This window comes from Pseudomonas sp. R3-56 (assembly GCF_051132075.1).
In the GTDB taxonomy this organism is placed as follows: Bacteria; Pseudomonadota; Gammaproteobacteria; order Pseudomonadales; family Pseudomonadaceae; genus Aquipseudomonas.
The window spans coordinates 5,625,259-5,740,601 of record NZ_CP071657.1 but is presented as its reverse complement, the minus strand read 5'-3'; the positions used below and the strand labels follow the sequence as shown (position 1 = coordinate 5,740,601).

94 protein-coding genes and 3 pseudogenes (2 of these 97 only partly in view) are annotated in these 115,343 nt (G+C 62.6%); 43 read left to right on the top strand and 54 right to left on the bottom strand.

Going from position 1 to position 115,343, the window contains the following annotated elements; all coding sequences use genetic code 11:
- On the bottom strand, nucleotides 1-1,362 hold the 5' portion of the coding sequence (locus J3P96_RS26010) for a formimidoylglutamate deiminase (RefSeq protein ID WP_434653986.1). 3 nt of this gene lie to the left of the window's left edge; the window shows 1,362 of its 1,365 coding nt (coding positions 1-1,362); it begins with the start codon at nucleotides 1,360-1,362; its stop codon lies off the left edge, out of view.
- Between the two features lie 142 nt (nucleotides 1,363-1,504).
- Here J3P96_RS26010 and hutC point away from each other — a divergent pair, with 142 nt between their 5' ends.
- From hutC to J3P96_RS25920, 18 genes are all read left to right on the top strand, one after another.
- On the top strand, nucleotides 1,505-2,215 hold the full coding sequence (gene hutC / locus J3P96_RS26005; protein ID WP_305501386.1) for a histidine utilization repressor: 711 nt from the start codon (nucleotides 1,505-1,507) through the stop codon (nucleotides 2,213-2,215).
- Nucleotides 2,212-2,781, top strand: a complete 570-nt coding sequence (locus J3P96_RS26000; RefSeq protein ID WP_434653983.1) for a HutD/Ves family protein — start codon at nucleotides 2,212-2,214, stop codon at nucleotides 2,779-2,781. The genes hutC and J3P96_RS26000 overlap by 4 nt, the downstream gene beginning before the upstream one ends.
- Nucleotides 2,782-3,251: 470 nt before the next feature.
- Nucleotides 3,252-4,940 carry a urocanate hydratase gene (hutU, locus tag J3P96_RS25995; RefSeq protein WP_039592729.1) on the top strand — a complete coding sequence of 563 codons (1,689 nt, stop codon included), beginning with the start codon at nucleotides 3,252-3,254 and terminating at the stop codon, nucleotides 4,938-4,940.
- Between the two features lie 147 nt (nucleotides 4,941-5,087).
- Nucleotides 5,088-6,554 carry a purine-cytosine permease family protein gene (locus J3P96_RS25990; protein ID WP_434653980.1) on the top strand — a complete coding sequence of 489 codons (1,467 nt, stop codon included), beginning with the start codon at nucleotides 5,088-5,090 and terminating at the stop codon, nucleotides 6,552-6,554.
- Nucleotides 6,555-6,624: 70 nt separating this feature from the next.
- Nucleotides 6,625-7,593 carry an ABC transporter substrate-binding protein gene (locus J3P96_RS25985; protein ID WP_434653978.1) on the top strand — a complete coding sequence of 323 codons (969 nt, stop codon included), beginning with the start codon at nucleotides 6,625-6,627 and terminating at the stop codon, nucleotides 7,591-7,593.
- Nucleotides 7,594-7,664: 71 nt separating this feature from the next.
- Nucleotides 7,665-8,516 carry an ABC transporter permease gene (locus tag J3P96_RS25980; RefSeq protein WP_109752006.1) on the top strand — a complete coding sequence of 284 codons (852 nt, stop codon included), beginning with the start codon at nucleotides 7,665-7,667 and terminating at the stop codon, nucleotides 8,514-8,516.
- Nucleotides 8,513-9,343: a quaternary amine ABC transporter ATP-binding protein gene (locus tag J3P96_RS25975; protein ID WP_305497396.1), complete on the top strand. Its 831-nt coding sequence runs from the start codon at nucleotides 8,513-8,515 to the stop codon at nucleotides 9,341-9,343. The genes J3P96_RS25980 and J3P96_RS25975 overlap by 4 nt, the downstream gene beginning before the upstream one ends.
- A 182-nt stretch (nucleotides 9,344-9,525) precedes the next feature.
- Nucleotides 9,526-11,049: a histidine ammonia-lyase gene (gene hutH / locus J3P96_RS25970; RefSeq protein ID WP_434653975.1), complete on the top strand. Its 1,524-nt coding sequence runs from the start codon at nucleotides 9,526-9,528 to the stop codon at nucleotides 11,047-11,049.
- Nucleotides 11,050-11,177: 128 nt separating this feature from the next.
- Complete coding sequence (gene hutH / locus J3P96_RS25965) at nucleotides 11,178-12,710, top strand: histidine ammonia-lyase (protein WP_434626486.1); 1,533 nt, start codon at nucleotides 11,178-11,180, stop codon at nucleotides 12,708-12,710.
- A gap of 129 nt (nucleotides 12,711-12,839) precedes the next feature.
- Entirely contained in the window at nucleotides 12,840-14,042 is a 1,203-nt protein-coding gene (hutI, locus tag J3P96_RS25960) for an imidazolonepropionase (RefSeq protein ID WP_434653972.1), read from the top strand.
- An 11-nt stretch (nucleotides 14,043-14,053) separates the two neighbouring features.
- On the top strand, nucleotides 14,054-14,857 hold the full coding sequence (hutG, locus tag J3P96_RS25955) for an N-formylglutamate deformylase (protein ID WP_434653969.1): 804 nt from the start codon (nucleotides 14,054-14,056) through the stop codon (nucleotides 14,855-14,857).
- A gap of 260 nt (nucleotides 14,858-15,117) precedes the next feature.
- A complete protein-coding gene (locus J3P96_RS25950; protein WP_434653966.1) occupies nucleotides 15,118-16,065 on the top strand; it encodes a choline ABC transporter substrate-binding protein in 948 nt (315 codons plus the stop codon).
- A gap of 163 nt (nucleotides 16,066-16,228) precedes the next feature.
- Entirely contained in the window at nucleotides 16,229-17,140 is a 912-nt protein-coding gene (locus J3P96_RS25945; RefSeq protein ID WP_434653963.1) for an alpha/beta hydrolase, read from the top strand.
- A 104-nt stretch (nucleotides 17,141-17,244) separates the two neighbouring features.
- On the top strand, nucleotides 17,245-18,216 hold the full coding sequence (gene pip, locus J3P96_RS25940) for a prolyl aminopeptidase (protein ID WP_003196909.1): 972 nt from the start codon (nucleotides 17,245-17,247) through the stop codon (nucleotides 18,214-18,216).
- Nucleotides 18,213-18,650 carry a D-aminoacyl-tRNA deacylase gene (dtd, locus tag J3P96_RS25935; protein ID WP_434653960.1) on the top strand — a complete coding sequence of 146 codons (438 nt, stop codon included), beginning with the start codon at nucleotides 18,213-18,215 and terminating at the stop codon, nucleotides 18,648-18,650. Before pip ends, dtd begins: the two co-directional genes overlap by 4 nt.
- 350 nt (nucleotides 18,651-19,000) lie before the next feature.
- Nucleotides 19,001-20,743 carry a glucan biosynthesis protein G gene (locus tag J3P96_RS25930; protein WP_434626479.1) on the top strand — a complete coding sequence of 581 codons (1,743 nt, stop codon included), beginning with the start codon at nucleotides 19,001-19,003 and terminating at the stop codon, nucleotides 20,741-20,743.
- Nucleotides 20,736-23,306 (top strand): glucans biosynthesis glucosyltransferase MdoH, encoded by a 2,571-nt coding sequence (gene mdoH, locus J3P96_RS25925; protein ID WP_434570189.1) that lies wholly within the window; start codon nucleotides 20,736-20,738, stop codon nucleotides 23,304-23,306. The genes J3P96_RS25930 and mdoH overlap by 8 nt, the downstream gene beginning before the upstream one ends.
- A gap of 522 nt (nucleotides 23,307-23,828) precedes the next feature.
- Nucleotides 23,829-24,050, top strand: coding sequence for a nucleoid-structuring protein H-NS (locus J3P96_RS25920; protein WP_434658375.1), 222 nt, complete (start codon nucleotides 23,829-23,831; stop codon nucleotides 24,048-24,050).
- Nucleotides 24,051-24,139: 89 nt separating this feature from the next.
- On the opposite strand, the gene J3P96_RS25915 is transcribed toward J3P96_RS25920, so the two are convergent.
- From J3P96_RS25915 to ubiE, 12 genes and pseudogenes are all read right to left on the bottom strand, one after another.
- Nucleotides 24,140-24,412 carry a DUF6124 family protein gene (locus J3P96_RS25915; RefSeq protein WP_434653958.1) on the bottom strand — a complete coding sequence of 91 codons (273 nt, stop codon included), beginning with the start codon at nucleotides 24,410-24,412 and terminating at the stop codon, nucleotides 24,140-24,142.
- Nucleotides 24,413-25,433: 1,021 nt separating this feature from the next.
- The gene (locus J3P96_RS25910; protein ID WP_434658373.1) at nucleotides 25,434-25,622 is read right to left on the bottom strand and encodes a nucleoid-structuring protein H-NS; all 189 of its coding nucleotides are present in this window, start codon (nucleotides 25,620-25,622) and stop codon (nucleotides 25,434-25,436) included.
- Between the two features lie 120 nt (nucleotides 25,623-25,742).
- The gene (locus J3P96_RS25905) at nucleotides 25,743-27,659 is read right to left on the bottom strand and encodes a methyl-accepting chemotaxis protein (RefSeq protein WP_434653955.1); all 1,917 of its coding nucleotides are present in this window, start codon (nucleotides 27,657-27,659) and stop codon (nucleotides 25,743-25,745) included.
- 212 nt (nucleotides 27,660-27,871) lie between these two features.
- A complete protein-coding gene (locus J3P96_RS25900) occupies nucleotides 27,872-28,579 on the bottom strand; it encodes a 16S rRNA (uracil(1498)-N(3))-methyltransferase (protein ID WP_434653953.1) in 708 nt (235 codons plus the stop codon).
- Nucleotides 28,576-29,373, bottom strand: a complete 798-nt coding sequence (gene tatC, locus J3P96_RS25895; protein ID WP_305497375.1) for a twin-arginine translocase subunit TatC — start codon at nucleotides 29,371-29,373, stop codon at nucleotides 28,576-28,578. The genes J3P96_RS25900 and tatC overlap by 4 nt, the downstream gene beginning before the upstream one ends.
- Nucleotides 29,370-29,783: a Sec-independent protein translocase protein TatB gene (gene tatB, locus J3P96_RS25890; RefSeq protein ID WP_434653950.1), complete on the bottom strand. Its 414-nt coding sequence runs from the start codon at nucleotides 29,781-29,783 to the stop codon at nucleotides 29,370-29,372. Before tatB ends, tatC begins: the two co-directional genes overlap by 4 nt.
- Before the next feature lie 10 nt (nucleotides 29,784-29,793).
- Nucleotides 29,794-30,081 carry a twin-arginine translocase TatA/TatE family subunit gene (locus J3P96_RS25885; protein WP_434570180.1) on the bottom strand — a complete coding sequence of 96 codons (288 nt, stop codon included), beginning with the start codon at nucleotides 30,079-30,081 and terminating at the stop codon, nucleotides 29,794-29,796.
- 24 nt (nucleotides 30,082-30,105) lie between these two features.
- Nucleotides 30,106-30,438, bottom strand: coding sequence for a phosphoribosyl-ATP diphosphatase (locus tag J3P96_RS25880; RefSeq protein ID WP_003186671.1), 333 nt, complete (start codon nucleotides 30,436-30,438; stop codon nucleotides 30,106-30,108).
- Complete coding sequence (gene hisI / locus J3P96_RS25875) at nucleotides 30,431-30,829, bottom strand: phosphoribosyl-AMP cyclohydrolase (RefSeq protein ID WP_305497371.1); 399 nt, start codon at nucleotides 30,827-30,829, stop codon at nucleotides 30,431-30,433. The genes J3P96_RS25880 and hisI overlap by 8 nt, the downstream gene beginning before the upstream one ends.
- Nucleotides 30,830-30,910: 81 nt before the next feature.
- A complete protein-coding gene (gene ubiB / locus J3P96_RS25870; protein ID WP_434653946.1) occupies nucleotides 30,911-32,515 on the bottom strand; it encodes a ubiquinone biosynthesis regulatory protein kinase UbiB in 1,605 nt (534 codons plus the stop codon).
- Nucleotides 32,512-33,136 (bottom strand): annotated as a pseudogene (locus J3P96_RS25865) (ubiquinone biosynthesis accessory factor UbiJ). The gene ubiB and the pseudogene J3P96_RS25865 overlap by 4 nt, the downstream one beginning before the upstream one ends.
- On the bottom strand, nucleotides 33,136-33,906 hold the full coding sequence (ubiE, locus tag J3P96_RS25860) for a bifunctional demethylmenaquinone methyltransferase/2-methoxy-6-polyprenyl-1,4-benzoquinol methylase UbiE (protein ID WP_024779926.1): 771 nt from the start codon (nucleotides 33,904-33,906) through the stop codon (nucleotides 33,136-33,138). Before ubiE ends, J3P96_RS25865 begins: the two are co-directional and overlap by 1 nt.
- 155 nt (nucleotides 33,907-34,061) lie before the next feature.
- Between ubiE and J3P96_RS25855 the strand changes: the two genes are divergently transcribed.
- The 3 genes from J3P96_RS25855 (at nucleotide 34,062) to J3P96_RS25845 (ending at nucleotide 35,944) form a co-directional block, all read left to right on the top strand.
- On the top strand, nucleotides 34,062-34,337 hold the full coding sequence (locus J3P96_RS25855) for a polyhydroxyalkanoic acid system family protein (protein ID WP_434570176.1): 276 nt from the start codon (nucleotides 34,062-34,064) through the stop codon (nucleotides 34,335-34,337).
- Between the two features lie 271 nt (nucleotides 34,338-34,608).
- The gene (locus J3P96_RS25850) at nucleotides 34,609-35,031 is read left to right on the top strand and encodes a phasin family protein (protein WP_434653945.1); all 423 of its coding nucleotides are present in this window, start codon (nucleotides 34,609-34,611) and stop codon (nucleotides 35,029-35,031) included.
- A 10-nt stretch (nucleotides 35,032-35,041) separates the two neighbouring features.
- On the top strand, nucleotides 35,042-35,944 hold the full coding sequence (locus tag J3P96_RS25845) for a phasin family protein (RefSeq protein ID WP_434653943.1): 903 nt from the start codon (nucleotides 35,042-35,044) through the stop codon (nucleotides 35,942-35,944).
- 181 nt (nucleotides 35,945-36,125) lie between these two features.
- Here the strand turns inward: J3P96_RS25845 and J3P96_RS25840 are convergent, their stop codons facing one another.
- The 10 genes from J3P96_RS25840 to J3P96_RS25795 all read right to left on the bottom strand — a co-directional run bounded on the left by J3P96_RS25840 (nucleotide 36,126) and on the right by J3P96_RS25795 (nucleotide 49,323).
- Nucleotides 36,126-36,746 carry a TetR/AcrR family transcriptional regulator gene (locus J3P96_RS25840; protein WP_434653940.1) on the bottom strand — a complete coding sequence of 207 codons (621 nt, stop codon included), beginning with the start codon at nucleotides 36,744-36,746 and terminating at the stop codon, nucleotides 36,126-36,128.
- 61 nt (nucleotides 36,747-36,807) lie between these two features.
- The gene (phaC, locus tag J3P96_RS25835) at nucleotides 36,808-38,490 is read right to left on the bottom strand and encodes a class II poly(R)-hydroxyalkanoic acid synthase (RefSeq protein WP_434653938.1); all 1,683 of its coding nucleotides are present in this window, start codon (nucleotides 38,488-38,490) and stop codon (nucleotides 36,808-36,810) included.
- Between the two features lie 112 nt (nucleotides 38,491-38,602).
- Nucleotides 38,603-39,460: a poly(3-hydroxyalkanoate) depolymerase gene (gene phaZ / locus J3P96_RS25830; RefSeq protein WP_039592414.1), complete on the bottom strand. Its 858-nt coding sequence runs from the start codon at nucleotides 39,458-39,460 to the stop codon at nucleotides 38,603-38,605.
- 261 nt (nucleotides 39,461-39,721) lie between these two features.
- Nucleotides 39,722-41,401, bottom strand: a complete 1,680-nt coding sequence (phaC, locus tag J3P96_RS25825) for a class II poly(R)-hydroxyalkanoic acid synthase (RefSeq protein WP_434570167.1) — start codon at nucleotides 41,399-41,401, stop codon at nucleotides 39,722-39,724.
- Between the two features lie 278 nt (nucleotides 41,402-41,679).
- On the bottom strand, nucleotides 41,680-42,057 hold the full coding sequence (locus J3P96_RS25820) for a gamma-butyrobetaine hydroxylase-like domain-containing protein (protein ID WP_434602581.1): 378 nt from the start codon (nucleotides 42,055-42,057) through the stop codon (nucleotides 41,680-41,682).
- A 194-nt stretch (nucleotides 42,058-42,251) separates the two neighbouring features.
- Nucleotides 42,252-43,589, bottom strand: coding sequence for an ATP-dependent protease ATPase subunit HslU (hslU, locus tag J3P96_RS25815; RefSeq protein ID WP_305497360.1), 1,338 nt, complete (start codon nucleotides 43,587-43,589; stop codon nucleotides 42,252-42,254).
- 43 nt (nucleotides 43,590-43,632) lie between these two features.
- On the bottom strand, nucleotides 43,633-44,163 hold the full coding sequence (gene hslV / locus J3P96_RS25810; protein ID WP_003186641.1) for an ATP-dependent protease subunit HslV: 531 nt from the start codon (nucleotides 44,161-44,163) through the stop codon (nucleotides 43,633-43,635).
- 274 nt (nucleotides 44,164-44,437) lie between these two features.
- Entirely contained in the window at nucleotides 44,438-45,133 is a 696-nt protein-coding gene (locus J3P96_RS25805) for an SPOR domain-containing protein (RefSeq protein ID WP_186639635.1), read from the bottom strand.
- 1 nt (nucleotide 45,134) lies between these two features.
- Entirely contained in the window at nucleotides 45,135-46,871 is a 1,737-nt protein-coding gene (gene argS / locus J3P96_RS25800; RefSeq protein ID WP_434653936.1) for an arginine--tRNA ligase, read from the bottom strand.
- Nucleotides 46,872-47,103: 232 nt separating this feature from the next.
- Nucleotides 47,104-49,323, bottom strand: a complete 2,220-nt coding sequence (locus J3P96_RS25795) for a primosomal protein N' (RefSeq protein WP_434653934.1) — start codon at nucleotides 49,321-49,323, stop codon at nucleotides 47,104-47,106.
- Nucleotides 49,324-49,615: 292 nt separating this feature from the next.
- Between J3P96_RS25795 and rpmE the strand changes: the two genes are divergently transcribed.
- The 3 genes from rpmE to J3P96_RS25780 all read left to right on the top strand — a co-directional run bounded on the left by rpmE (nucleotide 49,616) and on the right by J3P96_RS25780 (nucleotide 52,119).
- On the top strand, nucleotides 49,616-49,840 hold the full coding sequence (gene rpmE / locus J3P96_RS25790; protein ID WP_305497356.1) for a 50S ribosomal protein L31: 225 nt from the start codon (nucleotides 49,616-49,618) through the stop codon (nucleotides 49,838-49,840).
- Nucleotides 49,841-49,881: 41 nt separating this feature from the next.
- The gene (locus J3P96_RS25785) at nucleotides 49,882-50,673 is read left to right on the top strand and encodes a thermonuclease family protein (RefSeq protein ID WP_434658334.1); all 792 of its coding nucleotides are present in this window, start codon (nucleotides 49,882-49,884) and stop codon (nucleotides 50,671-50,673) included.
- A gap of 177 nt (nucleotides 50,674-50,850) precedes the next feature.
- Complete coding sequence (locus J3P96_RS25780) at nucleotides 50,851-52,119, top strand: malic enzyme-like NAD(P)-binding protein (RefSeq protein WP_434570160.1); 1,269 nt, start codon at nucleotides 50,851-50,853, stop codon at nucleotides 52,117-52,119.
- A 246-nt stretch (nucleotides 52,120-52,365) separates the two neighbouring features.
- Here the strand turns inward: J3P96_RS25780 and J3P96_RS25775 are convergent, their stop codons facing one another.
- Entirely contained in the window at nucleotides 52,366-54,810 is a 2,445-nt protein-coding gene (locus J3P96_RS25775; RefSeq protein WP_434658331.1) for a penicillin-binding protein 1A, read from the bottom strand.
- A gap of 208 nt (nucleotides 54,811-55,018) precedes the next feature.
- Here J3P96_RS25775 and J3P96_RS25770 point away from each other — a divergent pair, with 208 nt between their 5' ends.
- From J3P96_RS25770 to hemE, 11 genes are all read left to right on the top strand, one after another.
- Nucleotides 55,019-56,083 (top strand): pilus assembly protein PilM, encoded by a 1,065-nt coding sequence (locus J3P96_RS25770; protein WP_434626464.1) that lies wholly within the window; start codon nucleotides 55,019-55,021, stop codon nucleotides 56,081-56,083.
- A complete protein-coding gene (locus tag J3P96_RS25765) occupies nucleotides 56,083-56,649 on the top strand; it encodes a PilN domain-containing protein (RefSeq protein WP_434626463.1) in 567 nt (188 codons plus the stop codon). Before J3P96_RS25770 ends, J3P96_RS25765 begins: the two co-directional genes overlap by 1 nt.
- Nucleotides 56,646-57,269, top strand: coding sequence for a type 4a pilus biogenesis protein PilO (gene pilO / locus J3P96_RS25760; protein WP_434653932.1), 624 nt, complete (start codon nucleotides 56,646-56,648; stop codon nucleotides 57,267-57,269). The genes J3P96_RS25765 and pilO overlap by 4 nt, the downstream gene beginning before the upstream one ends.
- Nucleotides 57,266-57,811, top strand: a complete 546-nt coding sequence (locus J3P96_RS25755; protein WP_434626461.1) for a pilus assembly protein PilP — start codon at nucleotides 57,266-57,268, stop codon at nucleotides 57,809-57,811. Before pilO ends, J3P96_RS25755 begins: the two co-directional genes overlap by 4 nt.
- Nucleotides 57,808-59,880: a type IV pilus secretin PilQ gene (pilQ, locus tag J3P96_RS25750; RefSeq protein ID WP_434653929.1), complete on the top strand. Its 2,073-nt coding sequence runs from the start codon at nucleotides 57,808-57,810 to the stop codon at nucleotides 59,878-59,880. Before J3P96_RS25755 ends, pilQ begins: the two co-directional genes overlap by 4 nt.
- A gap of 4 nt (nucleotides 59,881-59,884) precedes the next feature.
- A complete protein-coding gene (aroK, locus tag J3P96_RS25745) occupies nucleotides 59,885-60,403 on the top strand; it encodes a shikimate kinase AroK (protein ID WP_181290818.1) in 519 nt (172 codons plus the stop codon).
- Between the two features lie 138 nt (nucleotides 60,404-60,541).
- Nucleotides 60,542-61,642, top strand: coding sequence for a 3-dehydroquinate synthase (aroB, locus tag J3P96_RS25740; protein WP_305497349.1), 1,101 nt, complete (start codon nucleotides 60,542-60,544; stop codon nucleotides 61,640-61,642).
- Nucleotides 61,643-61,652: 10 nt separating this feature from the next.
- Nucleotides 61,653-63,239 carry an AAA family ATPase gene (locus J3P96_RS25735; RefSeq protein ID WP_434653927.1) on the top strand — a complete coding sequence of 529 codons (1,587 nt, stop codon included), beginning with the start codon at nucleotides 61,653-61,655 and terminating at the stop codon, nucleotides 63,237-63,239.
- Nucleotides 63,240-63,589: 350 nt separating this feature from the next.
- Nucleotides 63,590-68,038, top strand: coding sequence for a glutamate synthase large subunit (gltB, locus tag J3P96_RS25730; RefSeq protein ID WP_434570147.1), 4,449 nt, complete (start codon nucleotides 63,590-63,592; stop codon nucleotides 68,036-68,038).
- 33 nt (nucleotides 68,039-68,071) lie between these two features.
- Nucleotides 68,072-69,490: an FAD-dependent oxidoreductase gene (locus tag J3P96_RS25725; protein ID WP_305497346.1), complete on the top strand. Its 1,419-nt coding sequence runs from the start codon at nucleotides 68,072-68,074 to the stop codon at nucleotides 69,488-69,490.
- 250 nt (nucleotides 69,491-69,740) lie between these two features.
- The gene (gene hemE / locus J3P96_RS25720) at nucleotides 69,741-70,808 is read left to right on the top strand and encodes a uroporphyrinogen decarboxylase (protein WP_434653924.1); all 1,068 of its coding nucleotides are present in this window, start codon (nucleotides 69,741-69,743) and stop codon (nucleotides 70,806-70,808) included.
- 45 nt (nucleotides 70,809-70,853) lie between these two features.
- Here the strand turns inward: hemE and J3P96_RS25715 are convergent, their stop codons facing one another.
- Nucleotides 70,854-72,128 carry an MFS transporter gene (locus tag J3P96_RS25715; RefSeq protein WP_434653921.1) on the bottom strand — a complete coding sequence of 425 codons (1,275 nt, stop codon included), beginning with the start codon at nucleotides 72,126-72,128 and terminating at the stop codon, nucleotides 70,854-70,856.
- Between the two features lie 120 nt (nucleotides 72,129-72,248).
- Here J3P96_RS25715 and J3P96_RS25710 point away from each other — a divergent pair, with 120 nt between their 5' ends.
- Nucleotides 72,249-73,139, top strand: coding sequence for a LysR substrate-binding domain-containing protein (locus J3P96_RS25710; RefSeq protein ID WP_434653919.1), 891 nt, complete (start codon nucleotides 72,249-72,251; stop codon nucleotides 73,137-73,139).
- A gap of 88 nt (nucleotides 73,140-73,227) precedes the next feature.
- On the opposite strand, the gene J3P96_RS25705 is transcribed toward J3P96_RS25710, so the two are convergent.
- The 20 genes from J3P96_RS25705 to J3P96_RS25610 form a co-directional block, all read right to left on the bottom strand.
- A complete protein-coding gene (locus tag J3P96_RS25705) occupies nucleotides 73,228-74,454 on the bottom strand; it encodes a beta-ketoacyl-ACP synthase (protein ID WP_434653917.1) in 1,227 nt (408 codons plus the stop codon).
- Nucleotides 74,454-75,182 carry a 3-oxoacyl-ACP reductase FabG gene (gene fabG / locus J3P96_RS25700; RefSeq protein ID WP_434653914.1) on the bottom strand — a complete coding sequence of 243 codons (729 nt, stop codon included), beginning with the start codon at nucleotides 75,180-75,182 and terminating at the stop codon, nucleotides 74,454-74,456. The genes J3P96_RS25705 and fabG overlap by 1 nt, the downstream gene beginning before the upstream one ends.
- Nucleotides 75,179-75,646, bottom strand: a complete 468-nt coding sequence (locus tag J3P96_RS25695) for a hotdog family protein (RefSeq protein ID WP_434653912.1) — start codon at nucleotides 75,644-75,646, stop codon at nucleotides 75,179-75,181. Before J3P96_RS25695 ends, fabG begins: the two co-directional genes overlap by 4 nt.
- Nucleotides 75,643-76,839 (bottom strand): beta-ketoacyl-[acyl-carrier-protein] synthase family protein, encoded by a 1,197-nt coding sequence (locus J3P96_RS25690; protein ID WP_434653911.1) that lies wholly within the window; start codon nucleotides 76,837-76,839, stop codon nucleotides 75,643-75,645. The genes J3P96_RS25695 and J3P96_RS25690 overlap by 4 nt, the downstream gene beginning before the upstream one ends.
- Nucleotides 76,836-77,318, bottom strand: a complete 483-nt coding sequence (locus J3P96_RS25685) for a DUF3261 domain-containing protein (protein WP_434653910.1) — start codon at nucleotides 77,316-77,318, stop codon at nucleotides 76,836-76,838. The genes J3P96_RS25690 and J3P96_RS25685 overlap by 4 nt, the downstream gene beginning before the upstream one ends.
- Entirely contained in the window at nucleotides 77,315-78,043 is a 729-nt protein-coding gene (locus J3P96_RS25680) for a class I SAM-dependent methyltransferase (protein ID WP_434653909.1), read from the bottom strand. The genes J3P96_RS25685 and J3P96_RS25680 overlap by 4 nt, the downstream gene beginning before the upstream one ends.
- Before the next feature lie 10 nt (nucleotides 78,044-78,053).
- Complete coding sequence (locus J3P96_RS25675; protein WP_434653908.1) at nucleotides 78,054-79,301, bottom strand: NAD(P)/FAD-dependent oxidoreductase; 1,248 nt, start codon at nucleotides 79,299-79,301, stop codon at nucleotides 78,054-78,056.
- Nucleotides 79,288-80,445, bottom strand: a complete 1,158-nt coding sequence (locus J3P96_RS25670; RefSeq protein ID WP_434653907.1) for a sodium:proton antiporter — start codon at nucleotides 80,443-80,445, stop codon at nucleotides 79,288-79,290. Before J3P96_RS25670 ends, J3P96_RS25675 begins: the two co-directional genes overlap by 14 nt.
- Nucleotides 80,442-82,781: an MMPL family transporter gene (locus J3P96_RS25665; protein WP_434653906.1), complete on the bottom strand. Its 2,340-nt coding sequence runs from the start codon at nucleotides 82,779-82,781 to the stop codon at nucleotides 80,442-80,444. The genes J3P96_RS25670 and J3P96_RS25665 overlap by 4 nt, the downstream gene beginning before the upstream one ends.
- Nucleotides 82,765-83,358 (bottom strand): outer membrane lipoprotein carrier protein LolA, encoded by a 594-nt coding sequence (locus J3P96_RS25660; RefSeq protein WP_434626438.1) that lies wholly within the window; start codon nucleotides 83,356-83,358, stop codon nucleotides 82,765-82,767. Before J3P96_RS25660 ends, J3P96_RS25665 begins: the two co-directional genes overlap by 17 nt.
- The gene (locus tag J3P96_RS25655; RefSeq protein WP_434653904.1) at nucleotides 83,355-83,780 is read right to left on the bottom strand and encodes an acyl-CoA thioesterase; all 426 of its coding nucleotides are present in this window, start codon (nucleotides 83,778-83,780) and stop codon (nucleotides 83,355-83,357) included. Before J3P96_RS25655 ends, J3P96_RS25660 begins: the two co-directional genes overlap by 4 nt.
- Nucleotides 83,773-85,317, bottom strand: a complete 1,545-nt coding sequence (locus J3P96_RS25650; protein ID WP_434653902.1) for an HAL/PAL/TAL family ammonia-lyase — start codon at nucleotides 85,315-85,317, stop codon at nucleotides 83,773-83,775. Before J3P96_RS25650 ends, J3P96_RS25655 begins: the two co-directional genes overlap by 8 nt.
- Nucleotides 85,298-86,236 carry a glycosyl transferase gene (locus tag J3P96_RS25645; protein WP_434653901.1) on the bottom strand — a complete coding sequence of 313 codons (939 nt, stop codon included), beginning with the start codon at nucleotides 86,234-86,236 and terminating at the stop codon, nucleotides 85,298-85,300. The genes J3P96_RS25650 and J3P96_RS25645 overlap by 20 nt, the downstream gene beginning before the upstream one ends.
- The gene (locus J3P96_RS25640; protein WP_434602601.1) at nucleotides 86,233-86,967 is read right to left on the bottom strand and encodes a glycosyltransferase family 2 protein; all 735 of its coding nucleotides are present in this window, start codon (nucleotides 86,965-86,967) and stop codon (nucleotides 86,233-86,235) included. The genes J3P96_RS25645 and J3P96_RS25640 overlap by 4 nt, the downstream gene beginning before the upstream one ends.
- A gap of 161 nt (nucleotides 86,968-87,128) precedes the next feature.
- The gene (locus J3P96_RS25635) at nucleotides 87,129-88,811 is read right to left on the bottom strand and encodes an AMP-binding protein (RefSeq protein WP_434653900.1); all 1,683 of its coding nucleotides are present in this window, start codon (nucleotides 88,809-88,811) and stop codon (nucleotides 87,129-87,131) included.
- Nucleotides 88,808-89,353 (bottom strand): hypothetical protein, encoded by a 546-nt coding sequence (locus J3P96_RS25630; protein WP_434653899.1) that lies wholly within the window; start codon nucleotides 89,351-89,353, stop codon nucleotides 88,808-88,810. Before J3P96_RS25630 ends, J3P96_RS25635 begins: the two co-directional genes overlap by 4 nt.
- Nucleotides 89,350-89,604, bottom strand: coding sequence for an acyl carrier protein (locus J3P96_RS25625; RefSeq protein WP_434570106.1), 255 nt, complete (start codon nucleotides 89,602-89,604; stop codon nucleotides 89,350-89,352). The genes J3P96_RS25630 and J3P96_RS25625 overlap by 4 nt, the downstream gene beginning before the upstream one ends.
- A 9-nt stretch (nucleotides 89,605-89,613) precedes the next feature.
- Nucleotides 89,614-89,871: a phosphopantetheine-binding protein gene (locus J3P96_RS25620; protein WP_434570104.1), complete on the bottom strand. Its 258-nt coding sequence runs from the start codon at nucleotides 89,869-89,871 to the stop codon at nucleotides 89,614-89,616.
- Entirely contained in the window at nucleotides 89,852-90,661 is an 810-nt protein-coding gene (locus J3P96_RS25615; protein ID WP_434653898.1) for a lysophospholipid acyltransferase family protein, read from the bottom strand. The genes J3P96_RS25620 and J3P96_RS25615 overlap by 20 nt, the downstream gene beginning before the upstream one ends.
- On the bottom strand, nucleotides 90,637-91,356 hold the full coding sequence (locus tag J3P96_RS25610) for a beta-ketoacyl synthase chain length factor (RefSeq protein ID WP_434653897.1): 720 nt from the start codon (nucleotides 91,354-91,356) through the stop codon (nucleotides 90,637-90,639). The genes J3P96_RS25615 and J3P96_RS25610 overlap by 25 nt, the downstream gene beginning before the upstream one ends.
- A 358-nt stretch (nucleotides 91,357-91,714) precedes the next feature.
- Between J3P96_RS25610 and J3P96_RS25605 the strand changes: the two genes are divergently transcribed.
- Nucleotides 91,715-92,485, top strand: coding sequence for a ParA family protein (locus J3P96_RS25605; RefSeq protein ID WP_434653896.1), 771 nt, complete (start codon nucleotides 91,715-91,717; stop codon nucleotides 92,483-92,485).
- 123 nt (nucleotides 92,486-92,608) lie between these two features.
- Here the strand turns inward: J3P96_RS25605 and trxC are convergent, their stop codons facing one another.
- Together trxC and ycaC are read right to left on the bottom strand one after the other, a co-directional pair.
- Nucleotides 92,609-93,031, bottom strand: a complete 423-nt coding sequence (gene trxC / locus J3P96_RS25600) for a thioredoxin TrxC (RefSeq protein ID WP_434602606.1) — start codon at nucleotides 93,029-93,031, stop codon at nucleotides 92,609-92,611.
- A gap of 164 nt (nucleotides 93,032-93,195) precedes the next feature.
- Entirely contained in the window at nucleotides 93,196-93,822 is a 627-nt protein-coding gene (ycaC, locus tag J3P96_RS25595) for an isochorismate family cysteine hydrolase YcaC (RefSeq protein WP_018603387.1), read from the bottom strand.
- A 282-nt stretch (nucleotides 93,823-94,104) separates the two neighbouring features.
- Here ycaC and J3P96_RS25590 point away from each other — a divergent pair, with 282 nt between their 5' ends.
- A complete protein-coding gene (locus tag J3P96_RS25590) occupies nucleotides 94,105-94,374 on the top strand; it encodes a hypothetical protein (protein WP_434653895.1) in 270 nt (89 codons plus the stop codon).
- 296 nt (nucleotides 94,375-94,670) lie between these two features.
- Here the strand turns inward: J3P96_RS25590 and selO are convergent, their stop codons facing one another.
- From selO to J3P96_RS25565, 5 genes and pseudogenes are all read right to left on the bottom strand, one after another.
- Nucleotides 94,671-96,134, bottom strand: a complete 1,464-nt coding sequence (gene selO / locus J3P96_RS25585; RefSeq protein WP_434653894.1) for a protein adenylyltransferase SelO — start codon at nucleotides 96,132-96,134, stop codon at nucleotides 94,671-94,673.
- A gap of 37 nt (nucleotides 96,135-96,171) precedes the next feature.
- Entirely contained in the window at nucleotides 96,172-99,534 is a 3,363-nt protein-coding gene (gene mscK / locus J3P96_RS25580) for a mechanosensitive channel MscK (protein ID WP_434602609.1), read from the bottom strand.
- 34 nt (nucleotides 99,535-99,568) lie between these two features.
- The gene (locus J3P96_RS25575) at nucleotides 99,569-101,311 is read right to left on the bottom strand and encodes a potassium/proton antiporter (RefSeq protein ID WP_305497295.1); all 1,743 of its coding nucleotides are present in this window, start codon (nucleotides 101,309-101,311) and stop codon (nucleotides 99,569-99,571) included.
- A gap of 185 nt (nucleotides 101,312-101,496) precedes the next feature.
- A pseudogene (locus tag J3P96_RS25570) lies at nucleotides 101,497-102,096 on the bottom strand (methyl-accepting chemotaxis protein); the annotation flags it as partial.
- A gap of 303 nt (nucleotides 102,097-102,399) precedes the next feature.
- Nucleotides 102,400-103,056 (bottom strand): annotated as a pseudogene (locus tag J3P96_RS25565) (MCP four helix bundle domain-containing protein); the annotation flags it as partial.
- Nucleotides 103,057-103,380: 324 nt separating this feature from the next.
- Between J3P96_RS25565 and J3P96_RS25560 the strand changes: the two are divergent.
- Nucleotides 103,381-103,611, top strand: a complete 231-nt coding sequence (locus J3P96_RS25560; protein ID WP_305497293.1) for a hypothetical protein — start codon at nucleotides 103,381-103,383, stop codon at nucleotides 103,609-103,611.
- Nucleotides 103,608-103,910, top strand: coding sequence for a cell division protein ZapA (locus J3P96_RS25555; RefSeq protein WP_305497292.1), 303 nt, complete (start codon nucleotides 103,608-103,610; stop codon nucleotides 103,908-103,910). The genes J3P96_RS25560 and J3P96_RS25555 overlap by 4 nt, the downstream gene beginning before the upstream one ends.
- A 215-nt stretch (nucleotides 103,911-104,125) precedes the next feature.
- Here J3P96_RS25555 and J3P96_RS25550 read toward each other — a convergent pair whose 3' ends face one another.
- Nucleotides 104,126-105,928: an acyl-CoA dehydrogenase gene (locus J3P96_RS25550; protein WP_434653892.1), complete on the bottom strand. Its 1,803-nt coding sequence runs from the start codon at nucleotides 105,926-105,928 to the stop codon at nucleotides 104,126-104,128.
- 245 nt (nucleotides 105,929-106,173) lie between these two features.
- Nucleotides 106,174-110,127, bottom strand: a complete 3,954-nt coding sequence (gene putA / locus J3P96_RS25545; RefSeq protein ID WP_434653891.1) for a trifunctional transcriptional regulator/proline dehydrogenase/L-glutamate gamma-semialdehyde dehydrogenase — start codon at nucleotides 110,125-110,127, stop codon at nucleotides 106,174-106,176.
- A 462-nt stretch (nucleotides 110,128-110,589) separates the two neighbouring features.
- Here putA and putP point away from each other — a divergent pair, with 462 nt between their 5' ends.
- The 3 genes from putP to J3P96_RS25530 all read left to right on the top strand — a co-directional run.
- Nucleotides 110,590-112,074 (top strand): sodium/proline symporter PutP, encoded by a 1,485-nt coding sequence (gene putP / locus J3P96_RS25540; RefSeq protein WP_434653890.1) that lies wholly within the window; start codon nucleotides 110,590-110,592, stop codon nucleotides 112,072-112,074.
- A gap of 289 nt (nucleotides 112,075-112,363) precedes the next feature.
- Nucleotides 112,364-114,391 carry a type VI secretion system tip protein TssI/VgrG gene (tssI, locus tag J3P96_RS25535; protein WP_434653889.1) on the top strand — a complete coding sequence of 676 codons (2,028 nt, stop codon included), beginning with the start codon at nucleotides 112,364-112,366 and terminating at the stop codon, nucleotides 114,389-114,391.
- Between the two features lie 136 nt (nucleotides 114,392-114,527).
- Nucleotides 114,528-115,343, top strand: partial view of a 23S rRNA (adenine(2030)-N(6))-methyltransferase RlmJ gene (locus J3P96_RS25530; protein ID WP_434626420.1) — the 5' portion only. 24 nt of this gene lie beyond the right edge of the window; only the first 816 of its 840 coding nucleotides appear in the window; it begins with the start codon at nucleotides 114,528-114,530; its stop codon lies off the right edge, out of view.

The window sequence follows — 115,343 nt, the reverse complement described above, 5'->3', positions numbered from 1 at the left end:
GCCCAGCAGCTCGCGCAACACCTGGGTGAACGCCCGTGCGCTTTCCTCTTCGCCGGCATGGCGCCCATCGCGCACCACCCACTTGCCACCCACCATCACATCCCGCACCTGGCGATCGCCACCGGCGAACAGCCAACGATTGAGAATACCGTCGCCGTTGGCCGTGGCCAGGTACGGATCGTTGCCATCAAGCACCAGCCAATCGGCGCGCTTGCCGACTGCGAAAGCACCGATGGGTTGTCCCAGCGCCTGGGCGCCACCCTCCAGCGCGGCGTCATACAGCGTGCGCCCGACCATCGGTTGGTCCGTTCGATACAACCGGTTGCGCCGCTGGTCTCGCAAACGCTGGCCGTATTCCAGCCAACGCAACTCTTCTACCACACTCAACGACACATGGCTGTCGGAACCGATGCCCATCCGCCCACCTTGGGCGAGGAAGTCCACGGCCGGGAAAATCCCGTCGCCAAGATTGGCTTCAGTGGTCAGGCACAACCCGGCAATCGCCCGGCTCCTGGCCATGAGGCTGACTTCCTGGGGGTTGGCGTGCGTTGCGTGAACCAGGCACCAGCGCTGGTCGACTTCGGTATTTTCGTACAGCCACTCCAGCGGCCGCGCGCCACTCCAGCTCAGGCAATCGTCGACTTCCTTTTGCTGTTCGGCGATGTGGATATGCACCGGGCAATGCGGATCGCTGGCGGCCAGTACGTCCTTGATCTGTCCGGGCGTCACGGCGCGCAAGGAGTGGAAACACAAGCCCAGCGCCTGATTGGCTTGCCCGGCCAGGACGGGTTGCAAGCGCTCCTGAAGCTTCAGGTAGTTTTCGGTGCTGTTGATGAACCGGCGCTGCCCCTCGTTGGGCGCCTGGCCGCCGAAGCCGGAATGGCTGTAGAGCACCGGCAGCAACGTCAGGCCGATGCCGGCGGCGCTGGCGGCGTGGCTGATGCGCAGCGCCAGTTCAGCCGGGTCAGCGTAGGGCGCGCCGTCGACGTCATGGTGCACGTAATGGAATTCGGCGACCGAGGTGTAGCCGGCCTTGAGCATTTCGATGTACAGCTGGCGGGCGATGATGCCGAGTTGCCCGGGGCTGATTTTCCCGACGAGGCGGTACATCAGGTCACGCCATGTCCAGAAGCTGTCGTTGGGGTTGCCGGCCACCTCAGCCAGTCCGGCCATGGCCCGCTGGAAAGCATGGGAATGCAGGTTCGGCATGCCTGGCAAGAGCGGGCCGTCCAGTCGTTCGGCGCCGTCTGCGTGGGCGTCGGCCTGGATGTGAGTCAGGATGCCGTTGGCATCGACCTCAAGACGTACCTCATTGGCCCATCCACTAGGCAGCAGCGCGCGTTCGGCAAAGAAGGCGGACATGGTTGACCCTCATCTGTGAAATTTGTATATACATATACAGACGTTTGCCTGGCCGGTAAACTCCGGCAAGCTAGCCACCTAATTTGCAGAACAGGGAACCGCCGTGCCGACTCCGCCTGCCAAACCGCCGCTGGCCGCAACCATGGGTGACAGTCCGGCGCCCTTGTACGCCCGCGTCAAACAGATGATTACCCAGCAGATCGACAGTGGAAACTGGCCGCCGCACTATCGCGTGCCGTCGGAAAGCGAACTGGTCAGTCAGTTGGGCTTCAGCCGCATGACCATCAACCGTGCCCTGCGGGAAATGACCGCCGATGGCCTGTTGGTGCGCATGCAGGGTGTCGGCACGTTCGTCGCCGAGCCCAAGAGCCAGTCCGCGCTGTTCGAAGTGCACAACATCGCCGATGAAATCGCCTCCCGGGGTCATCGCCATACCTGCAAGGTCATTACCCTGGAAGAGGAGGCCGCCGGCTCCGAACGTGCCCTGGCCCTGGATATGCGCGAAGGCCAGAAGGTCTTTCACTCGCTGATCGTGCATTTCGAGAACGATATCCCCGTGCAGATCGAGGACCGTTTCGTCAATGCGCTCGTGGCGCCCGACTACCTCAAGCAGGACTTCACCCAGCAAACGCCTTACGCTTACCTGAACCAGGTCGCGCCGCTGACCGAGGGGGAACATGTGGTCGAGGCGATCCTGGCCGAGCCGAGCGAATGCAAGCTGTTGCAGATCGAGCGGGGCGAGCCGTGCCTGCTGATTCGCCGTCGCACCTGGTCCGGGCGCCAGCCGGTGACCGCCGCGCGCCTGATCCATCCGGGCTCCCGCCATAGCCTGGAAGGACGCTTTCACAAATGAGCCAGCTGAAGGTTTTACGCGCCGCCAACTACCCACGCATGCCGTGGAAAAACGGCGGTGGCAGCACCGAAGAAATCACCCGCGATGCAGGCACCGGCCTGGAAGGTTTCGGTTGGCGCCTGTCGATCGCCGATATCGCTGAGTCGGGCGGTTTTTCCACCTTCGCCGGTTATGAACGGGTCATCAGTGTCTTGCAGGGTGACGGCATGACGCTGTATGTCGATGGCCAGGCCACGCGGGCATTGCATCCGCTGGACCCGTTTGCGTTCAGCGGCGAAAGCCATGTGCACTGCACCTTGCTGGGCGGGCCGATCCGCGATTTCAACCTGATCTATGCGCCGCAGCGTTACCGCGCGCGGTTGCAGTGGATGGGTGGGCAGCAGCATTTTCTCAGCGAGGCGGGGACTGTGTTGGTGTTCAGCGCGGCGCCGACGCTGAGGGTCAATATTGACGAGGCGGTCCAGACGCTGGGGCTTTATGACTGCCTGCAACTGAGCGGCAACACCGGGCTGCTGGAGATCACCACCCACGGCCAATGCTGCGTGATCGAGCTGACGGCCCACTAAACTCGGCTGCACTCATCTTGTGGCGAGGGGATTTATCCCCGCTGGGTCGCGAAGCGACCCCCTGCGTTTTTCCTGATGTATCGAGTTGTCTGGATCTAGGGCTGCTCCGCAGCCCAGCGGGGATAAATCCCCTCACCACAGCGTGCTCGTTGTTCCTTCCATGCGCACCAACTTGTTACCGAACGCCCCAGCGTGGCGCAATACCACGCTTCCGTGCCCCTCCGATTTCCCCCTCGAAAACCCTCCTCTAAAATTTCATGCAGCCCCGCAGCCCATAAATCACAAGGCTTTCAGCCAACTCCCCAGCTGTTTCTGAACATCGCCTCGAACAAGTTGGCCGCTTGATTGCATATGCTTGTACATACAAGTAAAGACGTATGCGTATGAGTCGCCTGCATTCAACGCAACGTTCGCTGAATCGCTGCCCACTGCCCGGGCTGGTCTGGATTGATCGCTGAGGAGTTTTTGCTGTGACCGACGCTACCCGCAAACCTGAAAAATACCGTGACGTTGAAATCCGCGCGCCTCGCGGTAACACGCTGACCGCCAAGAGCTGGCTGACTGAAGCGCCGCTGCGGATGTTGATGAACAACCTCGACCCGGAAGTGGCGGAGAACCCCAAGGAGCTGGTGGTCTACGGTGGCATCGGTCGCGCGGCGCGCAACTGGGAATGCTACGACAAGATTGTCGAAAGCCTGACCAATCTGAATGACGACGAAACCCTGCTGGTGCAATCCGGCAAGCCGGTGGGCGTATTCAAGACCCACAGCAACGCTCCTCGCGTACTGATCGCCAACTCCAACCTGGTGCCGCACTGGGCCAGTTGGGAGCATTTCAACGAACTCGACGCCAAGGGCCTGGCCATGTACGGCCAGATGACCGCCGGCAGCTGGATCTACATCGGCAGCCAGGGCATCGTCCAAGGCACTTATGAAACCTTCGTCGAGGCTGGTCGCCAGCATTACGATTCCAACCTCAAGGGCCGTTGGGTCCTGACCGCCGGCCTGGGTGGCATGGGCGGCGCGCAACCGTTGGCCGCGACCTTGGCCGGCGCATGTTCGCTGAACATCGAATGCCAACAGGTAAGCATCGATTTCCGTCTGAAAACCCGTTACGTCGACGAGCAAGCCAAAGACCTCGACGACGCCTTGGCGCGCATCGAGAAATACACCGCCGAAGGCAAGGCGATTTCCATCGCGCTGTGTGGGAACGCCGCCGAAATTCTCCCGGAAATGGTTCGCCGTGGCGTGCGCCCGGACATGGTCACCGACCAGACCAGCGCCCACGATCCGCTCAACGGTTACCTGCCGGCCGGCTGGACCTGGGACGAATACCGCGCCCGCGCCAAGACCGAACCTGCCGCCGTGGTGAAGGCCGCCAAGCAATCGATGGCCGTGCACGTCAAAGCCATGCTGGCCTTCCAGAAAATGGGCGTGCCGACCTTCGACTATGGCAACAACATCCGCCAGATGGCCCAGGAAGAGGGCGTCGAGAATGCCTTCGATTTCCCGGGTTTCGTCCCCGCCTATATCCGTCCGCTGTTCTGCCGGGGCATCGGCCCGTTCCGCTGGGCCGCGCTGTCGGGTGACCCGCAGGACATCTACAAGACCGACGCCAAGGTCAAGGAACTGATCCCCGACGACGCTCACCTGCACAACTGGCTGGACATGGCCCGCGAGCGCATCAGCTTCCAGGGCTTGCCGGCACGTATCTGCTGGGTTGGCCTGGGCCAGCGCGCCAAGTTGGGCCTGGCCTTCAACGAGATGGTGCGCAGCGGTGAGTTGTCGGCGCCGATCGTGATCGGCCGCGACCACCTGGACTCCGGCTCCGTCGCCAGCCCGAACCGTGAAACCGAATCCATGCAGGACGGCTCCGACGCCGTTTCCGACTGGCCGCTGCTCAATGCCTTGCTCAACACCGCCAGCGGCGCGACCTGGGTGTCGCTGCACCACGGTGGTGGCGTCGGCATGGGTTTCTCCCAGCACTCGGGCATGGTGATCGTCTGCGATGGCACCGACGAAGCGGCCGAGCGTATCGCCCGCGTACTGCACAACGATCCGGGCACTGGCGTCATGCGGCATGCCGATGCGGGTTACCAGATTGCCATTGATTGCGCGAAGGAGCAGGGGCTGAACCTGCCGATGATCACTGGTAAGTAAACGCAAAACCCATGTGGGAGCGAGCCTGCTCGCGAAGGCGGCTTGTCATCCGAGGCATGTGTTGAATGACACACCGCTTTCGCGAGCAGGCTCGCTCCCACACATAAAAGCATCGCCCGAACCAGAACAATCCACAGAGGTTGAATCATGGCTGTCACCAGCACACGCGATAGCAGCAAGCCGTTGATCGAGAAACGTTCGATCGACTACATCCCGGAAGCGGAGCGACACGGTCGGTTGTTGAGCCAGTTCACCCTCTGGATGGGGGCCAACCTGCAGATCACGGCAATTGTCACCGGCGCGTTGGCGGTGGTGCTTGGCGGTGATGTGTTCTGGTCGTTGATCGGTCTGCTGATCGGCCAGGTGCTCGGCGGTGGCGTCATGGCCTTGCATGCCGCGCAAGGGCCCAAGCTGGGCCTGCCGCAGATGATCTCCAGCCGGGTCCAGTTCGGTGTGTATGGCGCGGCCATCCCGATCGTGCTGGTGTGCCTGATGTACCTGGGTTTCACCGCCACGGGAACCGTGCTTTCCGGCCAGGCGCTGGGCCAGTTGTTTGGCGTCAGTGACAGTCTCGGCATCCTCATTTTCTCCAGTGTCATCGTGCTGGTGACGGTGCTCGGTTACCGGGTGATCCACTTCATTGGCCGGGTCGCCAGCGTTATTGGTGTGATTGCCTTTGTCTACCTGTTCGCTCGCCTGGTCAGCCAGACGGACGTTGGCGCGCTCTTGCAAATTCGCCATTTCAGCTGGAGCAGTTTCCTGCTGGCGGTGTCGCTCGCGGCCTCCTGGCAGATCGCCTTCGGCCCCTACGTGGCTGACTACTCGCGGTACCTGCCGAGCAAGACGTCTTCGGTGAAAACCTTTTTCGCCGCCGGCGCGGGTTCCGTCATCGGCGCGCAGGTAGCGATGATCCTCGGCGTGTTTGCCGCCGCTTCGGCCAACGGGCAGTTCGCCGGTCACGAAGTCGCCTACATCGTAGGCCTGGGAGGCACCGGCGCCACCGCTGCGCTGCTGTACTTCAGCATCGCCTTTGGCAAGGTCACCATCTCCACGCTGAACTCCTACGGCAGCTTCATGTGCATCGCGACGATCATCAGCGGTTTCCGCGGGCACCTGAACGTAACGCGGTTGCAGCGTCTGGTCTTCGTGCTGGTCATCGTCGGCGCCGCGACCCTGATCGCGCTGCTCGGCCAGCATTCGTTCCTCGGCGCGTTCAAGTCTTTCATTCTGTTCTTGCTCGCATTCTTCACGCCGTGGAGCGCGATCAACCTGGTGGACTACTACTGCATCACGCGCGAGCGCTATGACGTGCCGGCACTGAACGACCCGAACGGTCGCTACGGTCGTTGGAACGCCCTCGGCATCAGCGTCTACGTCTTTGGTGTATTGGTTCAGTTGCCGTTCATCGCCACCAAGTTCTATACCGGCCCGTTGGTGAAAGCCATGGGTGGTGTGGATATCTCGTGGATCATCGGTCTGGTGGTCCCGGCGGCGTTGTATTACCTCATCGCCAGAAAGTGGCACAGCGCAGTACCCGATCAATTGATCCTGCCGGTCGAGCAGGACGCGGTTGACGCACAACCGAGCAGGGCGGGCCGCATCCAAGCGGTCTGATGGGACGTTGACAGGGCTGGATGCCTCTTGACTGCCGTAAGCCAATCCAACTGATTAGGAGCGTCACACAATGAAATCGAACAAGACCCTGCTGACCACATTGCTTGCCATGGGCCTGCTGGCCAGCGCTGGCGCCACGCAAGCGGCCGGCTGGTGCGAGTCGGGCAAACCGGTGAAGTTCGCCGGCCTGAACTGGGAAAGCGGCATGCTGCTGACCGACGTGATGCAAGTGGTGCTGGAAAAAGGCTACGGCTGCAAGACCGACAGCCTGCCAGGCAACTCCATTACCATGGAGAACGCCCTGAGCAGCAACGACATCCAGGTGTTCGCCGAAGAGTGGGTCGGCCGCAGTGAGGTGTGGAACAAGGCCGAGAAGGCCGGCAAGGTGGTGGGCGTCGGTGCACCGGTGGTCGGCGCGATCGAAGGCTGGTACGTGCCGCGCTACGTGATCGAAGGTGATGCCAAGCGCAAGCTCGAAGCCAAGGCCCCGGGCCTGAAGAATATCGCCGACCTGGGCCAGTACGCCGCCGTGTTCAAGGATCAGGAGGAGCCATCCAAGGGCCGCTTCTACAACTGCCCGGCCGGTTGGACCTGCGAGCTGGACAACAGCGAAATGCTGAAAAGCTACGGCCTGGAAAAAACCTACACCAACTTCCGCCCAGGCACCGGCCCGGCGCTGGATGCGGCAGTGCTGTCGAGCTACAAGCGTGGCGAGCCGATCCTGTTCTACTACTGGTCGCCAACACCGCTGATGGGCCAGGTCGACCTGGTGAAGCTCGAAGAAAAACCGGGCGTGGATAAAAGCGTGAGCATCAAGGTCGGCCTGTCCAAGACCTTCCACGACGAGGCTCCGGAACTGGTGGCGGTGCTGGAAAAGGTCAACCTGCCGATCGACATCCTGAACCAGAACCTCGGGCGCATGGCCAAAGAGCGGATCGAGTCGCCGAAACTGGCGAAGATCTTCCTGAAGGAACATCCTGAAGTCTGGCATGCCTGGGTCAGCGAAGACGCTGCCAAGAAAATCGACGCGGCTCTGTAGGTCGAATATTTCCCGGCCAACCGTGGGGCTGGCCGGGACGTTCACCGCATCCACCTGATCGAGAGTCTCTTATGTTTCCCGAAAGCTTTACCTTCTCCATCGCCGACTGGGTCAACGGTTGGGTCGACTCCCTGGTGACCAACTATGGCGATGTGTTCCGGCATATCTCCGACACGTTGCTGTGGGCCATCGTCAACCTTGAAGGTCTGCTGCGCATGGCCCCCTGGTGGCTGATGCTGGCGATCGTCGGCGGCGTTGCCTGGCATGCTACCCGCAAGGTCGTGGCGACAGCGGTGATCGTCGGCCTGTTGTTCCTGGTGGGCGCGGTGGGCCTGTGGGACAAACTGATGCAGACCCTCGCGCTGATGCTGGTAGCGACGCTGATTTCGGTGCTGATCGGGATTCCGCTGGGCATTCTCTCGGCGCGCAGCAATCGCCTGCGTTCGGTGCTGATGCCCCTGCTGGACATCATGCAGACCATGCCAAGCTTCGTGTACCTGATTCCGGTGTTGATGCTGTTTGGCCTGGGCAAGGTCCCGGCGATCTTCGCCACGGTGATCTACGCCGCGCCGCCATTGATCCGCCTGACCGACCTGGGCATCCGCCAGGTTGACGGCGAAGTCATGGAAGCCATCAACGCCTTTGGCGCCAACCGCTGGCAGCAGCTGTTCGGCGTGCAACTGCCCCTGGCCCTGCCGAGCATCATGGCCGGGATCAACCAGACCACCATGATGGCCCTGTCGATGGTGGTCATCGCCTCGATGATAGGCGCCCGTGGCTTGGGCGAAGACGTACTGGTCGGCATCCAGACCCTCAACGTCGGGCGCGGCCTCGAAGCCGGGCTCGCTATCGTGATTCTCGCCGTGGTCATCGACCGCATTACCCAGGCCTACGGTCGTCCTCGGCATGAGGTGAGCAAATGAGCAACGCAGCCGTCAGCAAGATCGAAGTCAGGAACGTCTTCAAGATTTTCGGCAACCGGTCCAAGGAGGCCCTGGAGCTGATCCGCCAGAACAGGACCAAGGACCAGGTGCTGGCCGAAACCGGCTGCGTGGTCGGCGTGAACGACCTGTCGCTGAGCATCGGCACCGGTGAGATTTTCGTGATCATGGGCCTGTCCGGTTCCGGCAAGTCCACTTTGGTTCGCCACTTCAACCGGTTGATCGACCCTACCAGCGGCGCGATCCTGGTGGACGGCGAAGACATCCTGCAACTGGACATGGATGCCTTGCGTGAATTTCGTCGACGCAAGATCAGCATGGTGTTCCAGAGCTTCGGCCTGCTGCCCCACAAGAGCGTGCTGGACAACGTCGCCTACGGCTTGAAAGTGCGCGGCGAAAGCAAGCAGGTCTGCGCCGAACGGGCGTTGCACTGGATCAGCACCGTGGGCCTGAAGGGCTACGAGAACAAATACCCGCACCAGCTCTCCGGCGGCATGCGCCAGCGCGTCGGCCTGGCCCGGGCGTTGGCGGCGGATACCGACATTATCCTGATGGACGAGGCGTTCAGCGCCCTCGATCCGCTGATCCGCGCGGAAATGCAGGACCAGTTGCTGGAACTGCAAAAGACTCTGCACAAGACCATCGTCTTCATCACCCACGACCTCGACGAGGCCGTACGCATCGGCAACCGCATCGCGATTCTCAAGGACGGCAAGCTGATCCAGGTCGGCACGCCACGGGAGATCCTGCACTCGCCGGCGGATGAGTATGTTGACCGGTTTGTGCAGCGCAGGGCGGCGGTGGTGTAAGACCGGACTCAGTTGTGGCGAGGGGATTTATCCCCGCTGGGGCGCGTAGCGCCCCCAAAACAGCTGAATCCAATTGGCCAGATGCATCGAGGCGAGAGTTTTTAGGGCTGCTTCGCAGCCCAACGGGGATAAATCCCCTCGCCACAAATGTTATTGGCAACTTTATGGGTATGAGGTTTGAGATGTCCCAGGCTGAAAAAATCATCATCACCGGCGCCCCGCTGCGCTGGCAGGACGTGGTCGCCGTCGCCCGCTTCGGCGCTGTGCTGGAGCTATCGGCCCAGGCCTGGGCGCGCATCGACAATGCCCAGGCCATCGTCCAGCGCATCGTCGAAAGCGGTGAACGGGCCTATGGCGTCAACACCGGCCTGGGGGCCTTGTGCAATGTCTCGCTCAAGGACGAACAGCTCAGCCAATTGTCGCGCAACACCTTGCTCAGCCATGCCTGTGGCGTCGGCCCGGCGCTGTCCGATGAGCAGACCCGGGCGATCCTGTGCGCGGCCATTCTCAACTACAGCCAAGGCAGATCAGGCATCCATCGCCGGGTGGTCGAGGCGTTGCTGGCGCTGCTCAATCGCGGCATCACGCCGCAAGTGCCGTCCCAGGGTTCGGTGGGTTACCTGACCCACATGGCCCACATCAGCATCGCGCTGCTGGGCGTCGGCGAGGTCAGCTATCGCGGGCAGGTCGTCTCGGCGCAGCAGGCGCTGGCCGCAGAAGGTCTGCAACCGGTGCAGTTGGGGGCCAAGGACGGTTTGTGCCTGGTCAACGGCACGCCGTGCATGACCGGCCTCAGTTGCCTGGCCCTGGCCGATGCGACGCGCCTGGTGCAGTGGGCCGATGTGATCGGTGCCATGAGCTTCGAGGCTCAGCGCGGGCAGATCGCCGCGTTCGATGCCGAGATCATTGCGCTCAAGCCGCACCCCGGCATGCAGCAGGTGGGCAGTAACTTGCGGGCGCTGCTCGATGGCAGCGAAGTCATCGCTTCGAGCCTGGGCATCCGCACGCAGGACGCCTTGAGCATCCGCTCGATTCCGCAAGTGCATGGCGCCGCGCGCGATCAACTGGCCCACGCCCGGCAGCAGATCGAAACCGAACTCAATGCCGCCACCGATAACCCTCTGCTGCTAGGTACACCGGACAATTTCCGGGTCGTGTCCCAGGCCAACCCTCATGGCCAGTCGGTGGCGCTGGCGGCTGACCTGTTGGCGATCGCCATGGCGGAAATCGGCTCCATCGCCGAGCGTCGCCTCGACCGTTTGATCAACCCGCACGTCAGTGGGCTGCCGGCCTTCCTGGTGGCCAATCCCGGGGTGAATTCGGGGATGATGATCGTGCAATACGTCGCCGCGTCGCTGTGCGCGGAAAACAAGCAACTGGCGCAACCGGCGGTGCTCGACAATTTCGTCACATCCGGGTTGCAGGAAGACCATTTGAGCATGGGCACCAACGCGGCCCTGAAGCTGCACCGGGCGCTGGAAAACTGTACGCAGATCCTCGCCATCGAATACCTGCTGGCGGCCCAGGCCTTTGAGTTTCTCAAGGCGCAGCGTTTTGGCGCTGGCACCGACACCGCCTGGAAGCTGCTGCGCGAGCGCGTCCCGGCCTACGACCAGGATCGCTGGCTGGCGCCGGACATCGCCAGCGCCGCCGGGCTGCTCAGGGATCCGAACGTGCTGCACCACGTTCTACCGAATTTGAATTGATCAAAAAAAACACCAGCGTGCCAAGGCACCTAGCCCACAAGGCGTCGCCCAAAAGGCGAAGGTGACGGATAACGGAACATTCCGGAGCGACTGGCGGGTAAAAACAAAACTCTCAAAAGGAGCAATACATGACTGCCTTGAACCTGATTCCCGGCCAATTGAGCCTGGCTCAATTGCGTGACATCTATCAGCAACCGGTGACGCTCAGCCTCGACGCCAGCGCATCGGCGCAGATCGAAGCCAGCGTTGCCTGCGTGGAGCAGATCCTCGCCGAGAATCGCACCGCCTACGGCATCAACACCGGTTTCGGCCTGTTGGCCTCGACCCGTATCGCCAGCGAAGACCTGGAAAACCTGCAGCGCTCCCTGGTGCTGTCCCATGCCGCCGGCGTCGGCGAGCCGATCAGTGATGCGCTGGTGCGGTTGATCATGGTGCTCAAGGTCAACAGCCTGAGCCGGGGTTTCTCCGGCATTCGCCGGCAGGTGATCGATGCGCTGATCGCACTGATCAACGCCGAGGTCTACCCGCACATTCCGCTGAAAGGTTCGGTGGGCGCATCCGGTGACCTGGCGCCTCTGGCCCACATGTCCCTGGTGCTGCTGGGCGAAGGCAAGGCCCGTTACAAAGGCGAATGGCTGCCGGCTGTCGACGCCCTGAAAGTCGCCGGCCTCGCGCCGCTGACCCTGGCGGCCAAGGAAGGTCTGGCGTTGCTCAATGGCACCCAGGTGTCCACCGCGTTTGCCTTGCGCGGCCTGTTCGAAGGCGAAGACCTGTTTGCCGCTGCCCTGGCGCTGGGCAGCCTCACGGTGGAAGCGGTGCTTGGCTCGCGCTCGCCATTCGATGCGCGCATCCATGCGGCTCGCGGCCAGAAAGGCCAGATCGATGCCGCCGCGGCCTATCGCGACCTGTTGGGCGAGCGCAGTGAAGTGTCGGATTCGCACCAGAACTGCGACAAGGTCCAGGACCCGTACTCCCTGCGTTGCCAGCCGCAAGTGATGGGCGCCTGCCTGACCCAGTTCCGCCAGGCCGCCGAGGTGCTGGTGATCGAGGCCAACGCTGTGTCGGATAACCCGCTGGTGTTCGCCGCCGAGGGCGACGTGATCTCCGGCGGTAACTTCCACGCCGAACCGGTGGCGATGGCGGCCGATAACATGGCCCTGGCGATCGCCGAGATCGGCTCCCTGAGCGAGCGGCGCATTTCGTTGATGATGGACAAGCACATGTCGCAACTGCCGCCATTCCTGGTGGCCAATGGCGGGGTCAACTCCGGCTTCATGATCGCCCAGGTTACCGCTGCGGCCCTGGCCAGTGAAAACAAGGCGCTGTCCCATCCTCATTCGGTGGACAGCCTGCCGACCTCGGCGAACCAGGAAGACCACGTCTCCATGGCCCCGGCCGCCGGCAAGCGCTTGTGGGAGATGGCCGAGAACACCCGCGGGATTCTCGCGGTGGAATGGCTGGCGGCGTGCCAGGGGCTGGATCTGCGCGGCGGTTTGAAAACCTCGGCCAAACTGGAACAGGCCCGGGCGCTGCTGCGTGCAGAAGTACCGTTTTACGAGAAGGACCGGTTCTTTGCGCCGGACATCAACGCGGCCAGTGAGCTGTTGGCGAGTCGGTGTCTGAACGAGCTGGTCACGGCGCAGTTGTTGCCGAGCCTGTAAGGGCCTCATCGCGAGCAAGCTCGCTCCCACAGGGGGGCGGTGCCGAACGCCGATCTGGGGTACACCCCTGATCCCTGTGGGAGCGAGCTTGCTCGCGATTCGATTTTGAATAATTCGAGGAGACTCGGGATGAAAACCCTCTGGCAAAACTGCCACGCCGCCACCATGGCCCAGGGTGTCTACTCGATTATCGAAGACGCCGCCATTGTTACTCAGGGCGAGCACATCCAATGGATCGGCCCCCGTGCCGAATTGCCGGTGGGCGACTACCCGGCAATCAACGACCTGAAGGGCGCCTGGGTCACCCCGGGGCTGATCGATTGCCACACCCACGCGGTGTTCGGCGGCAACCGCAGCGGTGAATTCGAACAGCGCCTGCAAGGCGTCAGCTACGCCGACATCGCCGCGGCCGGCGGTGGCATCGCCAGCACCGTGCGCGCCACCCGCGCCGCCAGCGAGGACGAGCTGTTCGCCAGCGCCGCAAAACGCCTGAAAAGCCTGATGCGCGACGGCGTGACCACGGTGGAAATAAAATCCGGCTACGGCCTTGACCTGACCAGCGAACGCAAGATGCTGCGGGTCATCCGCCGCCTCGGCGCCGAATTGCCGGTCAGTGTGCGCAGCACCTGCCTGGCGGCCCACGCCTTGCCGCCGGAATACAAGGACCGCGCCGACGACTACATCGAACACATCTGCGCCGAAATGCTCCCGGCGTTGGCCGCCGAGGGGCTGATGGACGCGGTGGATGCGTTCTGCGAGTACCTGGCGTTTTCTCCCGAGCAGGTCGAACGGGTGTTCTTGACCGCGCAGCGATTGGGCCTGCCGGTAAAGCTGCACGCCGAGCAACTGTCGTCGTTGCATGGTTCCAGCCTGGCGGCGCGGTATCAGGCGCTGTCGGCCGATCACCTGGAATTCATGACCGAGAATGACGCCAAGGCCATGGCCGAGTCTGGCACCGTAGCGGTGCTGCTGCCGGGGGCATTTTATTTCCTGCGTGAAACCCAGTTGCCGCCCATGGATGCCCTGCGCAAGCACGGCGTGAAAATCGCCGTCGCCAGTGACCTCAACCCCGGCACCTCGCCCGCGCTGTCGTTGCGCCTGATGCTGAACATGGCCTGCACCTGCCTGCGCCTGACCCCGGAAGAAGCACTGGCGGGAGCAACGATTCATGCCGCCCAGGCCCTGGGCATGGCCCAGACCCACGGCTCGCTGGAAGCCGGCAAGGTGGCGGACTTTGTCGCCTGGCACATCGATCGCCCGGCCGATCTGTCGTACTGGCTCGGCGGCGATCTGGAAAAACGCGTCGTGCGCCACGGCGTGGAAATCGATTGAGGAGAACGGTTGTGGAGAAGGTCCTGAATTTCAAGCAAGGGCGCGTGCCGCTGTTGATTAGCATGCCTCACGCTGGCCTGCGCCTGACGCCGGCGGTAGAGGCCGGGTTGATCCCCGAGGCCCAGAGCCTGCCGGACACCGATTGGCATATTCCCCGGCTGTATGATTTCGCCGATGAGCTGGGCGCCAGCACCCTGGCGGCTGAATATTCGCGGTTCGTCGTGGACCTGAACCGTCCTTCCGATGACAAACCGATGTACGTCGGCGCCACCACCGGCCTTTACCCGGCGACGCTGTTCGATGGCGTGCCGTTGTTTCGCGAAGGCCTGGCGCCGTCGGCTGATGAGCGTGCCACGTACTTGCAGCAGATCTGGATGCCCTACCATCAGGCCCTGCAACAGGAACTGGCGCGACTCAAGGCCGAGTTCGGCTATGCCTTGCTGTTCGATGCCCACTCGATCCGTTCGGTGATCCCGCACCTGTTCGACGGCAAGCTGCCGGACTTCAATCTCGGCACGTTCAACGGCGCCAGTTGCGACCCGGCCCTGGCCAGCCAGCTCGAAGCCATTTGCGCCCGCCACGGCCAGTTCACCCATGTGCTCAACGGACGCTTCAAGGGCGGACACATCACCCGGCACTACGGCAATCCGGCCGAGGACATTCACGCAGTGCAGCTGGAACTGTGCCAGAGCACCTACATGGAAGAGTTCGAGCCATTCAACTATCGCCCGGACCTGGCGGCGCCGACCCAGGTGGTACTCAGGGAGTTGCTGGAAGGTTTCCTGGCGTGGGGACAAGAGGCCTACAAACGCTAATTCGAGGTGAGGCGGCTATTGTGGCGAGGGAGCTTGCTCCCGCTTGAGTGCGCAGCGCTCACAAGATCCTTGGGGCGGCTTCGCCACCCAGCGGGAGCAAGCTCCCTCGCCACAGAAGCGTTCATCGTCTTACCTGTCGCCACCGTGCAAAACCGCGTCGCCACAGTTCATCTTCAGCCCCTCGACGCTGCGTAATGTTCCGGTCACGGTGCACCAAGACACCGAACTACAATAATCCGCTGCCGCACGAGACCTTTCCGATGAAAAGACCGTTCAAAGGCTGTCTGTCGATCCTCTGCGGTACCGTCCTGTTGAGCTCCGGCGCGATGGCTGCCGAGGCAGCGTCCTGCCAGACCGTGCGCATGGGCGTGGTCAACTGGACCGACGTGATCGCCACCAGTGGCATGGCTGACGTGCTGCTCACTGGCCTGGGCTACGAAAGCAAGCAGACCAGCGCCGTGCAGCAGATCATCTTCGCCGGCATCCGCGACAAGCGGCTCGACATTTTCCTCGGCTACTGGAAACCGGCGATGGACAAGAACATCGCCCCGTTCCTGGCGGCCAATCAAGTGAAAGTACTGGACAAACCAAGCCTGGCCGACGCCCAGGCGACCCTGGCCGTTCCCGACTACGTGGCGGCGGCGGGGCTCAAGACCTTCGCCGACATCGCCCGGTTCAAGGACCAGTTGGGGGCGAAAATCTACGGCATCGAGCCGGGCAGCGGCGCCAATACCACCATCAAGACCATGATCGAGACCAACCACTTCGGTCTCAAGGATTTCAAGCTGATCGAGTCCGGCGAGGCCGGGATGCTGGCGGCGGTGCAGCGGGCAGTCAATCGCAAGGAATTCGTGGTCTTTGTCGGCTGGACCCCGCACCCGATGAACATCAACATGAACATCGCTTACCTGACCGGCAGCGAAGACGTCTATGGCCCCAACGAAGGCGCCGCGACGGTCTCCATCGTCACCGCGCCGGACTACACACAGCGGTGTCCGAACGTGCAGCGGCTGCTGGAGAACCTCACGTTTACCGCCGCCCAGGAAAGCCAGTTGATGGTGCCGATCATGGAGCGCAAGACGCCCCAGGACGTCGCGCGGCAATGGTTGCGCGAGCACCCGGAGGACCTGCAGCGCTGGCTCGCCGGCGTGACCAGCTTCGATGGCAAGGATGGCATCGCGGCGGTGCAGGCCAGTCTCAAGAACTGACCCAGTCTTGCGGGCACTGATATCCCCCGTGGCGAGGGAGCTTGCTCCCGCTCGGTTGCGCAGCAGCCGCCAGGAAGCGAGGACTGCTGCGCAGCCCAGCGGGAGCAAGCTCCCTCGCCACAAAAGCTTTCGGGCTAAACCATAGCGTCCACGGCGAACCACAATGGCCTACCCACTCTCTCAGGCAATGTCCGCCTTCATCGACAAGACCCTGAGCTTCACCAGCCCGGATGACAGCCTCGCCGGCTCGCGTCAGGCTTACAGCCGGATGTGCCGGGCATTCACCCCGCCGCGCCCATCAACGCTTGCGGTCGAGGATCTGCACCTGGCTGGCGTGGCTGTCCGGGCCTATCACCTGCGTACTTCGCCGCCGCTCGCCGGGTGGCCGTGCATTCTTTACCTGCACGGTGGCGGTTGGGTGGTAGGGGACCTGGATTCCCATGATTTCATTTGCATGGAACTGGCCGCGGCCCTCGGCGTGCTGGTGGTGGCGGTGGATTACCGGCTTGCCCCCGAGCATCCGTTTCCCGCCGGGTTCGAAGATTGCCTTACTGTGTGGCGCCACCTGGGGGACCTGCCGTTTGCCATCAACCCTCGGCGCCGGGCCGTGGTGGGCGACAGCGCCGGCGGCAACCTCGCCGCTGCGGTGTGCCTGGCCTTGCGCGATGCAGGGCAGCCTCTGCCCCGGTCCCAGGTGCTGATCTACCCGGCGCTTGGTGGTCCCGAGCATTTACCGTCGCGCACCGAACGTTTCGACGCGCCGCTCTTGAGCCGCAGTGACCTGCAACGCTATGACGCGTGGTACCTGCGTGGCACCCAGCCCTCAGCCTACGCCGCGCCATTGCTCGCCGATGATTTCAGCGGCCTGCCCGCGACGCTGGTTGCCGTGGCGCAATGGGATCCGCTGCGCGACGACGGCGTCCTCTATAACGAGCGCCTGAGCGCCGCAGGGGTAGCCTCTGTGTTGTACAACGGCGAGGGTCTGGTCCACGGTTGCCTGCGTGCGCGGGGCCAGGTGCCGGAGGTCGATCAGCTATATCGCAGGCTACTGGCCTACCTGGCCGACACGCTTTGACTGCCGCAGGGCATGCTCATTAAGGTAATTCGGGTTTATGATGCCGGACGGCAGACTAAATAGAAGTCCCCACACGGATGACTCGACCCCTTACGGAGCGCGCAATGCAGACTTTGTACCCGCAGATCAAACCCCATGCCCGGCACGATCTGGCTGTCGATGACACCCATACGCTCTATGTCGATGAAAGCGGCTCGCCGGAAGGCCTGCCTGTCGTGTTCATCCACGGTGGCCCGGGGGCGGGTTGCGATGCGCAAAGCCGTCGCTACTTCGATCCGAATCTGTACCGCATCGTTACGTTCGATCAGCGCGGCTGCGGCCGTTCCACGCCTCACGCGAGCCTGGAAAACAACACCACCTGGGACCTCGTCGAAGACCTGGAGCGCATCCGCAAGCACCTGGGCATCGAAAAGTGGGTGCTGTTCGGCGGCTCCTGGGGCTCGACCCTGGCCCTGGCCTACGCTCAGACTCATCCGGAGCGGGTACATGGCCTGATCTTGCGTGGGATCTTTCTCTGCCGTCCGCAGGAAATCGAATGGTTCTACCAGGCCGGGGCCAGTCGCCTGTTTCCCGATTACTGGCAGGATTACATCGCGCCGATCCCCCTGGATGAGCGCGACGATCTGCTCAGCGCGTTCCACAAACGCCTGACCGGCAACGACCAGATCGCCCAGATGCACGCGGCCAAGGCCTGGTCCACCTGGGAGGGGCGCACCGCGACCCTGCGCCCGAACCCGCTGGTGGTCGATCGTTTCTCCGAGCCGCAGCGAGCGCTGTCGATCGCCCGGATCGAATGCCACTACTTCACCAACAACGCCTTTCTCGAACCCAATCAGTTGATTCGCGACATGGGCAAGATCGCCCATTTGCCGGGCGTCATCGTGCATGGTCGCTACGACGTGATCTGCCCTTTGGACAATGCCTGGGAGCTGCACCAGAACTGGCCCAACAGCGAGCTGCAGGTGATCCGTGACGCCGGCCATGCCGCTTCGGAACCAGGGATTACCGACGCGTTGGTGCGCGCCGCCGCGCAAATGGCCCGCCGCCTGCTCGACCTGCCCCCCGAAGAAGCATGAAGGGGTTGCTGCAGCGGGTTCGCGGCGCCCGGGTCGAAGTCGCGGGCGAGATCGTCGGGGCCGTGGACCATGGCTTGCTGGTGCTGATAGCCGTCGAGCCTGGGGATACCCGGGCCAGTGCCGACAAACTCCTGCACAAGCTGCTTAACTATCGGGTGTTCAGCGACGCCGACGGCAAGATGAACCTGTCCCTGGCGGACGTCGCGGGTGGTTTGCTGCTGGTCTCGCAGTTCACCCTGGCGGCGGACACCAAAAGCGGTCTGCGCCCGAGCTTTTCAACCGCCGCGCCGCCCGTCCTTGGCGAAGAGTTGTACAACTATCTGCTGAGCCAGGCGAAACAGGTGCATGGCACCGTGGCATCAGGTAGATTCGGCGCCGACATGCAAGTGCATCTGGTCAATGATGGCCCGGTAACCTTTCTGTTACAGGTCTGAAAGCGTTTGAAACATCTTTTCGGTCCGGTTTCGAGTCAAAACAGGGAGTTTTCTCGATAAATACTTTGCTAGCCCTGATGCGTTGTCACGCGGCCTACTAGATAATCGCGCGCTACGGGGGATCGGCGTTCGCCGGTCCATTTGACTTAGGTAGAGACTTGTCCTGAACCGTTTGGGGAATCATTTTGTCCCATCGGAGTCGGAACAATGCTCGCCAACTTGGCAAGAGTGGTCCGCAGGAGCGGTTTTTCAGCGCCGTTACCGTGCAGATACTTTATCTGGCCGTTGGTTTTTTGATCTGTTTTCGGCGAGGGTTGCTCGTGATTGTTAGTCCCTGTAATGCACCAAAAATGACTGCCAAACGGTTTAGAAACGCTCTGGTAGCGGGCTCGGCCCTGCTGTGCCTGTTTGGCGCGGGCCAACTGTGGGCATTCAGCCTGGATGATGTATCGGCGAAGGCACAAGAACTGGCCGGGCAGAAATTCGAAGCCCCGCGCAGCAACTTGCCGAACGAATTCCGCGAAATGAAATTCGCCGATTATCAGAAAATCCGTTTCCGCACCGAAAAAGCTGAATGGGCCGACCAGAAGACGCCGTTCCGGCTGTCCTTCTATCACCAGGGCATGCATTTCGACACACCGGTGAAGATCAACGAAATCACCGCGACCACCGTCGATGAGATCAAATACGACCCGACACGCTTCGATTTCGGTGATGTGAAGTTCGATCCGAAGGCCACCGAACAACTGGGCTACGCGGGTTTCCGCGTGTTGTACCCGATCAACAAGGCCGACAAGCAAGACGAAATCATGACCATGCTCGGCGCCAGCTATTTCCGCGTCATCGGCAAGGGCCAGGTTTATGGCTTGTCCGCTCGCGGCATGGCGATCGATACCGCATTGCCATCGGGTGAAGAGTTCCCGCGTTTTCGTGAGTTCTGGATCCAGCGTCCGAAGCCGACCGATAAGCACCTGGTAATCTTCGCCTTGCTCGATTCGCCACGGGCCACCGGCGCTTATCGCCTGACTGTGCGCCCAGGCACCGATACAGTCGTTGACGTCAAATCGCGTGTTTTCCTGCGTGATCGCGTCAACAAGCTGGGCATCGCCCCGTTGACCAGCATGTTCCTGTTCGGCGCGAATCAGCCGTCCAAGGTCTTGAACTACCGTCGCGAGCTCCACGACTCCAGCGGCCTGTCCATCCATGCCGGCAACGGCGAGTGGATCTGGCGTCCGCTGAACAACCCGAAACACCTGGCCGTGAGCAACTTCTCGGTAGAAAACCCGCGTGGTTTCGGCCTGCTGCAACGTGGTCGTGACTTCAGCCACTACGAAGACCTGGACGACCGCTACGAAAAACGTCCAAGCGCCTGGATCGAACCGAAAGGCGACTGGGGCAAGGGTACCGTCGACCTCGTCGAGATCCCGACCGCCGACGAAACCAACGACAATATCGTTGCGTTCTGGAGCCCGGAAAAACTGCCTGAGCCAGGCCAGCCACTGGACTTCGCCTATCGCCTGCACTGGACACTTGATGAAGCCAGCCTGCACTCGCCAGACAGCGCCTGGGTCAAGCAGACCCTGCGTTCCACGGGTGACGTGAAGCAGTCCAACCTGATTCGCCAGCCGGATGGCAGCGTGGCCTACCTGGTCGATTTCGAAGGCCCGTCCCTGCAAGCCCTGCCTGAAGACGCCGAGGTGCGTAGCCAGGTGAGCGTGGGTGACAACGGCGAAATCGTTGAGAACAGCGTGCGCTACAACCCTGAAACCAAGGGCTGGCGCCTGACGTTGCGCCTGAAGATCAAGGATCCGGGCAAGGCGACCGAGATGCGTGCCGCGTTGGTCCGGCCGCTGGTTCCTGTAGAGCTGCCGGCTACCTCGCATTCCGTGACCACGCTGGCCAAGGCCGACAAGGTCGCCAAGCAGCAGAGCGAGAAAGAGAAAGCCAACGAACAGGCCGGCGAGCAGCAGGAAGCCAAGGCCGTCAAGGCGTCCACCGCCGCCGCCGAGCCGACCCCAACCCCGCAGGAACCGGAGCAGACTGAGCAAGTCCTGACCGAGACCTGGAGCTATCAGTTGCCTGCCGATGAGTAATACTTCCGTACAGCCAGTGTCTCTGAGCGAGTATCTGGCCCATTTGCCGATGACCGACGAGCAGCGCGCCGAACTGGCGGGCTGCAAGTCCTTCAGCGAATTGCATGAACGCCTGGCTTCGTCGACGTTCGATGCGCCCGACGAGGCAGCCCAAGCCTCGGTGGGCCGTCGCCTGGCGCTCAGCACTGCCGAGGAACTCGAGGATGCCGAAATGCTGGCCCTCGATTCCAGTGGCCGTGTATGCCTGAAGGCTACTCCGCCGATTCGCCGGACCAAGGTCGTGCCGGAGCCATGGCGCACCAACATCCTGGTACGCGCCTGGCGCCGCCTGACCGGTCGCACCAACCCGCCGAAGCCGCCCAAGGACGAGCGCGTCTTGCCGCATGCGCGCTGGCGTACCGTGGGTTCGATCCGCCGCTACATCCTGTTGATCCTGATGCTCGGCCAGACCATCGTGGCCGGCTGGTACATGAAAGGCATCATGCCGTACCAGGGCTGGTCGCTGGTGGACCTGGATGAAGTGCTGCATCAGCCGCTGCTGCAGACGGCCACGCAAGTGCTGCCATACGCGCTGCAAACCAGCATCCTGATCCTGTTCGGGATCTTGTTCTGCTGGGTCTCGGCCGGTTTCTGGACCGCGCTGATGGGTTTCCTCGAACTGCTCACCGGGCATGACAAGTACCGCATTTCCGGTGCCAGTGCCGGTAACGAGCCGATTCCCAAGGATGCCCGCACCGCCCTGGTGATGCCGATCTGTAACGAGGACGTGCCACGGGTATTCGCCGGTCTGCGCGCCACGTTCGAGTCGGTCGCGGCCACGGGTGACCTGGACCGCTTCGACTTCTTCGTGCTCAGCGACAGTAACGAAACCGACATCTGCGTCGCCGAGCAACAGGCCTGGCTGGATGTCTGCCGTGAAACCGGGGGCTTCGGCAAGATTTTCTATCGCCGCCGCCGTCGCCGCGTGAAACGCAAGAGCGGCAACCTCGACGACTTCTGCCGTCGCTGGGGCAGCGACTACAAGTACATGGTCGTGCTCGACGCCGACAGCGTCATGAGCGGCGAATGCCTGACCAGCCTGGTGCGCCTGATGGAAGCCACGCCGGACGCTGGCATCATCCAGACCGCGCCGCGTGCCTCGGGCATGGACACGCTGTATGCGCGCATGCAGCAGTTCGCCACACGGGTCTACGGTCCGCTGTTCACCGCCGGCCTGCACTTCTGGCAGTTGGGCGAGTCGCACTACTGGGGCCACAACGCGATCATCCGCATGAAGCCGTTTATCGACCACTGCGCCCTGGCGCCGTTGCCCGGTAAAGGTGCCTTCTCCGGTGCGATCCTCTCCCACGACTTTGTTGAAGCTGCGCTGATGCGCCGTGCTGGCTGGGGCGTGTGGATTGCCTATGACCTGCCGGGCAGCTACGAAGAGCTGCCACCGAACCTGCTGGACGAACTCAAGCGTGACCGTCGCTGGTGCCACGGCAACCTGATGAACTTCCGGCTGTTCCTGGTCAAGGGCATGCACCCGGTGCACCGTGCGGTGTTCCTGACCGGCGTGATGTCCTACCTGTCGGCACCGCTGTGGTTCTTCTTCCTGGTGCTGTCCACCGCGCTGCTGGCGGTGAACACGCTGATGGAGCCGCAGTACTTCCTCGAGCCGCGTCAGTTGTATCCGCTGTGGCCACAATGGCATCCGGAAAAAGCCATCGCGCTGTTCTCGACCACCATCGTGCTGCTGTTCCTGCCCAAGCTCTTGAGCATCGTGTTGATCTGGGCGAAAGGCGCGAAGGAGTTCGGCGGCAAGTTCAAGGTGACGATGTCGATGCTGCTGGAAATGCTGTTCTCCATGCTGCTGGCGCCGGTGCGCATGATCTTCCACACCCGTTTCGTGCTGGCCGCCTTCCTGGGCTGGGCCGCGACCTGGAACTCGCCCAAGCGTGACGATGACTCTACGCCTTGGAGCGAAGCCATCAAGCGCCACGGCCCGCAGACCCTGCTGGGCTTCTTCTGGGCCTTGCTGGTGATCTGGCTGAACCCGAGCTTCCTGTGGTGGCTCGTGCCGATTGTCGGCTCGCTGATGCTGTCGATCCCGGTTTCGGTGATCTCCAGCCGCGTGGGCCTGGGCTTGAAGTCCCGTGATGAAAGCCTGTTCCTGATTCCCGAGGAATACGCGCCACCACAGGAACTGCTGTCGACTGACCAGTACACCCATGAAAACCGTTGGCACGCGCTGAACGACGGCTTCATCCGGGCGGTGGTCGATCCGCGACAGAACGCCCTGGCGTACGCATTGGCTACCTCCCGTCACGGCAAGGCCGAGCCGATCGAATGGCTGCGCGTCGAGCGCGTCCGTCATGCCTTGAAGGTTGGCCCGGCCGGGCTCAACAACGCCGAACGATTGGCGCTGCTGAGCGATCCGGTGGCCCTGTCCCGCCTGCATGAGCAGGTCTGGAGCGAGGCGCATCCCGAGTGGCTGGCGGCGTGGCGTGAATCGGTCAAGGCCGATCCACATGCACCGTTGTTGCCGCTTCAGCCGGTGGGCGCACAGCCTCAACTGGCCTGATACCCAAAAAGCCCCGCTTCTGAAAAGAGGCGGGGCTTTTTGTTGGGCGCATTTTTATCTGTGGATTGCTCTTGTGGCGAGGGCGCTTGCTTTCGCTGGGTGGCGTAGCTGCCTGATGTTTCTAGGTAATGGAGCCGCCAGACATCGCTGCTAAACGAAAAGGGTGACGGCAGTACGCGGGTTAGCAGACCAGGAATCAAGGAACCAGGCGCACCGAAGTGCCCCACGTACAGCCGCCATAAAACGGACCTGCGTGCCTTGATATGTGCCGAGCTGCTAAACCCGATCGTTGAACCGACAGGTACCTGAAAACGGTAGAACCCAAGGCCAAGGCGCACAAGTCGGCGGGTTCTGGTGTCGTTGTAGGCAAAGGAGCAAGACGTCGTAGCCTTGAGCTGACCGATTGTTAGATGCAGATAATTTTGTATGTATATCCGTTATTTAGGTCACGGCGGCTTATGGTTTCGCCCTTACGGCGACTCACTTTTTTTCAGACGCCAAAAAAAGTAAGCAAAAAAGGCTTTGCCCCACCACTCGGCACCTCGCCCAGGCTCGGTGTGCCCTCACTCCGGCATTGCTCCGTGGGCCCGCCGCGAAGGGCCGTCCCTGGCCCAGCGCGGCTATCCCGGCATCCATGCCGGGATGCCCACTGCGCAATGCCTGCGTTCGGCCAGCGTGGTTAACGGGGCGCCCCAGATCAAGATCAAGATCAAGATCAAGATCAGGATCAAGATCAAGGTCTAAAGCGAGGCGGCCTTATAGCCGACCTGGTTTTGCGGTCGTACTTCGATCCAATGTGCGGGCGAGCCTGCTCGCCGCGGTGCGCGGTGAGGTCAGTGCTGCGGATTGACGGTGTCCAACACTCGATTCGCCAACAAACCGCTCAGTTCGATCAGTTGCTGGATGCCAAGGGCAATGTGTCGCCGCGAGCCTTCCAGGTCGAATGCAAGGTCGTTGATCATGGCGTCGGCCGAGGCCAGGGTTTCGCTGAGGTTGGCCAGCAGGCTTTCGGTGTCGATGCCGTCCACGACGGTGAAGATCTGGCTCGATGGATTGTCGTTGGGGTGGGTTTCTGGTTCTGGTGGGTTCGGTGTGGCTTTGTACATGGTTGACGCTCCTAGGGTAATGGAGCCGCCAGATATCGCTGCTAAACGAGGGGGGTGGCGACTGTACGCGGGTTAGCAGACCGGGACCCTAGAACCCGGCAGACCCGAAGGTCTCCCACGCACAACCGCCATGACATCAATGTGCAGGCGCTGAAGCCTGCTCGCGCATGTGGGAGCGTACGTCTAGGATTATCCAGGCTGCTAAACCCGATCGCTGAATCGACAGCGACCTGCAAACGTTAGAGCCCAGGGCCAAGGCGCACAAGCCGGCGGATTCTGGCGTAGTTGTAGGCAAAGACGCAAGACGTCGTAGCCTTGGGATGACGGACTGTGGGACGTAGGTATTTTGGTATGTATATCCGTTGTTTAGGTCACGGCTGCTTATGGTTCCGTCCTTACGACGGGTCACTTTTGAGAAGCGCAAAAGTAACCAAAACGCTTTTGCCCCACCACTCGGTGCCTCGCTAAGGCTCGGCATGCCCTCACTCCGGCATTGCTCCGTGGGCCCGCCGCGAAGGACCATCCATGGTCCAGCGCGGCTATCCCGGCATCCATGCCGGGATGCCCACTGCGCAATGCCTGCGTTCGGCCAGCGTGGTTAACGGGGCGCCGAGATCAACGTCCACCGCGAGGCGGCCTGATAGCCGACCTGTCTCTAGGTGACCGCGTTCATTCTGTAGGAGTGAGTTTGTTCGCGAACAACCTGCACATTCGACATTTTTCGTTGGTGGCCGCATTAACCGTGGCGAGGGAGCTTGCTCCCGCTGGGCTGCGGAGGAGCCCCAAAACCATTCGGCAAGATGCATCAGGGAAACAGCAGGTCGTTTTTTACGGCCGCTGCGCAGCCGAGCGGGAGCAAGCTCCCTCGCCACGGGTTTGTTGTTTGTTCAGGAAAAATGGTTTTTTCATGTGGGAGTGAAGACCGCGGCACTTTCGCCATGCATGCCAACTGCCCCAGCGTCATCACGAGCAAGCTCGGGTCCCACAGGGAAACGCGGTCACCAAAGAAACAGGTCGGCTTTCAGGCCGCCTCGCGGTGGACGTTGATCTCGGGCGCCCCGTTAACCACGATGGCCGAACGCAGGTATTGCGTAGTGGGCATCCCGGCATGGATGCCGGGATAGCCGCGCTGGGCCATGGATGGCCCTTCGCGGCGGGCCCACGGAGCAATGCCGGAGTGAGGGCACACCGAGCCTAAGCGAGGTGCCAAGTGGTGGGGCAGAGGCGCTTTGGTTACTTTCGCGCCTTTCGAAAGTGACTCGCCGTCAGGGCGAAACCCTAAGTAGCCATTACTTAAACAACGGATATACACACAACTTCAACACCCGAATCAAACCCGAAACCGCCCCACCAACGTCTGCAAATGAACCCCCAACCGCGCCAGTTCGGCACTGGAGGCAGCCGTTTCCTCACTGGACGACGCCGTCTGCTCTGACACATCCCGCACATTCAGCACGCTACGGTTGATTTCCTCCGCTACCGCACTCTGCTGCTCTGCCGCCGCTGCGATCTGCTGGTTCATCGACTGGATCGCCGACACCGTGCGAGTGATGTTTTCCAGCGAGCCACCGGCGCGGCGGGTCAGTTCGACGCTGCTGTCGGTCAGGCTGCGGCTGTTGTCCATGATGGTCGCGACCTGTTCGGTACCCGCTTGCAGGCCGACGATCAGTTCTTCGATTTCCTCGGTGGACTTCTGGGTGCGCTGGGCCAGGCTGCGAACTTCGTCGGCCACCACGGCGAAGCCGCGCCCGGCTTCACCGGCTCGGGCTGCCTCGATGGCCGCGTTGAGGGCCAGCAGGTTGGTTTGCTGGGCAACGGACTTGATCACGTCCAGGACGCTGCCGATCTTGTCGCTTTCGCGCTTCAGATCGCCCATGGCGGCGGTAGAGTTGCCCACTTCTCGCGCCAGGCGCTCGATCTGGGCGATGGCTTCGCCGACGACCTTGTCGCCTTCGCGGGCCTGTTGGTCGGCGGCGACGGCGGCCTCGGAGGCTTCCTCGGCGTTGCGCGCCACTTCCTGCACGGTGGCGGTCATTTCGTGCATGGCAGTGGCGATCTGGTCGGTCTCGATCTTTTGGCTGTTGACCCCGGCGCTGGTCTGTTCGGTCACCGCCGAGAGTTGTTCAGCAGCGCTGGCGATCTGGGTAACGCCTTCACCGATGCCGCCGATCAACTGCCGCAAGCCAACGGTCATGCGTTGCATGGCGCGTTGCAATTGACCGAGTTCGTCGCGGCGTTCGGACGTCAGGTTGTGGGTAAGATCGCCCGCGGCGACGCGTTCTGCCACCTTCAGGGTCTCATCCAGCGGGCCGACGATCTGCCGGGTAATGAGCAAGGCGGCGATCACACCGAACAGCAGCGCCAGTGCGGCGGCTGCGATCAGAACGGTCTTGGCCTGAGCGGTGTCATGATCGCGCACGGCCGTCTGGGACGCGGTGAGCTTCTGGCTGGAGTCGATCAGGACCTGGCCTTGCTCGCTCATGCGCTGCAGAGCGGCACCGTTATCAAGTTGGGAGTCACGGAACTGGCTGACTGCCGCCCGGTAGATGTTCATCGAGTCGCTGGCCTGCTGGAGCCTGTCGGCGTGTTCCTCAGGCAACTGGGCTGGCAAGCGTGCCAGCAGTTTCAGGACATCGGTAATTGCATCGATGGCCGGCTGTTGGGCCTCGCTTTTGCCGCTGTAGGTGTAACCGCGAACCTGATAGCGTGCCTGTTGGATCGCCTTGCTCAAGGTCACCACGCTGTTGAACTGGGTGATGTCGCCGCCCTGCAGCAGCGCTTTCTCCACTTCGGCGACGCGGGCTACGGTGCTATCGGCACTGGCGCCCAGCTTGCCGCGGGCATCTTCGCGGCTGACGGTGGCGCTGGTCATCTGGGCGAAGGCGCTTTTGTATTCGGCGACGGCGGCCAGTTGCTTGTCGATCAACGCCACGTCGTCAGGCTGTTCGATCATCTCGCGAGCTGTCTTCAACCCGGCTTCGAGCTTGCCGAGCAGGTCGTTGACCTGCTGCGGGCCTTTTTCGCCGCGCGTGGTGTTGTAGTCGATGCTGGCGAGGTCAAGGTCCTTGCTCAGGTCGTTCAGGCTGGCAATGAACCCCAGCTTGTCGCCCCGGCTGATGACATTGCCCAGGCCGGACCAGCCGGTGAACGCGATCATCAGGGTGAGGAACAGCACCAGGCCGAAGCCGAAGCCAAGTTTGCGATTAACGCTTACGTTTCCCAGACCCTGGGCAAGCCACCGGAACATGCTGATACTCCCTTGGAGCGTTGAATTGGTTTTATGGGGACTGTATCGGCGGCTTTGGCGGGAGCTGTAGAAAATAGACGCGGCGGGTCTTTTTCGTGGCGGGGGAGCTTGCTCCCGCTTGGTCGCGAAGCGACCACCCGGGGCAGGAATTTACGACTGCTTCGCAGCCGAGCGGGAGCAAGCTCCCTCGCCACGGGAAAGCAAACAGGTTCTTAGAACAGCCGTGCAAGCAGGGCCGTGACCGCGGTCTCGACCCGCAGGATCCGTTCGCCGAGCTGCACCGGTTGCAGGCCGGCCTTGCCCAGCAGGTCGATTTCGTAGGGGATCCAGCCGCCTTCCGGGCCGATGGCCAAGGTCACCGGCTCTGTCAGCGCGCGCGGGCAGGGCGGGTGATTGCCAGGATGGCCGACCAGCCCGAGGGTGCCTTCGACGATGGCGGGCAGGCGATCTTCGACGAAGGGCTTGAAGCGTTTTTCAATGATGATTTCCGGCAGCACGCTGTCCCGGGCCTGCTCCAGGCCAAGAATCAGTTGTTCGCGAATCGCCTCGGGTTCCAGGAAGGGCGTCTGCCAGAAGCTTTTTTCCACACGATAACTATTCACCAGCACCACCCGCGGCACGCCCATGGTGGCGACGGTCTGGAACACCCGCCGGAGCATCTTCGGACGCGGCAATGCCAGCACCAGGGTCAGCGGCAACTTGGCTGGCGGCGGCTGGTCGAGCGTCACTTGCAGTTCGGCTTCGCGAGCTTCCAGGCGCAACACCTGGGCCGTGCCCATCAGGCCGCCGATACAGCCGACCCGCAAGCTGTCGCCGACGGCGCTGCGGTGGACCTCCTGCATGTGCGTCAGGCGCCGATCGCTCAGGATGACGCGGTCCGGCTCGATGAAATCGGCCTCTTCGAGCAGCAGCAGGTTCACGCTTGGGTCGCTGGCGGCTGGTCGTTGTGGTCGTCGACCGGCTGGTCCTCGGGTTCTTCTTCGCGGCGCTTGCGCACCAGGCCGCCGAACAGGATGCCGATCTCGAACAGCAGCCACATCGGCACGGCCAGCAAGGTCTGGGAGAAAATATCCGGCGGCGTGAGGATCATGCCGACCACGAAGCAACCGATGATCACGTACGGACGGATCTTCTTCAGGTAGGCGACGTCGACCACGCCGATCCACACCAGCAATACCACCGCCACGGGAATCTCGAACGCCACGCCAAAGGCGAAGAACAGCGTCATGACGAAATCCAGGTAGCTGGTAATGTCGGTCATCATTTCCACGCCGGCCGGGGTGGCGGCGGCGAAGAACTTGAAGATCAACGGGAATACGAAGAAGTAGGCGAAGGCCATGCCGGTGTAGAACAGCAGGATGCTCGACACCAGCAGCGGCACGGCGATGCGTTTTTCATGCTTGTACAGGCCCGGAGCGATGAAGCCCCAGATCTGATGCAGGATCACCGGGATCGCCAGGAACAGCGAGACCATCATCGTCAGTTTCAACGGCGTCAGGAACGGCGACGACACATCGGTGGCGATCATCGTCGCGCCTACCGGCAGGTACTCGCGCAGCGGAGTGGAGACGAAGGTGTAGATCTGCTGGGTGAAGGCAAACAGCCCGGCAAAGATGATGAACACCGCCGCGACGCAGCGCAGCAGGCGGGTGCGCAACTCGGTGAGGTGCGATACCAGCGGCATCGGCTGGTCGTTTTCAGGGATATCGCTCATGGGGCTCGCGGCGGCAGAGTGGAGTCGTTGGGAGTCGGGGGCGTCGCAGTCACCGGATCAACCGGTTTGGCCGGTTCAACGACCACTGGCGCAACTTCGACCGCCGGGACCTGGGGAGCAATCGTCGGCTCGGCCACGGGCTGGACCGGCGTCGGCTCCTGCTGGGTCGGCGAGAAGATCTTCCGTGCTTCCTGTTCCAGGGACAGGATGTGTTCGTTGTGCAGTTGCCGACGGATGTCGTCGGCACCGATTTCACGTTCAACTTCCTGTTTGATCGCATTGAAGCTGCGCTTCAGGCGCCCGATCCACAGACCGGCGGTGCGCGCAGCGCCCGGCAGGCGTTCGGGCCCCAGTACCAACAGGGCGACGAGGCCGACGAGCAGCAGTTCAGTGAAGCTGATCCCAAACATTAGTCAGTGCTCACGAGTCTTTGCGGATTGGCTCTTCGACTTTCTGGGCCTGCACGTCGATGGTGTTCGGCGCATTCACCGGCTGCGTGGCTTGTGGGTGTACCGGTTGGGCCGGCTGTGCCGGTTGCGCCGGGGTGGCCTGTGGGTCGGCCGGTTTTTCGTCATCGTTCATGGCCTTGCGAAAGCCCTTGATCGACTCACCGACGTCGGTGCCGAGGTTTTTCAGTTTCTTGGTGCCGAACACCAGCACCACGACCACCAGAATGACGACCCAATGTTTCCAGTCAAAAATACCCATGTGGCTGTTCCTCTCAAAAGTTGATCAGGCGGACGGGCGCGAGGCTTTCTCGACGTGCCCGGACAGACCGAAGCGACGGTCCAGTTCATCCAGTACGGCCTGCGGATGCTGCCCCAGTTGGGCGAGCATGACGAGGCTGTGGAACCACAGGTCGGCGGTCTCGTAGATCACGTCGCTGCAGTCGCCGCTGATGGCAGCGTCCTTGGCGGCAATGATGGTTTCGACCGACTCTTCGCCGACCTTTTCCAGAATCTTGTTCAAACCCTTGTGGTACAGGCTGGCGACATAGGAGCTGTCGGCCGCGGCGCCCTTGCGCTCTTCCAGCACCTGGGCCAGGCGGGTCAGGGTGTCACTCATGGTTGTGTCCTGAATAGATGGCGTGCGGGTCCTTGAGTACCGGGTCGACGGTTTTCCAGTCGCCGTTCTCGAAGACACGGTAGAAGCAGCTTTGACGGCCGGTATGGCAGGCGATTTCACCGACCTGTTCGACCATCAGGATAATGACGTCGCCGTCGCAATCCAGGCGCATCTCGTGCAGGTGCTGCACGTGCCCGGACTCTTCACCCTTGCGCCACAGCTTGCCACGGGAACGTGACCAATAGATGGCGCGATTCTCGGCGGCGGTCAGGGCCAGCGCCTCGCGGTTCATCCAGGCCATCATCAGCACACGCCCGGTCTTGTGATCCTGGGCGATCGCCGGCACCAGGCCGTCGGCGTCCCATTTGATCTCGTCCTGCCAGTTTTTCATCTTCGACTCCGACCATGGGCCGCGCACTTCCAGTCGGCGGGCCCAGCGTTGAAACAGTGTGCCAGCGTGAACCGGTGCTGGCTATCGACGAACGACCAGATACAAACCGACGGCCACCATGATCCCGGCGGGCCAATGGCCCAGTTCGCTCAACGGGCCACCGGCAGCCAGCACGGCGCCGCCACCCAGGTGGGCCGCGCCAAGCAGGCGCAGGAACCAATCGTCGCGCCGCTGTTTCCAGGGTGGAGCAGGATCATGGGCATGGGGCTGGGACATGCGTTCGAGCAGATCGCGGGTCATGTTGGCCAAATGCGGAATCTGCTCGAACTGGCTCTGGACGTTGCCCAGCAAGGTCTTCGGGCTGACGCGTTCGCGCATCCAGCGTTCAAGGAAGGGCTGGGCGGTGCTCCACAAATCCAGGTCCGGGTACAGCTGGCGGCCGAGGCCTTCGATGTTCAACAGGGTTTTTTGCAGCAACACCAACTGCGGCTGGACCTCCATGTTGAAGCGGCGCGCAGTCTGGAACAGGCGCATCAGCACCTGGCCGAATGAAATATCTTTTAACGGTTTTTCGAAGATCGGTTCGCACACGGTGCGGATCGCTGCTTCGAATTCGTTGAGCTTGGTCTCGGCCGGCACCCAGCCCGAATCGATGTGCAACTGCGCGACGCGGCGGTAGTCACGCTTGAAGAAGGCGAACAGGTTGCGCGCCAGGTAATCCTGGTCCTCGGGGGTGAGGCTGCCGACGATGCCGCAATCGATGGCGATGTACTGCGGGCTCCACGGTTGCACGGTGCTGACGAAGATGTTGCCCGGGTGCATGTCGGCGTGGAAGAAACTGTCGCGAAACACCTGGGTGAAGAAAATCTCCACGCCGCGCTCGGCAAGCAGTTTCATGTCGGTGCGCTGGTCGGCGAGGGTTGCCAGGTCGGTCACCTGGATCCCGTAGATGCGCTCCATCACCAGGACTTTCGGCCGGCACCAATCCCAATAGACTTGCGGCACGTACAGCAGTGGCGAGCCCTCGAAATTGCGCCGCAGCTGGCTGGCGTTGGCGGCCTCGCGCAGCAGGTCGAGCTCATCGAAGATGGTTTTTTCATAGTCCTGGACCACGTCCACCGGATGCAGCAGGCGTGCATCGGCTGACACCCGCTCGGCGGCGCGGGCAAGGATGAACAGCCAGGCCAGGTCTTGGGCAATGATCGGCTTGAGGCCCGGGCGGATCACCTTGACCACCACTTCTTCACCCGTCTTGAGCTGGGCGGCGTGGACCTGGGCGACCGACGCCGAAGCCAGCGGCTCGACATCGAAACGGCTGAAGACTTCGCTGATCTTCTTGCCCAACTGCGCCTCGATCAGCGCTACCGACAGTTTCGAGTCGAAGGGCGGCACGCGATCCTGCAGCAGCATCAGCTCATCGGCGATGTCTTCGGGCAACAGGTCGCGACGGGTCGAGAGGATCTGCCCGAACTTGATGAAGATCGGCCCCAGGTCCTGCAAGGCCAGGCGCAGGCGTGCACCGCGGCTCAAGTCCAGGGTTCGACGAGGGAACCAGCGCCACGGCAGCACAAAGCGCAGTGCCAGGAGAAACCAGGGCAGCGGCAGGGCGAACAGCAGGTCATCGAGGCGGTAGCGGATTACGACGCGCTGGATGCGCAACAGACGGCGGACGGCAAGCAGCTTCATGCGTTATCGCTTGGGTTCAAGGGATCGGGAAAGGCGCTCGAAACGCGCCTCGAGTCGTTCCAGATCTAGCTTGATCTGGTCCAGTTCGGCAAAACGGGCCTGGGCTTCGCGTTGGCCTACGAGCGTACGCGATTCCTCGGCCAGGTATTCACTCAGATTCTGTCCCAGGCTGGCGAAGCCCTGGCGGTACCAGCGGGAGCGGCTGCGCAGATGGCCACTGAGCAATTGGGTGGCGACCGGGCCGATCCAGCGGGACACTTCGTATTCCCAGTCCAGTTCCAGGTCCTGGAGAATCGCTGCCAGTTCCAGCAGCACGCCGCTGTCGCCGTCGAGCTCGACGTCGGGGCTGTGCAGCACCGCCGTCTTGTTCTTGCTCAGCGCCAACTCCAGCAGGCTCGATGCCGGGGCGCGCAGCGTGCAGTCGGCCTCGGCCTCCCAATGGGCGGCGAGCATCAGGCCTTCGTCGCTGGGCAGGATGAACAGCTGCAACGCCGGGCTGCGGCAGTCGACGGCAATCACCTTGCCGCTCAAGTGTGCCAGGCGCATCGGCGCCGTGCTGTCCAGGCGCAGGACCCGGTTGATACCGAGTTCGACACTGGCGAGCAGCCCGGTGAGCAGCATCAGGGCTTGATACCGCGGTGCAGGGCGACGATGCCGGACGTCATGTTGTGGTAGGTGACCCGATCAAAACCGGCTTCGACCATCATCGACTTCAGCGTTTCCTGGTCGGGGTGCATGCGGATCGATTCGGCCAGGTAACGATAACTTTCCGCGTCGTTGGTGATCAGCTTGCCCATCAACGGCATGAAGGCGAACGAGTAGGCGTCATAAGCCTTGGACATCAGCGCGTTGGTCGGCTTGGAAAACTCCAGCACCAACAGCCGGCCACCGGGCTTGAGCACGCGCAACATCGAGCGCAGGGCATCTTCCTTGTGGGTGACGTTGCGCAGGCCGAAGGCGATGGTCACGCAGTCGAAATGGTTGTCGGGGAACGGCAACTTCTCGGCGTCGGCCTGGACGAACTCGACGTTGCCGGCCACGCCCAGGTCGAGCAGGCGGTCACGGCCGACCTTGAGCATGGATTCGTTGATGTCGGCGAGCACCACATGGCCGGTGGGGCCGACGATGTGGGAGAACTTCTTGGTCAGGTCACCGGTACCGCCGGCAATGTCCAGCACGCGGTTGCCGCTGCGCACGCCCGACAGCTCGATCGCGAAACGCTTCCAGAGGCGATGCATGCCGCCCGAGAGCAGGTCGTTCATCAAGTCGTACTTGGCGGCCACCGAGTGGAAAACCTCGGCGACTTTCTCCGCTTTCTGGCTTTCCGGCACGTTCTTGAAGCCGAAGTGTGTGGTGGGTTCGGCATCGCTGCCTTTGCGCTGATCAGTCATATCGCGGTCACCAAAAAAGAATGCGGGACATTCTAATCCCGGTGGAGGGCTTTGTCTTGGCAAGGCTGCAGGTAAGATGAGCCACCGCCCGGACGTTTTGACGCAGGCAGGGTCGCAAACGTTCAGGCAAGTCTCGATCAAGCAGGAGTTAGCAGATGGCCCGTATTACTGTTGAGCGTGCCCATGACCTGGGCAAGGAAGCGGCCCGCGAAAAGGCCGACAAGCTGGCCCGGAAACTGTCCGACAGCTATGGCCTGGAGCCCAAGTGGGAGGGCGACACGCTGAAGCTCAAGCGTTCCGGGGTCAAGGGTGAAGTGCATGTGGGCGAGGATTCGATCCGCGTCGAAGTGGAGCTGGGCATGTTGATGTCGGCCATGAGCGGGACAATCAAGACGGAAATCGAAAAGGCGCTGGACAAGGCGTTGGCTTGATTGATTGGAAGGGTGGGTGGAATGCAGATTTAAATTCACCACCTAACTTACTGTGGGAGCGAGCTTGCTCGCGATGGCGGCGTCTCAGCCAACCTTGATGCGACTGACACAATGCAAATCGCGAGCAAGCTCGCTCCCACAGGTGCGCGCCAATGGCTTCGGGTTTTATGTCAGTTGTTAGGGTGCCCTTTCTAATTATTCTCACTACTTTGTGCCTGAGCCCGACCGTGTGCGGGCAGTTGCTCAAACCTGTCTTCGAGTGAGGTGCACCATGGCCAAAGTTATTCTGAAGAAAAAAACCGACGTTGATTCTTCCACGCTGGGCGACGTGAAAACGTACGCGCGCAAGATCTGGCTGGCGGGCCTGGGCGCCTATATCAAGGTCGGTCAGGAGGGCAGCGACTACTTCAAGGAGCTGGTCAAGGCCGGTGAAGTTGTTGAAACCAAAGGCAAAAAGAACATTGCCGGGAAACTTGAAGCGGCGAACAGCGAACTGATCGAAGCCAAGACCGACGTCAATACTTTCAAGGCCCGCGTCGAAGTTCAACTCGACAAAGTCGAGAAGGTATTCGACGCGCGTGTTGCAAGTGCCTTGAATCGTATCGGCATTCCGTCTAAACATGACGTTGAGACACTCTCTGCTAAGCTCGATGAGCTGACGGCATTGCTCGAACGTGTCGCGCGTAAACATTAAGGAGAACGGGATGGCTGGCAAGAAAATCACCGAAAAAGAAGGCAGCTCGTGGGCCGGGAAGATTGAAAAGTACTCCCGCAAAATCTGGCTTGCTGGTTTAGGCGTGTACTCGAAGATCGACACTGACGGCAGCAAACTCTTCGAGTCCCTGGTCAAGGACGGCGAGAAGGCCGAAAAACTCACCAAGACGGCGGTCGGCAAACAAGTCGATGCCGCCAAGGATTCTGCCGAGTCCACCAAGTCGCGCATGGGCGGCGTGAAGGATCGTGCACTGGGCAAGTGGGATGAGCTGGAAGGGGCTTTCGACAAGCGTCTGAACAGTGCAATTTCCCGCCTGGGCGTGCCGAGCCGCAATGAAGTCAAGGAACTGCACAGCAAGGTCGACACCCTGACCAGGCAGATCGAAAAACTCACCGGGGCCAAGGTTACGCCGGTCGCGACCAAGCCTGCTGCAACCAGGACGGCGGCGGCCAAGCCTGCAGCGAAGACGGCAGCCAAGCCACTGGTCAAGGCGGCGGCAAAAACCGTCGCCAAGCCTGCGGCCAAAGCAGCGGCCAAGCCAGTAGCCAAAACCGCAGCGGCCAAGCCTGCAGCCAAGGCGGCGGCCAAACCCGTCGCGGCAAAAACTGCAGCCAAACCTGCCGCCAAGCCAGCGGCCAAGACGGCGGCGGCTAAACCAGCTGCGGCCAAACCGGCTGCCAAGCCAGCGGCAAAAGCCGCAGCAAAACCGGCCGCGGCGAAAAAGCCCGCAGTGAAAAAACCGGCCGCGCCAAAAGCAGCCGCACCCAAGGCGCCGGCCGCGGCCGCCAAACCGGCCACCCCGACGAGCACGGCAAACTCTGCCTCGGCTCCGACCCCGGTAGCCACTCCGACTCCAGCGCCGGTTCCGTCGACGCCTACCAGCCAGTCCTGAGTTTCCGGGACATGCAAAAGCGCCCGGCCTGTGAAGGTCGGGCGTTTTTTTATGCATCCTGGATTCAACCTGTGGGAGCGAGCCTGCTCGCGAATGCATTTTCTCAGTCACATTTCAATTGATTGACCCAGCGCTTTCGCGAGCAGGCTCGCTCCCACATTGGGTCTGCCGCAGCCGGCCGTTATTCGTGCTCCTCCAGATACCGCAACGCCATCTGCTCGGTCGCGACCTTGATCGCCGGCGGCAAGTGCGGCGCCACCAGCATCATGATCTGATAGACCACCAGGCGAACCTCGCCCTCGCGATCAAGGATCCGCTGATAATCCAGCGAAAACAGCAACGTCATGGTGATCTGCTCCACCAGTTGCCCGAGTGCCTGGGTGTCGCTCACCAGCAGGCCCTGGGCCTTGAGCTGCGCCAGCAACGAGGCCAGGGTCCGTTTCAACGCGTTGAGCAACTGGCGGATACCCTTGGCCAGTTTCGGCAGGCGCCCCGCCAGGTTCGACAGGTCCTGGAAGAGGAACCGGTATTGGGCCAGGCGCTCGACGATCAAATGCAGGAACAACCAGTAGTCCTCCGGCGCCAGTTGCGCGTCGGCGGGCGGATCCAGCAGCGGTGCGAGCTCGGCCTGGAATCGCTCGAACAATCCGAGTATCAGCGGTTCCTTGCCATGGAAGTGGTAGTAGAGGTTGCCGGGGCTGATACCCATCTCGTTGGCGACTTCGAGGGTGGAAACATTCGGCTCGCCCTTCTCGTTGAATAATTGCAGGGCACACTCAAGGATTCGGTCGCGGGTTTTCATCCGGTCTTCTTGGTCGGTGGAGTCTTTCCACGGCCCGCAGTGCGACCGTGGGACGAGGCGTTCAGCGTACCCGTACGTAATTCCCGGGTGCCGCTTCCAGGGCCGGGTATTTCGCGTTGCCCAGCGTCATCTGCGTTTCGTGCTGGGCGCCGGAGCGCTCCTGGATCCAGCCCAGCCATTGGGTCCACCAACTGCCCTCGATGTGTTTGGCGTCGTAGTACCAGGCGCGCGGGTCGCTGCTCAGTTTCGGATTTTCAATGTAGTTGGCCTTGGGGTTGCCTGGCGGGTTGAGGATGCTCTGGACGTGTCCGCTGTTGGACAGCACGAAACGTCGTTCGCCGCCCAGCAGCAACGTCGAGCGGTACACCGCGTCCCACGGCGTGATGTGGTCGTTGATGCCGGCCACGCTGAAGCTGTCCACGGTGACTTTCTGCAAGTCGATAGGCGTGCCGCACACCTCCAGGGCGCCCGGCCGTGTCAGCGGGTTGTGTTTGAAAAAATCCAGCAGGTCGCCGTGATAGGCCGCCGGAAGCCGCGTGCAGTCGTTGTTCCAGTAGAGAATATCGAACGTCGGCGGCTCCTTGCCCAGCAGGTAGTTGTTGACGAAGTAGGTCCAGATCAAGTCGTTGGGCCGCATCCAGGCGAAGACCCGAGCCATGTCGCGGCCATCGAGAATGCCTTTCTGATAGGAGCGGCGCTTGGCGGCTTCGAGGGTCTGTTCGTCGATGAACAGCGTGGCCGGGCTCTCGATCTCGCTGTCCAGCAAGCTCACCAGGTAGGTGGCGCTGGCCACCCGGCGCAGTTGGCGCTTGGCTTGCAGATGGCCCTGCAGGGCGGCGATGGTCATGCCACCGGCGCAGGCGCCTATGAGGTTGACTTCGCGGGCGCCGGTGATCGCCCGGCAGACGTTCATGGCCTCTTCCGTCGCCTCGACATAACTGGACAGGCCCCATTCCCGATGGCGCACGTCGGGGTTGCGCCAACTGATGATAAACACCTGCAAGCCGTTTTTCAGGGCGTACTGGACGAAGCTGTTGGAAGGGCTCAGGTCGAAGATGTAGAACTTGTTGATCTGCGGCGGCACGATCAGCAGCGGCGTGGCGTATTGCTTTTCGCTCATCGGCTTGTACTGGATCAGTTCCAGCAGCTCGTTGCGAAACACCACTGCGCCGGGCGTACTCGCCAGGGTCTTGCCGACTTCAAAGGCGTGTGGCGTGACTTGCCGGGGCAACCCGTCGTTGTGCAGCAGGTCGTCGACCAGATGGCTGATCCCGCGAATCAGGCTGCTGCCTCCGGAATTGAACAGCTCCTTGATCGCCAGCGGATTGAGCAGGGTATTGGACGGCGCTACCGCATCGTTGAGCAGGGAGAAGGCAAAATGCGCACGGGCCTGATCATCCGGGCTCATGCCGCCCTCATCGATCCACTGGCGGACCTCTTTCTGCCAGCTCAGGTAGGCCTGCAGGCTGCGGCGGTAGAACGGGTTGAGCTGCCAGGTGGGGTCGGCGAAGCGTTTGTCGTCGGGGTTGGTCGGGTGCAGGGTTTCCCCCAGCAGGACGCGCCCCAGCTGGCCGCCGAGCCTCAACGCATGTCGGGCACTGTGGACCGGGTTGCGCAGGCCATGGGCGGCAACGTTGCGCAGGGTCGACAGCAGGTCCCTGCCGCGCAGGCCGGTGACCGCACTCTGTGCGTTGATGAAGCTGGCAGGGGCGGGCATGGAACCCTTCGCCGGTTTGTCGCGCATGAGTCAACTCCTTCATCATCAGGCTGAAAACAAACACACCGAACCAGACAACATAGTCGCTGTTTCGGGTAGTTGCGCGATCCGGCGTCCTGCCAGGCGCAAATGGGCGGTGTCAGCCGCCACCCAGCGGCGCGGGATGCGGGTGCATGACCGCGCGCTGACGTTCTTCCTCGAGGAACTTCATGATGATCGGCGCCACGGCCTCGGCCCGGGTGATCAGGAACAGGTGGCCGTCATCGATGATGTGCAACTGCGAATTGGGGATGCGCCAGGCCAGCATGCGCATGTTGATCAGGGGGATCAGCGGGTCGTCATCCCCGGCCAGGATCAAGGTCGGCTGGTGGATCTTGTGCAGCCAATGGATGCTGGTCCAGCCGAGGCCCGCGAACAGTTGCCAGTAATAACCGAGCTTGCCCGCCGAACGCACCTTGGCCGCGTGACGAGCCGCCAGGCTTGGGTCGCGGCGGAACGAGCCGCCGTAGATCAGCGGCGCGATGCGCATCACATGGGACGGCTGCACGTAGCGTCGGGGACTGGCCATCATCCACAGCACCTTCGGCTTGCCCGGCACCATCACCGCGCCAGCGGCCGTGGCGGCGAGCACCAGCTTCTTGCAGCGCTCCGGATAATCATGGGCGAACTGCTGGGCCAGGGCACCGCCCCAGGACACACCGATCACGTTGACCTGCCCATAGTCGAGGTAATCAAGCATCCGCGCGGTAAGCTTGGCCAGGCCCGGAAAACGATACGGCCGGCTCGGCGTCGACGAACCGCCGACCCCGGGCACATCGAAGGCGATCACTTCCAGGTCCGGGTCCAGGGCCTCGATGAACGGGAAGACCAGCTCCAGGTTGGCGCCGATGCCGTTGAAAATCAGCAGCGGCGTCAAGTGAGGCTTGCCGGGACGTACCGCGGTGCGCAAGGTCTGGCCATCCAGATCGACGGTACGGAAAATGTACGGTTGCGGCATGCTTCAAGCCCTGTGGGTTGGGTCGCGGTCTTTCATTTTTCCCCGATCTCCTGTGGGAGCGAGCCTGCTCGCGATGACTGCGGTACATCCGAACATCAATGTGTGCTGACACACCGCAATCGCGAGCAGGCTCGCTCCCACATTGGATCTGCTGTGAACCTGAGTCTGTGTTCACCAGCGCTGTGGGCCTTACATTTCCATGTCGGCTGCGGGAATGTATTCGTGAGCAAGCTCACCCCGCAGCGGACGAGTTGCAGTTCTTTACCGCTCATGCACATAAGTGCCCGGCGCCGCTTCCCCGGCGACATACGTCTTGTTGCCCAGCACGGTAGGGGCCTTCTTCAGCTTGCCCGAGCGTTCGGCCTGCCAGGCTTGCCAGTGCAGCCACCAGGAGTCGGTGTGCTTGGTGGAGTTTTCCATCCAGTCCTCGGCCTTGGCCGGCATGTCTTCACTGGTCATGTAGCGTGACTTGGGATTGCCCGGCGGGTTGAGAATGCTCTGGATGTGACCGCTGCTCGACAGCACGAATTCAACCTTGCCGCCGAACAGCTGCGCCGATTTGTAGCAGGACTTCCACGGGGTGATGTGGTCGTTGGTGCCGGCCAGGGAAAAGATATCGGCGCTGACCTGCTTGAGGTCGATCGGCGTGCCGCACACTTCCAGTGCGTTGGGACGGATCAGCGGGTTGTTCTTGAACATCTCGATGAGGTCGCCATGGAACGCCGCCGGGAGTCGCGTGGTGTCGTTGTTCCAGAACAGGATGTCGAACACCGGCGGCTCGTTGCCCAGCAGGTAATTGTTCACCCAGTAGTTCCAGATCAGGTCATTGGGCCGCATCCAGGCGAACACCTTGGCCATGTCGCGGCCTTCCAGCACGCCGGCCTGGTAGGAATGGCGCTTGGCCGTTTCCAGGGTCTGCTCGTCGACGAACAGCGCCACGTCGGTGTCCAGGGTGGTGTCCAAAACACTCACCAGCAGGGTCAGGGCATTGACCTTTTTCTCCCCCAGCGCGGCGTAATGGCCGAGCAGGGCGGTGCAGGTGATGCCGCCCGAGCAGGCGCCCAGCATGTTCACGTCCTTGCTGCCGGTGATGGCCGTGACCACGTCCACCGCTTCCTTGAGCGCTTCGATGTAGGTCGACAGGCCCCACTCGCGCTGCGCCTTGGTGGGGTTGCGCCAGCTGATGATGAAGGTCTGCACGTTGCTGCGCAGGCAAAAGCGCGCCAGGCTCTTGTCCGGGCTCAGGTCGAATACGTAGAACTTGTTGATTTGCGGCGGCACCACCAGCAACGGTCGCTCATGGACCTGCTCGGTGATGGGGCGGTACTGGATCAGCTCCAGCACGTCATTGCGAAAGACTACCGCGCCTTCGGTCACGCCCAGGCTCTTGCCGACTTCGAATGCGCCCATGTCGACCTGGCTCGGCATCCCGCCGTTGTGCACCAGGTCCTTGGCCAGGTGGGACAGGCCATCGAGCAGGCTCTTGCCACCGGTTTCGAAGAAGCGCTTGACCGCCGCCGGGTTGGCCGCCGAGTTGGTCGGGGCCATGGCTTCGGTCATCAGGTTGATCACGAAGTGCCCACGGCTGATGTCCTGGGGCGAAAGGCTGCTGTCGTCGATCCAGGCGTGCAGCTCCTTGCGCCACGCCAGATAGGTTTGCAGATAACGTCTGTAGAGCGGGTTCTGGCTCCACGCCGGGTCGTTGAAACGACGGTCATCACTGGCGGGCTGCAACTCGGATTTGCCGAACAGGACTTTCCTCAGTTCAGCGCCGAAATGGGCGACGTGCTTGACGCTGTGCAGCGGTTGTTTGATGGTCTGGGTCAGCACCATCCGGGCAGAGGCCAGCAGGTCTTTCCTGCGCAAGCCGACGACGGGATTCAAGCCCAGGGTGTTTTCCGAAGCTTGGTACTTCAACTCATCGTTGTTCTTGTTGCTCATCTACGACGCTCCATTGTCCTTCAGACGAGTACCGGGACCGTGCCGTGAAGCCGCAAGGCCAATACCAGGTACGCTGCTCGGGGTGACCATTAATTCCGCATCGAGGGCAATGAGGAAACGTGTGCCAGGAACTCGCCGGTTCCTTTGCAGGGAACTTGCCAGCTCCATTGGTTACCCGAGTTTAATTTTTTTCGCAAGCAGGCCAGTCATTGACGTTGCCGCGCAGGCATTCAAGCAGATGAGTCTAGAAAATTCGCCCTAATGCGCCAGCCCTTGAGCTAGAGCATCAGCTTGACGACGGACGCATTCGGGTCGCGGGTTTTTCCGGCCGCCTTGAGTTCGGCGAGATAATCGTTCCACAGGTCTTCCTGGCGCACCGCCAGCTGGTACAGATAGTCCCAGGTGAACAATCCGCTGTCATGGCCATCGTCGAAGGTCAGTTTCAGTGCGTATTGGCCGGCCGGTTCGACCTTGGTCAGGCCGACGCCGAGCTTGCCGTATTGCAGGATAGGTTTGCCGTGGCCCTGGACCTCGGCCGAAGGCGAGTGCACCCGCAGGAATTCCGCGGGCAGGTGATACTCCTCGTCCGGCGCGTATTTGAGCGTCAGGGTCTTGGAGGCTTTGTGCAGGTTGATGGCGGTGGGGAGTCTGGTCATGAGTCGTCGCTCTCTTGAAGCCTTGGGTGAACGCCATGTGGCGAGGGAGCTTGCTCCCGCTGGAGGGCGAAGCCCTCCCAAGAGCCCGTCGCGATCCCCCTGGATGAGCGGCGGCTTCCGGTTCCTGGGGCTACTCCGTAGCCCAGCGGGAGCAAGCTCCCTCGCCACAAGAGCTCGCTCACCTATCGTGTGGCCTACAGGATATACCGCGACAGGTCTTCGTTCTGCGCCAGCTCGCCGAGGTGGCTGTTGACGTATTCGGCGTCGATGATGATCGGCGCTTCGTTGTGGGCGCTGGCCAGGTCGCCGGCGCTGAACGAGACTTCCTCGAGCAGGCGTTCAAGCAGCGTGTGCAGGCGCCGGGCACCGATGTTCTCGGTCTTCTCGTTGACCTGCCAGGCAATCTGCGCCAGGCGCTTGATGCCTTCCGGCGCGAACTCGATGTTCAGGCCTTCGGTCTTGAGCAGCGCGCAGTATTGTTCGGTCAGCGACGCATGGGGCTCGCTCAGGATGCGCTCGAAGTCTTCCGGCGACAGCGCCTTGAGTTCGACACGGATCGGCAGACGGCCTTGCAGCTCAGGCACCAGGTCGCTCGGCTTGCTCAGGTGGAACGCACCGGAGGCAATGAACAGGATGTGGTCGGTCTTGACCATGCCCAGCTTGGTGTTCACCGTGCAGCCTTCGATCAACGGCAGCAGGTCGCGTTGCACGCCTTCGCGGGAAACGTCGGCGCCGCCGACATTGCCGCGCTTGGCGACCTTGTCGATTTCGTCGATGAACACGATGCCGTGCTGCTCGACCGCTTCCAGGGCCTTGGCCTTCAGTTCCTCTTCGTTGACCAGGCGACTGGCCTCTTCATCGCGCACCAGCTTCAGCGCTTCCTTGACCTTGAGCTTGCGGCTTTTCTTCTTGCCCTTGCCCATGTTGGCGAACAGGCTCTGCAACTGATTGGTCATTTCTTCCATGCCTGGCGGCGCGGAAATGTCGACGCCGGCCATTTCGGCCACCTCGATCTCGATCTCCTTGTCGTCCAGCTGGCCTTCGCGCAGGCGTTTGCGGAAGAGCTGGCGGGTGTTGGAGTCCTGGGTCGTGGCGGCGTCGGCGTTGAAGCCCATGCGCGCCGGTGGCAGCAGGGCATCTAGAATGCGCTCTTCAGCGGCGTCTTCGGCGCGATGGCGAACCTTGGTGATTTCCTGTTCGCGCAGCAGCTTGATCGCCGCATCGGCCAGGTCACGAATGATCGACTCGACGTCGCGGCCCACGTAGCCGACTTCGGTGAACTTGGTGGCTTCGACCTTGATGAATGGCGCGTTGGCGAGCTTGGCCAGGCGCCGGGCGATCTCGGTCTTGCCGACACCGGTCGGGCCGATCATCAGGATGTTCTTGGGGGTCACTTCGACGCGCAGTTCTTCCGGCAGTTGCATCCGGCGCCAGCGGTTACGCAAGGCGATGGCGACGGCGCGCTTGGCATCGTCCTGGCCGATGATGTGGCGATTGAGTTCGTGGACGATTTCGCGGGGAGTCATGGACATAATAATTGGCGGTCCTCAAGCGGGAGTCTGGGCCTGGAAGGGCTTACTCCGCGAGGTCCTGCTCCTCAATGGTCTGGGTGTGGTTGGTGAAAACGCAGATGTCGCCGGCGATGCCCAGGGCAGTCTCGACGATCTCGCGAGCCGACAGGTCGGTCTTTTTCAGCAGGGCGCTGGCGGCAGCCTGGGCGTAGGCGCCACCGGAACCCATGGCGATCAGGCCGTCTTCCGGTTCAACCACGTCGCCGTTGCCGGTAATGATCAAGGAAGCATCCTTGTTGGCTACCGCAAGCATGGCTTCGAGGCGGCTCAGGGAACGGTCGGTGCGCCATTCCTTGGCCAGCTCGACGGCTGCGCGGACCAAGTGACCCTGATGCTTTTCAAGTTGCCCTTCGAAACGCTCGAACAGGGTGAAGGCGTCGGCGGTGGCCCCGGCGAAACCGGCGATGACCTGGCCGTGATACAGGCGGCGGACTTTCTTCGCGTTGCCTTTCATCACGGTGTTGCCCAATGAAACCTGGCCGTCGCCGCCCATGACGACTTTGCCGTGACGGCGGACTGAAACGATGGTGGTCAAGGGAAGAGTCTCCACGCAGCGGGGCGAAAATGCCCGGATGGAACACATATGGGGGTGGCGTGGGGTTTTTCAACTGCGTGGCGGGGGAAGGGATGAGTGGTGTGTTGTGAATGTTCCACGATCCTGTGGCGAGGGGATTTATCCCCGCTGGGGCGCGAAGCGGCCCTAAAGCCTGCCGCTTCGGTGCGTCTGAGTTGACTCCCTCAAGCTTTTGGGGCCGCTTCGCAGCCCAGCGGGGATAAATCCCCTCGCCACAGGGTTTGTGTCAGGGTGCCTAGCGGCTTTGACGTTGCTGTAACAACAGGTTGCTGAAACCGCTGCCGGCTAGTTGTTTCTGGGCCTTGGTCAGCTCTTCGCGGTTGCTGAACGGTCCGACCAGTACGCGATACCAGGTTTCGTCCTTCACGGTTCCGGACTCCACCGACACCGACTGGCCCAGCAGAATGATCTGCGCCCGGACCTTGTCGGCGTCGGCTTCCTTGCGGAACGAGCCGGCCTGCAGGAAGAATTTTGTCACCGGCGCGGCCTTCTGCACCGGCGGGGCCGGTGGCGGCGTAATGCCGGCCAGGGCGGCCTGGGCGCGGGCGGTGTCGATCTTCGCCGCTTCGGCTGGGGTCACTGGCGTGGTCGGCACCTGCGGCGTCGGCAGGGTTTTCTCCGGCACCGCATCGGGCGGCACGATGACCTCCGATTCCGGGAGCAAGGTGTAGAAGTCGTATTTCGGCTTCACCGGTTGTGTCGGGCTCGGCGGGGTCTTGTTGGCCTCGGCGATCCGCGTGGCTTTCTGCTGCTCTTGCCGAACACGCTTGACGTCATCGCCCTGGCCCGGTTCCAGCTTCATCAGGAATACGATGAATGCGCCGACAGTCAGGCCGATCGCCATCCACAACCAGCCCGGAATCGGCTGTTTGGCCGGAGGCTGGTAACGACTGGCGCCGCGTTTGGGTGCAGGTTTTTTCTTGGCGGCCAAGTTACATGCGCTCCAGCGTTTCCAGGCCCAGCAGTTCCAGGCCTTGCTTGAGCGTGCGCCCGGTCAGCGCGGCGAGGCGCAGGCGGCTCTGCATTTGTGCCGGGGTCTCGGCGTTGAGGATCGGGCAATTCTCGTAGAAGCTGGAAAACAGCCCGGCGACGTCGTACAGGTAGGCGCACAAGGTGTGCGGCGTGCCCTTGTCGGCCACGTTGTTAAGGACTTCACCGAACTGCGCCAGCCTGGCCGCCAGCTCCTGCTCGTGGGCGGCTTCAAGGACGATCTGGCCCTCGATTTCGTCGAAGCCCTTGCCGAGCTTGCGGAACACGCCCGCCACGCGGGTGTAGGCGTAGAGCAGGTACGGTGCGGTGTTGCCTTCGAAGTTGAGCATCAGGTCGAAGTTGAAGCTGTAGTCGCTGGTGCGGTGCTTCGACAGGTCGGCGTATTTCACCGCGTCGATGCCGACCACCTTGGCGATCTTGCGCAGTTCGTCTTCGGCCAGCTCCGGGTTCTTGCCCTTGACCAGGGTGTACGCACGGTCCTGGGCTTCGGTCAGCAGGTCGATCAGCTTCACCGTGCCACCATCGCGAGTCTTGAACGGGCGGCCATCGGCGCCGTTCATGGTGCCGAACCCCATGTGTTCCATTTTCATCGGGTGGGTCACGAAACCGGCCAGGCGGGCCACTTCGAACACCTGCTGGAAGTGCAGGGCCTGGCGCTGGTCGACGAAGTACAGGACCCGATCGGCCTTGAGCACGCCGTTGCGATAACGCACGGCCGCCAAGTCGGTGGTGGCGTAGAGGTAGCCACCGTCGGCCTTGACGATGATCACCGGCAGCGGCTCGCCATCGGCGGTCTTGAACTGGTCGAGGAACACGCACTGGGCGCCGTTGCTTTCCACCAGCATGCCTTTGGCCCGGAGGTCGTTGACCACGTTGATCAGGTCGTCGTTGTAGGCGCTTTCGCCCATCACGTCGGCCATGCTCAGCTTGACGTTCAGCAGCTCGTAGATCTTCTGGCAGTGGGACAGCGAGATGTCCTTGAACTTTGTCCACAGCGCCAGGCACTCGGCATCGCCGGCCTGCAGCTTGACCACCAGGCCACGGGCGCGGTCGGCGAACTCGGGCGACTCGTCGAAGCGTTGCTTGGCGGCGCGGTAGAAGTTTTCCAGGTCCGAGAGCTCGTCGCTGGTGATCGGGTTCTCCTGCAGATAGGCCATCAGCATGCCGAACTGGGTGCCCCAGTCGCCGACGTGGTTCTGGCGGATCACCCTGTCACCGAGAAACTCCAGGACGCGCGCCACGCCATCGCCAATGATGGTCGAGCGCAGGTGGCCGACGTGCATTTCCTTGGCGAGGTTGGGGGCCGACAGGTCGACCACGGTGCGCTGCAACGGGCCGGCCTTGCGTACGCCGAGGCGCTCGTCGGCCAGGGCCGCGTCAAGCCGCGAGGCCAGCGCCTGGGTATTCTGGAAGAAGTTGATGAACCCGGGGCCGGCAATTTCGGCCTTGGTGACGTTTTCGTCGGCCGGCAATGCGGCGATGATCTTTTCCGCCAGGTCGCGAGGTTTCATGCCGGCCGGTTTGGCGAGCATCATCGCGATGTTGCTGGCAAAGTCACCGTGCGTCTTGTCGCGGGTGTTCTCGACCTGAATCGCCGGCGACAGGCCTTCTGGCAGCACACCTTCAGTGACGAGTTGGGTGATGGCTTGCTGGATAAGCTGGCGAATGGTGTCTTTCATGGTCTTCTCTTTCAACCGCGGGCGCGGCGGCGCTTCGATGCGCTGGTGGAAAAACTGGGCATTATCCGTGGCGCGGGCGAGCTTGCCAACTGTAGCGGGTCGGTTGATGCCTGTCAGGGATGGCTCGGATGTACTTGGGCCCTGTGGGAGCGGGCTTGCTCGCGAAAGCGACGGCACAGCCAACATCACCACAACTGACCCACCGCCTTCGCGAGCAAGCCCGCTCCCACAGTCAATACAAATCCACCGGATCCACATCCAGCGACCAGCGCACCGCCCGCCCGCTGGGCAGTTGTTCCAGTACGAGCAACCAGGCGCTCAGCAACCGATGCAGCGGTGCGCGGGCATTGGCCTGTAATAAAAGCTGTGCGCGATAACGTCCCGCCCGCCGTTCCATCGGAGCCGGCACCGGGCCCAATAGTTCGATCCCGCTGAGGCTCTGTTCCGCCAGCAGGCGCTCGGCCTCGCTGCACGCTTCGTCCAGGAAGCCTTCGGCCTGTCCTGGCTTGTGGGCCTCGGCCCGCAGCAGCGCCAGATGGGCGAACGGCGGCAGGCCGGCGGCGCGACGTTCGCTCAAGGCCTGCTCGGCGAAGGCGAAGTAGCCCTGCTCGGTCAGCTGGATCAGTAGCGGATGGTCGGCCAGGTGGGTCTGGATAATCACTTTGCCCGGTTCCTCGGCCCGTCCGGCGCGGCCCGCGACCTGGACGATCAACTGCGCCATGCGCTCGCTCGCGCGGAAGTCACCGGAAAACAACCCACCGTCGGCATCCAGGATCGATACCAGCGTCACGCGCGGGAAGTGATGCCCCTTGGCGAGCATCTGCGTGCCTACCAGGATGCACGGCTGGCCTTTCTGGATCGTGGCGAACAGCTGATTCATCGCATCCTTGCGCGAGGTGCTGTCGCGATCCACCCGCAGCACCGGGTAGTCGGGAAACAGGATGCCCAGACGTTCTTCGGCGCGCTCGGTGCCGGCGCCTACCGGGCGCAGGTCCACTTTCCCGCACTGCGGGCAATGCCTCGGCACCCGCTCGGAGTGCCCGCAATGGTGGCAGCGCAGTTCGCCGTAGCGCTGATGCACGGTCATCCGCGCGTCGCAGCGTTCGCAGCCGGACATCCAGCCGCAGTCATGGCACAACAGGGTCGGGGCGAACCCCCGGCGGTTGAGAAACACCAGCACCTGCTGCCCAGCGGCCAGGGTCTGGCCGATGGCTTGCTGCATCGGTCCGGAAATGCCGCTGTCCAGCGGGCGGCTTTTCACATCCAGGCGCAGGAAGCGCGGCTGCTTGGCGCCGCCGGCCCGCTCGTTGAGGCGCAGCAGGCCGTAGCGACCGGTGTAGGCGTTGTGCAGGCTTTCCAGGGAGGGCGTGGCCGAGCCGAGCACGATCGGGATATTTTCCTGGCGCGCACGCACCAGCGCCAGGTCACGGGCGTGGTAGCGCAGGCCTTCCTGCTGTTTATAGGAACCGTCGTGTTCTTCGTCGATGATGATCAGGCCGGGGTTCTTCATCGGCGTGAACAGCGCCGAGCGGGTGCCGATGATGATGTCGGCCTCGCCGTCGCGGGCGGCGAGCCAGGCTTCCAGGCGCTCGCGGTCGTTGACCGCCGAATGCACCAGGGCGATGCGCGCATTGAAGCGCTGCTCGAAGCGCGCCAGGGTCTGCGGGCCCAGGTTGATTTCCGGAATCAGCACCAGGGCTTGCTTGCCGGCTTCAAGGGTCTGGCGGATCAGTTGCAGGTAGACCTCGGTCTTGCCGCTGCCGGTGACGCCCGCCAGCAGAAAGGCGTGATAACTGTCGAAACCCGCGCGAATCGCCTCGCAAGCGGTCCGCTGTTCGGCGTTGAGCGGCAGTTCCGGCTGGGCCAGCCAGTGTTCGTGGCGCGCGTCGGGGGCGTGCCGGCGGACTTCTACCTGGACGAGATTCTTGGCTAGCAGCAGATCAAGGCTGTCCTTGCTGAGCATCAACTTGCTCAACAGCTGGTGCGCTACCCCATGGGGATGCTGGGCCAGGGTCGCCAGGGCCTCGCGTTGGCGCGGTGCGCGGGCGATGCGCGGGTCATCCAGCGAAGCGCCCGGCGTCACCGACCAGAATCGCTCCTGGCGTGCCTCGGCCGGTTCGCCCTGGCGCAACAGCACCGGTAACGCCCAGCTCAAGGTGTCGCCCAGGCTGTGCTGATAATACTGTGCGGTCCACAGGCACAGCTTGAACAGCGCCGCGGGCAGCGGTGGCGTGGCGTCGAGCAGCGCCAGGGCCGGTTTGAGCTTGTCGACCGGCACTTCGCTGTGATCGGTGACTTCCACCAGGATCCCGATCATTTCCCGCCGGCCGAACGGCACCCGCAGGCGCATGCCCGGCTGCAACTGGGCGCGTGTTACCCCGGCTGAGGCACGGTAGTCGAACAGACGTCGCAGGGGCGATGGCAGGGCGAGGCGCAGGATGGCGTCGGGCACGCGGGAGGGTCTCGATAGACAAGCAAATTCAGAAAACCTGGCGCGATCCTTGTGGGAGCGAGCCTGCTCGCGAAAGCGGAGCGTCAAGCAATACTCATGTGACGGGTCCACCGCCTTCGCGAGCAGGCTCGCTCCCACAGAGGAGCTGGCGCATGAGGCGGGGAGCCTAGCAGACGGTTGGTACAAGTTGTAGCTTGCGTGATTAATCTTGTCTGGTAGAATCCGCGGCCTAATTACGTGCGGTATTCAACAATAGTGTTGGGTGGCGGCACGCTAGCCTGAGGAAAACACCATGAAAACCGATATCCATCCGGACTACCCAGTTGTGGCCGTAACCTGCAGCTGCGGCAACAAGTTCGAAACGCGTTCGACCTACGGCAAAGCCCTGGCGATCGACGTTTGCAACGAATGCCACCCGTTCTACACCGGTAAGCAAAAGACTCTGGATACCGGCGGCCGTGTTCAGAAGTTCGCCGATCGTTTCGGTGCTTTCGGCAAAGTTACTCCAAAAGCCTGAGGCTGATCATCTTGGAAAGTCGTTCCGGCTATTCCAGGCTGATGAAAAAGGCGTCCCTAGCGGGCGCCTTTTTTGTGTCTGCGATTTGGCTCTGTGGTGCCCAGGCGGCGTGCCCGTTCCCGGATGGACTGCCCGACGTGGCCGTGCAACGGGTGGTCGATGGCGACACCTTGTACCTCAGCGACGGTCGTCGCATCCGCATGATCGGTCTCAACAGTCCGGAACTGGGAAAGCGCGGGCGTGCGGACGAGCCGTTTGCCGTGGCGGCGCGCCAGCGGCTCGAGGCACTGGTGGCTGCCAGCGCCGGTCGGGTCAGGGTGTCGCCTGGCAAGGACGACCGGGACGACTACGGGCGCACGCTGGCCCATGTCTATGACCAGCAGGGTCGGAACCTGGAAGAGCAATTGATTGCCGAGGGGCTGGGTTACCTGGTTGCGGTTGCGCCGAATGTCGATCTGGTCGAATGCCAGCAGGCGGCGGAGCGCAAGGCGCGGCAAGCCGGCCTGGGGCTATGGAAGAAGTCACCCGTCGTGCGCGCGGAGCAGATCAAGGCCCCCGGTTTTGCGCTGGTCAGCGGCCGCGTAGACAGTGTGCAACGCAATCGCGGCGGGATCTGGATCGAGCTGCAAGGCTCGGTTGTCCTGCATATTGCGGCCAATCTGCAGCGAAGCTTTGACGCTTCGATGCTCAAGGGCCTGGAAGGCCGGACCATCGAGGCCCGTGGTTGGGTTGTCGATCGCTCTCGACGCGGTGCGGCCAGGCCCGGGCAGGCGCGGTGGATGTTGCCTCTGACTGATCCGGCAATGTTGCAGGCAGTGCTCAGGCAGAAATAATTGTAGACATTTTTTGACGTTATTGTATCCATGAAGCCCTTGTGTTTCCTGGTTCTTGGCCCAAAGTCGTAGGGCAGGGCGCTTGACAGCAGTGACTGGTCAGTCTTGTAGGGACTTTGCGAGGCGCGTATCCTCGGCGGTCCGTCTGTCCAACACAGTAAAAAGCGGAATGCCCACATGTCTGATCTGAAAACTGCCGCTCTCGAATATCACGCTAATCCTCGTCCAGGAAAGCTGAGTGTCGAGCTCACCAAGGCCACCGCCACTGCCCGCGACCTGTCGCTGGCCTACAGCCCCGGCGTAGCCGAGCCAGTACGCGAAATCGCTCGCGACCCTGAGCTGGCCTACAAATACACCGGCAAGGGCAACCTGGTTGCAGTCATTTCCGATGGCACCGCGATTCTCGGCCTGGGTAACCTCGGCCCACTGGCCTCCAAGCCGGTCATGGAAGGCAAGGGCGTGCTGTTCAAGCGCTTCGCCGGTATCGACGTGTTCGACATCGAAGTCGATTCCGAAAGCCCGCAGGCCTTCATCGACACCGTCAAGCGCATCTCCATCACCTTCGGCGGCATCAACCTGGAAGACATCAAGGCACCTGAGTGCTTCGAGATCGAGCGCGCCCTGATCGAACAGTGCGACATTCCGGTTTTCCACGATGACCAGCACGGCACCGCGATCGTGACCGCAGCCGGCATGATCAATGCCCTGGAAATCGCCGGCAAGACCCTGCCGGAAGCCAAGATCGTCTGCCTGGGCGCGGGTGCCGCGGCCATCTCCTGCATGAAGTTGCTGGTGAGCATGGGCGCCAGGATTGAAAACATCTTCATGGTTGACCGTACCGGCGTGATCCACTCCGGCCGTGACGACCTGAACCAGTACAAGGCCGTGTTTGCCCACGCGACCGACAAGCGCTCCCTGGCGGATGCGCTGGACGGTGCAGACGTGTTCGTCGGCCTGTCGGGTCCGAACCTGCTGAGCCCGGAAAACCTGCTGCGCATGGCGCCGAACCCGATCGTGTTCGCCTGCTCGAACCCGGACCCGGAAATCTCCCCGGAACTGGCTCACGCCACCCGCAGCGACGTGATCATGGCCACCGGCCGTTCGGACTATCCGAACCAGGTCAACAACGTCCTGGGCTTCCCGTTCATCTTCCGTGGTGCCCTGGACGTTCGCGCCAAGCGCATCAACGAAGAAATGAAAGTCGCCGCCGCCAACGCCCTGCGCGAACTGGCCAAGCTGCCGGTGCCTCAGGATGTGTGTGACGCCTATGGCGGCATCAAGCTGGAATTCGGTCGTGAGTACATCATTCCGAAGCCAATGGATGCGCGCCTGATCACCCTGATCTCCGACGCCGTGGCCAAGGCCGCGATCGAGACTGGCGTGGCCACCCTGCCGTATCCGAAGAACTACCCGCTCAAGAGCGTGGATGACGTGTTCAACGGCTAAGCCGTTGTAGCGCTTCAACAAAAAGCCCCGGCTCGTGTGAGCCGGGGCTTTTTTTGTCAGTTTGGTTTGGTGTGAGATTCGAGGGCCTCTTCGCGAGCAGGCTCGCTCCCACATTGGAATGCAATCCCTGTGGGAGCGAGCCTGCTCGCGAAGGCGGACGTGCAGTCGATTCAATGTCTCAGAATACCTGATACATCAAAAAGCCCCGCGCTTCTCTCGAAGGCGGGGCTTTTCGGTGGCGTCCGGTCAGAACAGATCGATCGGCGCTGCCTCATCCGCCGGCAGCGGGCTGCCCGGCGCTACACCGTTGCCCAGCTCATTGGCCGACGGCGGCGTGTCTTCGCTCTTGAACAGCTCGAAGTACGCGCCCGGGGTGCCTGGGGTGGCGGCGCGGCCGCTGACCGGGTCGACCCGCAGGCTGAGGATGCCTTCCGGTTCCGGCTGGGTGTGGGGTGGTCGGTCCTTGAGGGCGGCGCCCATGTAGGTCATCCAGATCGGCAGTGCCACGGTACCGCCGAATTCGCGGCGACCCAGGCTTTCGGGCTGGTCGAAACCGGTCCAGACGGTGGTCACGTAATCGCCGTTGTAGCCCGAGAACCACGCATCCTTCGATTCGTTGGTGGTACCGGTCTTGCCGGCCAGGTCGGTGCGACCCAGTGCCAGGGCGCGCCGGCCGGTGCCGAGCTTGATCACATCCTGCAGCATGCTGTTGAGGATGTAGGTGGTACGGCCGTCAACGATGCGTTCGGCGATTGCCGGCGCTTGCGGTACGCCAGGGGCGGTGGTGGCTTCGCCGCCAGTTGCGTTGACCGTGAAGGTCTCGGCGGCGGGGGCGGCGACGCCGTCGCTGGCCTGCTCGCCTGTCGGCACCCGTGGCGGGTTGGCGACAAACAGCGTTTCGCCGTTGCGGCTTTCGATCCTGTCGATGATGTACGGAGTGATCTTGTAGCCGCCGTTGGCAAAGGTGCTCCAACCCGTGGCGATTTCCATGGGCGTCAGCGTCGCGGTGCCCAGTGCCAGGGACAGGTTGCGCGGCAGGTCCTGCTTGTTGAAGCCGAACTTGCTGATGTAGTCGATGGTGCGGTCCACGCCCAGCGCTTGCAGCAGGCGGATCGAGACAAGGTTGCGGGACTTGTACAGCGCTTCGCGCAGGCGAATCGGGCCGAGGAAGGTATTGGTGTCGTTCTTCGGTCGCCAGACCTTGTCGAGGTACTCGTCGACAAACACGATCGGCGCATCGTTGACCAGGCTGGCGGCGGTGTAGCCGTTATCCAGCGCAGCGCTGTAGACGAACGGCTTGAAGCTCGAGCCCGGTTGACGCTTGGCCTGCAAGGCGCGGTTGTAATTGCTCTGCTCGAAGGCGAAACCACCCACCAGCGAGCGGATCGCGCCATTCTGCGGGTCCAGCGACACCAGCGCGCCTTGGGCGGCAGGTATCTGACTGAACTTGAGGGAGTTGTCCGGCTGGCGCTGTACGCGGATCAGGTCGCCGACCTGAGCGACGTCCGACGGCTGCCGCGGGTTGGCGCCCATGCTGTTGGTATTGAGGAACGGACGGGCCCATTTCATGGTGTCCCAGGCCACGTGCTCTTCGGACTCGCCATTGCGGGTCAGGACCTTGATGCCGTCCTTGTCCACCTGAGTGACGATCGCCGGCTCCAGGCTGCTGATGGTGCGCTGCTTGGTCAGCTCCAGGGCCCAGGCTTCCTTGGTCTTGCCTGGCAGGCGCGATTCCGGCCCACGGTAGCCGTGGCGCTGGTCGTAGGTCATCAGGCCTTCGTGGAGCGCGGTATTGGCCATTTCCTGCAGGTTGCTCGGCACCGTGGTGGTGACCCGGAAACCTTCGGTATAGGCGTCGCTGCCATAGCGCCCGACCATCTCGGCCCGGGCCATTTCGGCGATGTACGGGGCATTCACTTCCGGCGTCGGCACGTGATAGCTGGCGTTCAAGGGCTCGTTGATCGCAGCGGTGTAGTCGGCTTCGCTGATCTTGCCGAGTTTGTACATGCGCCCCAGGATCCAGTCGCGACGTTCCTTGCTGCGTGCCGGATTGGCCAGCGGGTTGAAGCGCGACGGTGCCTTGGGCAGGCCGGCGATCATTGCCATCTGCGCCAGGCTCACGTCGCGGATCGACTTGCCGTAATACACCTGCGCCGCCGCCTCGATGCCATAGGCGCGGTTGCCCAGGTAGATCTTGTTCACGTACAGCTCGAGGATTTCATCCTTGGTCAGTTGCCGCTCGATCTGCAGGGCCAGGAGGATCTCGGTGGTCTTGCGCGAGAAGCTGCGTTCGCTGGTCAGGAAGAAATTCTTGGCGACCTGCATGGTGATGGTGCTGCCGCCGGACTGGATGTGGCCACTCTTGACCAGTTGGCTGGCGGCGCGCATCAGGCTGCCCGGATCGACGCCATAGTGGTTGGCGAAGTTGTCGTCTTCAGCACTTAGTAACGCATTGATGAAATTGGGCGGAATGTCGGCGAAACGGATCGGCGTGCGGCGCATTTCGCCAAATTCGGCGATCAATTTATTGTCGCTGCTGTATACCCGCAGAGGAATCTGCAACTGAATACTTCTCAGCGCCTCCACGGACGGCAATCCCGGACTAAGGTAAAGAAAGGCACCACTCAGACCCAGGAGCAGTCCGCAGAAAACCGCGACGATGGACCATCCGAAAAATTTCAGCAGACGAATCAAGGCTTTTGGATATCCAGGCAAAGAATGAAAAAGGCGCCAGGTTCAGGGAAGGACCCATGCCAGCAACAAAGCGAAAAAAAACGCTGGGCATTATAAGCATTTTTTTTCGTCGGAAACGCCATCCGGACGTCCGTCGGACCGGGGGGATTGAACGCAATTCATATTAGAGAGTCCGTAACTCACGGATAGTCATAGGGAATTGGTAGTGCTACGACTCTTCAATAAAAAAGCCCACACACTTCTGGGGATCGACATCAGCTCGACGTCGGTGAAGCTGCTCGAATTGAGCCGTCAGGGCGATCGTCTGCGTGTCGAGTCCTACGCTGTCGAGCCGTTGCCAGCCAATGCCGTGGTGGAAAAGAACATCGCCGAGCTGGAAGGAGTGGGCCAGGCGCTTTCACGAGTGCTGGCCAAGGCCAGGACACCCTTGCGCAACGTGGCGGTGGCCGTGGCGGGGTCGGCGGTCATCACCAAGACCATCGAGATGGACGCCGGGCTGTCCGATGACGACATGGAGAACCAGCTCAAGATCGAGGCCGACCAGTACATTCCTTATCCACTGGACGAAGTGGCGATCGATTTCGAGGTGGTCGGCGTATCGCCTCGCAGCGCCGAGCGTGTGGAGGTGCTGTTGGCGGCTTGTCGCAAAGAAAATGTCGAGGTGCGCGAGGCGGCGCTGGCGCTTGCCGGGCTGACGGCCCGGGTGGTCGATGTGGAAGCGTACGCGCTGGAGCGTGCGTTCGGCCTGCTCGCCACTCAGCTGGCGGCATCCCAGGAGCGCCTGACCGTGGCGGTGATCGACATCGGAGCGACGATGACCACGCTCAGCGTGTTGCACAACGGGCGCATCATTTATACCCGCGAGCAGCTGTTCGGCGGCCGCCAGCTTACCGAGGAAATCCAGCGCCGTTATGGCCTGACGCCGGAGCAGGCCGGCGTGGCAAAAAAGCAGGGCGGCCTGCCGGACGACTATCTCGGCGAAGTGCTGCAACCGTTTCGCGAAGCGCTGGTGCAGCAAGTGTCGCGTTCCCTGCAGTTTTTCTTCGCTTCAGGTCAGTACAGCGCAGTGGACCACATCCTGCTGGCGGGAGGCACGGCCTCGGTCGCAGGCCTCGACCGTTTGATCGAGCAGCGCCTGGGCACACCTACCCAGGTGGCCAACCCGTTTACCAACATGGCCTTGAGCAGCAAGGTCAATGCCGGTGCCCTGGCCAGTGATGCGCCAGCCCTGATGATTGCCTGCGGGCTGGCCCTCAGGAGTTTCGACTGATGGCGCGGATCAACCTGCTTCCCTGGCGCGAAGAACTGCGCGAAGAGCGGCGCAAGCGCTTTTTGCTGGCATTGGTGGGGGCGCTGGTCGGTGCGGTGGGGTTAACGCTGCTGGCGGCACAGTACCTGAGCAACGAGATTGACTACCAAATGGCGCGCAACGCCCATCTGACCGGGGAAATCGCCGTGCTGGACGAGCGCATCAAGCAGATCAGCGAGCTGAAGGCTCGGCGTCAGCAACTGTTGGAGCGCATGCGGATCATCCAGGACTTGCAGGGCAACCGGCCGGTCAGTGCGCGCATTTTCGATCAACTGGCGCGGACCCTGCCAGATGGGGTGTTTTTCACTGAAGTGAAAATGGAAGAGGGCACGCTCTCCATCAAAGGGGCCGCGGCGTCAAACAACCGGGTCTCGGACCTGATGCGCAACCTCGACTCGTCGGAGCTGTTCGATGCGCCCAGCCTGACGGAGGTCAAGGCCACCACGGCGGGCCAGCTCGACCAGGCCAATGTCTTCCAGCTGACGGTTCGCCAGACCCGTCCGGCCGATGCGGAGGACGCCCAATGAAGCCGGGAGAGTGGTTCGACGCGCTGCGCAAGATCGATCTCAGTGACCTGGACACCAACAACGTCGGTTCATGGCCGACGCCGGTCAAGTGGCTGGCCGGCATCATGCTAGTGATCCTGGTGCTCGGCCTGGGCTACAACTTTGCCCTCAGTGACCTGGAAAACCAGCTGCAGCAGGTCCGTGAGGAGGAGAACACCCTCAAGGCCCAATTTGCCGGCAAGGCGCACATGGCGGCGAACCTGGAGCGCTATACCGAGCAGATGAAGCAGATGGAAACTTCCTTTGGCGTGCTGTTGCGGCAATTGCCCAGTGACACCGAAGTGCCGGGCCTGCTTGAGGACATCACGCGCACCGGCCTGGGCAGCGGCCTGGAGTTCGAGGAGATCAAGTTGCTGCCGGAGGTCACCCAGCCGTTCTACATCGAGTTGCCGATCCAGATCACTGTGACCGGCGGCTACCATGACCTGGCGACCTTCGTCAGCGGCGTAGCCGGGTTGCCCCGGATCGTCACCCTGCACGATTTCGAGATCGCGCCGATGGAGCCGGAGGCGGGGACGAAGCTGCGCATGAACATCCAGGCCAAGACCTACCGGTACAACGAGCAGGAGGCGCAGCCATGACGCCGGTCTGCCGCCTGGGTCTGCTGGTCGGGCTGGTTGCGCTGGCCGGGTGCAACAACGACAACGGTTTCAGTGACCTGGATGCCTACATGAACGAGATGCGCCTGCGCCCGCCCGGCAAGATCGAGCCAATGCCGACCTTCAGGCCTCACGAAACCTTTACCTACAGCGCGGCCAACTTGCGCAGCCCTTTTTCCCGGCAGGTTCCAGTCGATCAGGCTGGTCGACAGCAGGGCTCGCGCAACGTGCGCCCCGACCCGAACCGAGTCAAGCAATACCTGGAAGGCTTCAACATCGAACAATTCGAGATGGTCGGTACGATCTCCAATGCCAGTGGCTCTTTTGCGCTGTTGCGTGGCGCTGGTGGGGTACACCGGCTGAAGGTCGGAGATTACCTGGGGCGTAACGACGGGCGGATCATCGCTATCAGCGCCACCCAGGTTGAAGTGGTCGAAATCGTTCCCGATGGCCAGGGCGCCTGGCTGGAGCGGCCGCGGACCATTCCCTTGAAAGAGCACTCAATAGTGGAACTCCAACAATGAACAGGATTTTTTCAGCCCTCGGTATTTCGCTATGGATAGCGTTGTTGTCGCCGGTGGTTCATGGCGCCAGCCTGAAAGCGCTGGACGTGGCGGCGTTACCGGGGGACCGGGTCGAGTTGAAGTTGACCTTCGACGGGCCGCCGCCCAAGCCCCGCGGTTATACCACCGAGCAACCGGCCCGGATTGCGCTTGATCTGCAGGGGGTGACCAGCCAACTGGCCAGCAAGAGCCGCGACCTGGGCAGTGGCAATGCCCGCAGCGCCACCGTGGTCGAGGCGGGGGATCGTACCCGGTTGATCATCGGCCTTACGCAACTGGCGCCCTATGACACGCGGGTGGAGGGCAACAATCTGTTCGTGGTGGTTGGCAAGGGCGCGACATCGAGAAGCCCGGCCCAACCCGCTCGCCCGGCGACCCCCGTCCCTGTGTCTGCCAGGGCTCGCGCCCCGGCGGGCAAAGCCATTCGCGGGGTGGATTTCCAGCGCGGGACCCAGGGTGAAGGCAATGTGGTGATCGATTTGTCCGATCCGTCCATCGCCCCGGACATCCAGGAGCGCGAAGGCAAGATCATCCTCGATTTCGCCAGGACCCAGTTGCCCGAGCCGCTAAGGGTGCGCCTGGACGTCAAGGATTTCGCCACCCCGGTGCAGTTCATCAATGCCAGCGCCGGCTCCGATCGCGCCACCATCAGCATCGAGCCCAGCGGAACCTTCGATTACTCGACCTACCAGACCGACAACAAGCTGACCGTCAGTGTCCGGCCGATGACCGTCGAGGACCTGCAAAAACGCGATACCGATCGAGCCGCCTATAATGGCGAAAAACTGTCCCTGAACTTCCAGGACATCGAGGTGCGTTCGGTACTGCAGCTGATTGCCGATTTCACCAACCTCAACCTGGTGGCCAGCGATACGGTGCAGGGCGGTATCACCCTGCGGTTGCAGAACGTGCCGTGGGACCAGGCGCTGGACCTTGTGCTCAAGACCAAGGGGCTCGACAAGCGCAAGGTGGGTAACGTGCTGCTGGTGGCGCCGGCCGACGAGATCGCCGCTCGCGAACGGCAGGAGCTGGAATCGCAGAAGCAGATTGCCGACCTCGCCCCGTTGCGCCGCGAACTGTTGCAGGTCAACTATGCGAAGGCGGCGGATATCGCCAAGCTCTTCCAGTCGGTGACCAGTGCCGAGGCCAAGGCCGATGAGCGCGGCACGATCACGGTCGATGAGCGGACCAACAACATCATCGCCTACCAGACCCAGGACCGGCTCGACGAACTGCGGCGGATCGTGGCGCAGCTGGATATCCCGGTGCGCCAGGTGATGATCGAGGCGCGTATCGTCGAGGCCAACGTCGACTACGACAAAAGCCTGGGCGTGCGCTGGGGGGGCTCGATACAGAACAAGGGCAACTGGAACTCTTCCGGGGTGACCAGCGGTGATTCCACCACCATTGGTACGCCGGGCAGCACCAGCACCAACCAGCCATTCGTCGACCTCGGCGCCTCTGGCAATACCTCGGGGATCGGTATCGCGTTCATCACCGACAACGTCCTGCTCGACCTTGAGCTGACGGCCATGGAGAAAACCGGCAACGGTGAAATCGTCTCACAGCCCAAGGTGGTGACCTCCGACAAGGAGACGGCAAAAATCCTCAAGGGCACGGAGATTCCCTACCAGGAGGCCAGCTCCAGCGGCGCCACCTCGGTGTCGTTCAAGGAGGCCTCGTTGTCGCTTGAGGTCACGCCGCAGATAACCCCGGACAACCGCATCATCATGGAGGTCAAGGTCACCAAGGATGAGCCGGACTACCTGAACAAGGTCCAGGATGTACCGCCGATCAAGAAAAACGAGGTCAACGCCAAGGTGCTGGTCAACGACGGCGAGACCATTGTGATTGGGGGCGTTTTCTCAAATACTCAGAGCAAGGTTGTAGATAAGGTGCCATTTCTTGGCGATGTGCCGTATCTTGGCCGCCTTTTCCGGCGTGATGTGGTTTCGGAGAAAAAATCCGAGCTGCTGGTATTTCTCACTCCGCGTATCATGAACAACCAGGCGATTGCTGTGAGTCGTTGATTCTGTGCGAAATTTGATTCTTGTTGGACCGATGGGGGCTGGAAAAAGCACCATCGGTCGTTTGCTGGCCAAAGAGCTGCGCCTGCCATTCAAAGATTCCGATAAGGAAATTGAATTGCGCACGGGCGCCAATATCCCATGGATCTTCGATAAGGAAGGCGAACCGGGCTTTCGCGACCGCGAGCAGGCGATGATTGCCGAGCTGTGCGGTTTCGAAGGCGTGGTGCTGGCGACCGGTGGCGGCGCGGTCATGCGCGAGGCCAATCGTCGGGCGCTGCATGCCGGCGGGCGAGTGGTCTATCTGCACGCCTCCGTCGAACAACAGGTGGGTCGCACCGCCCGTGATCGCAACCGGCCGCTGTTGCGCACCGCCGACCCGGCCAAGACGCTGCGGGACCTGCTCGAATTGCGTGATCCGCTGTATCGGGAAATTGCCGACCTGGTCATCGAAACCGATGAACGGCCGCCACGGATGGTGGTGCTGGAAATTCTCGATCGCCTTCAGCAACTGCCACCCCGTTAATGCGCCGAGCGAAATGCGCTATCCTCGACGTCCCGTTTTGGCTCGACTGGGTTGTGGCGGATGGCCATTAACTGAGACACCGTGGACTTCGTTAATTGCAGGTAGGGATGCCTGATTTCATCTTCACTGTGGGGACACATGCAGACACTTAAGGTCGACCTGGGCGAGCGCAGCTACCCGATTCATATTGGCGAAGGCTTGCTCGACCAGCCCGAACTGCTGGCGCCGCATATCGCCGGACGGCAAGTCGCGATCATCACCAACGAAACCGTCGCTCCTTTATACCTGGAACGCTTGACTCGCAGCCTGTCGGCTTTTTCCGTCATCTCCGTCGTATTGCCCGACGGTGAAGCGTTCAAGAACTGGGAAACCCTGCAATTGATCTTCGACGGCCTGCTGACTGCACGTCATGATCGTCGCACCACGGTGGTCGCCCTGGGCGGCGGCGTGATCGGCGACATGGCCGGGTTCGCTGCGGCGTGCTATCAACGCGGTGTGGATTTCATCCAGATTCCTACCACGCTGCTATCGCAGGTCGATTCGTCCGTGGGCGGAAAGACCGGCATCAACCATCCGCTGGGCAAGAACATGGTGGGCGCGTTCTATCAGCCCAACGTGGTGCTCATCGACACCGCCTCCCTCAAGACGTTGCCGGCCCGTGAACTGTCCGCAGGCCTGGCTGAAGTGATCAAGTACGGGCTGATCTGCGACGAGCCGTTCCTCGGCTGGCTCGAAGAAAACGTCGACCGCCTGCGTGCGCTGGATCAGCAGGCCCTGACTTACGCGATCGAGCGCTCTTGCGCAGCCAAGGCTGCCGTCGTCGGCGCCGATGAGCGCGAATCGGGTGTGCGTGCCACGCTCAACCTGGGCCATACCTTCGGTCATGCCATCGAAACCCATATGGGCTATGGCGTCTGGCTGCACGGTGAGGCCGTTGCCGCAGGGACGGTCATGGCCCTGGAAATGTCCGCGCGCCTGGGTTGGATCAGCCAGCAGGAGCGCGATCGTGGTATTCGCCTGTTTCAACGTGCCGGGTTGCCGGTGGTTCCGCCGGAAGAAATGACCGAGGCGGATTTTCTTGAACACATGGCAATCGACAAAAAAGTGATCGACGGTCGTCTGCGTCTGGTGCTGCTGCGCCGCATGGGCGAAGCGGTAGTGACCGACGATTATCCGAAAGAGGTTCTACAGGCCACGCTGGGAGCGGATTACCGCGCCCTGGCTCAGCTTAAAGGTTAATAAGATTCCGATGACTAGTCTGCATGCCGACGAGGCGTTCCTCGGCCATTTCCAATTGAGTCATGACCCTTTCGCTCCACGGGTCCCGGGCTTCAAGTTTTTCCCTGCTCAACGCAAGCCAGTGCTGGGCCAGTTGCACCATCTGGCCCGCTACAGCCAATTGCTGCTGGTGGTCACCGGCCCCCAGGGCAGTGGCAAGACCTTGCTGCGCCAGGCCCTGGTGGCCAGTACCAACAAGCAGTCGGTGCAAAGCGTGGTGGTATCGGCCCGTGGTGCGGGTGATGCCGCGGGTGTGCTGCGCCAGGTGGCCCAGGCTCTGAATGTCGCCCAGGCGGAAATCGGCGCGATTCTCGACCAGATCGTACAATTGGCGCTCACCGGGCAGGAAGTCTACCTGCTGGTGGACGATGCCGAACAACTCGACGAATCGGCCCTGGAGGCGCTGCTGGCCCTGGCTGCCGGCGCGCCGGAAGGCCGTCCTCATGTGTTCCTGTTCGGTGAGTCGTCACTGATCGCCGAGCTGGACCAGTTGGAGCTCGAGGAAGAGCGTTTCCACGTTATCGAACTCGCGCCCTACACCGAGGAAGAAACCCGTGAATACCTGGCCCAGCGGCTGGAGGGGGCTGGCCGGGGTATCGAACTTTTCACCGCGGATCAGATCTCTGAGATTCACGAAAGCTCGGACGGCTGGCCTGGCAACATCAACCAGGTGGCCCGAGATGCTCTGATCGAAATCATGATCGCCAGCCGCTCAGCGGTGAAGCGTCCAAGTATGGGGTTCAACATGCCGAAGAAACACGTATTGGCGATTTCCGCCGTTGTCGTGGTTGCGGTGGCCGCCGCCTGGCTGATGCCAGGTCGCAACAAGGCACCGACCACCGGCGCACCTGCCAACGAACAGGCACAGCTGCCTCTCGGCCAGGGCACTCCGCAAGCCAACGGCGGTGCGCCGGCGGTGGAGTTCGCCGGCAATACCCAGCCGATGCCGCTGCCGCTGGTCGGCCAGTCGCAACCGGTCATGCGCGGTCCCCTGGCTGAGGCCGCGGGAGGCATCACCGAAGGCGACGATGGCGCGCCGCCGCCGATCGATGACAGCAGCGACGTGCCGCCAACCGTGACCACCACCGCGCCACCTGCGGGCGTGCCAGCCGGTCCGGCACCGACGCCGACACCTGCCCCGGCTGCCAAACCGACCCCTGCGCCTACCCAGGTCGCCACCGCCAAGCCGGCCCCGACCCCGGCCGCCCCAGCGGCCAAGCCAGCACCGGCGCCTGCGGCCAAGCCTGCCGCCACCCCGGCCAAAGCCACGGGCGGTAGCTGGTACGCAGGTCAGGCACCGGGCAACTACGTGGTGCAGATCCTCGGCACCAGCTCCGAAGCCACTGCGCAGAACTTCGTCAAGGAGCAGGGCGGCGAGTACCGTTATTTCAAGAAAGTGCTCAACGGCAAGCCGCTTTATGTCATCACCTACGGCAGCTTTGCCAATCGTGACGCAGCCGTTTCCGCCATCAAGGCCTTGCCAGCGAAGGTTCAGGCTGGTAAACCTTGGCCTCGCACTGTCGCCAGCGTCCAACAGGAACTGGCAGCAACTCGCTGATGATTCGGCGGCCTTACCCAGGCCGCCTCTCCCGGCAACCTCAAAATTTCCGCAAGGGCGGGCGACCTTTCAGGCCGCGCGCCTTGTGGTGTCTGCGTCACAGTAGCGTTTGAGTCGTAGCGGTCGAACCCAAAAAAGTTTTGACTAGCACAGCATATAGCTTTAAACCTTTCACAAATGCGACATGGATTTGCGACAGTTCGTCGTCAAATTTGTGAGCCTCTGTGTCGGTGTGTACAATGACCTCCCTTTTGCCCCCGCAAAGCTGGCGTACGTTCGGCGCGGCACGCAACTGGCTGAATTGAAAAGAAATTTGCCTCGCTAAGAGGCAGCCTGGTGAGAAAGTGTCTATGAAAGCAGGTCTGTACCAACCAGATGAATTCAAGGATAACTGCGGTTTCGGCCTGATAGCCCATATGCAGGGCGAGCCCAGTCATACCCTTTTGCAAACGGCCATTGAGGCCCTGACCTGCATGACCCACCGTGGTGGGATCAACGCCGACGGGAAGACCGGCGACGGCTGTGGCTTGCTGATTCAAAAGCCTGACGAGTTCCTGCGTGCCATCGCCCAGGAAACGTTTGGCGTGACCCTGCCCAAGCAATACGCCGTGGGCATGGTGTTTTTCAACCAGGACCCGGTAAAGGCACAAGCCGCTCGCGAGAACATGAACCGCGAGATCCTCGCCGCCGGCCTGCAACTGGTCGGCTGGCGCAAAGTGCCGATCGACACCAGCGTCCTCGGCCGCCTGGCCCTTGAGCGCCTGCCGTTGATCGAGCAAGTGTTCATTGCCGGTGAAGGTTTGAGCGACCAGGAAATGTCGATCAAGCTGTTCAGCTCCCGTCGTCGTTCGTCCGTGGCCAACGCCGCTGACACCGACCACTACATCTGCAGCTTTTCCCACAAGACCATCATTTACAAAGGCCTGATGATGCCGGCGGACCTCACCGCCTTTTATCCGGACCTGAGCGATGAGCGCCTGAAAACCGCGATCTGCGTATTCCACCAGCGCTTCTCCACCAACACCCTGCCGAAATGGCCGCTGGCCCAGCCCTTCCGTTTCCTCGCCCACAACGGCGAGATCAACACCATCACCGGCAACCGCAACTGGGCCCTGGCCCGTCGCACCAAGTTCGCCAATGACCTGATGCCGGACCTCGAAGAGCTCGGCCCGCTGGTCAACCGCGTGGGCTCTGACTCCTCGAGCATGGACAACATGCTCGAACTGATGGTGACCGGCGGCATCGACCTGTTCCGTGGCGTGCGCATGCTTGTTCCGCCAGCCTGGCAGAACGTCGAAACCATGGACCCGGACCTGCGCGCCTTCTACGAATACAACTCCATGCACATGGAGCCGTGGGACGGCCCGGCCGGTATCGTCATGACCGACGGTCGCTACGCGGTGTGCCTGCTCGACCGTAACGGCCTGCGTCCGGCGCGCTGGGTCACCACCACCAATGGTTTCATCACCCTGGCGTCGGAAATCGGCGTGTGGAACTACCAGCCCGAAGACGTCATCGCCAAGGGCCGCGTGGGCCCAGGGCAGATTTTCGCCGTGGACACAGAGACCGGGCAGATCCTCGACACCGACGCGATCGACAACCGTCTCAAGTCCCGTCATCCGTACAAGCAATGGCTGCGCAAGAATGCCTTGCGCATCCAGGCGACCATGGAAGACAACGACCACGGCTCGGCTTTCTACGACGTCGACCAGCTCAAGCAGTACATGAAGATGTACCAGGTGACGTTCGAAGAGCGTGACCAGGTGTTGCGTCCGTTGGGTGAGCAAGGCTACGAAGCGGTCGGCTCCATGGGCGACGACACGCCGATGGCGGTGCTGTCCCAGCGCGTGCGCACGCCGTATGACTATTTCCGCCAGCAGTTCGCCCAGGTGACGAACCCGCCCATCGACCCGCTGCGCGAAGCGATCGTGATGTCCCTGGAAATCTGCCTCGGTGCCGAGCGCAACATTTTCCAGGAGTCGCCGGAACACGCTTCGCGGGTGATCCTCAGCTCGCCGGTCATTTCTCCGGCCAAGTGGCGCTCGCTGACCAACCTTGATCGTCCCGGCTTCGAACGCCAGGTCATCGACCTGAACTATGACGAAAGCGTCGGCCTGGAAGCGGCGATCCGCAACGTCGCCGATCAGGCCGAAGAAGCCGCGCGTGCCGGACGTACCCAGATCGTTCTGACCGACCGTCATATCGCGCCCGGCAAGCTGCCGATCCACGCCTCGCTGGCCACCGGCGCGGTGCACCATCGCCTGACGGAAAAAGGCCTGCGCTGCGATTCCAACATCCTCGTGGAAACCGCCACGGCTCGCGACCCGCATCACTTTGCGGTGCTGATCGGCTTTGGCGCCTCGGCGGTGTACCCGTTCCTGGCCTACGAAGTGCTGGGCGACCTGATCCGTACCGGTGAAGTGCTGGGCGACCTCTATGAGGTGTTCAAGAACTACCGCAAAGGCATCACCAAGGGTCTGCTCAAGATCCTCTCGAAGATGGGTATCTCGACTATCGCCTCGTACCGTGGCGCGCAGTTGTTCGAGGCCATCGGCCTGTCCGAAGAAGTCTGCGAGCTGAGCTTCCGTGGTGTCCCGAGTCGCATCAAGGGCGCCCGTTTCGTCGACATCGAAGCCGAGCAGAAAGCCCTGGCCGCCGAAGCCTGGAGTCCGCGCAAGCCGATCCAGCAGGGCGGTCTGCTTAAGTTCGTCCACGGTGGCGAATACCACGCCTACAACCCGGACGTGGTCAACACCCTGCAAGCCGCCGTGCAACAGGGCGACTACGGCAAGTTCAAGGAGTACACGGCGCTGGTGGATAACCGCCCGGTGTCGATGATCCGCGACCTGCTCAAGGTCAAGACCCTCGACACGCCGCTGGATATCAGCGAAGTGGAGCCGCTGGAGTCGGTACTCAAGCGTTTCGACTCCGCCGGCATCTCCTTGGGCGCCTTGTCTCCGGAAGCCCACGAAGCCCTGGCCGAAGCCATGAACCGCCTCGGTGCGCGTTCGAACTCCGGCGAAGGCGGCGAAGATCCGGCGCGCTACGGCACCATCAAGAGTTCGAAAATCAAGCAGGTGGCCACCGGCCGCTTCGGTGTGACCCCGGAATACCTGGTCAACGCTGAAGTGCTGCAGATCAAGGTTGCCCAGGGCGCCAAGCCCGGCGAAGGCGGCCAGTTGCCTGGCGGCAAGGTCAACGGCCTGATCGCCAAGCTGCGCTACGCGGTGCCCGGCGTGACGCTGATTTCGCCGCCGCCGCACCACGACATCTACTCGATCGAAGACTTGTCGCAACTGATCTTCGACCTCAAGCAGGTGAACCCGAAGGCCCTGGTCTCGGTGAAACTTGTGGCGGAAGCCGGCGTCGGCACGATTGCCGCCGGCGTGGCGAAAGCCTATGCCGACCTGATCACCATCTCCGGCTACGACGGCGGCACCGGTGCCTCGCCGCTGACCTCGATCAAGTACGCTGGCGCGCCGTGGGAACTGGGCCTGGCCGAAACCCACCAGACCCTGCGCGGCAACGACCTGCGTGGCAAGGTGCGGGTGCAGACCGACGGGGGCCTGAAGACCGGCCTAGACGTGATCAAGGCCGCCATTCTCGGTGCCGAGAGCTTCGGCTTCGGTACCGCGCCGATGATCGCCCTGGGCTGCAAATACCTGCGCATCTGCCATCTGAACAACTGCGCCACGGGCGTGGCGACCCAGAACGAGAAGTTGCGCAAGGATCACTACATCGGCACCGTCGACATGGTGGTGAACTTCTTCACCTACGTGGCCGAAGAGACCCGTGAGTGGCTGGCCAAGCTGGGCGTGCGCTCGCTGGAAGAGCTGATCGGCCGCACCGATCTGCTCGAAGTGCTCGAAGGCCAGACCGCCAAGCAGCATCACCTGGACCTGACCCCGTTGCTGGGCAGCGACCTGATCCCGGCGGACAAGCCACAGTTCTGCCAGGTCGATCGCAACCCGCCGTTCGACAAGGGTGAGCTGGCCGAGAAGATGGTCGACATGGCCGCTTCGGCGATCAATGACCTGAGCGGTGCTCAGTTCGAGCTGAATATCTGCAACTGCGACCGCTCCATCGGCGCGCGGATTTCCGGCGAGATCGCCCGCAAGCACGGCAACCAGGGCATGGCTCACGCGCCGATCACGTTCCGCTTCAAGGGCACGGCCGGACAGAGCTTCGGCGTCTGGAACGCCGGCGGCCTGAACATGTATCTGGAAGGTGACGCAAACGACTACGTGGGCAAGGGCATGACCGGCGGCAAACTGGTCATCGTTCCGCCCAAGGGCAGTGTCTACCGGACCCAGGACAGTGCGATCATCGGCAACACCTGCCTCTACGGCGCCACGGGCGGCAAGCTGTTCGCCGCCGGCACCGCGGGTGAGCGTTTCGCCGTGCGTAACTCCGGCGCCCACACCGTGGTGGAAGGCACCGGCGATCACTGCTGCGAGTACATGACCGGTGGTTTCGTCTGCGTACTGGGCAAGACCGGTTACAACTTCGGCTCAGGCATGACTGGCGGTTTCGCCTACGTGCTCGACCAGGACAATAGCTTCGTCGACCGGGTCAACCACGAACTGGTGGAAATCCAGCGGATCAGCGGCGAGGCGATGGAAGCCTACCGCAGCCACCTGCAACGCGTGCTGAACGAATACGTCGAGGAAACCGACAGTGAGTGGGGTCGTGAACTCGCCGAGAACCTCGATGACTACGTACGTCGTTTCTGGCTGGTCAAGCCGAAAGCGGCCAACCTGAAGTCGTTGCTTTCCAGCACCCGTGCCAACCCGCAGTGATATGCGCCTGAAGAGTTTGATGAGGTTTTAACAATGGCTGAACGTCTGAATAACGACTTCCAGTTCATCGATGTCGGGCGCAAGGATCCGAAGAAGAAACTGTTGCGTCAACGCAAGAAAGAGTTCGTGGAAATCTACGAGCCCTTCAAACCCCAGCAGTCGGCCGACCAGGCCCACCGCTGCCTGGGTTGCGGTAACCCGTACTGCGAATGGAAGTGCCCGGTGCACAACTTCATTCCCAACTGGCTGAAGCTGGTGGCCGAGGGCAACATCCTCCAGGCCGCCGAACTGTCCCACCAGACCAACACCTTGCCGGAAGTCTGCGGCCGGGTGTGCCCGCAGGATCGCCTGTGCGAGGGTGCCTGCACCCTCAACGACGGTTTTGGCGCGGTGACCATCGGTTCGGTGGAGAAGTACATCACCGACACCGCGTTCGCCATGGGCTGGCGCCCGGACATGTCCAAGGTCAAGCCGACCGGCAAGCGTGTCGCGATCATCGGCGCCGGTCCGGCGGGCCTGGGCTGTGCCGACGTATTGGTGCGCGGTGGCGTGACCCCGGTGGTGTTCGACAAGAACCCGGAAATCGGTGGCCTGCTGACCTTCGGCATTCCCGAGTTCAAGCTGGAAAAGAGCGTGTTGAGCAATCGTCGCGAAGTCTTCACCGGCATGGGCATCGAGTTCCGCCTGAACACCGAGGTGGGCAAGGACGTCACCATGGAGCAACTGCTTGAGGAATACGACGCGGTCTTCATGGGCATGGGCACCTACACCTACATGAAGGGCGGCTTTGCCGGCGAGGACCTGCCGGGCGTCTACGACGCGCTGGACTTCCTGATCGCCAACGTCAACCGCAACCTGGGCTTTGAAAAGTCGCCGGAAGATTTCGTCGACATGAAAGGCAAGAAAGTCGTGGTACTCGGTGGTGGCGACACGGCGATGGACTGCAACCGCACCTCGATTCGCCAGGGCGCCAAGTCGGTGACCTGCGCCTATCGTCGTGACGAAGCGAACATGCCGGGCTCGCGCAAAGAGGTGAAGAACGCCAAGGAAGAGGGCGTGAAATTCCTCTACAACCGCCAGCCGATTGCGATTGTCGGGGAAGACAAGGTCGAAGGCGTGAAGGTGGTCGAGACCCGTCTTGGCGAACCGGATGCCCGTGGCCGCCGCAGCCCCGAGCCGATCCCCGGTTCTGAAGAGATCATCCCGGCCGACGCTGTGGTCATCGCCTTCGGCTTCCGTCCAAGCCCGGCGCCGTGGTTCGAGCAGTTCAGCATCCAGACCGACAGCCAGGGCCGCGTCGTTGCCCCGGAACAAGGCCAGTACAAGCACCAGACCAGCAATCCGAAGATCTTCGCCGGTGGCGACATGGTCCGCGGTTCGGACCTGGTGGTGACGGCGATCTTCGAAGGCCGCAATGCGGCGGAAGGGATTCTGGATTACTTGCAGGTCTGAACCGCCTCCAGGCCTCAAATGCAGTAACCCTGTGGGAGCGAGCCTGCTCGCGAAGCGGCCTGTCAGCCAACTTCAATGTTGGATGTGCCGGCCTCTTCGCGAGCAGGCTCGCTCCCACAGTTGTTTTGTGGTGTTAGACGACTGTGTTCCACCGCGACAAATTGCCCCGATAGATAAAAGGCACGGCTCTTGCCGTGCCTTTTGCGTCGCGCTCTGAGAAAATGCCCGCACTTTTTTTCCGGATGCCGACATGACTGCCCTGAAGAACGACCGTTTCCTTCGCGCCCTGCTCAAGCAACCTGTAGACCTCACCCCGGTGTGGATGATGCGCCAGGCCGGTCGCTATCTGCCGGAGTACCGCGCCAGTCGCGCCAAGGCCGGCGACTTCATGAGCCTGTGCATGAACCCGCAGTTCGCCTGTGAGGTCACGATGCAGCCGCTGGACCGCTACCCGCAGCTGGACGCGGCGATCCTGTTCTCCGACATCCTCACCATCCCTGACGCCATGGGCCAGGGCTTGTACTTCGAGACTGGTGAAGGCCCGCGCTTCAGGAAAGTCGTCAGCAGCCTGGCCGACATCGAGGCGTTGCCGATTCCCGATCCGCAGAAAGACCTCGGCTATGTCATGGACGCCGTCAGCACCATTCGCCGCGAACTGAACGGCCGCGTGCCGCTGATCGGTTTCTCCGGCAGCCCATGGACGCTCGCGACCTATATGGTCGAAGGTGGCTCGTCGAAAGACTTCCGCAAGACCAAGGCCATGCTCTACGACAACCCCGAGGCCATGCATTTGCTGCTGGACAAGCTGGCGCAGTCGGTCACGTCCTATCTCAACGGCCAGATCATGGCCGGTGCGCAAGCGGTGCAGATCTTCGACACCTGGGGCGGCAACCTGTCGGCGGCGGCGTACCAGGAGTTTTCCCTGGCCTACATGCGCAAGATCGTCAGCGGTCTGATTCGCGAACACGAAGGTCGCAAAGTCCCGGTGATCCTGTTCACCAAGAACGGCGGGTTGTGGCTGGAAAGCATCGCCGATGCCGGCGCGGACGCCCTGGGCCTGGACTGGACCTGTGACATCGGCAATGCCCGCGAGCGCGTCGGTAACAGAGTCGCGCTGCAAGGCAACATGGATCCGACCGTGCTGTATGCCAAGCCAGAAGCCATCCGTGCCGAAGTCGGGCGCATCCTCGCCAGTTATGGCAAGGGCAGCGGGCACGTGTTCAACCTCGGTCACGGGATCACCCCGGAAGTCGACCCGGAACACGCTGGGGCTTTCTTGCGGGCGGTGCATGAGTTGTCGGCGCAATATCACGACTGACTCAGCGCGGGAGCGAGCCAGCTCGCTCCCGCAACGGTTCATGCGTCAGGCTTTCAAGTCACCCAGCGGCGGCAACCTGGCGAGCTTCAGCGCGATCAGCAGCGCGATCACCAGTAACGATCCGATGAACAGCCCGGTTCCGTTCCATCCCCCCAGGTGCCACGCGACCCCGCCCGCCGTACCGGCAATACTCGAGCCGGCGTAATAGCTGAACAAATACAACGATGAAGCTTGGCCCTTGGCCTTCAGCGCGCGGCGGCCGATCCAGCTGCTGGCCACCGAGTGCGCGCCGAAGAAACCGAAGGTGAACACCAGCATGCCGATAATCACCAGCCAGAGCGGCGTGAACAGCGTCAACAGCAGGCCCGCCAGCATCAATGCGATGGTCGCCCAGAGCATTTTCCGCCGGCCGAGCTTGTCAGCCATGGCCCCGACCTTGGCCGAACTGTAGATGCCGGACAGGTACACGACCGACAGCAACCCGACAAATGCCTGGTCCATATGGTAAGGCGCGGCCAGCAGGCGGTAGCCGATGTAGTTGAACAGCGTGACGAACGCCCCCATCAGTACGAAGGCTTCCAGAAACAGCAGGGGTAGCCCGGCGTCGCGAAAGTGCAGGGTGAAACCGTCCAGCAGGCTGCGTGGATGCAACGAGCGTGGGCGAAAGTTGCGCGATTCGGGAAGGATCCGCCAGAACACCGCCGCCGCAACCAGGGCCAGGCCACCGATCACCAGCATCGCGGTATGCCAGCTGACAAAGTCGATCAATACGCCGGTGATCAGCCGCCCGCACATGCCGCCGATGGCGTTGCCGGCGATGTACAGCCCCATTGCCAGGCCGATGTGCCTGGGATGGATTTCTTCGCTCAGGTAGGTCATCGCCACCGCCGCCAATCCGCTTAACGACAACCCCACCAGGGCGCGCAAGACCAGCACGCCTTGCCAGGTGGGCATCATCGCACTGGCGATCGTGCACAGCGCCGCTGCGAACAGCGCGGCGACCATCACTGATTTGCGGCCGATGCGGTCGGAAATCGGACCGGTGACCAACAGGCCGACGGCAAGCAGGCCGGTCGCCACCGACAGGATCAAGCTGCTCTGGGCGGCGTTGATGGAAAACTCCGCCGACAGCAGCGGCATCATCGGTTGCACGCAATACAACAGCGCGAAGGTTGCAAAACCGCCGCAGAACAAGGCCAACACCGTACGCATGAACAACGGCGTGCCTTTTTCGATATAGATGTCCTTGAGCTCGGCAGCGGCATCATCCTGAGGGCGCGGCGGGATTTCATGGGCCAGTGGAGCGACAGCGGTTTTCACGATGGACCTCGGGGAGCACGGCCTGGCAGGCAATGAAAAAAGCATATAGCCGGCTAATGTTTCTATCCAATATATTGTTCGACCTGTTTAAGACGTTTTGCGACTTGCTGGGAAGTACACATGGAACTGCGTCACTTGCGTTACTTCATCGCGGTCGCCGAAGAGCTGCACTTCGGCCGCGCCGCCTTGGTGCTTGGGATCTCCCAGCCGCCACTGAGCCAACAGATCCAGGCGCTGGAGCAAGAGATTGGTGCACGCCTGTTCGAGCGCACCAACCGTCGCGTCGAACTGAGCGAGGCCGGACGGTTGTTTCTCGAAGAGGCGCGCCGGGTCCTGGCCCAGGTCGACAAGGCTGCCGACGTAGCCCGCCGCGCCCAGTTGGGAGAATTGGGCGAGTTGAAAATCGGCTTCACCTCCTCAGCCCCCTTCAATTCCACCATTCCCCAGGCGATTTTCACCTTTCGCCAGCGCTTTCCCGCAGTCCACCTGAACCTGCGGGAAATGAGCAGCACCCAAGTGGCCGATGCATTGCTCGACGAGGCCATCGACGTGGGCATCATGCGTCCACTGCCGCTTCCCGACGCCTTGAGCGAAATCGAACTCAGCCGCGAACCCCTGGTGGCGGTGCTCAGCTCCAAGCACCCGTTAGCCCAGGGCAGTGACGAAGGCCTGTTTCTCGCTTCGCTGGCCGAGGAACCGTTCGTGTTTTTCCCCCGCAGCTACGGCAGCGGTCTCTACGCCCAACTCCTGACACTGGCCCGCGACGCCGGTTTCAGCCCGCACTTCGCCCAAGAAGCGGGCGAAGCCATGACCATCATCGGCCTGGTGGCGGCGGGGCTGGGCGTCTCGGTCTTGCCGGCGTCTTACCAGCGCATGCGTATCGACGGCGTGGTCTACCGGTCGTTGCTCGACCCGGCGGCGGTCTCGGCGGTGTGGCTGGTCCAGCGCAAGGACCAGCGTTCGCCGATGGCGAAGGCGTTTGTGGCGTTGTTGAGGGCGCCGATTGGATAGGGCTGCTGCGCAGCCCAGCGGGAGCAAGCTCCCTCGCCACGGGAAAGCACTGAGGTCAATTGCACGGATGGCGTTGACGATGACGGCTTCAACGCCAGCGCCGAAAAATCAGCGAGGTGTTGACCCCGCCGAAGGCGAAGTTGTTGTTCATTACGTACTCGTTGCTCATGCTGCGAAACTCGTTGCGAAGGTAGTCGAGTCGGCCGCATTCGGGATCGACTTCGTCGAGGTTGAAGGTGTGCACGTAGCGGTCACGGTTCAGCATTTCGATGCTGAACCAGGATTCCAGGGCTCCGCAGGCGCCCAGGGTATGGCCGAGGAAGCTTTTTTGCGAACTGATGGGCATGTGTTCGCCAAACAGGCTGCTGGTGGCCAGGGTTTCGGCGATGTCGCCCTGTTCGGTGGCGGTGCCGTGGCCGTTGACGTAGCCAATGGCGGACGGCTCCAGGCCAGCGTCTTCCAGGGCCAGTTCCATGGCGCGGCGCATGGTGCTCAATTCGGGGCGGGTGGCGTGCTGGCCGTCGGCATTGCTGCCGAAGCCGACGATCTCGGCGTGGATCCGCGCGCCACGGGCCAGGGCGTGTTCAAGTTCTTCGAGCACCAGCATGCCGGCGCCCTCGCCGATCACCAGGCCATCGCGGCCCTTGTCGTAGGGCCGCGGGCTGGTTTGTGGGGCATCGTTTTTCAGGCTGGTGGCGTAGAGCGCATCGAAGACCATTGCTTCGGTCGGGCACAGTTCCTCGGCGCCGCCGGCGAGCATCAACGCCAGGCGGCCGAACTTGATCGCCTCGTAGGCATAGCCGATGCCATGGCTGCCGCTGGTGCAGGCGCTGGACGTGGGAATCAGGCGCCCGGTCAGCCCGAAGAAGATGCTGATATTGGCCGCCGTGGTGTGCGGCATCATCCGCACGTAGGAGTTGGCGTTCAAACCTTCGGCGACGCTGTTGAGCAGCATGTTGCCGAAGGCCTTGATTTCATCGGTGCTGCCCGTGGACGAGCCGCACGACACGCCCATGCGTCCATCCTTGATCGACGGGTCGTTCAACAGTCCGGCGTCGGCCAGGGCTTGTTCCGCCGAGCCCACCGCCAGGCGGGAAACCCGGCCCATGCTGCGCAGTTGCTTGCGGGTCCAGTGGGCCGGGACCTGAAAGTCGTCCACGGGCCCGGCCAGGCGGGTGTTCAATTCGCTGAAGCGGTCCCACTCGTGCATGCGCCGGATGCCGCTGCGGTTGGCGGCGAAGTGGGCCGCGATAGTCTCCCAATCGCTGCCCAGGGAGGTGATGCCGGCCATGCCGGTGACGACGACGCGCTTCATCAGCACAGGCCTCCATTGACGGCCAGGACTTGCCGGGTGATGTAGCCGGCTTCGGCGGACATCAGGAAATTCACCGCGCTGGCGACTTCTTCAGGCGTGCCCATGCGCTGGGCGGGGATCATTTTCATCAGTTCTTCCACGGGGACGTTTTCATCGAGCATGGCGGTGTCGATCAACCCCGGCGCGACGCAGTTGACGGTGATCTTGCGCTTGCCCAGCTCGATTGCCAACGCCTTGGCCGCGCCGATCAGGCCCGCCTTCGAGGCGCTGTAGTTGACCTGGCCACGGTTGCCGATCAGGCCGGACACCGACGTGATGCAAACGATTCGTCCGGCGGCGCGACGGCGAATCATCGGCATCATCACCGGGTGGAGCACGTTGTAGAAACCGTCGAGGTTGGTGCGTATCACACTGTCCCAATCGTCCTCGCTCAGGGCGGGGAACGCGCCGTCGCGGGTCAGGCCGGCGTTGAGCACCACGCCGTAATAGGCGCCGTGGGTTTCCACGTCGGCCTCAAGGATGGTCTTGCAGGCGGCGCGGTCGGAGACGTCGAATTGCAGCACCCGGGCATTGCGGCCCAAGGCCTGGATTTGCGCCTGGACGGCTTCGGCCTCGGCGCGACCGCTGCGGCAGTGCAAGACGATGTCGTGGCCGGCCTGGGCCAGGCGCAGGGCGATGGCGCGGCCGATGCCACGGCTGGAGCCGGTGACCAGTACGGATTCAGTCATGGCTGGTTTCCTGTTGCGGACGGTTCATTGAGGTACTGGGCGGCATGGGGCGGGCGGAACACATTCAACCGTGCGCTGGCATGGATACCGGGCGCGCGGATGTGGCATTCGAACACACCCATGCCGTTGTCGTCTTCCAGCGATCGGATGCCGTGCAAGGTCAGCTCGGTGCCGAGGGGGAAATATTCGACGTTACATTCGAACTTGCGGGTTCCGAGCAAAAAGCCCAGCTCCACGGCATCGCCGCGTTGGCGTGCGTGGCAACCGGCAAACGCCGCGACGCTCTGGGCCATCAGCTCGATGCCGACCCAGGCCGGCAGCGCGCCGTCGTCGCGGTTGAACAGACCGCCGGGCCTGACGGTGGCGAGGGTGTGGATCTGCTCGTCATCAAAGGACAGGATCCGGTCGATGAGAATCATGTCGCCGGCGTGCGGCAGCAGTTCGGCGAGCGGCCAGTCAATCATTGCGCGTCTCCGATAATCAGGCTGACGTTGTTGCCGCCGAAAGCAAACGAGTTGCTCATCAGTCGACGGGGCAGGTTCGGGGGCAAGCGGGTGTCGGACGTTACCCAGTCCAATGCCGGCAACTCCGGGTCGGCCTGGCCGTCCCAGACGTGCGGCGGCAGGGCCTGTGCGGTATTTTCACCGGACAGGGCCAACCAGCAGAACGCTGCCTCCAATGCACCCGCCGCGCCGAGGGTGTGGCCGGTCATCGGCTTGGTCGACGAGCAGGGCACGCCCGCCGGAAACAGGCCGGCCACCGCGTGGCTTTCCATGGCGTCGTTATGTTGCGTGGCGGTGCCATGCAGGTTCAGGTAGTCGATCTGGCTGGCGTCCAGGCCGGCGCAGCGCAAGGCTTTTTCCATGGCCTGGCGGGCACCCCGGCCGCTGGGTTCCGGCGCAGAGATGTGGTGCGCATCGGAACTGGCGCCGTCGCCGAGCAGGGCAATCGAGTGCCCGGCCGGCGGGGTCCTGCTCATGAGAAACAGCACCGCCGCTTCGCCGATGTTGATGCCGCTGCGGTTCACCGAGAACGGGTTGCAGCGCTCGCCGGAGACCGCTTCCAATGCTGAAAAACCGTTGAGGGTCAGCTTGCACAAGCTGTCCACGCCACCGCAAAGCACCGCGTCGCACAACCCCAGGTCGAGCAGGCGGCGAGCGCTCATCAGGGCCCGAGCGCTGGAGGTGCAAGCGGTCGAGATCACGTAGGACGGGCCGCTCAGGCCAAGCCAGTCGGAGAGAAAGTTGGCGGGCGCGCTGAGTTCCTGCTGCTGGTAGTCGTAACCTTCGGGGAATCGTTGCTCGCGCAGATAGTGGGCAATGCCCTGGCTGGCCTCGTCGATGCCCGAAGTGCTGGTCCCCAGCACGATGCCGATGCGCGCACGACCGTAAGCCTGGATGGCCTGATCGATCTCGGAACGAATCTGCAACCCGGCTTCGAGCAGCAGCTGATTGTTGCGGCTGCGTTGCGCCGCCATGGATTCAGGGATAGCGGCGAGCTCTCCGGTTACGCAAGCCACCGGCAATGCCCGTTCGGCCACCCAGCCGGCTTCGACGCGCACGCCTGCGCAGTCGCCGGCAAACAGGTTGCGGGCAACGTTTTGTTTGCCTCGACCCAGGGCGCAAATCACGCCCAAGGCGTTCAAATAAGCGGTCATCGTGCGCTCTCGCTCAACGGTGTAATGCGATAATTCGGCCCCTGCGGCAGGCTCAATTGAAAATCCAGCGGTTGCGTGTAGCGCACCTGCCAGCGGGTATCGAGCGTTCGTCGAGCGTCTTGCTGCCGGGCGGTCGGGTAACGGCCGGCCAGTTCCGCCTCGGGGGTCAGGGCAAACAGCAGGGCGGCGAACAATTCCCGGGCTTCGGCATTGGGCGGCAGCAGGCCATCCGCTTGCCATTGGCTGCCGACCAGGCGCTGGCGAGCGACGGGAATGCCCAGCGGATCCATCATCGACCAGCGGATGCCGGCGCTTTCGCGCTGAATCACCAGCAGCCAATCCTGGCGCTGGCCGTCCAGTTGTCGTTCGATGTGCAATTGCAGCGGCAGCGCCAGGGTCGGCATGCGCTCGGGCAGTGGTGCCTGGCTGGCGCAGGCGCTGAGCAGCAAGAGTAAACCTGCAAGCAGACCACGGATCATCCGGCGCCCCCTTCGAGCGGCTTGCGGGCCACCACATTGACCAGGGTTTCCTCGCGCTGGCCAAACGGCCTGGGCCGGCGCAGGCCCCAGCGTTCCAGCAGGCCGAAGTCCCTGGCGCGGCTCCACCACAGGTACGGATAGGAGACGTTGCAGTCTTCGAAGCGGAACCCTTGATTAGCGATCATTGCCAGGTATTGCGCGGCGCTTTTCTGCACCTGCATCGGGTGGCGGAACAACCAGCGGATCACCCAGGTGTCGATGTAGGCCTTGGTGGATTCGGCAAACAGCAGGTAGCCGCCGGGCTTGAGCACGCGATAGAACTCGGCGAGGGCTTTTTCCTGCTCCACCAGGTGATGGAAGGTCTGGTGGCAGAACAGCAAATCGACGCTGGCATCGGGCACCGCCAATGTCGCGCAGTCGCTGCCGATCAGCTCCACGGCCATGCCCTGGCGAGCCGCTTCCTCGGCGCTGAGGTCCAGGCTGTGAGGGTCGGCGTCGACGCCAATCAGGCGTTGCGGTGCGAACACCTGGCGCAGATACCGGAACGACTTGCCCTGGCCGCAACCAGCATCCAGCAGCACCGGATTTGCCGGCGGCGACGTGCTGAACAGGCTGCGCAGATCGTCGATGGCCACGCGCAGCACATGGTGCTGCCAGGTGTGGCTGCGCAGGAACCAGAAACCGAAGCGGGTTTCTTCGACGTAGTTGTCGCTCAGGTAGCTCATGGTTGCTTGCTCATGGCGCCGGGCTCGCGCAGATTTCCGAAAGCATGCGCAAGCGCCGTTTGGGTTCGCTGACGAACGGGTTGCGCTGGTCCCAGGCATAGCCGGCGAGGATCGCGCTGATCATGCGGCGAATGTCGGCGGAGCCTTCGCTGTAGAAAATCACATCCTGGAAAGTACCGGCGTACCAGCCCTCGACGTAGCAGCGGAAGGTATCGACGCCGCGCTTGAGCGGTTCGGCGAACTCGCTCTGCCAATCCACCTGTTCACCTTGCAGCTGGCGATGCAGCACGCCGGCGGCCATGCTTGCCGAGCGCATGGCGATGGTCACGCCGGAAGAAAACACCGGGTCGAGGAATTCCGCGGCGTTGCCCAGCAGGGCGAAGCCAGGGCCGTGGAGAGTCTTGACGTTGGCCGAGTAGCCGCCGATGGTCCGTGCCGGCGTGTCCCACACGGCATTGCCCAGTACGCTGGCCAGGCTTGGGGTTTCGTTGATGAAGCCGCGCAGGCAGGCATCGAGGTCGTCGGTGCGGCCTTCGAAATGCTCCGCCGCGGCGACCACGCCGACCGAGCAACGACCGCCGCTGAACGGAATGGTCCAGAACCACACGTCGCGCTGGGTCGGATGCGTGGTGATGAGGATTTTCTCCCGATCGAATGCCGGGCTGTCGATGCGGTCTTCGATGTGGGTGAACACCGCCTGGCGCGGCGGGAAGTTCGACGGCGCCTCAAGGTCCAGCAGGCGCGGCAGGACCCGGCCGTAGCCGCTGGCGTCAAGGACGAAGTCTGCCTCGACGCGGTACTCGCTGCCGTCTTCGCGCTGCACGCCCAGTTGCGGTTTGACCCGGCTGAAGTCGGCGCTGGCGATGGCCTGGCCGTAGCGGATTTCAACGCCTTGCAGCGCTGCCTGATCGGCCAGCAACTTGTCGAAGTCGGCGCGCTGGACCTGGAACGTGGTCGGCTTGCCTTCGCTGAAGGTATCGCCGAAATCGAAGGCGCTGTAGCGCTCGCCCCAGGCGAATGCCGCGCCATTCTTGCGCTGGAACCCGGCGGCGTTGACCGCCTCGAGCATGCCGGCTTCCTCGACGAAATCCAGGCAATGGGACAGCAGGCTTTCGCCAATGGAGAACCGTGGGAAATGCTGGCGCTCGATGACCAGCACATCGTGGCCCTTGCGCTTGAGCAGTGCGGCGGCGATGGCGCCGGAAGGGCCTGCGCCGATGATGACGACCTGTCGACGTTCCATTTCAACTGTTGGCACTGGGGCTCCTCGCCGGGACGGCAATCGAGGGAATACGGTGAAAGCCGGCCAGGGCCGGCAGCAATGTGGCGAACAACCCCATCAGCATCAGCGCGAAATACAGCGCTGGGCTGATGAGTTGTTGTTGCAGCAGCAGATTGAGAAAGACGATTTCACTCAAGCCGCGAATATTCAGCAGGATGCTTTCCCGAAAGCGGCTGGCACCGACGAACGAGGCTCCGGCCCAACCCAGCCCCAGCCAGTTGCCCAGCAGTTTGCTGGCAATCGGCAACAGCAGCAACGCCGCCAGCTGGACCCAGCCGAGGCTGGCCAGGGCGCTGTGCACATTGATCTGGACAATGCCGAACGTCAGGATCAAGGGGATGGCCAGGTAGGTCTGCAACCTGTGCATCCACTCCGCGTCGAGCGGCAATACCAGCGGCACTTTGAGCGCCGCCATGCACAGCAGATAGCCGATGCCGGTGATCAGCGCGTTGAGCCGGTAATGCTCGGCCACCACCAGCAGGGCAAAGAACAGGCCACTGTGCAGCAAGGGTTGGCGCAGGCCTGCCAGTCGCAGCAGCAACGGCACGCCGGCGGCGGCCAGCGGCAGCAGCAGACTGGCCAGGTGCAGGCTGCCCTGGGCGAGGGCGAACAGGCTCCAGCAGATCAGGTCGATCAGGATCGCCGTCTGCACCAGGCGGCGGGTCGCGTCGGGCGGGTAGGCGATGTGGCGCAGGTACAGATACAGCACGGGTATCGCCGTGATCGCGAACAGCAGCCCCACCGCCAGCGAGCTGATCCACGGTTGCGGCGGCAGCAGCCAGAACGCGGTCGCCAGGCCGCAGGCAAACGGCACGCCAAAGCTCGGCAGGGCGATCTTAACGCTCTGGCGGTCGAGGCGCAGGTCGATCACATCGCTGAGGATATGCCCGAGCAAGAGGGCGAACGCCAGGCTGTAGAGGTTCTTCAACCACACCGGCGAGACCAGTTGCGCACCGCTGAGGTGCCAGCCCGGTTCGATCCAGAAATACATCAGCAAGGGCAGGCCGAACGTCGCCAGCAGCAACTGGCTGACAATCGGGATCAGCCCGCAGCGCCGCCCGACAATCGTCGCCACGGCAAACAGCGCCAGGGCCATCAACCAGAACAGCAGGGTCATCATTGCATCGGCTCCGTAGCGGCATTCGCATGGGCCTGCTGCCCGGCCCACGGCGCCAGCATGAAGCTGAACGCCAGCCCCAGGCTCACCGCGAGACCGAAGTTGCTCACGGCCGGCGTGCTGGACAACGCCAGCAGGCCGAACGACAGCCAGGTGGTGGTCGCCGCCAGCAGCGTGCCCAGCAGGCTCACGGCGGCCCCACCGATCTGTTCTCGCATGAGGATGGCGTAGTCGACCCCGATGGCCGTCACCAGTAACAGGCCGAACAGACTGAACAGCGTCAACGGTTGCCCCAGCCAGCCGAGGCTCGCCAGGCTGCACAGCGCGGCCAGGAGCGGCAGGGCGACGACGCGTAGGGCCCCGCCGACGCCGAACGGCCAGATCAGCACCAGCACGATCAGCACGCAGGAGGCCAGTTTCAGTTCGGCGGCGCTGACCTGCGTGGCGGCGAAGACGCGGTTGAGGTCGCCGAGGCGATCCACCAATTGCACGCCGGGCAGATCCACCGCCTGCACGCGGAGCAACGCGGCATCGTTCAAGCCTTGCAGGCTGACCACCGCCGCCACGCCTTGGCCCGTCGGACCGAGCCAGAGCATGCGGTAGGGTTCGGCCAGCGGCCCGCTCAATGCGGCATCGATGTCGGCGGTTGGCAAGGCCTGCAACTGCTTCAACTCCGCTTGCAGCGCGGCGAGCGGCACGCCCAAGTCCAGCAGCGGTTGCCAGAACGCCGGCAACCGCGCCAGGGCCGCGCGGAGTTTTTCCTGTTCGGCGGGTGGGCTGACCAGTTGATTGAGGGACAGGTAGCCCTGGAGTTTTTCCAGGCCGATCAACTGGTCGAGCCGCTCGTTGAGGGCGGTCTGGCGTTCGAGCAACTGCGCTTGATCATCGGCACGGATCAGGAAGAACTGGCTGGTCGGCTGGAAACCGGTGATGCGCGCGACATCGCGGGCTTCGTCGGTCAGGTGCTGGGGCGTGCCGATCCACTGGCGGATGTCGTTCTTGCTGGCCAGTTGCCAGAGGCCGCCACCACAGAAGGCCAGCAACAAGGCCAGCAGAATCGGCGTGCGCACCCGCGCCAGCAGCACTTCGCGACACCTGAGCAGGTTATCGCAGAGGCGTAGCGGCCATTGCGCTGGGCGCAGGTCGGCGTGCTTGAGCAGGGCCGGCAACAGGCAGACCGCCGACAGATAGGCGCCGACCAGGCCGGCGGCAGAGAAGATGGCAATCTGGGTCAGGGCCGGGAAGGGCGTCCAGGCCAGCGCCAGATAGCCGATGCAAGTGGTTGCCAGGCTCAGGCTCAGGCCCGGCAGGGTCAAGCGCAGGGCCGGCCAGCTGCGCCACGGCTTGAGGCTCCAGCTTTTGGACAGGTAGTGCAGCGGGTAATCCACCGCCACGCCGATCAGGCTCGAACCCAGGACCAGGGTCATCACATGCATGCGCCCGAACAGCGCCACGCACGCCACCGCGCCGAACAATATGCCGACCAGCACCGGCACGAACGCCAGCCACACGGCAAAGCGTCGGAACGCCAGCAATAGCAGCACCAGGATGCCGACCGTCGCGCCGCCGCCGACCCAGGTGATCTCGCGCGAAGCCTGTCGCTGGCTACTGGCGGCATACAACAGGCCGCTGGCCGCCAGCAATTGGCCCTGGGCCTGGCTGGCGCGATCACGGCTGCGTTGCAGCAGCTCGGCGACTTGCAGCGGCAGGTGCATGTCGAAGGCGTTACCCTGGGTACGCGCCCGCAGCATTACCCAATGCTTGCCATCGGCTTCGGCGACCAGCGCGCCGCTGCCCATGTCCAGTTGTATCGCGCCGCGTTGTGGCTGGCTATTCTGGATGCGCCCGGTCAGGCCGAGCCAGTCGTCCTGGCTGGGCACCAGGCTGAAGCCGCTGAACGGGTCGAACAGGGCCTGTACCCGCTGCTGGATAAACGCCTGGGGCTGCTCGATCAACTGTTGCCGGTCGATCGCCGAGAGCATCGCCAAGCGGCCATCCAGCAACTGCGAACGAAGCGCCGGCAAGTCGGCCTGGAGCGTCCATTGGACCTTGTCGAACAGCCCGCTGGCCTGCCATTGCTCGCCGAGGGCTTGCGCCAGGGCGATGGCCTGCTGGCGATCGGCGTGGCCGACCAGCACCAGGATCTCGCGATTGAGCGGTTCCTGCATGCGCTGTTCAGCGACAAGTTCCAAGGCGTCCGGGGACGTGCCCGGGACCAGTTCCATGAGGTTGGCCGACAGCGGCGCACCGTTGCGCCATTGCCAACCGGCGAGCGCGAGCACCGCCAGCAGCAGGATCAGGAACAGCCTCGGTAGCCTGCGTTCACTCGGCAAAGTCATGTTGCTCCGCTTCGCTCAAGGGTTGCGCGCCGGTAGCGTCCTGCATCCGCAGTACGGTGCTGTCGCCCTGGGTTTCCAGCAGTTCGATGCGCTGGACCAGTTCGCCGCCGTCGATATTGATCTGCTTGAAGACTTGTTTGAGCAGCACCGAGCGTGGGGTCAGGGTGAGTTTCCACTGCTGCGGCTGGCCCGACAGGCTCAGCTCGAAATCCCGCTGCAAGCCGCTGCTGTCGCCCTGCAACACCGCCAGGAACAGGCGGTTCTGCTCGGCGCCGGCGCTCTTGTTCGGCAGCATCTGCCAGGCGTTGCCATCGCGCCGGGCGATACCTTTGGCCGTGATCCGGTAGTCCTGTTGCAGCGGCGTTTGCAGCAGCCACAGCAGGCCGTGGTTTTTCGCCAGCACGAAACGGCCCTTGCTGATCAGCGGCTGGGGCAGGGCGCGCAGATGTTTTTCCTGGATGAACTGGCCGTGGATCACCTCCGGGCGGGCCAGTTGCTCGCTCAATTGCTGCAGGTCGAACGCCTGGGCCAGCGGCGCCAAGCCACACAGCAGCAGCCAGATGAACAGGCGTTTCATGACAGTTTCCTCTCGACGGCTTCGACAAATACCCGAGGCGAGGCCAGCAGCATTTCACGGCTGGCCATGTCCACGGCCACCTGCACCGAACTTGCCCGGGTCAGGCGTTCGCCGGTGGCGGCGTCGCTGATCAGGTAATTGATCTTCAGCCGGTTTTCCCACTCCACCAGGCTGGCGCGCACGGTCAGGGTCTGGCCGAACACCGCGCTGCGCACATAGCGTAACTGCAAGTCGATGATCGGCCAGGCATGGCCGGACTCGAGCATGTCGTTGTAGTTGTGGCCGATCAGGTCGAGCAAGGCGCAGCGGGCCACTTCGAGATATTTGACGTAGTGGCCGTGCCAGACCACGTTCATCGAGTCAACGTCGAAAAACGGCACCACGATCCGGGTGTCAACGTGCAGAACGCCCTGGCTACGCATGCAGCCTCCAGTGTTGCTCGGCGATGCGTTGCAGGCACAAGCGCAATTCGCCTTCCAGGGCGCGATCTTCGATGACCGGCGGGAAGTCTTCGGCCAGTTGCCGGTGCATGGCGGCCAGCGCTGGCGGCAACGGTCGCGCGTCGTCGACACGGCTGCGCAGCCACACGCCCTGGTTGGCCGCCAGCAAGGTCGCGGCGGCCACCTGTTCGGTCAGCTCCAGCACACGGATCGCGTCCCGGGCGGCGATGGTGCCCATGCTGACCTTGTCCTGGTTGTGGCATTCGGTGGAGCGCGAGAACACGCTGGCCGGCATGGTGTTCTTCAAGGCTTCGGCGGTCCAGGCGCTAGTGCCGATCTGCACGGCCTTGAAGCCATGGTTGAGCATCGCCCGCTCGGCGCTGGCGCCGGATAGGTTGCTCGGCAGGCCATGGTTGTAGCGCTCGTCCACCAACAGTGCGAGCTGGCGGTCGAGCAGGTCGGCGACGTTGGCCACCAGGTTTTTCAGACTGTCCATGGCAAAGGCGATGTGCCCGCCGTAGAAATGCCCGCCATGCAGCACACGCTCGGCTTCGGCGTCGATGATCGGGTTGTCGTTGGCGCTGTTGAGCTCGGTTTCGATGAACGAACGCAGCCAGCCCAGGCTGTCCGCCAACACCCCTAGTACGTGAGGGGCGCAGCGCAGGGAGTAGCGATCCTGCAGGCGATGCAGCGGCGCGGTCGGCGCGTCGATGGCCAGGTCCTTGCGCAGCCACGCGGCGACCTGCATCTGGCCCGGGTGTGGCTTGGCGGCGAACAGGCGCTCGTCGAAGTGCTCCGGGTTGCCTTGCAGGGCGACGACATTCAGCGCGGTGATCCGGGTCGCCAGTTGCAAGAGGTAATCGGCGCGGGCGAAGGCCAGGCAGGCCAGGCCGGTCATCACTGCGGTGCCGTTCATCAGCGCCAGGGCTTCCTTGGGGCGCAGCACCAGCGGCGTCCAGCCCAGTTCGCGGTGCACGTCGGCGGCCAGCCGGCGCTCGCCACGGAATATGACCTCCCGTTCACCAGACAGCGTGGCGGCGACGTAGGACAGCGGCGTCAGGTCGCCACTGGCGCCCACCGAGCCTTCTTCCGGAATCAACGGCAGGATGTCGTGTTCGAGGAAGGCCTGGAGCCGTTCCAGCAGTTCCATTCGCACCCCTGACACGCCGTGGCACAGCGACTGCAATCGCGCGGCCAGCACGGCGCGGGTAGCCTGGGCATCGAGGAGCTTGCCCAGCCCGCAGCCGTGGAAGGTATACAAGTGCCGCGGCAAGGCTTCGACATGGTGCAACGGCACGGCCACCACGCAAGAGTCGCCGTAGCCGGTGGTCACGCCATAGATGACGCCTTCCTTGTCCAGCAACGAGTCGAGGAATTGCGCACCCTTGGCAATGCGCTGGCGGAACGCCGGGTCCGCCTGCAATTGCGTCGGCGCCTGACGGTTGGCCAGGGCCAGCACGTCTTCGATGCGCAAGGCGTGTTCGCCGAAAGTTACCGGCTCAGGAATGGGCTTGGTCATCGGTCTTCCAGAAAGGGTAAAAGTTGAACCACTGTTGTGGCGCCTGGAGGCAATACTGCGCCAGGCGGCCGGCGTACAGGCCGGCCCAATGGGCGATCACCTGTTCGCGCTCGTTGCGTTTCCAAACCACGGCATCGGCGAACGGTTCGAGGGTGACGCGATAACGTCCCTCGTGCTTGAGGCACATCAGCAGGTTGACCGGGCATTTCAACAGGCCGGCCAGCAGCCAGGGCCCTTGCGGGAAGGCGGCCGGGTGCCCCATGAAATCCACCGTCACGCTGCGCCCGCCATGCAGCGGCACGCGGTCGCCGGCGATCGCCAACCATTCGCCGCGCTTCAGGCGTTCGCTCAGTTGCAGCATGATCAGCGGGTCCAGCTCGCTGACCTGAATCAACCGCAGGTGCGTGGCGCCGGCCTCGCCGAGCAAGCGATTGAACTGCTCGGCGTGCTTGGTGTGCACCAGCACGTTCATGGTGACTTTCTCGCCCAGTTCGGCCAGGGCCCGGCACATTTCCAGATTGCCCAGATGCGCTCCCACCAGCATTTGCCCACGGCTGTCGCGCAGGTGATTGCGCAGCAGCGCCGGGTCGACGATTTCGATCTGGTCGATGCTCAGTTTGCCGTTCCAGACGTCGAGTTTGTCCAGCAGCGAGTCGGCAAAGGCCATGAACTGTCCGAACACTCGCCGGTGCGTCGGGCGCAACTCGGGCTGACGGCTCCAGTCGGCGAGCCGCTGCTGGTACTGCCACGCCGCTTGCCGGGCGCTGCGGCCGAAAACGAAGAAATACAGGACGATGCCGTACAGCACCGGCGTGAGAAGCCTTCGGCCAAGAACCTTGGCAGCCAACGCGGTGAGTTTCATCAGCCAGAAACTGCCGCGCTCCTGGCGGTCCGCCCAGTGCTGTTTGTCTGTGCTCATGCTCGCCACCGCCGCCAGAGAATCGCCGGCAAGCGCACCAGCATGCCGAAGAACAACCGAGTGTGCATGCGTGAAATCAGTACGTTGTCGTGGAACAGGCGAAAGTGCGAAACCCCGTCCAAAGGGTAATGCACGCGGGTGCGCAACCAGTGCATTGGCTGGTTGCGCCAGGACAGGCGCACCAGGATGTCCGAATCGAAGTCCATGCGCTTGCCGATGTTCGCCGAGTCGATCAGTGCCAGGGTGGGGGCCAGCGGATAGACGCGGAAGCCGCACATCGAATCGCGGATCTGCAGGGACAGGCTGTTGATCCAGACCATCACGTGAGTCAGGTAGCGTGCGTACAGACGGCCCTTCGGCACGCTGGCGTCGTACAGCGGATAACCGCAGATCAGCGCGTCCGGGTGGGCGCGGGATTGCTCGATGAAGGTGCGCACGTCACCAAGGTCGTGTTGCCCATCGGCGTCGACCTGCAAGGCGTGGCTGAAGCCCAGGCGCGAAGCCTCCCGCAGGCCGGTCATCACCGCGCCGCCTTTACCCTGGTTCACTGCCAGCCGGACCAGGTGAACTCGCTCATGCCCGGCCAGTTGCTCCAGCACAGCCGCGCAGGCCGGGCTGCTGGCATCGTCCACCAGCACGCAGGGCAAACCGTTGCCAAGCAACGTCTGGACCACCGTCGCGATGGCTGTTTCGTGGTTGTAGACCGGGATGACGGCGCAGGGGTTATGCATATTCGCCGCTCTTCAAGGGGCTGTTGTGGCGAGGGGATTTATCCCCGTTCGAGTGCGAAGCGCTCGCCATGAGTCTGTGTCGGAGCACCGAATTTGGGGTTGCTGCGCAACCCAGCGGGGATAAATCCCCTCGCCACAAAAGAACGCAGCGTCCATGTGGATTAATCATTGGTTGGCCCCAACACAATCCGCCCACTGGAGCACGCCGCGGTGTCATTGCGATAGGTGAAATACAACTTGCCGCGCTCGCGATCGAAGCGCAGGTGTAGCTGGATTTCATCGCCGGGGCGCACCAGTTGCTGGAATTTCAGCACTTCCATGCCGACGAACCGTGGCGGCAACTCCATCAGTTGGCGGCCCAGGTTCAAGGCCCAGTCCACTTGCACAACGCCAGGCAGGACCGGCGCGGTGGGAAAGTGACCGCTGAAGTACGCCAGGTCTGGAGGCACGGCCAGACGCAGGTTCCATTCGCCGTCGGTCTCGCCTTGGTCGAGCACTTCAGGCGCCTTCGGCCGTGGCGCCATCAGCAAAGCTTCGACCTCGGCCTGGGCCAGTTTGCCCTGGGCGTTGAACGGCAGTTGCCGTAGCCAGCGCCAGCGTCGCGGCAGGGCCAGGGTTTCGCAATGTCCGCTCAGGTGCTGGCGCAGGGCCTCGGTCATGGCTCGTCGGCCCAGGTTGCGCAAGGCATGCAGGCCGGTTTCGCTGAGCACCAGCAGTGCGCCGAGAGAAGCACGATTTTCCTGGACCACCCCCAGCCGTGCTTCGCTGACCCAGTAGTGGGCCGTCAGCGCCTGCTCCAGCATTGGCAAAGAGATACGTTTTTCTTCAAGCTTGACGATGCGATCCAGGCGGCCGAGCAATTCGAAGCGCCCGTCCTCAGTGATACGCGCCGCGTCGGCGGTGTGCTCGACATGGCCGCTTGGGAGATAAGGCGAAGCAATCAGCAGGGCGCCGTCACTGTCCTGGCCCAGTTCAACGCCGGCAAAGGGTTGCCAGAGGTCGCCGCCCTGACGCCAGGCGATACCGCCGGTTTCCGAGCTGCCGAACACTTCCGTTGGCCATTGTCCCAGGCGTTGCTGAAGGCTGCGGGCTGCTTCGGCCGGCAGTGCGCCGCCGGAGGAGAACACCCGGCGGACGCTGCTCAAGGCCGGCCAATCGAGATTATCGCCCATGCGCTTGAGCAGCGCGGGGCTGGCGACCCAAGCAAATGCCGGATGCTCGCGACTGGCGCGCTGAAGGTCTTCCGGGAAAGCCAACTGCCGGCGCACAAAGGTGCGTCCGGCGCATAACGGCCACAGCACCCGGAACAGCAGACCGTAGATATGCTGGGTGGCGACGCTGCCGATCATGCAGGCCTGCGGACCGAGGTCGGCGCCCCACAATTGCTCCAGCGCCTGGACTTCATTGCTCAGCTGGCGCAGGGTTTTCTCGATGCGCTTGGGCTCGCCACTGGAGCCGGAGGTGCACAGGGTCAACCAGCACTGATCGAGGTCCAGTTCGGCGGCTTCCAGCGGCGCCTGGCGGATCTCGTCGGCCCGGATGTCTGCTGGCAGGTCGGTCAGCCACAGGTCGACGTCGGCCGACCAGCGCTGGCGGGTTTGCGCTTGCAGGTCGGCGGGCAGCAGCACATGCGCCCCGGCGCGCCAGGCGCCGAGCAGGGCCACTGCGAGGTCGGCGGCATCTTCGAAATGCACGGCCACGCGCCGGATGCCCCGGGCTTGCAGGCCCGCAGCCAGGCACAGTGCGTCGTCGCGCAGTTGCGAGTGGTTTAATGCCGGGGCGACTGCAACAACGCGGTCCGGCTGGGCCTCGAGCAGCATCTGCTCAAGTGTTATCCAATTCATGGGCGGCCTCTTACCCGTTGTCGTATGAGCCATTCAATGGCAAACATCAGGCCCATCAGTCCGTAGGAAATCAGGCCGGTGTACAACATCCACCAGCTCAGCGGCGCCCAAAGCGTCAGGACCGCAGCGAGCACACCGTTACACAGGAAAAACACACTCCAGGCCACTGTCACCCGGCGGGTATAGGCCACCGCGCTGGCGGGCAACTGCGGCTCCCGCAGGCGGGCCAGGCGCTCAACCATCGGCGGGCCATATTTCAGGCTCAGGGTGAACAGCCCGAGCATGAACGCGCTGATCAGCACCGGATACCAGCGCAGCAGGAGCGGGCTGTCGAACACCGCGAGCAATACACAAAAGGTAATCGCCGAGGCCGCCATCCAGCGATTGCCGGGGTTGCCTTTGCCGAGCAACGCCCGGGCCAGCCACAGGCCACCCAATAACAGCCCGAACTGCCATGGAGCAAAGTGCTCCATGCCGAAATACACCGCGAAGGGGTACAGCAGGCCCGCCAGCAGCAGGCCGAGGCCAATCAGCCGGCTCATGCGGCCGGTTGGACCAGTCGATAGACCGCCTCGACCACGTCGTTGACGGTGCGCACCGATTTGAATTCTTCGGCGGCAATCTTCTTGCCGGTCTGGCGCTTGATGTGGTCGATAAGGTCGACCGCATCGATGCTGTCGATTTCCAGATCCTGGTACAGGTTGGCTTCCAGCGTCACGCGATCGGGCTCCAGCTCGAAGAGCTCGACCAGGGCAGCACGCAGAATGTTGAAAATGTCGTCGCGAGTTTGCATGGTCCGGTCTCAGGGGCGTTTTGCAGTGACGAAGGCCGCAAGGCTTGCCACATTGCTGAAATGGTTACGGGTGTCCTTGGCGTCGGCGTCGATCTTGATGCCGTACTGCTTCTGAATCGCCAGGCCGAGCTCCAGGGCATCCACCGAATCCAGGCCCAGGCCTTCGCCGAACAGGGTCTGGTCGTCGCCGATGTCCTCGACGGCGATGTCTTCCAGGCCAAGGGCGTCGATGATCAGCTGTTTGATGTCACGGTGCAGATCGCTCATCTTCGGCGAGCTCCTTGATGTAATAGTGATGCAGAAAATCGTTGAGCCGGCGCGAAGCCTGCGGCGGGGGGCCGAGCGCGGTGAAGGCCTGTGGGTCTATATCGGCCCCTACGCGAAAACTGAAGTGAACGCGCCGCTGGGGGATGCGATACCAGGGTTCGGCCTTGGTCAGGGTGGTGGGGCTGACCTTGATCGTCACGGGTGTGAGGATCTTCGCGCCCCGCAGGGCGATGGCCGCGGCCCCGCGATGAAAGGCCGGGGCCTGGCCTGGCTGGGTGCGCGTACCTTCGGGAAAGACGATCAGGCACTGGCCGTCCTGCAGCGCGTCACTGGCAGCATCGAGCATGTCCATGCTGCCGTCGTTGCTGATGTATTGCGTCGAGCGCAGCGGGCCACGGGTAAAGGGGTTGGTCCAGAGACTCTGCTTGACCACGCAGTTGGCGTCGCGCACCAGCCCGATCAGGAACACCACGTCGATCAGCGAAGGGTGGTTGGCGATGATCATCTGCCCGGGCCGGCCGAGTTTCTCCGCGCCGTCGATTCGATAGGTGAGCACGCCGGTACGGGCCATGAACTGGATGAAGAACCAGAACAGACGTCCAACCGTGCGGCGCGCCCGTTGCCGATGGGCCGTGGGATCGCCGGGTAACGCACTGAGCAACGGGAACACCACCAATCGCAGGCACAGCCCGCCCAGCCCGAAGAGGGCGAAGCTTGCAGCGGTCGCGAGCAGGCGCCAATAGTAGGCGTCGCGATGTTTACCGGTCACCGGTTGCGTTGCCAGGTCCATAGACGATTCTTCCAGGCATGTTGGCAGGTGGTGTCGTTTTCCAGCAGCTTACGCAGCAGATCCAGGGCATGGGGCCAGTCGCTGCCGAGCATCGGTGCCGGCGGGCTGGATAATTCAAGTTGCCAGTCATCGCCCGAAGTCAGCAGGAGCCCCAGCGCGTAGGGAAACGGCACGTCGTTGACCCACGGCGCGTACACCTGCGGTGGTTGCTCTTCAGTGATCACCAGCAGTACCGCCGGCGCACCCTCGTTCAGCAGTGCGGCGGCCTCCAGCATGCCGTGCTCCAGGCCGTCGCCGGTAGCGGCGAGGGCGGTCATCTCGCTGGTTTCGCCGCGCATGATCGACCACAGGCCGATGACGGCGTTATGCACCGACAGGCTGAACTGTGTCGGCGACAAGGGCTGATCGGCTGCCAGGTCCTTGAGAATCTCAAATGTGCGCGGGGTTTCGCCGTGACGGGAAATAAAGACCAACGGCAGGTCCGGCCGACCTTCGGCCAGTGGCCAGGCGACGCTGAACGCCATGCGCGCCAGGCGGCTGAGTCGGCGGCGCTGCATGGCGGGCAGGAAGGACACGTCAGGGGCCGCATCGCTGATGGGCGGCACGACCGGTTGTCGGCTCCATGCCTGCCAATCGTCCACGCTTTCGAGCCCAGGGGCCCATGCGCGCCATTGGGCGATGTTGAAATTGATCACAGACTCATCCCACCCCTGCGGGCTTTTTCTTGTCACGGTTCAGTGGCTTGACCCGCGTCCAACCCTGCATGGCCTTGCGACCCAAGTGGCGCGCATTATCCCGGTGCGGTTGGCTTGTAGCAAATGCTGGTTACATTTTGTCCAGAGAAATCCGTCGGCTGGTCAGGCCCTGCTCGGGCATGGCCATTATCGCGCTTGTAACGACGCTGTCTGTCGGACGCTTCAGCCACTTGATGGGCAAATTGACGCTCGGTTCCGCGAAAAAGCCACCGGCACTGTAATCCGTCCATGACCGAGGTAGCGAAGCGGCGCCTTGGCCTACTACACTCGGGAATCTTTGATACACGGAGGTTTTGTCATGCGGCGTGTGGTGTTCAATCAGAAAGGTGGCGTGGGCAAGTCCAGCATCGCCTGCAATCTGGCGGCGGTCAGCGCCAGCGAGGGTTATCGCACGCTGTTGGTGGACCTGGATGCCCAGGCCAACTCCACTCAATACCTGACTGGCCTGACCGGCGATGACATTCCCATGGGGATCGCCGACTTCTTCAAGCAGACTTTGTCGTCGGGGCCCTTCTCGAAGAAGAACAAGGTCGATATCTACGAGACGCCGTTTGACAACCTGCACGTCATCACCGCCACGGCGGAATTGACGGATCTGCAGCCCAAGCTTGAGGCGAAACACAAGATCAACAAGCTGCGCAAGCTGCTCGAAGAGCTCGACGAGGACTACGACCGGATCTACCTGGATACTCCGCCAGCCCTGAACTTTTATGCGGTTTCCGCGCTGATCGCGGCAGATCGGGTACTCATCCCTTTCGATTGCGACAGCTTCTCCCGCCAGGCGCTGTATGGCCTGATGGCGGAAATCGAAGAGCTGAAGGACGACCATAACGAAGGTCTGGAAGTCGAAGGCATCGTCGTCAACCAGTTCCAGGCTCGCGCCAGCCTGCCGCAGCAGATCCTCGACGAATTGATTGCCGAAGGCCTGCCGGTGTTACCGGTGTACCTGAGCAGTTCGGTGCGCATGCGTGAGTCGCATCAGGCGAGCCTGCCGCTGATCCACCTGGACCCGCGGCATAAGCTGACCCAGCAGTTTGTGGAGTTGCATAATCTGCTGGAAAACGCCTGACTGCGGTTTGTGCAAAACCAATGTGGGAGCGGGCTTGCTCGCGAAGACGGTGTATCAGACACATAAGTGTCGACTGGCACACCGCCTTCGCGAGCAAGCCCGCTCCCACAATATCGAACGGCTTCAGATCCCCTGGCCGCGCAACCAATTCATCAGCTGCGGCAAAGGAAACGCCCCGCTCTGCCGGGCAACCTCCCGGCCATCCTTGAACAGAATCAGGCTGGGAATCGAGCGAATCCCCAGCTGGGCCGACAGTTGTTGATTGGCCTCGCTGTCGAGCTTGGCCAGTCGGCATTTACCCGCCAGCTGCGCGGCGGCCTGTTCGAAGACCGGCGCGAAGGACTTGCACGGACCGCACCAGTCTGCCCAGACATCCACCAACAGCGGCAGGTCGCCCTTGATCTGGCTGGCGTAGTCGCCTTGCTTGAGTTCGAACGGTTCGCTCAATAACACCTGGGCCTTGCAACGTCCGCACTTGGGCTGGTCGCCCAGGCGTTCGGCGGGGATGCGATTGAGGCCGTTGCAATGAGGGCAGGGGATCAGCATCGGGTCGGTCTCCTGAAAATTGTTGGCACAACACTATACGCAAATCACAAAAAAACCTGTGGGAGCGAGCCTGCTCGCGAAGGCGGAGGATCAGTCAAGAATAATCGACTGTCGGACCGTTTTCGCGAGCAGGCTCGCTCCCACAGGGTATATCGGTGTGGCCGTTACTTCGCGTTGGTCAGCGTGTTGTAGCTGGTCATCAGGTTGCGATAGTCCGGGATGTGGTTGGAGAACAGGGTCGCCAGACCTTCCACATCGTTGCGCCAGTCGCGGTGCAGTTCGCAGGCCAGGCCGAACCACGTCATCAATTGCGCGCCCGAGGAGGACATGCGGTCCCACGCCGATTGGCGGGTCAGTTCGTTGAACGTACCGGACGCATCGGTCACCACGAACACCTCGAAACCTTCGGCCAGGGCCGACAGGGCCGGGAAGGCCACGCAGACTTCAGTCACGACACCGGCGATGATCAATTGCTTCTTGCCGGTGGCCTTGATCGCCTTGACGAAATCTTCGTTGTCCCAGGCGTTGATCTGGCCAGGACGAGCAATGTAGGGAGCGTCCGGGAACAGCGTCTTGAGTTCTGGCATCAGCGGGCCGTTGGGGCCGGTTTCGAAGCTGGTGGTGAGGATGGTCGGCAGTTGGAAGTACTTGGCCAGGTCAGCCAGGGCCAGCACGTTGTTCTTGAAACGGTCCGGGTCGATGTCGCGCACCAGCGACAGCAGGCCAGCCTGGTGGTCCACCAGCAGAACGGCGGCGTTATCTTTGTCGAGACGGTTGTAGGAAGTAGTCATGGCGTAGTCCTCTAAGTTTTGGCTGCCGATCGTTCGGCGTGGGTAAGGGTTTTTGATCTCGGTAAATCGGTGATCCATCTGGCCGAAGCGCCGGCTTCAATCCGTGTTGCGTTTCGATGGGTAAAGATTAAAACCGACACCTTTGTCGCGCCAGACTGCAAAAATCAGCCTTAGCGTTCTATTTTAAGAACGATGCGCTGCGCCATTCATCAGATTAGCCGCACCCCCAGCCCGCCAGACCCTCAAAACACCACAACGTACTTTTGCGAACCCGGAGGTCCTATGAGCAATCCTCAAGACCCAACCCTTCCCCAGACGCTGGACAACCCCAACGACGACGGCTTCGTGCTTGGCACCGCCGGCCGCGACGAAGACCCGAACGCCGCCACGGCCTATGCGACCGATGACCGCCATGATCGTGACGAGCTCACCCCGGAAGACGCCCACGGCATGCCGGGGTATCCCGACGAAAAAAAACCGGCGGAACCGGCGGCGGAAGAAGCGGAATCGGGAATCGAGACGCCTGAGCAGGGGAACGATAAGGCGGGGTGAGCGGGTAGCCCGGAGGTGGGCGGTTGATTGAAGATCGCCATCGCGAGCAGGCTCGCTCCCACAGGAGTTTGGTGTTGTGGTCTATATCGCGATCACATCGCTCCCAATGTGGGAGCGAGCCTGCTCGCGAATACTCTCTCTCCCTGACAATCTGAAGCCGTGGCGAGGGAGCTTGCTCCCGCTCGGCGGCGTAGCCGTCGTGGTTTACCTGGACGACTGCGTCGGTCTTTCAGGACTGCTTCGCAGCCCAGCGGGAGCAAGCTCCCTCGCCACGGGGCCATGTGTCTGGCAGGTCGTTACGACGAGCAGCTGATCTCCAGGTGCTTGCCCCATTCCGGCGGCCTTTCGGCGTAGCTGTCCATGCCCGGTTGTTCTTCGAACGGACGGGACAGTACGCCGTGGAGGCGGCGGACTTCTTCGTAGTCGCCTGATTCGGCGGCGTCGATGGCTTTCTGCGCCAGATAGTTGCGTAATACATACAACGGATTGACCGCGTGCATGCGGGCTCTGCGCTGGGCTTGATCGACAACGCCCTCGCGATTGACCCGAGCGAGGTAAAGCTCGCCCCAGGCATCGAAACCCTTGAGATCGACAAAGTCATCGCGCAAGCGAGCGACGGCCTGTTCGGGCGCCTGTTCGCCCAGGCGACGGAAAAACAGGCTGTAGTCGACGCCGCTGTTTTGCATCAGTTGCAGCAGGCGCTCCACCAGTTTCTGGTCATCGTCCTCGGCGCGGGTCAGGCCGAGGCGGCGGCGCATCAGGTCCAGGTAGTGGGCCTGGTACAGCGGCAGATACAGACCCAGGGTCTCGCGCAGGGCGTCGACGCTGATGAAGGGGGTCAGGGCCTGGGCCAGGGCGCTGAGGTTCCACTGGCCGATAGGCACCTGGTTGCTGAATGAATAGCGGCCCTGGTCATCGGAGTGGTTGCAGATGAAGTTGGCGTCGAAGTCATCGAGGAAGGCGAAAGGGCCGAAGTCGAAGGTGATACCCAATATCGACATGTTGTCGGTATTCATCACCCCGTGACAGAAGCCGTAGGCCTGCCATTTGGCAATCAACTCGGCGTTGCGTTCGACAACCTCCCGATACATCGCCAGGTATGGTTCCGGCTGCTCCCGGCATTCAGGGAAATGCAGGTTCAGCACGTGCTCGGCCAGGGCCGCGTGCAACTCCGGTTTCTTGGTGTAGTAGAAGTATTCGAAATGCCCGAAGCGCACATGGCTCGGCGCCAGGCGCAGCACCATGGCGGCGCGTTCCTGCTTTTCGCGCCATACCGGGGTGTCGGAGCCGATCACACACAGCGCGCGCGTGGTCGGGATGCCCAAGGCGTGCAGAGCCTCGGAGGCGAGGAATTCGCGGATCGAGGAGCGCAGTACCGCCCGGCCATCGCCCATCCGCGAAAACGGTGTCTGGCCGGCGCCCTTGAGGTGCAGGTCCCAATGCTCGCCGGCCTCGTTGTACACCTCGCCCAGCAGCAACCCGCGGCCATCGCCCAATTGCGGGTTGTAGTGGCCGAACTGATGCCCGGAATACACCATGGCCCGAGGCTCGGTTTCGGCCCAGAGTTTGTGGCCGCCGAAAATTTCGGCAAACAGTGGCGTCTGTGCTTCGGCCGGATCCAGGTCAAGCAGCGCCATCGCGGCCGGGCTGGCAACCACCAGGCGCGGATTGTCGATGGGCTCCGGCAGCACGTGGGCCGAGAAACCGTCGCCCAGGCGGGCGAAGCGGTTATCGAAAGTCAGCGTTTCCAGTGTTTTCATGGCCATCTCCGACGGGGCGCCCGCAGGCATCCCGCGATCAGTCGAGTGTCTGTTGCGGTGGCTCGGGAACGGGCTTGATGCTGGCTACGGTCGAGGGCACAGGCCCGAGGGTCTTGTGGTCGGGCTCGGCGGGCACCAGTTTGTATTCCTGGCCTTGCAGGTTCTTCAGATAGATCTCCATCTGACGGAACGAGATGTTGATATGTTCCTTCTTGAATTCCCGGTTGATGAACCGGTTGATCTCGTCCAGCACCGGGTTGCGGTCGCCGAGGTCGCGCACGTGCATGCGCAGCTCGTGGTCCAGGGTGCTTTCGCCGAAGTTCAGGAAGTACACGATCGGCTCCGGCTCCTTCAACACACGCGGGTTGTCGCGGGCAGCCTTGAGCAGCAGTTCGCGAACCCGATCCAGGTCCGAGCCGTAGTCCACGCCGAGTTTCAGGGTTACCCGGGTCACGGTGTCGGTCAGCGACCAGTTGATCAGTTGCCCGGTGATGAAGGTCTTGTTCGGGACGATGATGTCCTTGCGATCGAAGTCGGTGATGGTGGTCGCGCGAATGCGGATCTTGCTGACCGTGCCCGACAGGTTGCCGATGGTGATGGTGTCGCCGATCCGTACCGGACGCTCGAACAGGATCATGATGCCGGAGATGAAGTTGGCGAAGATCTCCTGCATGCCGAAGCCCAGGCCCACCGACAGCGCGGCCACCAGCCATTGCAGCTTGTCCCAGCTCACGCCCAGTGTGGACAACGTGGTGACAAAACCGACGCCGGCGATGACATAGGACAGCAGCGTGGTGGTGGCGTAGGCGCTGCCCTGGGCCAGGTTCAGCTTCGACAGCACGAACACTTCCAGCAGGCCAGGCAGGTTGCGCGCCAGGGCGAAGGTGATACCGATGATGATCAGCGCGCCAAGCATGTCGCCGATGCTGATGGGCACCATGCTCATGTTCACGCCGGTGCCGCTGGTGTATTCGTAGAGGGTGATGTTGTCCAGGTAGGAGAACACGCTGATCAGGTCCGACCAGACCCAGTACAGCGCGGCCATGAAACCGCCCAGCAGGGCCAGGCGGATCAGGCGCAGGGACTGTTCGTTGACCTTCTCGATGTCCAGGGTCGGCTCCTCGACCACCGTTTCACCGTCGCCGACCTCCTTGGCCGCCTGGCGCTTGGCCAGGGCGCGCTGATAGGCCAGTCGCCGGGCCGCGACCGACAGGCCGCGCACGAAGGTGGCTTCGATCACCAGCCAGAACATGAGCAGGTACAAGGTATTGATCAAGCGATCGCTGAGTTTCAGCGCGGTGTAGTAGTAGCCGAAGCAGACAGCGACGAACAAGGCGATCGGCAGCGCGGTGAACAGCACGCCGACGGCCTTGCGAAACAGCGAGGCGTTAGTGTGCGTCGGGCTGCTGAGCAGCAGTCGGCTGAGCAGCCAGGCCATCGAGGCGTAGCAGGTCAACACCACCGGCATGCCGAGTACGTCGTCGGCCAGGGCCGACGGCTGCAACTCCGCCACGGCAACCACCGCCACCAGGGCCAGCACCACCAGGCCAAGTCGACGGATCCAGGCCTGGAGGAATTCCACCTGGGGTTTTTCCCAGCGGAAATGCAGCTCGGCGACGCCGCCGGGAGAGAGGATTCGATAGGCGGTATAGAACACCAGCCAGGCTTGGCCGATCTGCAGTAGCGCGGCGCCGAGGTTGGTGTTCTGCCCGCGGGCGTCGATCTGCAAGGCATAGCCACACAGCGCCAGTGCCAGGGCCACCGGCATCGCCAGCAGAATGTTGATCAGGATCGCCTGTGGGGTGTGCCACTGGCTGTCGCGCTTGAAGTGGCCGACATCCTGGTGAACCTTGTTCAAGCGCGCATAAAGATTCTTGCGTCGCCACAGCAGCGCACCGATCAGCAGTGCCAGGGGCAGGAACAGCAGCGGCCGCTGGGTCAGGCCGTCGGCCAGCTCACTGAGGCTCGACGCCCAGGGCAGTGAGTCGACCTGCTTCTCCAGGCGGGCCGGCACGCCACGCATCCATTCGAAATCCAGCGGTTTGTTGCTGGGAATCCAGAACATCTGTTCTTCGAGCGTTGCCCGTAGGTTCTGGGCGGTACTGAGCAGCTGCTTCTGGTTGAGCTGCAAGGTGATGGATTCGTTGAGCACCGCGCTCAACTCACGGTTCAGCCGTTCCAACAGGTCGACCCGGGTCAGGGCCAGCTCCAGCAGCGTCTTGCGCAGTTGCGGCGTGACCTGCTCCGACGGCTGGGACGCCAGCAGGCTGTCGACATAGGCGCCGGGATTGTTCAACAGCTCGCGTTGCTGGCTGACCTCGAACTGGTACAGGCGGATGTCGGCGATCTGGTCGGCGAGGTTCTGGTCCAGTTTCAGGTGTGGCAGGGTCTGGCGCTGCTTGTAGAGAATCTTGGAGAGCAGCAGGCTGCCCTTGAGCACGCTGATCTGCTCATCCAGGGCGGCGTCGGTCTGGGTGACGCTATCGAGCAACTGCTTGGTTTGCAGGTTCTGCTGGGTGACCTCGTTGAGCCGATCGGTGCTCTTGAGCAGGTAATCGGAGAGCTTCAGGTTGGCCGAACTTTCGGTCGCCAGCAGGCTGCTGCCGCCGGCCTTCTGCGCTTCGATGGATTGCTGGGTCACTGTTTCCTGGGACTGGGCCAGGCGCTTCTGGTTGATCAGGTTCTGCAAATCCTGGATCTCTCGCTCCATGCGGTCGATCTTTTCCGACAGCAAATCATGCTGGCTGTTGCCCAGGTCTTGCAGCTGGCTGTTGCCGGCCAGCTCCTGGCGGCGCAATGGAATCAGCGCATTGAGGGCCGCCAGTTCAGCGTTGAGCTGGTCGCGCTGTTCGGCGCTGAGGGCCTTGCCGGCGTCGCGGCCGGCCTTGAGGATGGTGTTGATCTGCTGGATGCGGGTCTGGCTGGCGGAGATTTCCGCCTGGGCGCGCTCGGGGCGGGTCTGGGCGGTGATCACCAGGCTGTTGGCGTCGGCCAGGGCCTTTTGCAGGTCGCTCTGCTGGGTGGAGCGCTCCGTCAGCATCTGTTCGAGCTGAGGGATGGGCAGGTTAGCGTAGCGCTGCGCCACCGGCACCACATTGGTGCCCTTGAGCCGCGCCAGCTCGCGCTGGTTCTCGATGTTCTGCTTGGGGGCGTTGGCCAGTTGCTGCTTGAGGGCTTGCAGCTTCTGTTCGTAGTCGGCCTTGTTGCTGAGCTGGGTCAGGGTGTTCTGCAACACGGCCTGCAAGGCTTTCTGGTCGGCCTCCGGCAGTTTGCGGTCGGCGATCTTGTCCAGGCTGGCCTGGACCGAGGCGCTGGTAGGCGGTTCGGCGGCGTGCACCGTGCAGATGGAAAGACTCAGGCCGAGCAGGGCGATGGCGAAAAAGGAGCGCAGGGTAGGCATAAAGACCGGTCAAGCAAGTGAGAGTGGGAGCAGTTTAGAGGAACAAGCCGGGGCCCGGGCGACTTCCTTCGGGGAATCTGACGCCCACTTTGCCGATCTTGTTCCCGTCCATGGCCGCGACCGTCCATAGGGTACTGTTCCACTCCACCTGGTCGCCGACCACCGGAGCCCCCCCGACTTTCTGGGCAATGAAGCGGCCCAGGGACATGTCCGGATCGATGCCGTCGAGTTGCAACCCGTACAGCGCCGCGACCGCGGCCAGCTGGGCGTCTCCTTCGAGTACGAAGTCGCCGAAAAAGCGCAGATCGAGGCCCCGTTGCGGCGCCTGGCTGAACAGTTTTCCCAGGGCTGGCAGGTCGTGTTCATGGCCGATTACACACAGCAGATCACCGACTTCCAGGACCGTACTACCCGACGGATGGAGCAGTTGCTGGCCACGAAACAGGGCCGCAATACGGGTTCCGTCAGGCATTTTCAGATCCCGAAGCGGCGAGCCGATGCACCACTTTTCCGCACCGAGGCGATAGATGAACAGCTCCCACTCGCTGGTGACGTGAACCTCCAGCGCTGCCCGGGAAATCGGCAGAGGTTCTGGCGGGACGGTCACGTGCAGAAGCTTGGCGACCCACGGCAGGCTCGTGCCTTGCACCAGCAGCGACACCAGCACGATAAAGAATGCCAGGTTGAAATAGAGCTGTGCGTGAGGCAAACCGGCCATCAGCGGGAACACCGCGAGGATGATCGGTACCGCGCCACGCAGGCCGACCCAGGAAATGAACACCTTCTCGCGACCGTGGAAAGCCTTGAACGGCAACAGCCCGACCATGACCGACAGCGGGCGCGCGAACAGGATCATCCACAGGGCCAGGCCCAGGGCGGGAAGGGCGATCGGCAGCAGGTCATGGGGCGTCACCAGCAGGCCCAACACAAGGAACATGCCGATCTGCGCCAGCCAGGCCATGCCATCGAGCATATGCAGGATGCCGTGGCGACTGCGTATCGGGCGGTTGCCGATTACCAGGCCGCACAGGTACACGGCCAGGAAGCCGCTGCCATGCAGGGCGTTGGTCAGGGCAAACACGGCCAGGCCGCCGCTGATCACCAGGATCGGGTAGAGGCCGTTGGCGAGGTTGATGCGGTTGACCAGTTGCAGCATCAGCCAGCCGCCACCCAGGCCGATCACGGCGCCGATACCGAACTCGCGCACCAGGTGCCCCAACAGGCTCCACTGCAGGCCGGTTTCGCCGCTGGCGAGCATGCCGATCAGGGTAACGGTGAGGAACACCGCCATCGGGTCGTTGCTGCCGGACTCGATTTCCAGAGTGGCGCTGACCCGTTCGTTGAGGCCTTTGCCGCCCAACAGCGAAAACACCGCCGCAGCGTCGGTGGAGCCGACGATCGCACCGATCAGCAGGCCCTGGATCAGGTTCAGGTCGAATAGCCACGCCGCCGCCAGGCCGGTCAGCCCGGTGGTGATCAGCACGCCGACGGTGGCCAGCGACAACGCCGGCCACAATGCCACGCGAAAGCTTGAGACCCGCGTGCGCAAGCCGCCGTCGAGCAGAATCACCGCCAGCGCGAGGTTGCCGACCAGGTAGGCCGTGGCGTAGTTATCAAAAAGAATACCGGCACCGTCCACGCCGGCCACCATGCCCACGGCGAGGATGATCACCAGGATCGGGATGCCCAGGCGCGACGAAAGAGAACTGACCAGAATGCTCGCACTCACCAGCAACGCGCCGATCAAGAACAGGCTGTTGATGGTCGTCGCAGTCAAAGGCAGTACTCCGGAATCTTGAGGGGGCAGGCGCAAACTGACCATGCAGTCTGCGTGCCAGCGATTCTAACCTGTTGAAATGTGATGCTGTCAAAAAAGGTTGGGATCGACGTATGTGCACCGGATCCAGAGAGGGAAACACCGTGGCGAGGGTCGCTCACAGTCGGTGAGCGACCCACAGGCGGTCAGAGGCTGAACCGCCCGACCATGCTGTTCAGGTCCACGGCCAGGCGCGACAGTTCGGCGCTGGCGGCGGTGGTCTGGTTGGCGCCGGTGGCCGATTGCACCGACAGGTCGCGGATGTTCACCAGGTTGCGGTCGACTTCACGGGCCACCTGGGCCTGCTCCTCGGCGGCGCTGGCGATCACCAGGTTGCGTTCGTTGATCTCGACGATGGCGGTGTTGATGGTGTCCAGGGACATCCCGGCGCCGCGGGCGATGTTCAATGTCGACTCGGCGCGCTCGGTACTGTTGCGCATCGAATCCACGGCCTGTTCGGTGCCGCTCTGGATGCTGCCGATCATGCGCTCGATCTCGCTGGTCGACTGTTGGGTGCGGTGGGCGAGGGCGCGTACTTCATCGGCTACCACCGCAAAACCACGACCGGCTTCACCGGCACGGGCCGCTTCAATGGCGGCGTTCAGTGCCAGCAGGTTGGTCTGGTCGGCCAGGCCACGGATCACATCGAGCACTTTGCCGATATCGCGGGACTCATCGGCCAGGTTGCCGATCAGCGTCGCGGTGCTCTGCACGTCGGCGCTCATGCGTTCGATGGCGCTGACGGTCTCTTGCACCAGGTCACGACCGTCACCCGCCGAAGTGGTGGCGTTCTTCGACGCTTCGGAAGTGCTGACCGCGTTGCGGGCCACTTCTTCCACGGCGCTGGTCATCTCGTTGACCGCCGTGGCGGCCTGCTCGATTTCGTTGTTCTGCTGGGTCAGGCCACGGGCACTTTCGTCGGTGACGCTGTTGAGCTCTTCGGCGGCGGAGGCCAGTTGGGTGGCCGAGCCGGAGATCCGCTGCAGCGTGTCGCGCAGTTTCTCCTGCATGGTCGCCATTGCTCGCAACAAACGGCCGGCTTCGTCGCTGCCATCCACGACGATCGGCCGGGTCAGGTTGCCCTTGGCAATTTCTTCGGCGGCATCCAGCGCGTTGGCGATTGGCTTGGTGATGCTGTTGGTCAACAGCCAGGCGAACAGCAGGGTCAGGCCGGTGGCGACGACCAGCAAGGTGACGACCCAGGTGAAAGCCGTTGAGTACTGTTGGGCAGCACCCTGGTTGAGCATTTCGGCTTGGCGATTATTGATTTCCATCAAACGGGTGACCGCCGCGTTGATCGCGTCGGAGTTGCTCAGCAATTCAGTGTTGAGCAGCGCTTGCAATTGATCGAGCTGGTTGTTGCGCGACAGGGTCTTCATCCGCTCTTCGAGCTGGCGGTACTGATTCAGCAACTGTACGTATTGCTCATAAGCGGCGCGTTCATCCGGGGCGCTGATGAGCTTTTCGTATGCGGTCTGCGCCTCGCGGATCTGCTGATTGCGTTGTTCGAACAGCTCATAGGTTTTCTGCTGGACGTCCGGTTCACGGTTGGTCAGCAGGCGATAGGACAGGACGCGAAGGCGCAGGGTGAGCTGGGTGAACTCGTCGAGGGCCTTGATGCTCGGGACGCTGTTCTGGACGATGGTTTCGCCCGAGACGCGGATCTTGCTCATCTGGCTCAAGGCAAATACGCCCAAGGCCAGCATCAGGGCGCCGATCAGGGCAAACCCCAGGAACGCCCGCGGCGCGATGTTCATATTACGTAGGGACATGGAAGTTACCGTGAAAAAGCGCGTCCGTGCGGAGCTGTGACTGGTTTCCCTGAATTATCGGTCTGGCGATTGAAGTCTTGAGGGCGCTGCGTGCTTTTGTCGCACGCCATCGGGGTTGGCGCGACGAAGGGTCGGAACCAGATTTCCCCATCACAGTCTTTACAGCTCGCGAGCGGGATACCGCTGCCTTCTGAGTCGTGGCGCCGACGGTGAGTTTTCTTTATCGTACGCGCCCCCTTGAAAAGCCTGGAATTCAATATGTTGGAAACATCCCTCAGCCAGCTGGAGCAACTGGTCAACGACCTGGTGCAACAGAACCGCCACCTGACCGGCCTGAATGAAAGCCTGAGCGCCGAACTGGCCAAGGCCAAGGATGAAAACGAAAGCCTGCAGCTGAACCTGATGGAACAGGAAGAATTGCACGGCACCACCGCCGCACGGATCCAGGCCCTGATCGAGCGCGCCAGCACCGCAACGGTCGGCGCATGAAGCAGGGTGCCGATGGGGTGACGGTCGTCTCGATTCTCGGAGAGGAATACTCGATCAAGGCGCCGGCCGGGCAGGAGCAGGCGCTGCTGGACGCCGCTTCGATGCTCAAGGCGGCCCTGGCCGATACCAAGCGTAAATTCCCGACGTTGATCGGCGACCGCCTGCTGGTGCTGGCGGCCATGAATCTGTGTTCGCAACAGATTGAAATGCAAAAGCAGCACCGCGCGGAGCTCGACCGCTACGAGGAGCAGGTCAGCGCCACGGTCGAGGTTATTGCCAAGACGATCCAGCAGGCTTGAACCTTTAGCGAATGTTGGCTGTGGTGCCTGTGTGGGAGCGAGCCTGCTCGCGAAAGCGTCGGATCAGGCGATTCAGCTTTAACTGACAGACCGCTTTCGCGAGCAGGCTCGCTCCCACAGTAGATCTATAGTGAACGCAGATGTTGCGTTCACTTGAGCCCCTGTGGGAGCGAGCCTGCTCGCGAATGGATTTCAGCCGCGCAGCAAGCTCCGGCTCAAAACCACTCCTCCCGCATCCCCAGGCACGTATCATCCCGCGCCTCGAGAATCGCCAGCTCATGCTGGCAACCTGGAACCTCCCAGGTCAGGAAGTAGCGCGCCGCTTGCAGCTTGCCGCTGTAGAAATCCACATCCGCCGCATTGCCCCTGGCCAGCCCTTCCTCGGCACGAATCGCCTGTTCCAGCCAGCGCCAGCCAATCACCATATGGCCAAACACCTTCAGGTACAGCGCCGAATTGGCCAGGCTGCTGTTGACCTTGCCCTGGGCGAGGTCCGTCAGCAGTCCGAGGGTGACCGATTGCAGGCGCGCCACCAGGGCTTCCAGCGGCTGGCGCAGGGACGTCAACGAATCGTATGCCTGGGCGCGTTCGCCGGTGTCGGCCACCAGGCGGATCAGTTGCTTGAGACCGGCGCCGCCGTTCTGCGCCAGTTTGCGTCCCAGCAGATCCAGGGACTGGATGCCATGGGTGCCTTCATGGATCGGGTTCAGGCGGTTGTCGCGGTAATACTGCTCCACCGGATATTCACGGGTGTAACCATGGCCGCCGAGAATCTGGATCGCCAGTTCGTTGGCCTTCAGGCAGAACTCCGATGGCCATGATTTGACGATAGGCGTCAGCAGGTCCAGCAACTCATGGGCGCGGCGGCGCTCGGCTTCGCTCTCAAGCGTAGTGGTGTCGTCGAACAGCCGCGCCGCGTACAGGCCCAGGTCGAACGAACCTTCCACATAGGCTTTCTGGGTCAACAGCATGCGACGTACGTCGGCGTGCTGGATGATCGGCACGGGCGCGGTGCCTGGATCCTTGCTGTCGGGTACCCGGCCCTGAGGGCGTTCGCGGGCGTATTCAAGGGAATACAGGTAACCGGCGTAGCCCAGCATGACGGCGCCCATGCCGACGCCGATCCGCGCCTCATTCATCATCTGGAACATGTAACTCAGACCGTGGTGCGGTTTGCCGACGAGGTAACCGACACACTCACCGTTATCACCGAAGTTCAGCGCCGTGGACGTAGTGCCGCGCCAGCCCATCTTGTGAAACAGCCCGGCCAGCAGCACGTCGTTGCGCTTGCCCAGGCTGCCATCTTCGTTCACCAGGAACTTGGGCACGATAAACAGCGAAATGCCCTTCACGCCCGGCGGCGCGTCCGGCAGTTTGGCCAGGACCATGTGCACGATGTTTTCCGACAGCGGATGGTCGCCACCGGAAATGAAGATCTTGTTGCCCTTGAGTCGATAAGTGCCGTCGGACGCCGGTTCCGCGCGCGTACGAATATCCGCCAGCGAAGAACCCGCGTGTGGTTCGGTCAGGGCCATGGTGCCAAAGAAGCGGCCGTCGATCATCGGTTGCAGGAAGCGCTGCTTCTGCTCGTCGCTACCGAAGCTTTCGATCAGGTTCGCCGCGCCCATGGTCAGGAACGGGTAAGAAGTCGAAGCAGCATTGGCCGACTGGAAATGCGCGAAGCACGCCTGGGACAGCAGCGTCGGCAGTTGCATGCCGCCGGCGTCGAAGCTGCGGGCGGCGTTGAGAAAGCCCGCCTCCAGGAACGCATCCACCGCAGGTTTCACTTCCGGGATCAGGATGGCCTGGCCATTTTCATAGCGCGGTTCGTTTTCGTCGTTCTTGCGGTTGTGCGGCGCGAAATATTTTTCGGCGATGCTGCGGGCCGTACCGATGGCTGCGTCGAAGGTTTCGCGATTGTGCTCGGCAAACCGTTCGCGCTGGGTCAGGCCTTCGGCATCAAGGACTTCATACAGCTCGAAAGCCAGATTGCGGGAACTGAGCAGCGTCTCGGACATGGCGGCCTACCTTTTCTTGGAATGGGCCGAGTCTAGGCGTGCTGATAAAGGCTGAACAGGATGATTGATGACAGTGATGCAGAGGCGGGGGCGACACTAATCAAAATGTGGGAGCGAGCCTGCTCGCGAAAGCGGTGAGTCAGCAACATTGAGCTCGACTGATACGCCATCTTCGCGAGCAGGCTCGCTCCCACATTGGGTTTCGATTGCCAGGCACCTATTGCGGGTGCCTGGCCTACAGCGTTTTAGCCGATCGTCATCAGACTGGCGTTACCACCCGCCGCGGCGGTGTTGACGCTCAGCGCGCGTTCGATCACCAGGCGTTCCAGGGCGATATTGGTTTCGCCCTGGGACAAGCCATGCACCCCGACGATCGCCCCGGCGCGCTTGGCCACTTGCTGGCACACGCCGCGCAACTGGTCAGAGTCGCCGTGGTGCAGGACTGCGTCGAACAACACGTCGTCCTTGGTCCAATCGGCAACCCGCTGGATACGCGCCTGAATGTCCTTCGGCAAGCGTGCGAACAACGCCTTGCTGGTGTCGGTTTCCGGCCACACGGCCGAGCCGCCTACGGCCAATACGGCCGCCAGCTGCGTCAGCAGGTCGCCTTCCACGTCTGCCAGGCACAACACGTGCTCGCGGGGCAGGATGGCGTAGCTGTTGCGTTCGCCGGTCGGGCCGGTCAGCTGGCGGGTGATGCCGCTTTGCGACTGGGCCGCAAACTGCACGCACAGGGCGCTCAGTTCGGCGAGCTTGTGGCTGTCGGCCCAGGCTTGCAGGGCGGTCAGCGGTTTGCTCATGGCGTCGCGCAAGCGCAGGTCCGGTGCCGACAGAGCATCGCCCCGTACGAAGGACTGCTGGATCGCATCGGTAGGACGAGTCGACAACAAGCGGTACAGGTACAGCGGGCCGCCGGCCTTCGGACCGGTGCCCGACAGGCCTTCGCCGCCGAACGGCTGCACGCCGACCACGGCACCGACGATGTTGCGGTTTACATAGACGTTACCGGCATGGACGTTGTCGATCACCTTGGCGATGGTTTCATCGATACGCGTGTGCACGCCCAGGGTCAGGCCGTAGCCGGAGGCGTTGATCTGACCGATCAACTGGTCCAGCTCCTTGCGCTTGTAGCGCACCACGTGCAGCACCGGGCCGAAGATCTCGCGTTGCAGCTCGTCGAAGCTTTCCAGCTCGATCAGGGTCGGCATCACGAAGGTGCCGCGCTTGCACTCGTCGCTGTCGGCGATTGCCATCTGATACACGGTGCGACCTTTGTCGCGCATGGCCTGGATGTGTTTCTCGATACCGGCCTTGGCTTCGGCGTCGATCACCGGGCCGATGTCCACCGACAGGCGCTCGGGGTTGCCGAGGCGCGATTCGGCCATGGCGCCCTTGAGCATTTCGATGACGCGGTCGGCGGAATCTTCCTGCAGGCACAGCACACGCAGGGCCGAGCAACGCTGGCCGGCGCTGTCGAAAGCCGAGGACACCACGTCGATGACCACTTGTTCAGTCAGGGCCGAAGAGTCGACGATCATCGCGTTCTGGCCGCCGGTTTCGGCGATCAGCGGGATCGGCCGGCCCTGGTTGTCCAGGCGTCCGGCGATATTGCGTTGCAACAGGCGCGCGACTTCGGTTGAACCGGTGAACATCACGCCTTTGACCCGATCGTCACCCACCAGGCGTGCACCAACGGTTTCGCCACGGCCCGGCAGCAATTGCAGGACGCCTTCCGGAATGCCGGCTTCAAGCATCAGGCGCACTGCCTGGGCAGCCACCAGAGGCGTCTGCTCGGCGGGCTTGGCCAGTACCGGGTTGCCGGCGGCCAGTGCGGCGGCGACCTGGCCGCTGAAAATCGCCAGCGGGAAGTTCCACGGGCTGATGCAGACCACCGGGCCCAATGGACGATGGGCATCGTTGGTGAAATCGTTGCGCGCCTGCACCGCGTAGTAGCGCAGGAAATCCACGGCCTCGCGCACCTCGGCGATGGCGTTGGCGAAGGTCTTGCCGGCTTCGCGGGCCAGCAGGCCCATCAGCGGCTGGATCTCACCTTCCATCAGGTCGGCGGCGCGCTCCAGGATCGCGGCGCGTTCGGCCGGTGGCGTGGCCTGCCAGATCGGCGCGGCGTTGAGGGCGCACTGGATGGCGTTGTCGACATCGGCGACGGTAGCCTCCTGCACGTGGCCCACCACGTCACGGTGATCGGCCGGGTTCAGCACCGGTGCCGGGGCTTCTTCACTGGCGGCGCAGCCGAGCATCGGCGCAGCTTTCCAGTCGTTGTGGGCGGTGGCCAGCAAAGCGCAGGACAACGAGGCCAGGCGATGTTCGTTGGCCAGGTCGATGCCGCTGGAGTTGGCGCGTTCGCTGCCGTACAAATCGCGTGGCAACGGAATACGCGGGTGCGGCAGGCCGAAACCGCCTTCCAGCGTCGCCATCTGCTCGATGCTCGCCACCGGATCGGCCACCAGTTCCTGGATGGAAATCGACTGGTCGGCGATGCGGTTGACGAACGAAGTGTTCGCGCCGTTTTCCAGCAAGCGACGCACCAGGTAGGCCAGCAGCGTTTCGTGGGTGCCGACAGGCGCGTACACACGGCACGGACGGTTCAGCTTGCCTTCGGAAACCTTGCCTACAACCTGTTCGTACAGCGGTTCGCCCATGCCGTGCAGGCACTGGAATTCATACTGCCCCGGGTAATAGTTCTGACCGGCGATGTGGTAAATCGCCGACAAAGTGTGGGCGTTGTGCGTGGCGAATTGCGGATAGATGACTTCCGGCACCGACAGCAGCTTGCGGGCGCAGGCGATGTAGGAAACGTCGGTGTACACCTTGCGGGTGTACACCGGATAGCCTTCCAGGCCTTCGACCTGGGCGCGCTTGATCTCGCTGTCCCAGTAGGCGCCTTTCACCAGGCGGATCATCAGGCGGTGACGGCTGCGACGAGCGAGGTCGATCACATAGTCGATGACGTACGGGCAACGCTTCTGGTAGGCCTGGATCACGAAGCCGATGCCGTTCCAGCCGGTCAGCTGCGGCTCGAAGCACAGGCGCTCGAGCAAGTCCAGGGACAGTTCGAGGCGGTCGGCCTCTTCGGCGTCGATGTTCAGGCCGATGTCGTATTGCTTGGCGAGCAGGGTCAGCGACAGCAGGCGCGGGTACAGTTCGTCCATGACGCGTTCGTACTGGGCGCGGCTGTAACGCGGGTGCAGGGCCGAAAGCTTGATGGAAATGCCCGGGCCTTCGTAAATCCCACGACCGTGAGAGGCTTTGCCGATCGAATGGATGGCTTGTTCGTACGAGGCCAGGTACTTCTGGGCGTCATGTTCGGTGAGCGCGGCTTCACCGAGCATGTCGTAGGAATAACGGAAGCCCTTGGCTTCGAATTTGCTGGCGTTGGCCAGGGCTTCGGCGATGGTTTCGCCGGTGACGAACTGCTCGCCCATCAGGCGCATGGCCATGTCGACGCCCTTGCGGATCATCGGCTCGCCGCTCTTGCCAATGATGCGGCTCAGCGACGAAGTCAGGCCGGCTTCATTATGAGTGGCGACCAACTTGCCGGTCAGCAGCAGGCCCCACGTGGCGGCGTTGACGAACAGCGACGGGCTGTTGCCCAGGTGCGGCTGCCAATTGCCGGTGCTGATCTTGTCGCGAATCAGTGCGTCGCGGGTGCCTTTGTCCGGGATGCGCAGCAGCGCCTCCGCCAGGCACATCAGCGCTACGCCTTCCTGGGACGACAGGGAAAATTCCTGCAGCAGGCCCTGGACAATACCGGCACGGCCGCCGGCGCTCTTCTGGTTACGCAGTTTTTCCGCGATCGACGCCGCGAGCTTGTTGGTGGCTTCGGCCATTTCGGCCGGCAGTCGGGCCTGCTCGATCAGCATCGGCACCACTTCCGGCTCAGGGCGGCGGTAGGCGGCGGTAATGGAGGCGCGCAGGACCGATTGCGGCAGAATGCTTTCGGCGAACTCCAGGAAGCACTGGTGAGCGTGGTCGGGCTGGACTTCACCGGCATCATCGCTGTCGACGCGGGTCGAACCGTTCAGCTCGGTCAGGGTTGCACCACCCTCGAGTTTTTCCAGGTAATTGAAAATTGCCTGCTTGATCAGCCAGTGCGGCGTGCGATCAATCGAAGTTGCGGCCGCCTTCAGGCGTTCGCGGGTCGGGTCGTCGAGTTTGACCCCAAGGGTGGTGGTAGCCATATTTTTATCCTCATGTTTACCACGTATGGCGTGGCATCAGCTGGCGGCAAGATTAGCTGCGAGCCGATAGAGGTGCAACCGGGTGCAACCTGTTTTTTGTCGAAATATTGAGCAGCTCATCAGGTCGCACCGGGCTCCGAACATGCTTCGCACTTTGTTGGTGCGCTACTGAGCCGAAAATCACCCTTGTTTGCACCAATAGCGTGCGAAAAGTCTCCTTCCGTACGAATATTCCGACTAGGTGCAACTTATTTGAACGAAACTGGTTGCACCTTATTTGATTTGTTGAATAGCATTCGCGGCCAAGGTGCAACCGGCTTTCCGCCGAGGGGCATCGGCTGGTGGCTTTCCTGGGGAAACATCAGTCATAAATTCGCGGGTCCACAAAACGTCGGTACAACGTCTGCGTTGTCCGGGTTTTCAACTGCCACCGCACCATAAAAACAAAGCCAGGGCGTACTCATGAGTTTCAGCAATCCTACCCTGATCACCTTCGTGATCTATATCGCAGCCATGGTCCTGATCGGCCTGATGGCTTATCGCTCCACCAACAACCTTTCCGATTACATCCTGGGCGGTCGCAGCCTGGGCAGTGTCGTGACGGCGCTCTCTGCCGGTGCCTCCGACATGAGCGGCTGGCTGTTGATGGGTTTGCCCGGCGCCATCTATATGTCCGGCCTGTCGGAAAGCTGGATCGCCATCGGCCTGATCATCGGTGCCTACCTGAACTGGCTGTTCGTGGCCGGGCGCCTGCGGGTGCAGACCGAGCACAACGGTGACGCGCTGACGCTGCCGGACTACTTCGCCAGCCGCTTCGAAGACAAGAGCGGTTTGCTGCGGATCATCTCCGCCGTCGTGATCCTGGTGTTCTTCACCATCTACTGCGCTTCCGGCATTGTTGCCGGTGCCCGTCTGTTCGAAAGCACTTTCGGCATGTCCTACGAGACCGCGCTGTGGGCCGGTGCCGCCGCGACCATCGCCTACACCTTCATCGGTGGTTTCCTGGCCGTGAGCTGGACCGATACCGTGCAGGCCACGCTGATGATCTTCGCGTTGATCCTCACGCCGATCATCGTGCTGCTGGCCACCGGCGGCGTCGATACCACTTTCCTGGCTATCGAAGCGAAAGACCCTACGTCGTTCGACATGCTGAAAAACACCACCTTCATCGGCATCATCTCGCTGATGGGCTGGGGCCTGGGCTACTTCGGCCAGCCGCATATCCTGGCGCGCTTCATGGCGGCAGATTCGGTCAAGTCGATTGCCAAGGCGCGTCGTATTTCCATGGCCTGGATGATCCTGTGCCTGGGCGGCACCGTTGCCGTCGGTTTCTTCGGTATCGCCTACTTCTCGGCGCACCCTGAAGTGGCCGGTCCGGTAACCGAAAACCCTGAGCGTGTGTTCATCGAACTGGCGAAACTGCTGTTCAATCCATGGGTTGCCGGTGTCCTGCTGTCGGCCATCCTGGCGGCGGTGATGAGCACCTTGAGCTGCCAACTGCTGGTGTGCTCCAGTTCCCTGACCGAAGACTTCTACAAGACGTTCTTGCGCAAGAGCGCTTCCCAGCTGGAACTGGTCTGGGTAGGTCGTTTCATGGTGCTGCTGGTAGCGGTCATCGCCATCGCCCTGGCCGCCAACCCGGAAAACCGCGTGCTGGGCCTGGTGAGCTACGCCTGGGCCGGTTTCGGTGCAGCATTCGGTCCTGTGGTACTGATTTCGGTGATCTGGAAAGACATGACCCGTAACGGCGCGCTGGCCGGGATCCTGGTGGGTGCGATCACCGTAATCGTCTGGAAGCATTTCGAGCTGCTGGGCCTTTACGAAATCATCCCTGGCTTCATCTTTGCCAGCCTGGCGATCTACGTGGTCAGCAAGATGGGTTCGCCAACCGCCGGCATGCTGCAGCGCTTCGAAGCGGCCGAGAAGGATTTCCGCTTGAATCAATAAGCCACTCGGCGAGGCCTTCATGGCTCGTCTGCAGGTTTGAAAAACGGCTCGTCTCTTATGGAGGCGGGCCGTTTTTTTTGGCGGCGCCCCGGCCCGATTGTTGGAGAGACTCCGCCGTTACCTCACTTTGCCTGACAGGCTCTGCCAAACCGCGATGTCAGGCGATACGTTTGTTTTGTGCAACTTTGTCCCCGTCGTCTGTAAGGCAAATCTGTTTTTTCCGCCGATCGGTCCAATCCGTCATGGCTCATGCAGAATCGTTTGCCTCCCTTTCGCAGAGGCACATCGGATGTTCGCGCCTGCCAACTCGCCACGTTTTACGCTGACATTCGACAGCGGCCCGAATGAATTGCAGGTCCTTGAGTTCAAGGGCACGGAAGCCGTCAGCCAGCCCTATCGCTTTGATCTGGAGCTGGTCAGCGAGCGGCCCGACCTGGTGCTTGAAGATCTATTGCATCGTCAGGCTTATCTGCGCTTCGGTCACCAAGGTGGCGGGATACACGGCCAGGTCTATAGCGTCGCCCAAGGCGATTCAGGCGAGCGGCTGAGCCGTTATCAGGTCAGCCTGGTGCCTCGCCTGGCTTACTTGCGCCATCGCATCAACCAGCGGATTTTCCAGCACTTGAGCGTGCCGGAAATCATCGCTCGCGTATTGAAGGACCACGGTATTCTCGCCGATGCCTGCCAGTTCACCGATCTCGGCAGACGATACCCCGAGCGTGAATATTGCGTGCAGTACCACGAAAGCGATCTGGTTTTTATCGAACGGATTTGCGCCGAAGTCGGCATCCATTATCACTTCCGACACAGCCCTGACGGCCACCTGCTGATATTTGGCGACGACCAGAGGGTGTTCCCGCGCCTACCCAAGCCCACGTTGTATCTGCCCGGCAGCGGCATGGCTGCCGCCGCGCCGGCCATCAAGCGCCTGGCCGTGCGGTTGCAGACCCGCACCAACGCCGTGATGTTGCGCGACTACGATTTTCGCAAGCCGGGCCTCTCGTTGCAGGCGGACATCGACAATCAGCAACTTCCCGTTCTGGAGAGTTATCACTACCCCGGCCAGTTCACCGACCGCGACGATGGCCAGCATCTGGCCCAGCATGCTCTCGAACGGCAGGCGGGCGATGAGCGCCTGGCGGAGGGTGGCAGCGATGACAGCGCCTTTGCCAGCGGACATTTCATGTGTATCAAGGAGCATCCCCGGGCGCAATGGAACGACCTCTGGTTGCTGACGCAGGTTGACCACCATGGCCGCCAGCCGCAGGTGCTGGAAGAAAACGCCTCTGTCGGCGCGGATGAGTTCCAGGGCTACCGAAATAGCTTCCTCGCGATGCCGTGTGAAGTGTTCTTTCGTCCGCCGTTGCAACACAGGAAGCCGTCCGTCAACGGCTACCAGCCCGCGGTGGTGACCGGCCCGGCGGACAGCGAAATCCATTGCGACGCGTTCGGGCGGGTCAAGGTGCAACTGGTCTGGGATCGCGACGGTAAGCGTGACGAGCATTCCAGTTGCTGGCTGAGGGTGGCGAGCGGCTGGGCACACGATCATTACGGCGGCGTGATGATTCCCCGGGTCGGCATGGAAGTGCTGGTGGGGTTCATGGAGGGCGACGTGGACAAGCCGCTGGTGGTGGGCTGTCTGCCGAACGGCGCCAACCCGGTACCGCTGGACCTGCCGGCGGACAAGACCCGCAGCATATTGCGCAGCCAGAGCAGCCCCGGTGGCGGTGGCTACAACGAGTTGCGCATCGAGGACCGCAAGGGTGCCGAGGAAATCTACCTGAGGGCCCAGCGCAACTGGACCCAGCACGTATTGCATGACCAGCGCGTGCAGGTCGATCACGAGCGCAGCATCGTGGTCTCCGGCTTGTCGCGGCATGAACTGCAGAACGACGAGCAGCGCATCACCGCAGGTCGGCGTCAGGTCGAGGTCCGCCAGGACGATCACCTGCTGGTCACGGGCGATCGGCATATCCGCGTGGCCAACCAAGCCATCAGCGCCGTGGGAGGCTTTCATGTCAGTGCCGGCCGGCAGATCGTGCTGGAGGGTGGTGCCAGCGCGACCATCCAGGCCGGTGGGCACTGGATCAACATCGGTCCGGGCGGAATCTTCAGCAGCGCACCGATCCAGGTCGGTGGTGCGCCGATGGCAACCATGGGCGCCGAAGCCATTGCGCCCGGCGCGGCGGAAAAACTCGCCGCCGCGCCGGTCTCGCCCCTTAGCCATGCGCAGATCCTCAGCCTGAAAAGCCCCGCGCCGTTCTGCGAGGAATGCGAGCGCTGCAAGGAGGGCGCCTGCGATCTGTTGGCGTATTGAGGCTCGTTGTAAGGGGCTGCTGCGCAGCCCAGCGGGAGCAAGCTCCCTCGCCACGGGTCTGTTCGTCCGCTCGGCTGCGAACCCCTGACGTTCGGCACGCTTCAAGGTAAACTCCTCGGCCTTCGCAGGAGCCGCCATGAATTATCGCCACGCCTTCCACGCCGGCAATCACGCCGATGTGTTCAAACACCTGACCTTGACCCGCCTCATTGCCCTGATGTCGCGCAAGGAGCAGCCCTTTGCCTACCTCGATACCCACGCGGGCATCGGGCTGTACGACTTGCAGGGCGACCAGGCCAATCGCACCGGCGAATATCTGGAAGGCATCGCGCGGTTGTGGGGCCAGGATGACCTGCCGCCGCTGACCGCCGAGTACATGAAGGTGCTGCACGAGATGAACCCGGACGGTCAGTTGCGCTATTACCCAGGCTCACCGGAACTGGCGCGGCGCCTGACCCGGGCGCAGGACCGGGTGCTGCTCAACGAGAAACATCCCGAAGACGGCGTTCTGCTCAAGGACAACATGAAGGGTGATCGTCGCGTGGCGGTGCACCTGGGCGAAGGCTGGCATGTGCCGCGGGCTCTGCTGCCGGTGAGCGAGAAGCGCGGGCTGATGCTCATCGATCCGCCCTTTGAACAGCTCGACGAGATGCAGCGCTGCGCCGCTTCGCTCAAGGAGGCCATCGGCCGGATGCGCCAGACGGTTGCGGCGATCTGGTACCCGGTGAAGGACCAGCGCATGTTGCGTCGCTTCTATCAGGACCTGGCCGGCACCGGCGCGCCGAAGCTGTTGCGGGTGGAATTGCTGGTGCATCCGCTGGCCACGCCGAACAGCCTGAACGGCTCCGGCCTGGCCATTGCCAATCCGCCTTGGGGGCTTGAGGAAGAACTGCGGGAATTGCTCCCGTGGTTATCCAGGAAGCTCGGGCAGACCCAGGGTGGTTGGCAGATG

Coding starts and splice junctions, on each gene's coding strand:
- J3P96_RS25650 (WP_434653902.1), bottom strand. CDS start 85,317: ATGACCAAGCCCATTCCTGAGCCGGTAACTTTCGGCGAACACGCCTTG.
- tssI (WP_434653889.1), top strand. CDS start 112,364: ATGTTCGCGCCTGCCAACTCGCCACGTTTTACGCTGACATTCGACAGC.
- hutI (WP_434653972.1), top strand. CDS start 12,840: ATGAAAACCCTCTGGCAAAACTGCCACGCCGCCACCATGGCCCAGGGT.
- ycaC (WP_018603387.1), bottom strand. CDS start 93,822: ATGACTACTTCCTACAACCGTCTCGACAAAGATAACGCCGCCGTTCTG.
- J3P96_RS25905 (WP_434653955.1), bottom strand. CDS start 27,659: ATGTTCCGGTGGCTTGCCCAGGGTCTGGGAAACGTAAGCGTTAATCGC.
- mscK (WP_434602609.1), bottom strand. CDS start 99,534: ATGCCTACCCTGCGCTCCTTTTTCGCCATCGCCCTGCTCGGCCTGAGT.
- phaC (WP_434570167.1), bottom strand. CDS start 41,401: ATGAGCAACAAGAACAACGATGAGTTGAAGTACCAAGCTTCGGAAAAC.
- J3P96_RS26000 (WP_434653983.1), top strand. CDS start 2,212: ATGAGCCAGCTGAAGGTTTTACGCGCCGCCAACTACCCACGCATGCCG.
- ubiB (WP_434653946.1), bottom strand. CDS start 32,515: ATGAAGCTGCTTGCCGTCCGCCGTCTGTTGCGCATCCAGCGCGTCGTA.
- J3P96_RS25985 (WP_434653978.1), top strand. CDS start 6,625: ATGAAATCGAACAAGACCCTGCTGACCACATTGCTTGCCATGGGCCTG.
- tatC (WP_305497375.1), bottom strand. CDS start 29,373: ATGAGCGATATCCCTGAAAACGACCAGCCGATGCCGCTGGTATCGCAC.
- J3P96_RS25855 (WP_434570176.1), top strand. CDS start 34,062: ATGGCCCGTATTACTGTTGAGCGTGCCCATGACCTGGGCAAGGAAGCG.
- J3P96_RS25630 (WP_434653899.1), bottom strand. CDS start 89,353: ATGAGCCGGCTGATTGGCCTCGGCCTGCTGCTGGCGGGCCTGCTGTAC.
- phaZ (WP_039592414.1), bottom strand. CDS start 39,460: ATGCCGCAACCGTACATTTTCCGTACCGTCGATCTGGATGGCCAGACC.
- ubiE (WP_024779926.1), bottom strand. CDS start 33,906: ATGACTGATCAGCGCAAAGGCAGCGATGCCGAACCCACCACACACTTC.
- J3P96_RS25975 (WP_305497396.1), top strand. CDS start 8,513: ATGAGCAACGCAGCCGTCAGCAAGATCGAAGTCAGGAACGTCTTCAAG.
- dtd (WP_434653960.1), top strand. CDS start 18,213: ATGAAGGGGTTGCTGCAGCGGGTTCGCGGCGCCCGGGTCGAAGTCGCG.
- J3P96_RS25780 (WP_434570160.1), top strand. CDS start 50,851: ATGTCTGATCTGAAAACTGCCGCTCTCGAATATCACGCTAATCCTCGT.
- pip (WP_003196909.1), top strand. CDS start 17,245: ATGCAGACTTTGTACCCGCAGATCAAACCCCATGCCCGGCACGATCTG.
- J3P96_RS25850 (WP_434653945.1), top strand. CDS start 34,609: ATGGCCAAAGTTATTCTGAAGAAAAAAACCGACGTTGATTCTTCCACG.
- J3P96_RS25710 (WP_434653919.1), top strand. CDS start 72,249: ATGGAACTGCGTCACTTGCGTTACTTCATCGCGGTCGCCGAAGAGCTG.
- trxC (WP_434602606.1), bottom strand. CDS start 93,031: ATGCTGATCCCCTGCCCTCATTGCAACGGCCTCAATCGCATCCCCGCC.
- mdoH (WP_434570189.1), top strand. CDS start 20,736: ATGAGTAATACTTCCGTACAGCCAGTGTCTCTGAGCGAGTATCTGGCC.
- J3P96_RS25645 (WP_434653901.1), bottom strand. CDS start 86,236: ATGAGCACAGACAAACAGCACTGGGCGGACCGCCAGGAGCGCGGCAGT.
- J3P96_RS25695 (WP_434653912.1), bottom strand. CDS start 75,646: ATGATTGACTGGCCGCTCGCCGAACTGCTGCCGCACGCCGGCGACATG.
- rpmE (WP_305497356.1), top strand. CDS start 49,616: ATGAAAACCGATATCCATCCGGACTACCCAGTTGTGGCCGTAACCTGC.
- J3P96_RS25950 (WP_434653966.1), top strand. CDS start 15,118: ATGAAAAGACCGTTCAAAGGCTGTCTGTCGATCCTCTGCGGTACCGTC.
- J3P96_RS25605 (WP_434653896.1), top strand. CDS start 91,715: ATGCGGCGTGTGGTGTTCAATCAGAAAGGTGGCGTGGGCAAGTCCAGC.
- hemE (WP_434653924.1), top strand. CDS start 69,741: ATGACTGCCCTGAAGAACGACCGTTTCCTTCGCGCCCTGCTCAAGCAA.
- J3P96_RS25785 (WP_434658334.1), top strand. CDS start 49,882: ATGAAAAAGGCGTCCCTAGCGGGCGCCTTTTTTGTGTCTGCGATTTGG.
- J3P96_RS25615 (WP_434653898.1), bottom strand. CDS start 90,661: ATGGACCTGGCAACGCAACCGGTGACCGGTAAACATCGCGACGCCTAC.
- J3P96_RS25880 (WP_003186671.1), bottom strand. CDS start 30,438: ATGAGTGACACCCTGACCCGCCTGGCCCAGGTGCTGGAAGAGCGCAAG.
- tatB (WP_434653950.1), bottom strand. CDS start 29,783: ATGTTTGGGATCAGCTTCACTGAACTGCTGCTCGTCGGCCTCGTCGCC.
- pilO (WP_434653932.1), top strand. CDS start 56,646: ATGAAGCCGGGAGAGTGGTTCGACGCGCTGCGCAAGATCGATCTCAGT.
- J3P96_RS25680 (WP_434653909.1), bottom strand. CDS start 78,043: ATGAGCTACCTGAGCGACAACTACGTCGAAGAAACCCGCTTCGGTTTC.
- pilQ (WP_434653929.1), top strand. CDS start 57,808: ATGAACAGGATTTTTTCAGCCCTCGGTATTTCGCTATGGATAGCGTTG.
- J3P96_RS25690 (WP_434653911.1), bottom strand. CDS start 76,839: ATGACCGCTTATTTGAACGCCTTGGGCGTGATTTGCGCCCTGGGTCGA.
- J3P96_RS25725 (WP_305497346.1), top strand. CDS start 68,072: ATGGCTGAACGTCTGAATAACGACTTCCAGTTCATCGATGTCGGGCGC.
- J3P96_RS25945 (WP_434653963.1), top strand. CDS start 16,229: ATGGCCTACCCACTCTCTCAGGCAATGTCCGCCTTCATCGACAAGACC.
- selO (WP_434653894.1), bottom strand. CDS start 96,134: ATGAAAACACTGGAAACGCTGACTTTCGATAACCGCTTCGCCCGCCTG.
- J3P96_RS25930 (WP_434626479.1), top strand. CDS start 19,001: ATGACTGCCAAACGGTTTAGAAACGCTCTGGTAGCGGGCTCGGCCCTG.
- J3P96_RS25670 (WP_434653907.1), bottom strand. CDS start 80,445: ATGATGACCCTGCTGTTCTGGTTGATGGCCCTGGCGCTGTTTGCCGTG.
- J3P96_RS25590 (WP_434653895.1), top strand. CDS start 94,105: ATGAGCAATCCTCAAGACCCAACCCTTCCCCAGACGCTGGACAACCCC.
- hutH (WP_434653975.1), top strand. CDS start 9,526: ATGTCCCAGGCTGAAAAAATCATCATCACCGGCGCCCCGCTGCGCTGG.
- J3P96_RS25980 (WP_109752006.1), top strand. CDS start 7,665: ATGTTTCCCGAAAGCTTTACCTTCTCCATCGCCGACTGGGTCAACGGT.
- hutC (WP_305501386.1), top strand. CDS start 1,505: ATGGGTGACAGTCCGGCGCCCTTGTACGCCCGCGTCAAACAGATGATT.
- gltB (WP_434570147.1), top strand. CDS start 63,590: ATGAAAGCAGGTCTGTACCAACCAGATGAATTCAAGGATAACTGCGGT.
- J3P96_RS25705 (WP_434653917.1), bottom strand. CDS start 74,454: ATGAAGCGCGTCGTCGTCACCGGCATGGCCGGCATCACCTCCCTGGGC.
- J3P96_RS25990 (WP_434653980.1), top strand. CDS start 5,088: ATGGCTGTCACCAGCACACGCGATAGCAGCAAGCCGTTGATCGAGAAA.
- J3P96_RS25765 (WP_434626463.1), top strand. CDS start 56,083: ATGGCGCGGATCAACCTGCTTCCCTGGCGCGAAGAACTGCGCGAAGAG.
- J3P96_RS25755 (WP_434626461.1), top strand. CDS start 57,266: ATGACGCCGGTCTGCCGCCTGGGTCTGCTGGTCGGGCTGGTTGCGCTG.
- J3P96_RS25820 (WP_434602581.1), bottom strand. CDS start 42,057: ATGACCAGACTCCCCACCGCCATCAACCTGCACAAAGCCTCCAAGACC.
- aroB (WP_305497349.1), top strand. CDS start 60,542: ATGCAGACACTTAAGGTCGACCTGGGCGAGCGCAGCTACCCGATTCAT.
- hisI (WP_305497371.1), bottom strand. CDS start 30,829: ATGAAAAACTGGCAGGACGAGATCAAATGGGACGCCGACGGCCTGGTG.
- hutH (WP_434626486.1), top strand. CDS start 11,178: ATGACTGCCTTGAACCTGATTCCCGGCCAATTGAGCCTGGCTCAATTG.
- putA (WP_434653891.1), bottom strand. CDS start 110,127: ATGGCTACCACCACCCTTGGGGTCAAACTCGACGACCCGACCCGCGAA.
- argS (WP_434653936.1), bottom strand. CDS start 46,871: ATGAAAGACACCATTCGCCAGCTTATCCAGCAAGCCATCACCCAACTC.
- J3P96_RS25620 (WP_434570104.1), bottom strand. CDS start 89,871: ATGAGCGATCTGCACCGTGACATCAAACAGCTGATCATCGACGCCCTT.
- J3P96_RS25840 (WP_434653940.1), bottom strand. CDS start 36,746: ATGAAAACCCGCGACCGAATCCTTGAGTGTGCCCTGCAATTATTCAAC.
- J3P96_RS25685 (WP_434653910.1), bottom strand. CDS start 77,318: ATGATCCGTGGTCTGCTTGCAGGTTTACTCTTGCTGCTCAGCGCCTGC.
- J3P96_RS25915 (WP_434653958.1), bottom strand. CDS start 24,412: ATGTACAAAGCCACACCGAACCCACCAGAACCAGAAACCCACCCCAAC.
- J3P96_RS25640 (WP_434602601.1), bottom strand. CDS start 86,967: ATGCATAACCCCTGCGCCGTCATCCCGGTCTACAACCACGAAACAGCC.
- J3P96_RS25555 (WP_305497292.1), top strand. CDS start 103,608: ATGAAGCAGGGTGCCGATGGGGTGACGGTCGTCTCGATTCTCGGAGAG.
- J3P96_RS25560 (WP_305497293.1), top strand. CDS start 103,381: ATGTTGGAAACATCCCTCAGCCAGCTGGAGCAACTGGTCAACGACCTG.
- J3P96_RS25625 (WP_434570106.1), bottom strand. CDS start 89,604: ATGCAAACTCGCGACGACATTTTCAACATTCTGCGTGCTGCCCTGGTC.
- hslU (WP_305497360.1), bottom strand. CDS start 43,589: ATGTCCATGACTCCCCGCGAAATCGTCCACGAACTCAATCGCCACATC.
- putP (WP_434653890.1), top strand. CDS start 110,590: ATGAGTTTCAGCAATCCTACCCTGATCACCTTCGTGATCTATATCGCA.
- J3P96_RS25655 (WP_434653904.1), bottom strand. CDS start 83,780: ATGCGTAGCCAGGGCGTTCTGCACGTTGACACCCGGATCGTGGTGCCG.
- J3P96_RS25660 (WP_434626438.1), bottom strand. CDS start 83,358: ATGAAACGCCTGTTCATCTGGCTGCTGCTGTGTGGCTTGGCGCCGCTG.
- J3P96_RS25665 (WP_434653906.1), bottom strand. CDS start 82,781: ATGACTTTGCCGAGTGAACGCAGGCTACCGAGGCTGTTCCTGATCCTG.
- J3P96_RS25845 (WP_434653943.1), top strand. CDS start 35,042: ATGGCTGGCAAGAAAATCACCGAAAAAGAAGGCAGCTCGTGGGCCGGG.
- J3P96_RS25550 (WP_434653892.1), bottom strand. CDS start 105,928: ATGTCCGAGACGCTGCTCAGTTCCCGCAATCTGGCTTTCGAGCTGTAT.
- J3P96_RS25885 (WP_434570180.1), bottom strand. CDS start 30,081: ATGGGTATTTTTGACTGGAAACATTGGGTCGTCATTCTGGTGGTCGTG.
- J3P96_RS25635 (WP_434653900.1), bottom strand. CDS start 88,811: ATGAATTGGATAACACTTGAGCAGATGCTGCTCGAGGCCCAGCCGGAC.
- fabG (WP_434653914.1), bottom strand. CDS start 75,182: ATGACTGAATCCGTACTGGTCACCGGCTCCAGCCGTGGCATCGGCCGC.
- J3P96_RS25735 (WP_434653927.1), top strand. CDS start 61,653: ATGACTAGTCTGCATGCCGACGAGGCGTTCCTCGGCCATTTCCAATTG.
- phaC (WP_434653938.1), bottom strand. CDS start 38,490: ATGCGCGACAAACCGGCGAAGGGTTCCATGCCCGCCCCTGCCAGCTTC.